The following is a 115,343-nucleotide window of genomic DNA, read 5'->3' on the forward strand; positions in this document are numbered from 1 at the left end:
AATTTGAATCAAATATACTCTATAGTATGGTACTATACATACATACGAGTAATTCTAAGGTGATTGGAGATTTTAAAATTGACAGAAACATGGAATTTTATTAATTCAGGCAGTCATGATCCATTCTATAATATGGCAATGGATGAAGCGTTATTAAATTTTGTTTCAAGAGGGGAAATTGATCCAGTAATCAGATTTTATACTTGGGATCCTGCTACACTTTCGATTGGATATTTCCAAAGGCTTAAAAAAGAAATTGATATTGAAAAAGTGAAAGAAAAAGGTTATGGACTTGTACGCCGTCAAACAGGCGGAAGAGGCGTATTGCATGACAAAGAACTTACTTATAGTGTGATTGTACCAGAATCTCATCCAAACATGCCTAACACCGTTACAGAGGCATACAGAGTCATCTCACAAGGATTATTAGAAGGCTTTAAACTTTTAGGCTTTGATGCTTACTTTGCAGTACCGAGAAGCAAAGAAGAAAGAGAAAAATTAAAACAGCCTAGAAGTTCAGTTTGTTTCGATGCTCCGAGCTGGTATGAATTAGTAGTAGAAGGCAGAAAAATTGCCGGCAGTGCACAAACAAGACAAAAAGGTGTTATCTTGCAGCATGGTTCCATTTTGAAAGATATAGATATTGATGATTTGTTTGATATGTTTATCTTTAAAAACGAACGCTTAAAAGACAAAATGAAACAAGCATTTATTGATAAAGCAGTCGCAATCAATGACATTTCTGATAAAACAGTAACATTAGAAGAAATGGAAACTGCGTTTGAAAAAGGCTTCCAAAAAGGATTGAACATCAACTTCAAACCTTTAGAACTTAACGAAAAACAAAAACAAGAAATTAATGAACTTGCGGAAAAATACAAATCTGAAGAATGGACTTACCGCAAATAAAATGAACCCCTGAACACAAAAAATATTGTTCAGGGGCTTTAAATTTACTTATTACGTCTTCTATATTTCCATTTAGCAATTTTATATTTACGTTGATCCTTTGTTAAGAAGAAAAAGAAGTAAATCAAATAAGCAATTACTGCGATGATAGCTAAACTAATGATAGTTCTTACTAAAGAAAATAACATAGCGTCTAAATTCAAAATCAAACCGATTAACGCTATAAATAAAATAATATAAAATAGTCCTTTACGCATGTTTTCACCTTTCAATGTACTATGCTTTACGAATTAGAATTACTAATCTTAACTTGTGAGAGTTCTTGTTGTCCTTGTTTTAATTTCTTACTGTCTTTTGCGGAATAACCATCTCTGATATTTTTAAATGCTTTAACGAGATCTTTGTTCAGTGTTTCGATGTTCTTGTCATCCGATTTATCTTTATCAGACAAGTTGCTGCTTTCGCGTTCAAGTTTATATTTATCATGCGCACTTTGTAAGTCAGTGACGATTCTATCCAATTTGCTGACTACTTCTTCTTTACGCTTATTTTTATGAACATCGCCTTCGATTTTATGATAATCCTTCAGAGTGTCCGTAACTTGCTGATAATATGCAGATGTCGCATGTGCGTTCTTAGTTTTTGAGTTATTTTCTACTGCTGCTTTTGTATTCTTTTTATCTGCACCTAATTGTTTTTCTTTGTTTTTTAAATCACTTATTTTCTGTTCCAACTCTTGATTGTCTAATTTTAGCTGATGATTTTCATCACGTAATTTAGTTGTTTTCTTTTCTAATGGTCCCAAATTCTGACTGCCGCAACCTGATAAAAGCAATGCAGAACTAAAAATAGTCAAAAATACTTTTTTCATAACCTTCTCCTAATTCATAAGCAAATAATATAGCATTATTTTATCATATTTAGTACAGGTATTCTTATAATACCGTTTCATGTCCATTACTTTTTATTTTTCATCTCAATAACGCGTGTATTCAAGTATAAAACCTTATAGTTCCGGTATCTTTGTGATAAACTTTGTTTATACGTAAATGAATGATTTTGTTAATCTCCAAATTAACTACCTAAATGAATTTACATAGGAGGAATACAAATGTCAAAAAATGAAAAAGTAATTGAACTTTTATCTCAAAACAATCTAGATGCATTGGTTGTATTATCAGATTACAACCGCCGCTATTTATCAGGCTTTACTGGTACAAGCGGTGCATTAGTTATTACACCGAAAGAAAACATTCTGATTACGGACTTCCGTTATATTGATCAAGCCACACAACAAGCATCTGATTTTGAAATTGTAAATCGTTCTGCTGGGCTTGTAGAAGAAGTTAAAACTGTATTAGATAAACTTAATGTTAAAAAAGCAGGATTTGAAGGCCATATTGTAAGTTACGATACTTTCCAACAACTCAATGATTCTAACGTTGAATATCAAAGTATCGGCAACGCTATTGAAGATATCAGAGCGGTTAAAGAACAATATGAAATCGACACAATCCAAAAAGCTGCACAAATCGTAGATGAAACCTATGAATATATTCTAACTATTGCAAAAGCAGGCATGACAGAACAAGAATTAAAAGCTGAATTAGAAAGCAAAATGCTGCGTTTAGGTGCCAGCGGTCCATCTTTCGATACGATTGTAGCTTCTGGTTATAGAGGTGCGCTGCCACATGGTGTAGCAAGTGATAAAGTCATTGAAGAGGGAGACCTTATCACATTGGACTTCGGTGCATATTATAATGGATATGTCTCAGATATCACACGTACTTTTGCAATCGGCTAACCTGATCCGAAACTTGTAGAAGCTTACAATATCGTTCTTGAAGCACAACAAGCTGCAGTAGATCAAATTAAAGCAGGCATGACAGGAAAAGAAGCTGATGCTATTGCACGCGATATCATCGCAAGTTATGGATACGGCGACAACTTCGGTCATTCTACAGGTCATGGCATCGGCTTAGAAATCCATGAACAGCCTATGTTAGCCAAACAATCCGACTATGTATTAACACCAAATAATTGCGTGACGGTAGAACCGGGTATCTATATAGAAGGACTAGGCGGCATCAGAATTGAAGATGACATTCTAATTACAGAAAATGGCAATGAAGTCTTTACTAAATGCACAAAAGACCTTATTATTTTATAATGAAAGCCTATATGAGGAGGAAACTGGATGATTTCGGTTAATGATTTTAAAACAGGTTTAACAATATCTGTAGATAATGGTATTTGGAAAGTTATTGATTTCCAACACGTAAAACCCGGAAAAGGTTCTGCGTTCGTTCGTTCTAAATTAAGAAATTTAAGAACTGGTGCGATTCAAGAAAAAACATTCCGTGCGGGTGAAAAAGTTGAACAAGCTATGATTGAAAACCACCGTATGCAATATTTATATGCGGATGGCGATTCACACGTATTCATGGACAACCAAACTTTCGAACAAACAGAACTATCTGGAGATTATTTAGAAGATGAATTAAAATACTTAAAAGCAAACATGGAAGTACAAATCCAAACTTATGAAGGCGAAACAATCGGTGTTGAACTTCCTAAAACAGTTGAGCTTGCAGTTACAGAAACTGAACCAGGCATTAAAGGTGATACAGCAACTGGTGCCACTAAATCTGCTACTGTAGAAACAGGCTACACACTTAACGTACCTCTATTCGTAAACGAAGGAGATGTCCTAGTTATCAACACTAGCGACGGCAGCTACGTTTCAAGAGCTTAATAATTTATCACCCTTTTCTTATATCCTAACTCAACAACAGAAATTAAATGGTTTCTAAATGAAGCATTGGTTTTATCACGTTGGGAAGGTTTAAGAAAAGGGCTTCTTTTATTTAATCATCAATTTCATACCGATTTACTTAGTTAAAGTTGCAGTGATATGCTTGAATTGATAATTTCACTCAAGTAAAATATACAAGAAGAGTAAAAACAATCTGAAGGAGCAGTACTATGAATTTTAAAGAAATCAAGGAATTAATCGAAATACTAGATAATTCAAATCTTACTGAAATTAATATAGAGGACAATAAGGGAAGTATCATTAATTTGAAGAAAGAAAAAGAAAGAGAAATTATTACACCTCAGATTTCGCAGCAAGCTTTCCCACAACAAACAGCTGCACCTGCACCTGTTCAAAATGAATCAGCTGCCAGCGAAATATCAGCTGCTGCTAATTCAGATGCGGATCAAGGCAAAACAATTAATGCACCAATGGTGGGAACTTTCTATAAATCGCCATCACCAGAAGAAGAAGCATATGTCAAAGTTGGGGACACAGTTTCAAATGATTCTACAGTATGTATATTAGAAGCGATGAAATTATTTAATGAAATTCAAGCTGAAGTATCTGGGGAAATTACTGAAATCTTAGTTGAAGACGGACAAATGGTAGAGTATGGCCAACCGTTGTTCAAGGTGAAATAATTATGAAGAAGGTATTAATCGCCAACCGCGGAGAAATTGCGGTTCGAATCATTAGAGCATGTAAGGATTTAGGATTGCACACAGTAGCAATTTATTCTGAAGGGGATAAAGACGCATTACATACTCAAATTGCTGATGAAGCATACTGTGTAGGTCCTACACAATCTAAGGATTCTTATTTAAACATTCCAAACATTTTATCTATCGCAACTTCAACAGGTTGTGATGCAGTGCATCCTGGATACGGCTTTTTAGCCGAAAACGGTGATTTTGCGGAATTATGCGAAGCTTGCCAACTTAAGTTTGTTGGACCAAGCTATGAGTCTATTCAAAAAATGGGTATTAAAGATGTCGCAAAAGATGAAATGATTAATGCGAATGTACCAGTCGTACCAGGCAGCGACGGACTTGTAGAATCAATTGAAGATGCTAAGAAAACAGCTGAGGAAATCGGATATCCTGTTATTATCAAAGCTACTGCAGGCGGCGGCGGTAAAGGGATTCGTGTCGCACGTGATGAGAAAGAATTAGAAAACGGATATAAAATGACACAACAAGAGGCTGAAACAGCATTCGGCAATGGCGGATTATATTTAGAGAAATTCATCGAAAATTTCCGTCACATCGAATTTCAAATTATCGGGGATCAGTATGGCAACGTGATACAACTAGGGGAACGTGACTGTACGATTCAAAGAAGAATGCAGAAACTTGTCGAAGAAGCGCCTTCGCCGATTTTGACAGAAGAAAAGCGTCATGAAATGGGACAAGCATCAATCAGAGCGGCCAAAGCTGTAAATTATGAAAACGCCGGAACGATTGAATACATCTATGATTTAGATACAGATGAATATTATTTCATGGAAATGAACACAAGAATCCAAGTTGAGCACCCAGTTACTGAAATGGTCACAGGTGTTGATTTAGTTAAACTTCAACTTCAAGTAGCAATGGGAGAACCTTTGCCGTTTAAACAAGAAGATATAAAAATCAATGGTCACGCTATGGAATTTCGTATCAATGCGGAAAATCCTTATAAAAACTTCATGCCATCACCTGGTAAAATCACGCAATATTTAGCACCTGGCGGCTTTGGTGTGCGTATCGAATCTGCTTGTTATACAAACTATACAATTCCGCCTTATTACGATTCAATGGTTGCTAAACTGATTGTGCATGAACCTACGCGTGAACAAACAATTATGGCCGGCTTACGTGCATTAAGCGAGTTTTTAGTACTTGGTATTGATACAACTATTCCTTTCCATATCCGTTTATTGGAAAATGATATTTTCAACAGCGGACAATACAGCACCAAGTTCTTAGAACAAAATAACATTATGAATGAAGACTAACTTTGATTAGGAGGCTAATATATGGTTAAGGTATCAGAAAATACACATTCACAGCTCGGAAGAATTGAAATTTCACCTGAAGTCTTAATTTCAATTGCAAGTATTGCAACATCTGAAATTGAAGGGCTTGCTGGACACTTTGCCGAATTAAAAAATGCATCTCCAGAAAAACTGAACCGAAAAAATCTGACTAAAGGTATCAAATTAGATACAAAAGAAGATGGAATTTATATAGATGTATTCTGTGAGTTTAAATATGGTATAAACATTTCTAAAACTGCATTGAAAATTCAAGAAACAATTTTCAATTCACTCAGCAACATGACAACTATAGTTCCTAAACAAGTCAACGTTCATATTACACATATCGAGGTTGAAAAGTAATAAGAAATAAGATAAAAAGGAGCAACTCTAAATGAGTCGTAAAGAATCAAGAAGCCAAGCATTTCAAGCACTATTCCAACTTGAAATGAAAAATACAGATTTATCTATAGACGAAGCCATAAACTTTATTAAAGATGATTATCCAGATTTGGAATTTGATTTTATTCATTGGTTAGTTTCTGGCGTTAAAGACCACGAAAGCGTACTAGATGAACAAATTCAAGAAAATCTTAAAGACTGGAAAGTATCTCGATTATTGAAAACCGATCGCATTATTCTAAGGATAGCAGCTTTTGAGCTTAAGCATAGCGATACACCGCCTAAAGTGGTCATCAATGAAGCAGTCGAGCTTGCGAAACAATTCAGCGATGATGATCACTATCGCTTTATTAACGGCGTGTTGAGTAATTTAAATCAATAGGATAGAGTGATAAGAATGTCCGATTATTTAAGTGTTACAGCCTTAACCAAATATATTAAATATAAATTTGATCAAGATCCGCATTTGCAATCTGTGCTGTTAAAAGGCGAGTTATCGAACTTTAAAAAGCACAGCAGCGGACACTTATATTTTAATCTTAAAGATAATAACAGTGTCGTAAATGCAATGATGTTCAAAGCACAAGCCAGCAAATTAGACTTTTCTCCTAAAGAGGGAGATGAAGTCTTGATTGAGGCGCGTGTTTCTGTTTATGAACGTCGCGGCAATTATCAAATCTATGTAAATAAAATGCATTTAGATGGTGTAGGTAATCTGTATCAGCGTTTAGAAGCATTGAAAAAGGCCCTGACAAAACAAGGCTTGTTCAATATGGAACATAAAAAACCTATTCCTAAGTTTCCTAAGAAAATAGCTGTTTTAACTGCCAGTACTGGTGCAGCAATCAGAGATATCCATTCTACAATTAACAGTCGTTTCCCGCTTGTTGAACAAATTCAAATCAGTACATTAGTACAAGGGGAACAGGCTAAAAAAGATATCGTTGAAAAATTAGAATATGCGGATACATTAGGGGCTGATGTCATTATTTTAGGCCGCGGCGGCGGTTCAATTGAAGATTTATGGAATTTTAACGAAGAAGAAGTTGTTAGAGCCATCTTCAATACTAAAACACCTGTCATATCAGCTGTAGGTCACGAAACAGACTTTACACTAAGTGATTTTGTGGCGGATGTCAGAGCTGCAACACCGACACAAGCTGCAGTTATAGCAACACCAGACCAAGTGGAGTTAAGCCAATATATCAAACAGATGGAGTTGAACCTGTCACGCCATATTGTGCAGTTAATCAACAATAAGAAAAAGCACTTAGAACATGTCGCTTCATACTATAAGTTTAAACAACCTTCTTTATTGTATGATCAACAGATACAAAGACGTGACGATTTAGAACGTCAACTTAATATAAGTATGAACAATCAGCTGACAAATCTGCGTCAGCGCTTAGATTTGCTGAATAACCGAATTAACATCAGAGACTTGCAGCAATTGGCGCTACAATCAAAAACACATAAAACACAATTAGACGATACGATGAATAAAGCGATTCAAAATATACTTCAAAATGCTAAAACTAATTTAGCGCAGCGATTAGAAAGCTTAAACAACCTAAGCCCTACAAATACTATGTTGCGCGGATATACGATCGTTAATAAAGATGATCAAGTGATTACAAGTACACAAGCATTAAAAACTAATGATAATATCAGCTTAACGATGAAAGACGGCGAAGTTGATGCGATAGTTAAGAAAGTTAGGTGTAATAAAGATGAGTAATAATCAGAGTTTCGAAAATATGATGGAAGAGTTAGAAGGCATTGTTAAAAAGTTGGATAATGAAGCTGTCTCTTTAGAAGATGCTTTAAATTTTTATCAAAGAGGCATGAAACTTTCAGCAGCTTGTGACGAAACGTTAAAAAATGCTGAGAAAAAAGTGAATGAACTCATGAAAAATGATGAGGGAGAAGAAACTGAAGTTTCAGCCGAAAGTGATGATGAATAATATGATAGAAATGATTAATAATCAATTATTAAAAATGATACCTGATTCTCCGCTCGGAACAAACTTGGAAGAAAGTATGCGTTATTCTTTGGAAGCAGGCGGCAAACGTATTCGTCCTGTCCTTTTATTAGAAACTTTGAAAATGTTGAGTGCTGACCATTCTTATGACAAAGGTATCCAAACAGCATTAGCATTAGAAATGGTTCATACTTACTCACTCATACATGATGATCTGCCTTCAATGGATAATGATGACTATCGCCGTGGAAAATTAACAAATCATAAAGTATATGGTGATTGGAAAGCATTATTAGCAGGTGATGCTTTGCTTACTAAAGCATTCAATTTGATTAGTAAAGACACATCTATTGATGCTGAAACACGAATAGCATTAGTCGCACAACTATCTGATGCTAGCGGCCACTTAGGTATGGTCGGCGGACAAACATTAGATATGGAAAGCGAAAATAAAAAGATTGATTTAGAGACTTTACAGCATATTCATCGTGAAAAAACAGGTGCTTTATTATCTTTTGCGATTAATGCTGCAGCGACGATTGCTAAAATAGACGCTGATGTCTCTCAAATTTTAGATACTTATAGCGGTCATCTTGGTTTGATTTTCCAAATTAAAGATGATTTATTAGATGTTTACGGAGATGCTGAAAAACTCGGCAAACCAGTAGGCAGTGATGAAAAAAATCATAAAAGTACTTATGTTACATTATTAGGTCTTGAAAACACTGAACAACGCTTGCAGTATCATGTAGATGAAGCTGAAAAATGTTTAAAACAGCTTGCTGCAAAGCAATATGATACAACTGAATTAGAAAAATTAACACAGTTATTTTATAAAAGAGATCACTAAACAAAATAAGCTGAGCCTTAAATTATCCCATTTAAGCTTAGCTTATTTCTATTTACAATATTTTATAAATATACACGCTATTCATTTTAATTGCATAGTAATTTAAAGAAAATCAAAGCATTTTCTTTAAACATGTGATACTATGATTGTATAAATATTCGTAATTTGAGGTGTGAAAGTAGTGGCTAAAAAATCAGTAAGACATATAAAAATCAGAGAAATCATATCCACTGAACAGGTTGAAACTCAAGATGAATTAGTAAAACGTTTGAACCAATTCGATTTAAATGTAACACAAGCAACAGTATCAAGAGATATCAAAGAGTTGCAATTAATCAAAGTACCTGCTCCGACAGGACAATATATTTACAGTTTGCCAAACGACAGAAAATATCATCCGCTTGAAAAATTAGGACGTTATTTGATGGATTCTTTCGTCAATATCGAAGGAACAGGCAACTTATTAGTACTTAAAACTTTGCCCGGCAACGCACAATCTATCGGTGCTATTTTAGATCAAATCGACTGGGACGAAGTACTCGGTACAATTTGCGGTGACGATACATGCTTACTCATTTGTCATGATGAAGCATCAGCAAATGAAATTAAGACACGTATTTTTAATCTGTTATAAGGAAGCGATGAGCCATGTTACAAACATTAACAATTAAACAGTTTGCTATCATTGATGAATTAGAAATTAATTTTGGCGATGGGCTAACCGTTTTAAGCGGGGAGACTGGTGCAGGTAAATCTATCATCATCGATGCAATCGGACAATTAATAGGTATGCGTGCATCTTCAGACTTTGTTCGTCATGGCGAAAAGAAAGCAACGATTGAGGGAATTTTCGATATTGATAACAATCCAGCGGTTATTGATACGCTTAAGACATTAGAAATTGATGCGGATGAAGATTTCCTGATCGTTAAGAGAGAAATTTTCAGTTCAGGCAAGAGTCTATGCAAAGTGAATAACCAAACTGTTACTTTGCATGACTTGCGTCTGATTATGCAAGAATTGCTAGATATTCACGGACAACATGAAACACAATCTTTGTTAAAACAAAAATATCATCTGCAATTAGTGGATTCATATGCAGATGGCAAATACGAGTCGGTGCTTAATCAATACCAGACAACGTATCAAAACTATAAAGCTAAAACACATGAATTAGATGAGTTAGAATCTGCTGACCAAGCATTGCTCCAAAGATTAGACTTAATGAAATTCCAAGCTGAAGAGTTAGCTGAAGCCAACCTTCAAGAAGGAGAAATCGAACAGTTAGAAGCAGATATAAAACGCATTCAGAATTCAGAAAATTTAAGCTTAGCACTTAATGCAGCGCATGTAACTTTAACAGATGAACAAGCCATTCCAGACCGCTTATATGAATTAAGCCAACAGCTTCAAAGTATTGATGAAATTATTCCTAAGAAGTTCACGGCATTAAAAGAACAAGTCGATCAATTTTATTATACTTTGGAAGATGCCAAACACGAATTGTATGATGAACTCTCCAATACGGAATTTGATGAACAATATTTAAATGAACTCGAATCACGTATGAATCTGCTTAACAATTTAAAGCGCAAATATGGTAAAGATATCAGCCAATTGATGCAGTATCAAGAAAAGCTGAATGATGAAATTAATAAAATCGAGAATTATGAACAAAGTACTGCAAATCTAAAAGATGAAATTTCTCAATTACATGCGCAACTGCTTGAAGAAGGTAAATCACTTTCTAAAGAAAGACGCTTGGTCGCAAGAGAATTAAGAGACCACATTGTTGATGAAATTCAAAATCTCCAAATGAAAGATGCAAATTTAGAAATTTCATTCAAACCGTTAGAAGAACCTAGTGCAGAGGGTATTGAAAAAATAGAAATTCTTATTAGCCCGAATAAAGGCGAACCGCTTAAAAGTTTAGCTAAAATCGCTTCAGGCGGCGAATTATCTCGTATCATGCTGGCATTAAAAAGTATCTTTGTGAAATCTAGAGGACAAACAGCTATTTTATTTGATGAGGTAGACTCAGGCGTTTCAGGTATAGCAGCGCAAAAAATGGCTGAAAAAATGAGAGACATTTCTAAGTATATTCAGGTAATATGTATTTCTCACTTGCCGCAAGTTGCGTCTATGAGTGACCATCACTTATTAATCAGCAAAGCATCACAAGAAGACAGAACAACAACCAGTGTTAAAGAATTGACGGGTGAACATCGCATTGATGAAGTAGCAAGAATGATTTCAGGTGCCAATGTTACACAATTAACCAGAGAGAATGCGAAAGAAATGATAGAACAAAATCATGGTGCGCAGTGAACATAAAATGGGAGGAATCTAGCTATGCAATTTGAAGCATTAATTTCAAACGCTAATGCATTAGAAGGTAATATCGGTGTCTTGTTCGCAAATGATGAAAAGACGATTGCTTCAATTATTGAGATTTTAGAACAAACTAATTGTCATGTCACACTATATGGTGTGAAGGATCCGACAGAATTAATTCGCTCTTTTAATATTGATGGTGCGTTTTTAAACCGTATTCATTTAAGAACGTTTCAAGAGCGAGAAGATGTATTTCAAAAGTGTGCAGATGATTTAAATCAGCAAGTAACACATGTCTTGATGAAAGGCGACATCACTTCATCTGAGATATTATCTTTTGTGTTGAAGCATAAATCATTCATGGACAAGCAGCATTTCTTAAATCATGTGGCGTGTTTTGATATTCCTTCTTATCACAAAATGCTGATACTGAGCGATGTTGCTTTAAATGTTCACCCAAGTATCGATGAGCGTATTCAAATGATTGAGAACATAGAGATTTTTGCTAAAAAAATCGGCTACTCTTCACTTAATGTCGGTTTGTTATCATCTGTAGAACATCCAACTTCTAAAATTCCATCTTCTATTGATGCTGCTGAAATTGCAGCACATTTTAAAGAAGATGATTATCTAAAAGTAGATGGCCCGTTCGCATTTGATAATGCCATTGATAAAGAAAGTGCTATTGAGAAAAATATTGATTCTGATATTGCTGGAGATATTGATGCACTGATTGTACCGCACATTGATGTAGGGAATGCTTTATATAAAGCGTTTACTTATTTTGCGAATGCACAGACAGCAAATTTAATTTTAGGTTCTAAATTTCCGATTGTACTGACTTCAAGAGCAGATTCAGTACAAAATAAAGTGAATTCAGCTATTTTAGCATTGCACACACTTAAATAAATAAAGCGTTTTAGTTCTTCTTCAAATTGGGAGGAGAACTTTTTTTCATGAAAATTAACTCAAAGTTAGTAACAAGTTAGTACTTTCCTATTAAGATTACTTTAAAAATATTACTTGAATAAGGTAAAATATAAAGGGTAGTTTTTTAGAAAACAACAAGTATTCAACATCGAAGATTCAAATCAAAGCAGGTGGAACTTATGACCAATATTCTTGTTATCAACTTAGGGAGCACATCATCTAAAATTGCTTTCTTTAAAAATAAACAATGTGCTGCTATTGAAACTATACAGCATGACATCACAATTACACAAAAGCCGTTGTTAGAGCAAGAGCCTTATAGAATTGAAGCTATTAAAGCATTTATCGAAGCTTCAACCCCAGGTTTAAACAGTATTGATGCCATTGCTTGCCGTGGCGGTTTGCTGAAACCGATTGCCGGTGGAACTTATGCTGTAAACAAAGCAATGTATGATGATTTAAGACATTTTAAATACGGTGTCCATGCCTCTAATTTAAGCGGTATTATCGGTTATAATTTAGGTCATACTTTAAATGTGCCTGTTTATATTGTTGATCCGGTTGTCGTTGATGAACTCGTCGATATTGCTAGAATGACGGGTATTAAAGGTATTCATCGCAGAAGTGTATTTCATGCGTTGAATCAAAAAGCTGTTGCGCGCAAATTTGCGCAATCTCAAAATAAAAAGTATGATGAAGTCAATGTTATTGTTGCACATATGGGAGGCGGCATTACAATTGGTGCACATTTACAAGGGAAAGTGGCAGATGTCAATGAAGGTTTGTACGGTGAAGGACCTTTGAGCCCGGAAAGGGCAGGCAGTATACCGAATGATCTGCTCTATCAGTTTGGCCATACCCATCATTATTCCCCTGAGGAATTAAATCACTTTATCAGTAAACAAGCAGGAATTATGAGTTTATATGAAACAAATAATATCCAAACCCTCGTTAAACGTTATGAGCAGGATTCAGAAGTGCGTTTAATATTAGATACAATGATTTACCAAATTGCCAAAGCAATCGGTGAAAGAGCTGTTATTTTCAAAGGTCGAACAGATCAAATCATTTTAACAGGCGGTATTGCTTACAGCAGTTTGATTACCAATAAAATTGCTGAATATACCAATTGGATTGCACCTGTCACAGTTTATCCAGGCGAATTAGAAATGGAGTCGCTTGCAAATAGGGTATATGAAACAGTAAATCTACAAGAATCAGTAAAACAATATAGTTAGGAGTTCAATTATGGCAGAAGAACAATATGATTTAGTCATTCTTGGCGGTGGAACTGCGGGTTATGTAGCAGGAATTCGTGCTTCACAGCTTGGAAAGAAAGTCGCAATTGTTGAAAATCAATTACTTGGAGGCACATGTCTGCATAAAGGATGTATTCCGACAAAAGCATTACTTAAGTCAGCTGAAGTATTACATACTGTTAAAAATGCGGCATTGTATGGTGTTGATACAGCTCAATTCCAATTGAATTACGAAAAAGTATATGAACGAAAAGATGAAATTGTTGCACAAATGCATACAGGCGTCAAACACCTGATGCAGCATAACCATATAGATATTTATAACGGAACAGGAAGAATATTAGGCTCATCTATATTCTCGCCGCAACCTGGTACTATTTCAGTAGAATATGCAGATGGCAATTCAGAATTAATCCCAAATGATTATGTATTAATCGCAACAGGATCAAGACCTGCAGAATTGCCATTTTTAACATTCGACCATAATGTTGTGTTATCGAGCAATGATATCTTGAAAATGACAGAACTGCCTGAATCGGTTGCAATTATCGGCGGCGGTGTCATCGGTATGGAGTTTGCTTCGTTACTAAATGACTTCGGTACGAAAGTAACAGTTATTGAAGCAGGCGAGCGTATTTTACCGAATGAAAACAAAACTGTAACTAAGACACTGAAAAAGCATCTTGAAAATATAGGTGTAAGTATATATGAAAACGTTCAGCTGTCAGAAGAGAATATCACTATCAAAGAAGACTCAGCACACTTAGAATTGGAAAATGAGTCTTTAACTGTTGATAAAATATTGCTTGCTGTCGGGCGTAAACCGAACACTGATGATATCGGATTGAATAATACGAAAATCAAGTTGGACGATAAAGGCTTCATTGAAGTGAATGAACAGCAGCAAACACAAGAACAGCATATCTATGCTGCTGGAGATTGTATTGGCAAATTGCAACTCGCACACGCAGGTTCTAAAGAAGGTACTACTGCTGTTGAAGCGATGTTTGATGATACAGTTATCCCTGTTGATTATAATGCGATTCCAAAATGTATTTATACTTATCCAGAGATTGCATCAATCGGGATGAATATCGATCAGGCAAAAGCAGCTGATTATAAAAAAGCACGCAGTTTTAAAGTGCCGTTTAAAGCTATCGGCAAAGCTGTGATTGAAGATGCTGAACAACAAGATGGATTCTGCGAACTTGTCGTAGATCAAGAAACAGACACTGTTTTAGGCCTAAGTATGATTGGACCGCATGTTACAGAATTAATTAATGAAGCAGCGCTGCTCCAATTTATGAATGGTTCTACTTTAGAATTAGGACTCACAACACATGCACATCCTTCATTATCTGAAGTATTGATGGAAGCTGGACTTAAAGCAGCACAACGCTCTGTCCACGCTTAATAAAAGGAGGAAGAAAGATGATTGATTATAAATCTGCCGGTCTTACCGAAAGAGATTTAAAAGAGATGTATAAATGGATGGATTTGGGTCGCAAAATAGACGAAAGAATGTGGCTATTAAACCGCGCAGGAAAAATCCCTTTCGTTATCAGCTGTCAAGGACAAGAAGCAGCACAAATCGGCATGGCATTTGCTATGGAAAAAGGGGATGTTTCAGCCCCTTATTATAGAGATTTAGCGTTAATTACTTATTTAGGTATTACACCAACTGAAACAATGATGTCTGCTTTCGGCAAACAAGGCGACATTAATTCAGGCGGTAAACAAATGCCGTCTCACTACAGTAAAAGAGAAGTCGACATTCTATCGCAAAGTTCACCTGTAGGCACACAAGTGTTGCAAGGTGTCGGTGCTGCATTAGCGCTTAAAATGGATAAGAAACCTAACATTGCAATGGCAACATTAGGTGAAGGGACTTCTAACCAAGGTGATTTTCATGAAGGCCTTAACTTTGCTGGTGTTCAAAAATTACCATTTATTTGTGTCATTGAAAATAATGAATATGCAATTTCAGTACCTACTCACTTGCAGTATGCGGCTGAGAAATTATCTGATCGTGCATTAGGCTATGGTATTCATGGCGAACGTGTTGACGGAAACGATCCGATTGCCATGTATAAAGCCATGCACGAAGCACGCGAAAGAGCTCTTAACGGTGGAGGCTCAACGTTGCTCGAAGCTATGTGTACACGTATGACAGCACATTCTTCTGATGACGATGACCAATACAGAAGTCCAGAAATCAGAGAAGGTTTGAAATCATTGGATTGCAATATCAAATTCAAAGCTCACTTGCTTGATTTAGGCATTGCAAATGACGAATGGTTTGCTGAAGTAGAGAAAGAAAATAAAGCTATCGTAAACAAAGCGACTAAAGAAGCTGAAGCTTCACCATATCCAGACCCAAGTGAAACATATACGCATGTTTACGAAGAAGGAGGGCTTGAATAATGGCAAAAATTACTTATTTATCAGCAATCCAACAAGCTATATATCAAGCTATGGAAAAAAATCCGAATGTATTTGTTTTAGGTGAAGACGTAGGTAAAAAAGGTGGCGTTTTCGGCGTTACTTTAGGCTTGCAAGAAAAATTCGGAATTGAACGTGTGATTGATACACCTTTAGCTGAATCTAACATTGTCGGTACAGCGATTGGTGCCTCTATGTTAGGCAAACGTCCAATTGCTGAAATTCAATTTGCAGAATATATATTACCAGCTACTAACCAAATAATGAGTGAAGCAGCCAAAATGCGCTACCGTTCTAATAATGATTGGCAAGCGCCAGTTACAATTCGTGCTCCTTTTGGCGGCGGTATTCATGGTGCCTTATACCATTCGCAAAGTATCGAAAGTGTTTTTGCATCTACACCAGGTTTGACGATTGTTATTCCGTCCACACCTTATGATGCGAAAGGTTTGCTTTTAGCGTCTGTAGAATCAAATGATCCTGTCTTGTATTTCGAACACAAAAAGGCATACCGTTTATTAAAAGAAGAAGTACCAGAAGAATATTATACAGTGCCGATCGGCAAAGCAGATGTTAAACGTGAAGGCAGTGATATTACGGTCTTTACATACGGCTTATGTGTAAATTACAGTTTGCAAGCAGCAGATGTTTTAGCTGAAGAGGGCATTGATGTTGAAGTAGTAGATTTACGTACAGTTTATCCATTAGATAAATCAACTATTATTGAACGTGCAAAACGCACTGGCAAGATTTTATTAGTAACTGAAGATAATTTGGAAGGCAGCATTATGTCAGAAGTTTCAGCGATTATCGCAGAAAACTGCTTATTTGATTTAGATGCACCGATTATGCGTCTCGCTGGTCCAGATGTTCCAGCAATGCCGTTTTCACCGCCATTAGAAGATGAATTCATGATGAATCCGGATAAAATCAAAGAAAAAATGCTTGAATTAGCACGTTTTTAATTATAGGAGGCCTATGACATGGAAATCAAAATGCCGAAACTCGGAGAGAGTGTACATGAAGGTACCATTGAACAATGGTTAGTCGAAGTCGGCGACAAAATAGAAGAATACGAACCTATTTGTGAAGTTATTACAGATAAAGTAACGGCAGAAGTGCCATCTACAGAAGCTGGTACAATTACTAAAATCTTAGTTGAAGCTGGTGAAACTATCAGCGTTGGGACACCTATTTGCGAAATTGAAGCTGAAGGTGAAGCAAGTGCTTCTGATGAATCAAATAATGACACATCATCAGAAACACCTGCAAAAGAAGAAGCACCTGTAAAACCAGAACAACCACAACAATCGGCTGCTCCAAAAAATGAAAATCAGCCATTAAATAACGGCAGATATTCTCCTGTAGTCTTCAAATTGGCATCAGAGCATCAAATCGATTTAACCCAAGTGAAAGGCACTGGCTTTGAAGGTCGTGTAACTAAAAAAGATATTGAACATGTTATTAGTAATCCTGACTTGATGTTAGAGCAATCTAATGTTCAAGACAGCAAGGCAGCATTAGAAAGTGCAGCAACACCTGAAAGCACACCATCAAGCACTGCTTCTGATGACTTTGCTGGAGAATCTATTCCAGTCAACGGTGTAAGAAAAGCCATTGCAAAACATATGGTTGAAAGTGTGACTGAAATTCCGCATGCATGGATGATGGTCGAAGCTGATGCTACAAACTTGGTGAAAACAAGAAATCATCATAAAGCGCAATTTAAAGCAAAAGAAGGCTACAACTTAACATTCTTTGCATTCTTTGTGAAAGCTGTAGCAGAAGCTTTAAAAGAATTCCCTATGCTTAACAGCAGCTGGCAAGGTTCTGAAATCAAAGTGCATAAAGCTATTAATATTTCTATTGCGGTTGCAGTAGAAGATAAATTATTCACACCTGTGATTCATAATGCTGATGAAAAATCTATTAAAGGTATTGCACGTGAAATCAATGAATTAGCTACGAAAGCACGTAACAATAAATTGACACAAGCTGATATGCAAGGCGGAACATTTACTGTAAATAATACAGGTACGTTTGGCTCTGTGTCTTCAATGGGTATAATCAACCACCCGCAAGCAGCTATTCTGCAAGTAGAATCAATCGTTAAAAAACCAGTGGTTATTGATGATATGATTGCAATCCGCAATATGGTCAACTTATGTATTTCTATTGATCATCGTATTTTAGATGGTCTCCAAGCCGGCCGTTTTATGAATACAATTAAAAATAGAGTAGAACAATTTTCAATTGAACATACTTCTATCTATTAATGACGTTTCAGATAAACGAACAGGCATGTTGAACTCTATTAAATTAATTAGTAGAATAAAATAGAACATTATCATAAACTGAAGGGTGATTTCATTATGGATTTAAATTTTGATTTATATATGAACGATGTAGTTGAACAAGCACGTAAAGAAATAGAAAATGCTGGTTATGAACAGCTTACAACGCCAGAAGATGTTGATGCAGTACTTAAAAAAGACGGCACTTCACTTGTAATGATTAACTCAGTATGCGGTTGTGCAGGCGGTATTGCACGTCCGGCTGCAGAACATGCATTGCATTTCGATAAATTGCCTGATCGTCTAGTTTCTGTATTTGCTGGTCAAGATAAAGAAGCAACACAACGCGCGAGAGAATACTTTGAAGGATATGCACCTTCAAGTCCATCATTCGCACTTATCAAAGATGGTAAAATTACTGAGATGGTAGAACGTCATCAAATCGAAGGACATGACATCATGGATGTAATTACGCAACTTCAAAACCTATTCGAAAAATATTGCGACAAGCGATAAGAGGGTAGGCAGATGATGCGTTTTAATCCATATAAAATAGGATTTAGAACGATAAAAACTGCTGTGGGAATGGCACTTGGAATTATTATTGCCAAATTAATTGGTTTAGATAATTTTTCTTCAAGTGCCATTTTAGTTGTTTTATGTATAAAACATACGAAAGTCCATTCCCTTCAAGCAATTGTTTCCCGTTTTGTTTCCTGTATTCTTATACTAATCATTGGTTCTTTTGCCTTTAGTTTGTTAGGACAAAGTGCAATTGTTTTAGGTTTGATAGTATTGTTTTTCATACCGCTGACTGTAATGCTGAAAGTTCAAGAAGGTATTATTACCAGCTGCGTTATCTTGCTGCATGTCTTCAATGCCAAGGTCATCGACTTGCATCTATTCATTAATGAAATACTATTACTTATTGTTGGCTTGGGTATTGCATTTATTATGAACTTGATTATGCCGAGTCTTGATAAGCAATTAAAGAAATACAAATATACAATTGAAAAGCAATTTACTGAAATTTTTTATTCATTCAGCAAGGTTTGCTACGACACTGACTTTAACTTAAATGTGCCGTTAAAAGAAATAGAAAAAGAAATACAAAAGGCAAAATCGTATGCGTTCAGGGATGTTAAAAATCATTATGTCAGAAATGAAAACTCATATTATCATTATTTCGATATGCGTGAGGAACAACTCGAAATTATCGAACGTATCGAACAACTTCTTAAAAATATCAAATTTGAGGATAAGATGGTACGCCGTTTAGGCAACCTATTCGCGGAAATAGCTAAAAATGTAAACAGTAATGATTATACTGCGATGCGCTTATACTCACTGTATGAGTTGCACTTAGACTTATATGATCAAGCATTGCCGCAATCAAAAGAGGCATTAATTAATAGAGCCAATGAAATTCAAATTGTGAATGAACTAGAACGCTATTTGCAAATCAAATCTCATTTTGGTTCATTAAAATTATATGATGAAATATAAAATAAACAGAGTATGATCTTATATTCATGAACGAATATAAGATCATACTCTGTTTTTAATGCTACTGCATTAATGGTGCTAAACTTGATAAAAGCAACGCTACAATTACAGCGATCAACATGACAATAATAACTATTTTTGAAACTTTTCCTTTAAACACGTTATTCTCCTCCAACATAAGCTTTCTAAGTATTAATAAATATAGTACATTATTCTAAATCAAAATGGCAGCCTTTTCAATGTACAGTTTATAAATTATTATATCATGATTTTAACCTATGTTTTGAAACATATAAGTTTTCTGAATACGATTGTTGATATACACTATAGATATATGCGAAAGGGGTTATGACATGATTAATGAACAACGCTTACTTAATACTTTTTTAGAATTAGTCCAAATCGATTCAGAGACTGGACACGAAGAGATAATTCAACCGATTCTAAAGAAAAAATTTGAAGACTTAGGTCTTAAAGTAGAAGAAGACCATGCAGGTGACCAACCTGATTTAGGCGCAAATAATTTAATTTGTACCTTAGATGCAACAGAAAATCAATCGAATACCCAAAAAATCTACTTTACCAGCCACATGGATACAGTGGTACCGGGTATTAACGTAAAACCAATTGTTAAAGATGACGGATATATTTATTCAGATGGTACGACTGTATTAGGTGCTGATGACAAAGCAGGTCTTGCAGCTATATTCGAGCTTATCCATGTTATAAAAGAACATAATATTCCGCATGGTCAAATTCAATTTGTTATTACAGTGGGAGAAGAATCTGGATTATTAGGCGCTAAAGCTTTAGATCCAAATCTTTTAGATGCTGAATTCGGTTATGCAGTCGATGCAAGTGCACCAATCGGTACGACTGTATTAGGTGCACCGACTCAAATGAAAATCAGTGCGGTCATCCATGGTAAAAAAGCACATGCCAGCACGCCGAACAAAGGGGTTAGTGCGATTAATATCGCAGCTAAAGCTGTCAGCAAAATGAAATTAGGCCAAGTAGATGATGAAACTACTGCTAACATCGGCAGTTTTACAGGCGGATCAGCAACAAATATCGTTGCAGATGAAGTGACTTTACACGCTGAAGCAAGATCGCATTCTAATGAAAAGATTGAAGCACAAATCGAGCATATGAAAAATGTGTTTACAGAAACAGCAAAAGCATACGGATGTTCAGCCGATATTGAAACTACAAAAAGCTACCAAGGCTTTAAAGTTGCTGAAGATGCAAAAGTAACACGCTATGCAATAGAAAGTGCTGAAAGCCTTGGCTTAAGCGGTAATACAGTCATTGCCGGCGGAGGTTCTGACGGGAATATCATCAATGCCTTAGGTGTTCCTACAGTCATTATCGGTATCGGTTATGAAAATATCCACACAACTGAAGAACGTATGGAAATCAAATCATTGAACTTATTAGCACAACAGCTTGTAAAAATCGTTGAACTTGTCAGTGCATAGTTACAAGCTTGATTATGTGAGCAGAAATGCTAATTGTGATACAATAAGATAGAAAATTTTAACAAAGAGAGGTAAGTAATATGACGCAACAAATTGGTGTAGTCGGTTTAGCCGTAATGGGTAAAAACTTAGCTTGGAATATTGAATCTCGTGGCTATACAGTATCTGTATATAACCGTTCAAAAGAAAAAACAGATACAATGGTCGAAGAATCTAAAGGTAAGAACATTCACCCCACTTATTCTTTAGAAGAGTTCGTAAATTCATTAGAACGTCCTCGCAAAATTTTATTAATGGTAAAAGCAGGTCCAGCAACAGATGCGACAATCGAAGGATTATTACCATTATTAGATGACGGTGATATTTTAATCGATGGCGGTAATACAAACTACGAAGATACTATCCGCCGAAACAAAGCATTAGCAGAAAGCGGCATCAACTTTATCGGTACAGGTGTATCAGGCGGTGAAGTAGGCGCATTAACAGGTCCTTCAATTATGCCTGGCGGCCAAAAAGAAGCATATGATAAAGTCGCTGATATTTTAGAAGCAATTGCTGCTAAAGCTGACGATGGTGCACCATGTGTAACTTACATCGGTCCAGACGGTGCTGGCCACTATGTAAAAATGGTACACAATGGTATTGAATATGCAGACATGCAATTAATTGCAGAAAGCTATGCATTAATGAAAGATGCATTACACATGTCTCATACAGAAATCGCTCAAACGTTTAAAGATTGGAACGCTGGAGAGCTTGAAAGCTATCTAATTGAAATCACAGGTGAAATCTTCAACAAATTAGACGAAGACGGTTCACCATTGGTAGAAAAAGTAATGGATAAAGCAGGTCAAAAAGGAACAGGTAAATGGACATCTATTAACGCACTTGAATTAGGTGTACCTTTAACAATTATTACTGAATCTGTATTTGGTCGTTTCATTTCATCAATGAAAGAAGAACGTGTAGCGGCTTCTAAAGAATTAACTGGACCTTCACCAAAATTCGAAGGTGATAAAGAAGAATTCTTAGAAAAAATCCGTAAAGCTTTATACATGAGTAAAATCTGTTCTTATGCACAAGGTTTTGCACAAATGCGTAAAGCAAGTGAAGAACGCAACTGGAACTTACAACTTGGCGATTTAGCTATGATCTGGAGAGCAGGTTGTATCATCCGTGCACAATTCTTACAAAAAATCAAAGAAGCGTACGACAATAATCCAGAGTTGCAAAACTTATTATTAGATCCTTACTTTAAAGATATCGTTACAAATTATCAATCAGCACTTCGCGATGTCGTTATTGAAAGTGTTGCAAACGGTGTGCCTACACCAGGATTCGCTGCAAGTATCAACTACTTCGACAGCTATCGTTCAGAGAACTTACCAGCTAACTTGATTCAAGCACAACGTGACTACTTCGGTGCCCACACTTATCAACGTAAAGACCAAGAGGGTACTTTCCATACACATTGGGCAGAAGAAAAATAATTCAATATTTTAATTAGCACATCATGCATGTAAAAAGCCGCCAGTGATTGGCGGCTTTTCTTATGTTTAATTTCGAATTATTCACGTTACACTTGTTAGTTCAATTCAGATAAAACATTATTGATCGTCAGGGTCAATCGGCAACCATAACTGCATTTTTGTAAATGGATCATCAAATGAGATATCAAACGGATAAATTTCTACATATAAGCTATCAGTCTCATAAGGCATTGTCAGCTGCAATCTTGTTTCAATATAATGCCATGCTTCATTCACCGCAAAATCGATTTCACCTTGCAAATTAAATTTTGCATACTGTCTTGAGGGCAAAAATCTGCTTTCCATATGTGCAGGATAACGTTCGCTTGGGACGCCCGCAAATATTTCAGCACCATTGTCTAAAGGGCATTTAACAATAAACAACTCATGAGGGCTTACATCATTATAGCGTTGCAACTCTTTAATTCTGCCGTCATGCAATAAATCCTCTAAGTAGTCTGCTACGAGGAAAGGATTGCTCAATTCCTCTGTATTGATAAATCTTGCATAACCCACTAATGCATAGTCCTCTGATGTTTCTAATCGATAAGTATACGGCGGACGATCCGTCGTAGAAATTCTTAAATATAAACGTTCCTGCATTTTTAATTCATCTTGTTTTAATTTAGCTTGAATAGGAGAGATTCCATGATAATCACTGAATGCATTCGCAAAATCATTGGTGTCTTGATAATGATATTTCTTTGCTATATCAACTAAACGATAGGCACCCACAATGACATCCTCTGCCGCCTTCGTTAATTTTCTCGCTTCTGCATACTCACTAGGAGATAAGCCGACAATCATCTTAAAGGACTGATCTAGATGCATTGGAGAAAGACCAACGTAATCACTTAAATCTTGCAAATGAAAAGGCTCAAGAATCCTATCCTCGATATAAACAATCGCCTGTTGTATTTGCTTGATAACGTCCAAAGTGCTCACTCCTAAAATAACTATTGTTTAATATTATACCGTATTTTTTTATCATATTCCTATAAAAAGGGCTAAAAAAACAAGACAGCGTCATATAGCGACACTATCTTGTCATTAAACACTTTAAATTACATATTATTAGTAAATATCGTCCCACCAATGGAAGCCGTCACGGCTAAGCAATAATTCACTTTTGAGCGGACCGTTCGTACCAGATTTATAGTTAGGGAAATCTGGTGTTACTTGATCCCATTCTTCCTGAATGGCATCTACATATTTCCATGTTGATTTTAACTCTTCCCAATGTGTAAAGTTTGTTGCATCGCCTTTGAGGCAGTCGAATAATAAGTTTTCATATGCATCAACAGTATTCATTTTATCTTGTGCACTCATAGAGTAAGAAAGTTGTACCGGTTCAGTTTCAATGCCTTGTACGTTTTTCTTCGCATTTAAGTGGATAGATACCCCTTCATTAGGTTGGATGTTAATCACAAGCAAGTTAGAATCTAAATGTTTATCTTTTTCATAGTATAAGTTCATTGGTACTTCTTTAAATTCAACGACCACTTGAATAGATTTGCGTTTCATTCTTTTACCTGTTCGGATATAGAATGGTACGCCTGCCCAGCGGAAGTTATCAATCATAACTTTGCCTGAAACAAAAGTAGGGGTGATTGAGTCTTCGCTGACACGATCTTCTTCACGATAACTTTTAACTTGTTGGCCATTAATTTCTCCTGCATCATATTGGCCGCGGACAAAGTTTGTACGTACCGCTTCAGAATCTAACGGATGCAGCGACTTCAATACTTTTACTTTTTCCGCTCTGATATCTGCACTATTCAAACTGATAGGCGGCTCCATCGCTAACAATGCGACCATTTGAAGCATATGGTTTTGGAACATATCTTTTAACGCACCACTGGATTCATAATATCCACCGCGGTCTTCAACACCTAATATTTCTGATGAAGTCACTTGAATGTTAGAAATATATTTATTGTTCCATAATGGCTCAAACATCGCATTCGCAAAACGCAACACTTCGATATTTTGAACCATATCTTTACCAAGATAGTGATCGATACGATAGATTTCGTTTTCTTTGAATGATTTTCTTATTTGTTTATTCAACTTCTCAGCAGATGCCAAATCACTGCCGAACGGTTTTTCAATCACTAAACGTTTAAAGCCTCTTGTTTTAGTAAGGCCTGAAGATTTTAAGTAATCCGTCACTAAACCGAAGAAATTAGGCGCCATTGCGAGATAGAATAAACGATTGCCTTGCAAACCGAATTCTGAATCAAGCTGGTTGCTGAATTTGAGCAAATCATCATAGCTTTGTTCATCACTGACATCATGCTTAAAGTAAAATACATGGTCCATAAATTGATCAAGGTGTTTTGTATCTTTTACATGAGCTTGAATAGATGATTTCACCTGATTGCGAAATTCATCATTTGAATAGTCACGACGGCCAATACCAATGATTGCAACATGTTCATCAAGGTTATCCTGTTGGTATAAATGAAATAGTGAAGGGAAGAGCTTACGGTGGCTTAAATCACCTGTTGCTCCAAAAATTGTAATCAAACATGGTATATGCTTTCTTTTAGTACTCAAGATTCAAAACCTCAATTCTTTATTAGATATGCTATTATTATAGACTATGGTGCCTGGTTGTAACACATATTTGCTTAAATTTCTTCGTGATTGCCGTTTTATATATGGTACACTAGCGTGTAGAGAGAGGAGCGTTATGATGGAAATTACATTTTTGGGAACTGGAGCGGCGTTGCCAACGAAAGAACGCAATACACAAGCAATAGCGCTCAATTTAGAACCGTATTCAAATTCAATTTGGCTTTTTGATGTCGGTGAAGGTACACAGCATCAAATTTTGCACCATTCCATTAAACTCGGTAAAATCAATCATATTTTTATCTCCCATATGCATGGAGATCATATATTCGGCTTGCCAGGCTTATTGACCAGCCGTTCTTTCCAAGGCGGAGAAGATAAACCTTTAACAATTATAGGACCAAGAGGTATCAAAAATTACGTAGAAATGACATTGCGGGCGTCATTATCCAAGTTAAACTATCCGTTAACTTTCATAGAAATAGATGATCAGCTGCACTATCACCATGAAGGATTCACAGTCAGTGCTTATGCACTTAACCATGGCGTACCATCATTTGGTTATCGAATCGAAGCACCAACAACACCAGGGAAAATAGATGTCCGTGCTTTGAAAGCCATCGGAATGGAACCGGGTCCTCAATATCAAGAAGTAAAGGATAATGAAACATTTACATTTAATGACCAAGTATACGACTCAAAACAATTTAAAGGTGAAGACAAAATCGGGCCGAAAATTGCAATCTTCGGAGATACTATGCCTTGCGATAATGAGTATATTCTTGCTAATGATGTAGATATAATTGTTCATGAAGCTACATATATTGACGGAGACCTTTCATTAGCTGAAAGCCACCATCATACTCATATTTCACAAGTGCTGCGCTTACTTGAAAACAGCAATGCCAAGCAAGCTTTGCTAAACCATATCAGCAATCGCTATAATTTATCAGATATCGATGTGATTTATGCTGAACTTCAAGAACAATATCCACATTTAAAATTTAAATTTGTACGAGACTTTGATGCGTTTGAAGTATAAAAAATGCTGAGGCAGGGGACATACCCAATGTCTCAGCATTTGTTTTATCATTAGTCTTCATTTGATAATTCTTTACTTCTTTTAACAGCAGCATTGAAGCAATCTTCAAAGATGCCTTCGATATCATGTTGTGATAAAGCATCTAAACCGGCTTGTGTTGTTCCGCCTTTAGATGTCACGTTTTGTCTTAATTGCTCCATACTTAAATCAGAACGTTCTATCATTTTTCCTGTGCCGATAATTAAATTACGGATAGATTCTTCAACTTCTTCTTTATCTAATCCAAGTTTGACACCCGCTTCAACATACTGTTCAAACACATGATATAAGAATGCTGGTCCGCTTCCAGTCACTGCTGTCACTTGATGCAGTGCATCTTCTTGTACTTCTATTTCTGAACCGAATGCATGTACAATATCAATCACTTGCTGACGATCATCTGAAGCATAATTATCAGAGAAACTGATACCTGTAACAGAATGACCGACTTGTGCATTTGTATTTGGCATAATACGTGCAATCGGATTATCATGTTCTAATTGTTTTCTGATATACTGAATCGAGATACCCGCCATAATTGAAATGAACTTATTCTCGTCTGCAATATATGGACGGATTCTATCTGCTAAGGCATCAAAATCATAGGGCTTAGTTCCTAAAAATACAAAGTCAGCATCCGCAAGTAAAGATGCGTCATCATAACTATAGTTAACGCCTAATTCATCAGCATAACCTTTTAACACTTCTTCATTCGAACGATTTGTGATATAGATATTATTTGGATCAATTACTTTTGATGCAATGATTCCTGAGAAAATGGCATGCGCCATGTTGCCTGAACCATAAAATACAATTTTCATATTTTGATTAGCACTCCCTATATTTTTGATAATTGATATACCAATCATAGCAATATCAATCATTTTGCACAACAATGTAACTTTTAACTTAATTACCCGATTTTAAACATCATTTATAGATATTAGGAGGATAGAAATGGAACATCTCATCAAAAAGCATTTTGTCGTCACTGGAGGGACCAGCGGCTTAGGCTATGCCATTACACAACAATTGTTAAAAAAGGGCGCACAGGTCACCTTATTAATAAGAGATGTGCAAAAATATCATAATACACATTTTCCGACTAACGTACATTTACTTGATTATCAAATATGCGATTTGGCACAGCCGGAGGATATAAAACAGCTAGCTTTCAAGCAACCGATAGATGGTGTGATTCATAGTGCAGGGTTGGGTTACTTTAAGCCGATATTAGAGCATACTGAAAATGAAATGTTAGAAACTTATCGTATCAACCTGATACATTTCAACATGCTGCTGCAACAGCTAAAACCTTATTTCAGTCCTCATCCTTATATTGTGGGCATCAGTAGTTTAGCCGCATTTTCAACGCAAACTTCCAGCGGTCATTATGCAGCCAGCAAAGCAGGGTTCAATCAAGTATTAAATACATTACGGCTCGAAAACCCAAATTATCATGTGCTTGTCGTGAATGCAGGTCCCATTCGCACGCCTTTTCATGCAAAAGCAGACCCTACATTGAAGTATGCTGCACAAGTTGATAAATGGATGTTGGATCCTAATCAATTAGCACAAGAAGTCATTCATGCAATGACACATAAAAAAGCAGAATTGAATCGTCCTAAATGGCTCTATTACTTATTAAAGTGTTATCAGGTAAACCCGCGTTTCTTTGAAAAAGCAGCACCCAAACTCTTCAGCAATAAAGGCAAATAAATAGAAATAAAAACGACTTATGGCCATACTGCCCAAAAATCAACCCTAACTTTGATTTCAAGCATTGCCATAAGCCGTTTTTTTTAATTTTAGTTTATCCATTCATTTAATTTAAATGATTTGTATAATGCAAGTCTTTAACACGTTCTCTTGCTGCGTGCAATCTGTTTAAATCTATTTGTGTTTGATAGTTCTTCACATTTTCTTCAAGCTGTTCAACACTGCTTGCTCCTGCAATAATAGACCCTAATACATCTTGTGAAAGCAGATAGTTGAATGTGAGTGCAGATAAATTGTTTTCAATTTCTTTTAATGAAGCAATAGTGCTGCCAAGTTCTTGATAACTATAGTCGAAAATACCATCTCCAAACTTCTGATCTAAAGCTGTATTGCTTTTAGAAGTTAACAGACCTTTAAAGAGAGGACCGCGTGCTAATAATTTAACACCTTTTTGATGGGCTTTTTGTATCAAATCTTCTGGACGATTATCAATTAAGTTGAATTGTGCCATCCACGTTTCGATTTGACTGTGTTCTAAATAATAATTGATGACGTTAGGACGAATCGATGAAATACCATAAGCGCGAATAAGGCCTTCTTGTTTCAATTCATCAAAAGCACTGATTGTTTCATCTAACGGATCATCGATTGTTCCGCCATGTAATTGATATAAATCAATTTGATCCACACCTAAGTTTTTAAGGGAACTTTTCACACTTTCTTTAATGTGCTTCTTCGATGGATCCCAAAATGTTGTACCATCATCTTTTAAGTGGTTACCCACTTTTGTACCGATTACGATATCTTCGGAGTTTTGATACGGTTTCAAAATTTCTCCGACCAATTTCTCATTGATACCTTTGTCATACATATCCGCTGTATCAAAATAAGTAATCCCTAAATCAATTGCACGTTCTATAATTTCTTGTGCGTGTTTCTTCTCAGTACCAAGACTCATACATCCCAGACCTAATTCAGAAATCTCTAAACCGCTTTTCAAAACATTCTTTTGCATGTTGCGACTCCTTTCGATACACTTTAATTGTCTAACACTGCTAGTTTATCAGTCTTTCACTATAGTTAAAAGGAACGTGATTAAAATGGATTTTACAGAAAAGACTTTACACAAACAATCTATCTACAAAGGCAAAATTATTGATGTTGATGTAGATGAAGTACTATTACCTAATGGGGAGACTTCAAAACGTGAAATTGTCAATCACACAGGTGCTGTAGCAGTTTGTGCTTTGACACCTGAAAATAAAGTGGTCTTGGTAAAACAATTCCGCAAACCGATTGAAAAGGTATTATTAGAAATCCCTGCCGGCAAACTTGAAGAGGGGGAAGAACCGAAATCAGCGGCTTATCGAGAATTAGAAGAAGAAACTGGATATATCGCTCATGATTTGAAACAAATTGCGGACATTTATACTTCTCCTGGGTTTGCAAATGAGAAAATCGCAATCTACTTCACTGACAATTTGTCAAAAGGAGAGGTCCATTTAGACCCGGATGAATTTGTTGAACAAGTGGAGCTGACAATAGATGAAATCAAGGATTTAGTACAAAATCAACAAATAGAAGATGCCAAAACTTTAATTGAATTGCACCACTTATTATCAGTTTATAATCATTCTAAATAACAAATGAGAATGTGTTGCATTTTCACTCAATTACTGGTAATTTATAGTTAAGTCATTGTTTTACTTTAAAATGATTATAATTATTAGTAGAGGAGTGAGGCTTCCGTGGAAGAACGTTTAAAACGCGTGAAGCAGCAATTACAAAAATCATCTTATAAATTAACTCCGCAACGTGAAGCAACATTAAGAGTTCTGATTGAAAATGAGGAAGATCATTTAAGTGCTGAAGATGTTTATTTAAAAGTAAAAGACAAAGCACCTGAAATCGGATTAGCAACGGTTTACAGAACTTTAGAACTTTTAGCTGAACTGAAAATTGTTGATAAGATTAATTTCGGTGATGGTGTTTCACGTTTTGATTTGAAAAAAGAGGGAGAAAAACACTTTCACCATCATCTTGTTTGTATGGAATGCGGTAAGGTAGAGGAAATCGTTGAAGATTTATTACCGAAAGTCGAAGAGCGTGTTGAATCCGAATTCCAATTTAAAATTTTGGATCACCGGCTTACATTCCATGGCATTTGTCGAGAATGCCAGCAAAAGAAGAAAAATAGCTAGGTTAAGATAGAAGGTGAACTGTATTGGAAACGAATTTTGATAATATCATTGAAGAATATTTAAAGTTCATCCAAATTGAGAAAGGTTTAAGCGCAAATACGATAGGTGCGTATCGTCGCGACTTAAACAAATATAAAACTTACCTGGAGCAAAAAAAAGTCAGCAATATCGACTTTATTGATAGGGAAACCATTCAACAGTGCTTAGGCTACTTGCATGATGATGGGCATTCAGCAAAATCGATTGCCCGCTTCATTTCTACTGTACGCAGCTTCCATCAATTTGCTTTAAGGGAACGTTATGCAGCAAAAGATCCTACTGTCTTGATTGAAACACCTAAATATGAACGTCGCTTGCCGGATGTATTAGATGTAGATGATGTTCTTGCATTGCTTGAAACACCGAATTTAAGCAAAAACAATGGATATCGGGACAGAACCATACTTGAATTGCTGTATGCGACAGGTATGCGTGTCACTGAATTAATCCATGTCAGAGTCGAGGATGTCAATTTAATCATGGGCTTTGTCAGAGTTTTCGGTAAAGGCAGCAAAGAACGTATTATACCGTTAGGAGAAACAGTGATAGATTATTTAAAAACATATATCGAAACGGTGCGTCCTCAGTTATTAAAACAAACAGTAACAGATATACTCTTTTTAAATATGCACGGCAAACCGCTTTCGAGACAAGGTATATGGAAACTGATTAAGCAATATGGTGTGCAAGCTAATATTACTAAAAAGTTAACACCGCACTCATTGCGTCATTCCTTTGCGACGCATTTGCTTGAAAATGGCGCGGATTTAAGAGCAGTACAAGAAATGTTAGGGCATTCTGATATTTCTACTACGCAGTTGTATACACATGTTTCTAAATCGCAAATCAGAAAAATGTATAATGAATTTCATCCGCGTGCATGAACCGAAAACATATTTTGGTTCATGCTTATTTTTTGTCTTTCAGCTGTTTTAGTTTCAAAGCTTCTAATCGCGCATTTTCAACTTCATGTCTGTCGCGCAATAAATGATGATCGCATATATAAGGCAGGGTGCTGACTTGTTGCATCATAGCATAATCTGGATAGACTGTTTGGATTGCTTTTGTAAATGAAAGAAGCACAGGCAATTCCATAGGCTCAAACGTCAAATGCTGTTGTGCTGCTCGTGCATAGCCTTTTAGCATATGCAAATAGTCATTCGCTTTTAAACCGAGGTCTGATAATACATAACGATTTAAATGCGCGACACGGTATGCGCGTTGAAAGAGAGTATGTGCGCCTTTATAATTTGCACGTCTATAGTGGTAGCAGCCTGTTGCACATAAAATCAAGCTTACCACAGCATCTGTTTTTGAATAATGGTTTTGTGCTTTCCATGCTTCTTCTAAAATATCGTGGCATAGAAAGTAGTGCTGCTTAGTATGAAATTGATAATAAAAGTTGATGAGTGCTTGTTTCATCTTTTTTGCGCTCCTTGTTTCTCGTTTAATTATTGAAATGAATCATGTATAATATTGTACTGAATGACATACGCGACTTGCAATTAAAGGAGATACTGCTGAATGTACGAAGTTAAATTAGATGCTTTTAACGGGCCGCTTGATTTGCTGCTGCACTTAATTCATAAATATGAAATCGATATTTATGATATTCCGATGAAATCATTAACAGAACAATACATGAATTATATTCATGCAATGAAAGAATTAGAAATCAATATTGCGAGCGAGTATCTTGTTGTCGCATCAGAGCTGTTAATGATCAAAAGCAAAATGCTGCTGCCGCAACAACCGGATTTATCTGACGAAGCAATAGATGACCCGCGTGAAGAATTAGTAGGGCGTCTGATTGAATATCAAAACTATAAAGAATACACAACATTTCTGAATGAAATGAAAACACAGCGCGAGCAATATTATAGTAAGCATCCTACAGATTTAAGCCATTTAGAATCAACAGAATTATGGGATGAAAATAATACTATTGATTTAACAGAACTGATTATGGCTTATCAACGCATTAAAACAAGAGCTTCTTTCAATACACCAAGACAAGTCACTATCCAAAAAGAAACTTTCACGATTGAACAAGCAACGATGCAAGTATCTGAAAAATTATCACATGCCGCTTCATTCAACTTTTTTAGTTTGTTTACATTCAATGAAACAACAGAGCATGTGGTCACGCATTTCCTCGCCATTTTAGAATTGTCTAAATCAGGTATCATTCAAATCAAACAAGAAAAGGATTTCTCAGATATTAATATTACGCGAGGTGTAAATTATGGCGCTTAAGCAAAACGGAATATTAGAAGGATTATTGTATACTGCTGGAGACGAAGGCCTGGAATCAAAACAGTTACAAGAAATCCTGGACGTCTCAGAAGAAACATTAGAAACGCTAGTGGCTTCCTATGAATCACCAGGGTTAATGATTCATCAATACGGTTCTACTTATGTTCTGACAACCAAACAAGAAATTTCAAGCTATATTGAACAATTAGTAAAGCAGCAGTCGAAAATGAAACTGTCTCAAGCAGCAATGGAAGTTTTATCTATTATCGCTTATAACCAGCCTGTAACGCGAAATGACATTGAAATTATCAGAGGTATCAACTCTGACGGCGCTGCAAAAACACTTATTGCACGAGGCTTAGTAGAAGCAAAAGACGAAGAGAGTTCAAGAAGCCAGCAGCTTTATACTACACCGTTATTTTTAAATGTATTCGGCATGAAAAATATCGATGAATTACCTACGACAGAAGAAGAAGAGGAAGAAATCGAATCATTCTTCAATAATTTAATTAACCAAAAAGGAGATAATAATGAGTAACGAATTAGAGAGATTACAAAAACGTATTGCAAACAGCGGCTATACGTCTAGAAGAAAAGCAGAGACATTAATCGTTGAAGGAAAGGTACAAGTCAATGGGGAAACTGTGACGGAATTAGGTACCAAAGTCAAACCTTCAGACAGTGTAGAAGTAGAAGGGGTTAAATTAGAACAAGAAGATAAGCTTTATATTTTATTCTATAAACCTGCACAAGTAATCACAAGTGTTTCAGATGATCGCGGAAGAAAGGTAGTTACGGATTTCTTCGAAGATTTAGAAACGCGTATCTATCCTGTAGGACGTTTGGATTATGATACTTCAGGTTTGCTGATACTTACGAACGACGGAGAATTTACAAACTTGATGACGCATCCGCGCTACAAAATTAAAAAGAAATATGTCGCTAAATTAAAAGGCTATTTAATGCGTGATGAAGTGAAACAGTTAGAAAAAGGTATCCAATTAGAAGACGGCAAAACACATCCGGCAGAAGTAAAAATCAAAAACCAAAATAAAGAAAAGAATACAACACTGGTTGAAATTACGATTTCAGAAGGCCGTAACCGACAAGTCCGCCGTATGTTTGAACATTTCGGCTACGAAGTAACGAAATTAACAAGAATCGAACTTGGCGGATTAACATTGAAAGGCTTGAATGCTGGGGAAGGCAGAGTACTTACACCACATGAAGTGAAAAAATTACGCAATTTAGCCGCAAATGGCTAGAACACAAGCATAAATCAAAAAAGTTTGTGAAATTATGCACGTATTATGTTAATCTATTTTTATTCCCAAGGTTACAATTAACTTGTTGATATATGCTTATGTTATAATATGCCTTGAAGTGAAAAAAATCATCTATTAATAGTGTTTCTTTATTTAAAACAAAACTATAAGACGATGATGAATGGAGTATATCCAGTAAATCAAATAGGAGAAAGTACACTGTAAGATAGTTGGAATGATCCAGATAGAATTTCCGCTGGTTTTATAACTTGTGCTTGTGTATTGATTTGCTTGTATAACTCATTTTAATTGGATTTTTTATGGGAGGTACAATATCTATGACAAAAATTCTTGTCGTTGATGACGAAGAAAGAATTCGAAGACTGTTAAAATTGTATTTAGAACGAGAATCTTTTGATATCGAAGAAGCTCGAGACGGCAAAGAGGCTTTGGACTTAGCCTTGAATAATGATTATGCTTGTATCTTGTTAGACTTGATGCTTCCCGAAATCGATGGAATTGAAGTTGCGAACCGCTTAAGAGAGTACAAAGAAACGCCAATCATTATGCTGACTGCAAAAGGCGAAGAAACGAACCGTGTTGAAGGTTTCGAGTCTGGTGCAGATGATTATATCGTTAAACCATTCTCTCCAAGAGAAGTTGTTTTGAGAGTTAAAGCACTTTTAAGACGTACATTGACAGCAACATCAGATCAAAACGAACCGCATGCAAGAGATTTAATAGAGTTTAAACATTTGGTGATTGATAATGATGCACACCGTGTCCTTGCAGACGGCACACAAGTCAACTTGACACCAAAAGAATACGAACTCTTGATTTTCTTAGCTAAAACACCGAATAAAGTATTCGATCGCGAACAATTATTAAAAGATGTTTGGCATTACGAGTTCTATGGAGACTTGCGTACTGTAGATACTCATGTCAAACGCCTCAGAGAAAAATTAAACCGTGTCTCATCCGATGCAGCGCATATGATACAAACTGTATGGGGCGTAGGTTATAAATTTGAGGTCAATACCGACGATGAAACGACTCAATAATGTCGTAATTAAACTGTGGTTAACTATTATCTTAATAGTAACGACAGTTTTAATTTTACTCAGCGCTGCTTTAATAACATTTATTCAGCAATATTATACGCAAGATACTGAACAATCTTTAGTAAATGATGCGCATCGTATCAGTAATTTGTTAGAGGAATCCGATAATAAATCACTCGCAATCAAACATAGTAAAACGCTGATAGAAGGTCCAAGCGGGTTGATTATTATGAAAAACAAACATGATGAATTTTATAATTCGCATTCTAAACTTAAAGATAAAATGATGGATGTTATTAAAAAAGACAGTGGTTTGAATCATGTATTCAGCGAACATAAAAAAGCATCAAAACATATAGAACTAAAAGTTAACGGCAAAAAACATACTTACGTTTTAGTAGGGTACCCTGCGAAAATTGATGGAAACAATCAAAGTGGCGGTGTGTTTATCTATCAAGACTTAAAAAGCATCGATGATACCAACAATGTGATTACGATAATTATTTTAGTAACAGCTGTGATTTTCTTGATCATCACAACAGTTTTTGCATTCTTTTTATCATCACGTATTACCAAGCCGCTTCGTCAACTCAGAACACAAGCCACTGGCGTATCTCAAGGCAACTATTCATTAGTCAATACAATTAATACGAAAGATGAAATTGGAGAACTTGCCCATTCATTCAACTTGATGAGCAATGAAATTCAACGTCATATCAACGAAATTTCAGCTTCGAAAAATATAAGAGAAAGTCTCATCAATTCTATGGTCGAAGGAGTACTGGCGATTAATGAAGATAGAAAAATTATTCTATCCAACCAGTTAGCAGAACAGATGGAACAAGACCTGGAAGGTGAAAACGAAGCTGCCTTCATCGATCAAATCAATCAAACCTTTGAAGAAAAAGAAAACCAATTCAGAGAATATGAAGTGAATAACCGTTATTACGTGGTCATAATGAGTTATATTGATCAGTTCCAGCCTAACGGAAGCAGCGGTATTGTCGCAATCATTCGTGACATGACCAATGAACATCAGCTCGACCAAATGAAAAAAGACTTTATTGCGACAGTATCCCATGAATTAAGAACACCGATTGCATTATTGCAAGGCTATACAGAATCGATTGTCGATGGCGTCGTTTCTGAACCTGAAGAAATCAAAGAATCACTTTCGATTGTGTTAGATGAAACACAGCGTTTAAACCGATTAGTCAACGAATTGTTAAACGTTGCCAGAATGGATGCTGAAGGATTGTCAGTGCATAAGGAAGTACAACCGATCAGCCAATTATTAGAGCGTATGCATTTGAAATATCGTCAGCAAGCTGAAGAGTTGGACATTGCAATTGAACTGGCACCGAATACCAATCATCAGCTATGGTATTATGATGAAGATCGTATGGAACAAGTACTGACTAACCTTGTAGACAATGCAACACGTTATACTACACCTGGAGATACTATTACCATCACTACAGGCGAAGATGAGGATTATGATATCTTGTATATTGAGGATACCGGCAGCGGTATTGCACCAGAACATGTTGAATTAGTCTTTGATCGTTTCTATAAAGTAGATGCATCCAGAAAACGCGGTAAAGAGGGAACTGGCTTAGGCTTATTCATCAGCCGCATGATTGTGGAAGCACAAGATGGCACCATTAGTCTTACAAGCGAATTAGGCAAAGGCACTACATTTATCATCAAATTGCCGAAACCGCCTAAAACCCAATAGTCAGCTTAAACCTTGGAGATTGCTCCAAGGTTTTTGTTTGCTTATCCTTAGTTAAGCAATCAGATTGAAATCGTGAGATAAATCGGATACAATAAATAGGAAAAATAAAATATAAATGAAATTCATCTTCGGGGTCGGGTGAAAGTCCCAACCGGCAGTAATTAAAGCCTGCGACCTGTATTTATCTGTTTGATAAATATGGCTGATCTAGTGAGATTCTAGAGCCGACAGTATAGTCTGGATGGGAGAAGATGGAGGGTTTATTTGTTGTGCAATAAAATCCTCCTATTCACGTAGATGAATGGAAGGAGTCCTTATGAATCAACAAAAGAACAAACGTTTCATCGTTATCAGTATGTTGAGTGCAGTTGCTTTTATTTTGATGTTCATCAAATTTCCATTACCGTTTCTGCCTCCATACCTCACATTAGATTTTAGTGATGTACCTGCATTATTAGCAACATTTATTTTCGGTCCGGTAGCCGGAATTATTGTAGAACTTATCAAGAACCTATTGAACTTCTTATTCAATATGGGAGATCCGATAGGTCCTGTTGCAAACTTTGCTGCGGCAGTGAGTTTATTACTTGTTGCGTATTATGTAAGCAAAGCAGTGAAAAGCCGATACAGTATTATCATCGGACTTTGTGCTGGTATTGTCGCAATGACGATTGTTTTAAGTATTTTAAATTATTTTGTCTTATTACCGTTATATGGAATGATTATGAATTTAGGCGATGTTGTAAAGAACTTAAAAATCATCATCGTTTCAGGTATTATTCCATTTAACATCATCAAGGGTGTTGCGGTATCAGTGATATTCTTACTGCTGTTCAAACGATTAAAAAATGCCTTGAGATATTAATAGATATATTAAAGCCCCCGGGAAGCATTTTCCCGGGGGTATTTTCATAATGTTGAACACTTAACAAGTCTCCAACTTTCAATCTATTTTTAGCGAAGATTACCAAACTGGTAAAACGATTGAAAATTTATTCGAATTTTAAAGCATCACCATCAAATGGTTCATCTGCAATTTTAATAGAGTCTGTAGGGCAACCTTCGTCTGCGTCTTCTAAATCCTCATAAAGTTCTTCAGGAACCGGTGTAGTTCCTTCATTATCGTCTAAAATGACATATGCAATACCTTCGTCATCATAGTCGTAAATATCAGGTGCCGCTGCACCACATGCGCCGCACGCAATACATGTATCCATATCTACAATCGTATATTTAGCCAATTTACTTCGCCTCCTTCTTTAAAAATGCTACACTGATAGGGTAATTTATATTTTAACACCAGTTTATCTTTTTTCAATACTATAGGTCATAGGTGATGATTGATTTGAAAGAAATAATTCAATACATAAAAAATCATACATTCCATTATAAAACACATAAAAGTATCTACAATATACTCATTGGTGCTAAAACACATCAAACATATTTTGATGCATGTAGCCAACAACTTTTATCATTATATCATAGTCAGCCAGATTTAAAATATACATCATTCGAACGAATCTTTGATGAAATAGACACATCTGATACCAAAATTCCTTTAAAAATATCTACACGCTATACGTTTGATAGTATTCAAAATACTTTCCAAGTGCTGCAATTACTGATTCAAACCATTTCATTCAAACATCATCACACACTTGAATTTATACCCGTTTCTCAAGTCAGTAAAGTTCAAGATCGTGCAAAATCATTATTTTATAAAATTCAGCACCAAGCATTGGATGATCAATTCAAAAATGAAGTATACCTGCTGTTTGATTTGCTTAATCAAACCCAAACGCAATCTGTACTGCATTATTTCTTGCAAGGCTATGACGAAATTATGTACACCAATCAGCAAGTCAGTTTAATCGAAGACATCAATATGTCTGACTTAGCAATCATCAAAATGAATGACCTCGTAGAAATGATGCATTTGTTAGAAGATACATCAACTTTTCCGTTATTGACTCAAATGATTATACTGCCTTCACTATCATTAAATACAAAGGATACCTTTCAGCTCGTACAATCCGGATTGACCTTTGATGAGATTGCACAAAAAGAAGGGGTCAAAGTCAATACGATAGAAGACCACATATTAGAACTTTATATCAAAGGTTATTTATCGGATTATGCTGCTTACTTAGATGAAACTCAATTTCAAGCTTTCCAATCTTTCTTTAAGCGACATAGAGATGAACGCTTGCGTACGTTTAAAGCTGAGTTTCCAAAAATGAGTTATTTTGAAATCAAATTAGCGATAGTCTTAATCGCTAGGGGGGAGAAGACGTGTTAAATAAAGCTTTGAAGCAATGGTTCGGATTTGATGCTTTTAAAGAAGGACAACAAGCAATTATTCAAAATGTACTGGACCATAAAAATACGTTAGGTATTTTGCCTACAGGCAGCGGCAAAAGTTTATGCTACCAATTGCCGACATATATTCAACAGCAGCCGACTTTAATTATTTCACCTTTAATCTCTCTTATGGATGATCAAGTCATGCAGATGAGAAAAAATGGAGAACGTTCAGTCAGTTATATCCATTCAGGCATGAGTTTTGAAGAAAAACAGAAAAACTTAAAACGTTTGAAGCATTCTAAGTTCATTTTTTTGAGTCCGGAATTTATACTTCATCAAGATAATATCAAATGGATTACTTCCATCAATCTAGGTATGATTGTTTTAGATGAAGCACATTGTATTACTGAGTGGGGTTATGATTTTAGACCTCACTATGCATTGATTGGCGAAATTACAAAACGTTTCAAGAAAGCAACAGTCTTAGCACTGACAGCAACCGCACCTTTACATTTAAAAGAAGATATTGAATCCATTGTGCAATCCGAGTTTGATGTCGTAAAAACAAAGATGAGCAGAGACAATATTATGTTGTCACATATCAATTTTGAAAATGATGCACAAAAAAATGAATGGTTGAAAGACGCAATACAAACGACTGGCCCCACTATTATTTATGTATCTTCTAAGAAAAAATGCCGTGAACTTGCACAAATGATTTATGATGAAGGCTATTTAACGGGTATCTATCATGGAGATTTATCATATCAAGAGCGCCAAACTGTTCAACAGCAATTCATTCAAAATAAGATTCCGATTATTGTGGCGACCAGTGCGTTTGGTATGGGCATAAATAAACCAGATATTCGCACTATAATTCATTATCATCTGCCTGTCAGTCCTTCAAGTTACATTCAAGAAATCGGTAGGGCAGGTCGTGATGGACAACTCAGCCAAGCTATCAGTCTGTATCAGCCTGATGATTATTTCTTGTTAGAAACGATATTATTTGCGGATGTAATTACAGATGACGATGTTGCTGCAATGTTTGCAGGTGTCGAATTGCCGCCTGAAAAGCAGCAAATTATTAAAATTTTAGCGTCACGTTATAACCAAGAAGAAATACAAGCAATTTTCAAAGTGTCCGCAAATCGCAAACAAGAAGGATTGCTTAAGATGATGGGTTATAAAAACTTAAAGACATGCCGACGTAATTACCTTATGTCTTATTTTGGAGAATCTGTATCTGAAATTGAATATTGCTGCGATAATGATCAAACAGCTGAAACCATCCATGTTCCAAACAAAAAGAAAGTCGCGAGAAAAATGGATTATTTAGAAAAACTCAATCAAATCTTCATATAAATTTAAACTTTAAATTTCATTTACATGTTAGTGTGAAGAAATAGTAGGTTCTACCTTGATTTAGGGTATTGTTTGACAATTATCTCGCAAACCTACATTCTAAGCATTATATTTATATTTTCTTATGTATATCGTTGTCTCATACAAGTATAAATTGCTTTGCTAAGTATGTATTGCAAGTTATAATTAGGTTGTAAGGTGTGTTTTTTGCCCTTCTTATTTGGGGTATGAATACTACATATGTAAAATTAATATTTTTTTAATAAAGAAAGGATGATGGCGTTGTCAAATAACAATTTTAAAGATGATTTTGAGCGCAACCGTCAATCAATTGATCCTAAACCATCACATAAACACTCTGATCATTTAGACAAGTCAGTTGACGAAGAAGCAAATCATCAAGAAGAAAACTTAAAAGAAAAGCAGGAACAACATTTCCCGCCAAGAAATGCACACAGAAGACGACAAAGACGTCGTTCAACAGCAACGCATCAACGTGAAGAAAATCAAGATACAAACAAAGACCTACATAAAGAAGAGGAAAAAGCACAAGCTGATTCTAAACAAAATGGGCAAGGTCATGTGTCTGAGACAGTTAAAACTAATAAAAACAACAAGAAAAAAGCAGGCGGTGCTGCGACAGGAAGTGTCGGCGGCGGTATTATCGGTAAGAAATTACAGCAAAACCACGATAAGAAAGAAACAAAAGCTGACGAACCGGTAAAAAATGAGGAACATCAACACCAAGAACCTCAAAAAGATAAACCATCTCATGACAATTCTGGTAAAAAAGCAACGGCTGCTGGGGCGGCAGGTGTTGTTGGCGGTGCGGCTGCTGGTAAAGCAGCAAAAAGCCACTCAGATAAAAAAGAAGCCGACAGAAAAGAACACCAAGATGCTGAACGCTCTGACGCTAAAGACCATGATAAGAAAGATAATTCTGGTAAAAAAGCGGCGGCTGCTGGGGCGGCAGGTGTTGCAGGCGGTGCAGCTGCTGGTAAAGCTGCTCAAAGTCACTCTGACAAAAAAGAAGCTGATAGAAAAGAACGCCAAGATGCTGAACGCTCTGACGCTAAAAACCAAGACAAGAAAGATAATTCTGGTAAAAAAGCAGCGGCTGCTGGGGCAGCGGGTGTTGTTGGCGGTGCGGCTGCTGGTAAAGCAGCTCAAAAACACTCTGATAAAAAAGAGTCTGAAAAACAAAAAGACCAAAAAGATAATAAAGGCAATACTGGCAAGAAAGCAGCGGCAGCAGGTGCTGCAGGTGCAGCCGGCGGTGCCGCAGCAAGCAAATCAGCGCATGCCGGTTCAGGCAATGGCGGCGGTACTGGCAACAGTAACGGCGCAAATAATGGTCACAATGAACAACCTAAGAAAAAGGGCGGCGGCATGAAGAAATTATTACCATTGCTGTTAGGTCTCTTGCTATTAGCAGCAATTGCTATCTTCGGCGGTATGGCACTAACTAATCAAGGCAGCGACAAAGCTCAAGATGATCAAAAAGTAGCACAACAATCAAACAAAGATAAAGAAAAAGCAAAAGACAGCGATAAAGATAAAGCAGCAGCAGACAAAGATAAAAACAAAAAAGAGGAAGACAAAGCAAATAGTTCAGATGACAGTGCAACATCAGATTCAGATGGTTCTGATGCACAAGACCAAAGCGCCTATGATGCACAAAACCAACAAAATGCTGGACAAGGTCAATATGATCAAAATAATCAATATAACCAAAACGGCCAAGCACAAAATCAACAAGCACAACAACAGCAACAAAATCAAGGCGGTCAAACGCATACCGTATATGGTAAAGAAAACTTATACCGAATTGCGATTCGTTATTACGGTGAAGGTACACCGGAAAATGTTGAAAAAATCAAACGTGCTAATGGCTTAAACAGCAATAATATCTCTAATGGACAACAACTTGTGATTCCTCAATAACAAATATGACCTCACTGCAAAATTTTATTTGCGGTGAGGTTTTTCTATGTTGTTGGACCAAAAACTTTTTTCATTTCATTGAATATAAAGAAAACAGCTTAATTCCTTTTAATATTCTGTATGATTGATATAATATTAGAGGTGTGAAAAAGGAGGACAAAACTATGCAAACTGTAGAAAGTATAATCATTGGCGGCGGGCCGTGCGGTTTAAGTGCAGCAATTGAACAAAAGAAAAAAGGGATTGAAACATTGGTTATTGAAAAAGGCAACGTAGTTGAATCAATTTACAATTACCCTACACATCAAACCTTTTTCTCTTCTAGTGATAAATTAAGTATCGGAGATGTTCCTTTTATTGTAGAAGAGTACAAACCAAGAAGAAATCAAGCATTGGTTTATTATAGAGAAGTTGTGAAATACCATCAGCTTGATGTGCACGCATTTGAAGAGGTCCTCACAGTTAAAAAAATGGGTAAACGCTTTTTAATTACTACAACTAAAGATACGTATCAATGTCGTTTCTTAACTGTAGCGACAGGCTATTACGGCCAACATAACGAGTTGGAAGTTGAAGGTGCGAAATTACCTAAAGTATTCCATTACTTTAAAGAAGCACATCCTTATTTCGATCAAAACGTAGTAATTATCGGGGGCAAAAACTCAGCTGTGGACGCTGCACTAGAATTAGAAAAAGCTGGCGCACATGTGACAGTGCTTTATCGCGGTGCAGATTATTCAGGCGCAATCAAACCTTGGATTTTGCCGAACTTTGAATCATTAGTACGTCATGAAAAAATCGATATGCACTTCAATGCGAATGTTACTAAAATCGATGAAGATAGTGTAACATTCGAAAAAGAAGGCGAAACATATACACTTCCTAATGATTATGTCTTTGCGATGATTGGTTATCATCCGGACTATGATTTCTTGAAAACTATCGGCATTGATATTAACACCAATGAATTTGGTACAGCACCTGTTTATGATAAAGAAACATACGAAACAAATGTCGAAAATTGTTATATCGCAGGTGTAATTGCGGCGGGTAACGATGCCAATACAATTTTCATTGAAAACGGCAAATTCCACGGCGGTATTATTGCACAAAACATCATTGCTAAAAAACAAACACCTTTAGAATCTTAAAATATAATTATCATCCAACTATAAAAAACCGAGATGTAGACTGCATCTCGGTTTTATTATAATTGTTTTTAAATTTTTAAACTTGTGCATCAAAATAAGTTTTCAATGCTTCTTTATCAAAGTCATTACTCATCGCAACTAACAATTTCAAACGGGCTTTTTGTCCGTTCAAGCCGTTAGAAAAAATGACGCCGCGTTGTGCTAAATCATAACCTCCGCCATCGTATGCATAAATAGGACCTACGATACCATTGAAAGATCTTGATACTAATATCACTGGTATACCTTTATCCAAACAAGCCATTAAGCCATCTAATGTAGTAGGCGGCAAGTTGCCTTGACCTAAAGCTTCTACTACAATACCATCGACATTTTTCTCGCTGTAAAAATAGAAAATATCGCTAGGCATGTCCATATATGCTTTAATGATAGGAACATTCAATTTCGGATCAACTTTTTCCAAAATTTGATGATGGTATGGTTTATGGTGGAATTGAACACTTGTTTTCGTTAAGACACCTAATGGACCATGGTTCGGGCTTTGGAAAGTATTGGTATTGGATGTGTGTGTCTTAGTTACGTTGCGTGCTGTGTGGATTTCATCATTAAATACTACCATGACACCTTTATCCGATGAATCATCTGAAGCTGCTGTGCGCAGTGCAGAAATAAAATTATATAAACCGTCAGATCCAATTTCATTAGAGGAGCGCATCGCACCTGTAATTGCGATAGGTTTATTTGTTTGTGTAACGAGATCTAATAAATACGCAGTTTCTTCTAATGTATCTGTACCATGCGTAATAACAAAACCATCATACTCGTTGTTGCGGCTTGCTTCTTCGATAATATCTCTTAACTTCACCACATCCGCTATCGTTACATGCGGTGAAGGCAAGTTAATCGGATTAATTTCAGTTACATCCGCATAACGTGAAATTACGTCATGATGTTTGGAAATCGGATTTTGTTCATTTGTTACTACTTTGTTGCTTTCATCTTCAGACATACTGATGGTACCACCGGTATGCATAACCAGAATCTTTTTCAATGTCATCGCTCCTATCTCTATAATACGTTTTTATGATAAAATAAAAGTGAAAAAACGACAAGGGAAGGTTTTCTAAATATGAGTTTAATAAATATAGCTATTGATGGTCCAGCAGCTGCTGGCAAGAGTACGATTGCACGAAAGGTAGCTGAAAGCCATTCTATGATTTATGTAGATACAGGCGCTATGTATCGTGCAATTACCTATAAATATTTACAAGAGGGTAAACCAGAGGACTTTCAATCTCTTATTGAAGATATAACTTTAAAATTGGTTTATGACGATGACAAAGGTCAACGTGTATTATTAAACGATAATGATATCACAGACTATTTACGTTCAAATGATGTTACACAAAATGTATCTTATGTGGCTTCTAAAGAACCTGTAAGAACATTTGCTGTAGAAGTCCAACAACAATTAGCTGCAGAAAAAGGCATTGTTATGGATGGGCGCGACATTGGTACAGTTGTCTTGCCGGATGCTGATTTAAAAGTCTATATGATTGCTTCTGTAGATGAGCGTGCTGAACGCAGACAAAAAGAAAATGAAGAAAGCGGAATTCCTTCCTCATTAGATCAACTTAAAAAAGAAATAAAAGCACGCGACGATTACGATATGGCGCGTGAGATCTCACCATTACGCAAAGCAGAAGATGCTATTACTGTAAACACAACAGGAAAATCTATCGAAGAAGTCACTGCAGTAATCAATCAGCTGATTGAAGATGTCAGAAATAAATAATCGTCTCGTTCTAAGTGCTTTGTTATTCGTTTGTAAATTATATTAACTCAATTATAAGAATTCATTATTAAACATTGACAGTTGAAACAGAATAAAACAATTGTGTCATGCTGTGAATAATAAATGAATTTTTGTGGTATATATCATAATGAGAATAAATATGTACATTTGTACATAAGCGATAATGTTTCATTAACTGCAGAGAAATGAGAAATTACCCATTTAGTTAATAGAGGTGAATTTCTTGACAATTCTGTCAGTTTGTAAGATGTTATAATTATGTAGTGTACAAGGAGGCATACAAGATGACTGAAGAATTCAATGAATCAATGATTAATGAAATTAAAGAAGGAGATAAAATCTCTGGACAAGTCCAAAAAGTCGAAGATAAACAAGTGATTGTTGATGTCGACGGTGGCAAATTTAGCGGTATTGTACCGATTAGTCAATTATCTACGCATCATATTGACAGCCCAAGCGAGGTTGTTAAAGAGGGAGATGCTGTAGAAGCTTATGTGACTAAGGTAGAAAATGACGAAGAAAATGAAACTGGTGCTTATATCCTTTCAATTCGTCAATTAGAGCAAGAGAAGTCTTATGAATATTTAAGAGAGAAACAAGAAAATAATGAAATTATTGAAGCTAAAGTAACTGAAGTCGTTAAAGGCGGCTTAGTTGTAGATGTAGGACAAAGAGGGTTTGTTCCAGCTTCGTTAATTTCTACTGATTTCATTGAAGACTTTTCAAGTTTTGATGGACAAGTACTTGAACTGCGTGTTGAAGAACTTGATCCTGAAAACAACCGCGTCATCCTTAGCCGAAAAGCAGTAGAACAAGAACGTAATGAAGCTAAAAAAGCAGAATTGCTTGCTTCACTTAATGAAGGCGATGTAATTGAAGGTACAATTGCACGTTTAACTAACTTCGGTGCTTTCGTAGATATCGGCGGTGTTGATGGATTAGTTCACGTTTCTGAACTTTCACACGAACACGTTGATAAACCTGAAGATGTAGTATCTGTAGGACAAAAAGTTAACGTTAAAGTTAAATCAGTAGAACAAGATTCAGAAAGAATCTCACTTTCTATTAAAGATACGTTACCAAGTCCATTCGAAAGCATTAAAGGTGAAATCCATGCGGATTCAGTAATTGAAGGCCGTGTTGTAAGATTAACTGACTTTGGTGCATTCGTTGAAATCGCTGCTGGCGTACAAGGACTTGTTCACATTTCAGAAATCAGTCGCAAACACATTGCAACACCTAGCGAAGTACTTGAACCTAACCAAACGGTTACAGTTAAAGTATTGAGCGTCGATGAAGAAAATGAAAGAATCTCACTTTCAATCAAAGCAGCTGTTCCAGAAGAGGAAGTACTGCAAATCGACGATAACGAAACAGAAGAAAAAGTTGAAAATACGACTTCAAATCATAATGATGATGAAGATAATGATAACCCAACATTAGGTGAAATGTTCGGCGACAAATTAAAAAATCTTAAATTTTAATAAATAATGTTTAAGCCAGCCAAGGTTGCAGTAGGTGACAATATGCTCACGTATTGCTGCCTTGGCTTTTTTATTTCTAAATATCTTTTGCTTTAAATCGGCCATGTGATAAAATTAATTAGATATATTAAAGAGAGGAAGTTAGCTTATGACTAAACCTGTTATTGCGATTGTAGGTCGACCGAACGTCGGTAAGTCTACAATATTCAATAGAATCGTCGGCGAACGTGTATCAATTGTTGAAGATACACCCGGCGTAACAAGAGACCGCATTTATTCAAGCGGTGAATGGTTAACGCATGACTTCAATATCATCGATACAGGTGGTATTGAATTATCTGATGCGCCATTCCAAACACAAATCAGAGCACAAGCTGAAGTCGCAATTGATGAAGCTGACGTTATCATTTTCATGGTGAACCAAAGGGAAGGTTTAACGCAAACGGATGAAATGATAGCACAAATGCTGTATAAAACAAATAAACCTGTAGTATTAGCAGTCAACAAAGTAGATAATCCTGAAATGAGAGCAGATATCTATGACTTTTACGCACTTGGTTTTGGAGAACCTTTCCCGATTTCTGGATCTCACGGACTTGGTTTAGGGGATTTATTAGACGAAGTAGCAAAACACTTCAAAGAAGAAGGGGAAGACCCATACGACGAAGATACAATCCGTTTATCTTTAATCGGACGTCCTAATGTCGGTAAATCCAGTCTTGTTAACGCAATTTTAGGGGAAGACCGTGTCATTGTTTCTAATATTGCAGGCACAACACGTGATGCGATCGACACTGAATATTCATATGAAGATCAAGATTATGTATTAATTGATACGGCTGGTATGCGTAAAAAGGGCAAAGTGTATGAATCAACAGAGAAATACTCTGTTTTACGTGCTTTAAAGGCGATTGAACGCTCAAATGTAGTACTTGTGGTATTAGATGCTGAAGAAGGCATTATCGAGCAAGATAAGCGTGTGGCAGGCTATGCGCATGAGGAAGGTAAAGCCATCGTTATTGTAGTCAACAAATGGGATACCTTGGAAAAAGACAGCAAAACGATGAAAAAATTCCAAGACGAAGTTCGCAAGAATTTCCAATTCTTAGATTATGCACCAATCGCTTTCGTATCAGCAAAAGAGAAACAACGCTTGCGCACATTGTTCCCATTAATCAATGAAGCCAGCCAAAACCATAAGAAACGTGTACAAAGTTCAACATTGAACGAAGTCATTACAGATGCAATTTCAATGAACCCTACACCTACAGATAAAGGCCGCAGATTGAAAGTATTCTACGCAACACAAGTTGCAATCGAGCCGCCGACATTTGTTGTATTTGTAAATGATGAAGAGTTGATGCACTTCTCTTATAAACGTTATTTAGAAAACCAAATCAGAGATGCATTCGGATTCGAAGGTACTCCGATTAAAATAATTCCAAGAAAGAGAAATTAGAATTGAAAGGATGAATGAAATGAGTAAGGTTGCCGTTTTTGGTATGGGCAGTTTTGGTACAGCATTAGCGAATGTACTCGCGCAAAACGGTCATGATGTCTTAATGTGGGGAAAAAATAAACAAAGCATTGAAGAGATCAATACTTATCACACAAATTCACGTTATTTGAACGAAGCAAAATTGAACGCTGCAATTAAAGCAACATCAGACATGGACGAAGCTGTTCAGTTTTCAGATACGTATCTGATTGCGTTGCCTACAAAAGCAGTCAGAGAAGTGGTTAAGCAAATCGATGAAAAGTTAACAGGTAAGAAAACATTTATACATGTTGCGAAAGGAATTGAAAATTCAACATTCGAGCGTGTATCAGAATTGATAGAGGATTCATTATCACCTGAGCATAATGGCGGTATCGGTGTATTATCAGGTCCTAGCCATGCTGAGGAAGTTGTAATTCAACAGCCTACAACGGTTGCTGCATCGTCAAAAGACCCTAATGTCAGCAAACGCATTCAAGATTTATTTATGAATGAATATTTACGTGTTTATACGAATGATGATTTAGTGGGCGTAGAACTCGGCGGCGCATTGAAGAATATTATCGCAGTAGCAAGCGGTATTGTTGCCGGTATGGGCTTTGGAGACAACGCAAAAGCTGCATTGATGACACGCGGACTCGCTGAAATCAGCCGTTTAGGCGAAGCGCTAGGTGCTGATCCTATGACCTTCTTAGGTCTTGGCGGAATCGGTGATTTAATTGTTACGTGTACGTCAACACATTCAAGAAACTATACACTCGGTTATAAAATCGGCAAAGGCAAAACAGTAGATGAAGCTCTTTCAGAAATGAATATGGTTGCAGAAGGTTTCTATACAACTGAATCTGTTTATCATTTAGCTAAGAAGAAAAACATTGATATGCCTATCACATCAGCGTTATACGGTGTATTATTTGAAAATGTCCCATTAGAAAAAAGCCTTAAATTATTAATGGATAGAGACAAAAAATCTGAATAGACATTAAATTAATTTACTATTATAGTATATTTACACCTGATTAGCTAAAAAACCTTATAAATCGCGGTTTTATGCTCATAAATAATTGCGATAGTAAGAGTCGTTGTGTTAAAGTCATAGCATAATGATATTAAGTTATCATTAGCAAACCCTTGGGAGGTGACTCATAATGAACAAAACAGACTTAATTAACGCTGTTGCAGAACAAGCAGAATTAACTAAAAAAGAAGCTGGCTTAGCAGTTGATGCTGTATTCGAATCAATTCAAAACTCACTATCTAAAGGTGAAAAAGTACAATTGATCGGTTTCGGTAACTTTGAAGTTCGCGAACGTGCTGCCCGTAAAGGTCGCAACCCGCAAACTGGTAAAGAAATCGACATCCCAGCAAGCAAAGTTCCAGCATTCAAAGCTGGTAAAGCTTTAAAAGATGCAGTTAAATAATGAATTCAATACTTAACAGAAAAGCCCTTTTTCAGGGCTTTTCTTTTTATGTTGTAAAATTATAATTTTAATTGCTTTTATCAATAAAATTGCTGAATCTAGCAAGCAGTTGAAATAAAGTGATTTTATTTTTGTATATATAATGTTAAGATGATTATTGATTAATAACGTGAGGTGCAGACATGGATTCAACATTAAGTACATTAAAAAACCAAATAGATCGCAAACTTAATGGTATACATAGTCATGAACCAATTCAGTATAATCATCAATTGGCTCATGTACTTGATGATCAAGATATTTTGCCAGAAGCAAAATTAGCATGCCTCGCAATCGATACATCTATGAGTCATCTGGATTCAATTACAGGAAGCAGTCTGTCAAAGCATGCGATTTTGATAGGGGACTTAATCAGTGCGCATTTTTATACTTTAACGGCTGCTATAAATGATTCACAATACTTAGAAGCAATGAGCGACGCAATCATTAAAGTAAATGAATATAAAACTTCATTGCATTATAGAGCACTCGATGATGATGCAATGAAAGATGCAATATTATATATTGAAACCATTTTTCCTATGATTACTATTCAACACTTCCATCCACGTGCTGAATTAGGCGGAATCGCTGAATCATTAATTCAATATGCTTCAGAGCATCATCCGGCTTATTTGAAAGATTATAGCGAAAATGAACTTGAGGCTGTTTTTAAAGCGCTGAATAGTAATATAAAGCAAAGTAGAGGTAATTAATATGTCTAAAAATAAAGCAGATAAAGAAAAAGTACATAAAGTCTTTCAAAACATTTCGACAAAGTATGATAGATTGAACAATATTATCAGCTTTGAACAACACAAAGTATGGCGTAAACGCGTTATGAAATCTATGAATGTTAAACCAGGCAGCAAAGCATTAGACGTATGCTGCGGTACAGCAGATTGGACAATTGCACTAAGCAAAGCTGTCGGACCTACTGGTGAAGTTATCGGTCTTGATTTCAGTGAAAACATGCTCAAAGTCGGAGAAGAAAAAACTAAAAACATGGCGAATATTCAACTCGTTCAAGGTGACGCTATGGAATTGCCATTTGACGACAATGAATTCGATTATGTCACAATCGGTTTCGGATTACGCAACATTCCAGATTATGTCATTGCTTTGAAAGAAATGAACCGCGTTCTAAAACCGGGCGGTATGGTCGTATGTCTTGAAACGAGCCAGCCTACTATTCCTGTGTTTAAACAACTCTACCAGCTTTACTTTAAATTTGTTATGCCTGTATTCGGCAAATTTTTCGCTAAATCTAAAGAAGAGTATGAATGGTTGCAGCATTCTGCTTTTAACTTCCCTGATCGCGATGAACTAAAAGCGTTGTTCCAATTAGCAGGTTTCAGAGATATTGAAGTGAAAAGTTTTACAGGCGGCGTAGCAGCTATGCACTTAGGGTATAAGGAAAAAGAAACAGCAAAAGGTGATTAATGTGGAGAAGTTAAACATTAATAAAGAAATCAAAAAAATTGAAAAAGAACTTAAACAGACTATTAAAAGTGATAATGCTGTATTAGAAGAGGCGTCACACCATCTATTGTCATCAGGCGGTAAGCGTGTGCGCCCGTCTTTTGTCATTTTGAGCAGTGAATACGGTATTTCTCCTAGGAATGAAGACACTTATAAAATTGCTGTTTCTTTAGAATTAATTCATATGGCGACATTAGTCCACGATGATGTCATTGATAGAAGCGATAAACGCAGAGGGCGTTTAACTATCAGTAAAAAATGGGACCAAGATACTGCAATTTTAACCGGCAACTATTTGCTTGCCTTAGCCTTAAATAATATTTCGTCGATTGAAGATAAAAGAATACATATGATTTCATCCCATGCGATTGTGGATGTATGCCGCGGAGAATTATTCCAATTCCAAGATCAATTTAACACTGAGCAATCCATCACTAATTATTTAAGACGGATTAATCGTAAAACAGCCTTGTTAATCCAACTCGCAACAGAGTTAGGTGCCTTGTCTGCACATGCTGATCATAAAACAGCTAATAAACTTAAGCGAATCGGCCACTATATTGGGATGAGTTTCCAAATTGTCGATGATATTCTTGATTTTACGAGTACTGAAAAGCAATTAGGCAAGCCTGTAGGCAGTGATTTAATGAACGGCCATATTACTTTGCCGGTGTTACTTGAGATGAGAGAAAATCCGGAATTCAAGACGAAAGTTGATGCACTTAATCCAAATAGTCCTAAAGAGGATTTTGTATACTGTGTTGAATATATCAGACAGTCATCTAATATTGATGCTGCGAAACAAATCAGCAGACAGTATCTGCAAAAAGCAATTCATCTACTAGATGAGCTTGAAGTAAACGGCGCAACAACATGGTTTAAAAAGTTGATTAAACGAATGGAATCCAGAAATATATAAAAAACAATTCCAAAATATTGAAAGCGCTTAAACAAACTGTTAAACTTAGAATGTATTTAATTATATTTAACCAAATACACATATAATTCAGGAGGATTTGCGAAATGGAAAGAACTTTTCTAATGATTAAACCTGATGGTGTTCAACGTAATATCGTTGGTGAAATCATCACACGTTTAGAGAAAAAAGGATTAAAACTAGTTGGCGGTAAATTCATGACTGTTTCCAAAGAATTAGCAGAAACACATTATGGTGAACATGCTGGTAAACCATTCTATGAAGGTCTTGTATCATTCATTACTTCAGCACCTGTCTTTGCGATGGTAGTAGAAGGTGAAAATGTAGTAGAAGTTACAAGAAATATGATTGGTAAAACAAATCCAACTGAAGCAGCACCTGGTACAATCAGAGGCGACTTAGGTTTAACTGTAGGCCGTAACGTTATTCACGGTTCAGATTCAGTTGAATCAGCTAAAAGAGAAATCAGCTTATGGTTCGAACCTAACGAATTAAGTGTTTATACAGCCAACAATGAAGAATGGTTATACGAATAAAATTATATAAAGTATACATTTGAAAAATTCATTTTATCCAAACCAAGCCAGATTGAAACGCGCAATTTCAGTCTGGTTTGTTTTTGTGTTGTATTAATTTCTGAAAATTTTAACAATTATACGTTTTAATTGTTTCTGTCCTTATTTCACGTGTGCTATGATAATAGGTATACTTAAGAGTAACAATATGAAATGGAGTGATTGCATAATGAGATTTTTAACCTCTGGAGAATCCCATGGGCCGCAACTGACTGTTATTGTAGAAGGTGTTCCGGCAAATTTAGCTGTTACAGCTGAAGACATTAATGTTGAAATGTTTAAGCGTCAAGGCGGATATGGCCGCGGACGCCGCATGAAAATTGAAAAAGACGCTGTTGAAATTGTTTCTGGTGTAAGAAATGGTTATACATTAGGCAGTCCGATTACGATTGTGGTAACAAATGATGATTTTACACACTGGAGAAATATTATGGGTGTTGCTCCTATTTCTGAAGAAGAACAAGAACAGATGAAACGTACTATCTCTAAACCTCGTCCTGGACATGCTGATCTTGTAGGCGGAATTAAATACAATCATCGTGATTTAAGAAATGTATTAGAACGTTCATCTGCGAGAGAAACAGCTGCTCGTGTTGCTGTAGGTGCACTATGCAAAATCTTGCTGAAACAATTAGATATCGACATTTTCAGCCGTGTTGTTGAAATCGGCGGTATCAAAGATGATGAAGCATACGATATTGAAACGATTAAATCACATGAAGACAATAATGATGTTCGTGTTATTAATGAAGAAAAAGCACAAGCAATCAGAGATTTAATCGATCAAGCTAAAAAGGACGGAGATTCGTTAGGCGGTGTCGTTCAAGTCATTGTAGATAATATGCCAGTAGGTGTCGGCAGTTATGTCCATTATGATCGCAAATTAGATGGCAGAGTCGCACAAGGTGTAGTCGGCATCAACGCATTTAAAGGCGTAAGTTTCGGTGAAGGGTTTAAAGCAGCTGAAAAACCAGGCAGCCAAATCCAAGATCCTATTCTCTATGATGAAACGAACGGCTATACACGCGCATCCAATCATTTAGGCGGATTAGAAGGCGGTATGAGTAATGGTATGCCGATTGTAGTAAATGGTGTTATGAAACCTATTCCTACTTTATATAAACCACTCGCATCAGTAGATATTGAGACGAAAGAACCTTTCAAAGCAACTATAGAACGTTCAGACAGCTGTGCAGTGCCCGCAGCAAGTATCGTATGTGAACATGCAGTGGCATTTGAATTGACTAAAGCATTGCTGGAAGAGTTCCAATCCAATTACATGGAACAGCTTAAAGAACAAGTCGCAGAACGCAGACAACGCAACATTGAATTTTAAAATCTAAGGTGATACGTATGCAACTAATGACAACTTATAAAGAGGATAATTATCCGATTATTATCCAACACAATGCATTAACAGAATTAAATCAATTTCTCACAAATTATCGCGATGTTGTATTTATTATCGATAAGAACGTAGAACAAGCGCATCCGAACAAATTAAATCAAGCACTTTCATCTATTGTGCCTGAACAAATTACACATGTCATTCGTATTGAAGGCAGCGAACAATCTAAATCCTTTGAAGTCTACCAAAGCGTTTTAGAACAGTTATTAGAAAAAGGAATTACGCGTAACACTTGTATCGTCGTAATAGGCGGCGGTGTTACTGGAGACTTTTCAGGTTTTGTGGCTGCGACATTATTACGCGGTGTTGATTTTATTCAAGTTCCAACGACAATTTTAGCGCATGATTCAAGTGTAGGCGGCAAAGTAGGGATTAATACACCGCAAGGTAAAAATCTAGTAGGAGCTTTTTATCGTCCTTCAGCAGTTATCTATGATTTAGACTTTCTCACATCCTTGCCTTATACCGAAATCACCAGCGGCTATGCTGAAGTCTATAAACATGCATTATTAAATGGACAAGCAGCGCTGGATGATATCGAATCAAATTTTCCTGACCGATCAAGCTTAGCAGCATTGCATCATTTAGATGACTTTTTGCTTAAAGGTATTGAAACTAAATTGAATATTGTTGTGGCTGATGAGCATGAACAAGGCAAACGCAAATTTTTAAATCTTGGCCATACGTTTGGACATGCGATTGAGTATCATGAGAAAATAGCACATGGTCATGCAGTGATGATAGGCATTTTATATCAATTCATTGTTTCAAATCTATTGCTTCATACAAATTACGATATCCAACACTTTAAAGATTATTTCAAACAATTGGATTATCCGTTGGAAGTCGTACAAAACGCTGACTTTGAGCCTTTATTAGAATTAATGTTAAAAGATAAAAAGAATGATAAAGACGGTATTCAAATGGTGTTATTGTCTTCTATCGGCAATCCGGTCGTACATCATGTTGATAACGCTGTGCTTGCTGAAGCCTTTACACAACTACAAAACATATTAAAGTGAGTGAAGATAAATGAGTAAAACCGAATTAATTAATGTACAAGGGCCTTTACGCGGTGAAATAGAAGTGCCGGGCGACAAATCCATGACTCATCGTGCGATTATGCTGAGTGCTTTAGCAGAAGGAAAATCAACAATTTATAAACCGCTTCTCGCTGAAGATTGCCTCCGCACCATTCACATCTTCCGCTTATTAGGCGTTCGATTTGAAATCAGCGACGATCAAGTCATCGTAGAATCACCCGGCTATCAAAACTTTACTACACCGCACCAAGCGCTTTATACAGGCAACTCAGGTACTACAACACGTCTGCTTGCCGGTTTGCTTTCCGGTTTAGGCATCGAAAGTGTACTTTCTGGGGATGCTTCTATCGGCAATCGTCCTATGAACCGAGTAATTGATCCACTGACTGAAATGGGTGCTGATATTCATGGTGTAGAAGGCAATTACACACCTTTAACTATTAAAAAAGGACAAATTAAAGGCATTCAATATAAGATGCCCGTTGCCAGTGCACAAGTGAAAAGCGCGATTTTATTTGCCAGCTTATTCTCTGATGAACCATCTGTTATTGAAGAAATCGGAATGACACGCAATCACACAGAAACTATGTTTGAGCATTACCATATTCCTATTAAAACTGAAGGTATGCACATTGAAACAATTCCTAATGCAATTCAAGACATTCAACCAGCAGATTTCAAAGTTCCAGGTGATATTTCATCTGCAGCGTTCTTTATCGTTGCGGCCTTAATTACTCCTGGTAGTGATGTTACAATTCATAATGTAGGTATGAATGAGACACGTTCTGGTATTATAGATGTCGTGAAAGCAATGGATGCAAATATTGAAATCTTTAACGAAAAGAACGGTGCTGAACCTACAGCATCACTGCGTGTACGCTATACACCTGATTTGAAACCGTTAAATATGGCTGATGCGTTAGTAACACGTGCGATTGATGAAATACCTATCATAGCATTGCTGTGTACACAAGCACAGGGTTCAAGCGTCATTAGAGATGCAGAAGAATTGAAATACAAAGAGACCGACCGTATTGAAACAACATCTAATGAATTAGGCTTACTTGGCTTTGAAGTACATCCGACAAATGATGGTTTTGTCATTCATCCGTCAACATTTGAACGACCTGCAGAAGTCAGTTCTTATACAGACCATCGTATCGGTATGACTTTAGCCATTGCTTCATTGTTAAGTGATGACACGATTTCAATTCATAACTTCGATGCAGTCAATACATCATTCCCAGAATTCTTGCCATTATTAAAATCAATTGCTCAGAAAGGATAATATTATGGAAGACACACAGAAATTAATTGATGATATTCATCTACAAAAGATAGATAACTTAGACAGCAGGGTAGAAAATGCAATTACCTCTGCTGACGATGATACTTTGTTCATGCTTGGAGAAACTCTGTATAATTATGGATTGACGCCGCAGGGCTTAGAAGTATTCAGGGCGTTGTATCATAAGTTTCCTAACGAACCAGAACTGTTGATTTACTTTATAGAAGGGCTCATTTCTGAAGATAAAACAGATGAGGCTTTAGAACATTTGAACCAAGCAGACTTAACAACAGAGCGTTTAATGTTAGAAGCAGATTTATATCAGCAAATTAATATGCTAGAAGTCGCAATCGATAAAGTACAAGAAGCTATCGAATTAGAACCTAATGATCCGGTGCTGCATTTCGCATTAGCCGAACTTATGTATTTTGACGGTCAATATTTACGTGCTTCTGCAGAGTACGAAACAGTACTTGAAACAGGAGAGTACATGGTCAACGGCGTTAACTTGTATGCACGCTTAGCAGACAGTGCATTGCAAAGCGGCAACTATGATGATGCCATTCAATTGTTCGATGAAATCCATGAACAAGATATGACGCCAGAAGATTATATGAAAAAAGCACTTGCTTATGAAAAAAACGATTTGATTCAAGAAGCAGTTAAAATCATGCGTGTGTTGATGGATAAAGACCCGGATTATATTCAAGGCTATTTCTACTTGCAACAGCTCTACTTGCAGCAAAGAGATTATAAATCAGCGATTGAAGTAGGGCATGAAGGTTTAAGATTGAACGAATTCTACAAAGAACTGATGCTGTCTACAGGTAAAATAGAAATCGATCAAGGTGATCAAGAACAAGGGGTACAATTAATGTTGAAAGCCCTTGAAATTGATAATTCTTACCAAGAACCGCTGATTGAACTCAGTAGTTTATACCGTACAAAAGATGATGCTGAATCTATTATCGGTTTATTAAAATATGCAAATGAAGATGACTTAGACCCAAGATTTATGTGGAACTTAGCTTATGCCATGGGTGAAGAAGAACGCGACAAAGAAGCACAGCATTTCTTCGACTTAGCTTATCCGACATTTGAAAATAATCCAGATTTCTTAGGAGACTATTATTTCTTCCTCATCGAAACTGGACAAGTTGAACAAGCTAAATCATTGCTGCCGAAATTAATGGAATTAGATCCTAATAATGATGAGTGGCAGCAAGAAGCTGAACGTTTACAATCCTTTTAAGACGTTGGTGAAAAGTACATGATAGACTTTGAAAGTTTGAATCTGAAAAAGAATAATTTAATAGATTACTTGTTATTCAACTATGCATTTAAATCAAGAATCAGTGTTTGGGTGCTGAACTTAATCAAGTCTGATATTCAGCGCCTTGAAAGTATTTATTTTGTAGATACACCTATCACCAGCCATGCAACTTTAGAAATTGCAGTGACAGAAAGTGATGAAATCGGCATTCAATTTACGCAAAACCAAAAACGTTTGTATAATACTAACGAAATTTTCCATGTAATCGCTTATGAACGGCCATCCTTTGATATCAAGATTCATTTGCCTAAAAGAGATGCCAGAATTGACGAAGTACTGCTTTCTCAACTGCTTTCATCACCTGACTATACATCGCATTTAAGCGACTTGTATGCAGTGACAATGACTCCGCAAGCAGAACTGTCGTTGATTAATCATTTACAAAATACGATTGATTTGAGTCTGCAGATCAATGACTCAGAATACTTTTACAGACTATCTCACTTATTAAATACGATTAAAACAAAGTCCTATAATTTTCCAACGAAGGAATGAATCTGATGAGTCTTTTACAATGGTGGAAATGGGCTGTTTATTCACGCACATTTCTTTTATTAGCTTTGGTATGTAATGCTTTAGGTACCTTTTACGGATACATATGGTATGGCAGCCAGCTTAGTGAGACATCTTGGCAATTCTTAATATTTGTCCCTGACAGTCCCACGGCTTCGCTCTTTTTGTGTTTTGCATTAGCGTTAATGCTCTTTAATAAAAATAATGCAATTATAGAAGCGCTTGCCTTTACAACACTTATTAAATACGGGGTCTGGGCTGTCATTATGAATTTGATATTATTTTATCAATATAATGAAGTCACAATCAGCGGGATGATGCTGCTGATTTCTCATGGTATTATGGCATTGCAAGCATTGTTATTTTACCCTAGGTTTAAAGTTACTTTACTAGGCGGTAGCGTTGCAATGGTATGGATTTTCCATAATGACTTGATTGACTATGTCTTTATGCAGTTTCCGTACTATCCCTTCATTGCTTCGCACTTAGAACTTGTAGCATATATTGCGTTCTTGTTAAGTATATTAAGTTTAATTTTATACTTTTATTTAAAGTCGTTAATACAGCACAAATTGTTTGACCAAAGTTTACGTTCTCAGTAAAATAATGTTATAAAGGAGTGAGAATTTTGTCTTTAGTAAGTATGATAATTTATTTTGCGATATTAATGATTTTACCGCTTTGGGCACAGCACAAAGTCAAATCAACTTATGAAAAGTATTCACAAGTTCGATCAACAAGCGGTAAAACAGGACGAGAAGTGGCTGAAGAAATATTACATGCCAATGGTATAAATGACGTTGAAGTTTTAGAAGGCGAAGGTTTCTTATCAGACCACTATGACCCATCTAAAAAAGTAATTCGTTTATCTCCTGCGAACTACAATCGTCCAAGTGTTGCTGGTACAGCCATCGCAGCACACGAAGTAGGACATGCGATTCAAGATGCTCAAGGTTATTTCTATTTAAGATTCAGACATGCTTTATTCCCATTAGCAAATATCGGCAGCAGCTTGTCTTATATTTTAATTATGGCAGGTATCGTTTTGACATCTATGCAGATGGCAATCGGTTCAACTGCATTATGGATCGGTATTTTCTTAATGGCATTCGCAGTCTTGTTCTCAATCATAACCTTGCCGGTAGAGTTTGACGCAAGTAAGAGAGCAATGAATAACATTAAAGATTTGAATATCGTTAACGACAAAGAATACAAACACGCACGAAAAGTGTTAAGTGCAGCCGCAATGACGTATGTAGCTTCTACAGCAGTTGCAGTTGCTGAACTATTAAGATTTATCTTAATTGCACGCTCTAGTGATTAATAAGCACTTATACAGTTTGAGGCCTTGCTGATTTCAGCAAGGCTTTTTAATTTTGCCGATTGCACTTAAAATGCATAATAAAAAAATATAAGATATACTAAGAGATAAGATGTAAGGAGATGAAAACGCATGAAAACAATGTTAGAAATGCAAAAAGAAGTAGATGCATACATAGGACAATTCAAAGTCGGTTATTTCTCGCCGCTTGCGAATTTAGCACGCCTTACTGAAGAAGTAGGCGAACTTGCACGAGAAATCAATCATGTGTATGGAGAAAAGAAAAAGAAATCAACAGAAGCCGAAAACACAATTAAAGCAGAACTCGGCGATAACCTTTTTGTTTTACTGTGTATCGCGAATTCATTAGATATCGATATGACAGAAAGCTTTAATGAAACAATGGCTAAATTTAATCATCGAGATAAAAATCGATTTGAACGTAAATAAAAAACAAAATAGAGAGATAAAGGAGAGTCGGTTTGAAATGAAGATAGGAATTACATGTTATCCTTCTATGGGAGGTTCGGGCGTTATTGCGACTGAACTTGGGATACTCCTTGCCGAAAGGGGACACGATGTCCACTTTATCACTTCAAACTTGCCATTTCGTATCAGAAAGCCGCTTCCAAACATAACTTTCCACCAAGTAGAAGTTAATCAATATGCTGTCTTTCAATACCCGCCGTATGATATCAGCTTAAGTACTAAAATTGCTTCTGTCATTAAAGAATATGACTTAGACATTTTGCATATGCACTATGCTGTACCGCATGCGATTTGCGGTATTTTAGGCCGTCAAATGTCTGGCAAAGACGTTAAAATTATGACGACATTGCATGGTACTGATATTACTGTATTAGGATATGACCATTCGCTTAAAGATGCGATTAAGTTCGGTATTGAAAATAGTGATGTTGTGACAAGTGTCAGTCAATCACTCGCAAATCAAACACAAGAAATCATCGGTACGAAAAAGGAAATCGTACCCATCTATAACTTTGTCAGAGAAATAGATTTTCCGACTCAGCGCAATGATGCTTTAAGAGAAGTTTACGGTATCAGCCCTGATGAGAAAGTATTGATTCATGTTTCTAACTTTAGACAAGTGAAACGTATTGATACTATCGTTGAAACATTTAAAAAGGTACATGATCAAATACCATCGAAATTATTGCTTTTAGGCGATGGTCCTGAATTGATGGAGATGAAACGACTTGTGAGAAAGCTAGACATTGAAGCTGATGTATTGTTCTTAGGCAAACAGGAATTTGTCAATCAGTTTTATCAAATGTCAGACTTGGTGCTGCTGCTCAGCGAAAAAGAAAGTTTTGGTTTGACTTTGCTTGAAGCAATGAAAACCGGCGTTGTGCCTATCGGTTCAACAGCAGGCGGTATAAAAGAAGTGATTAAACACGAAGAAACAGGCTTTATTGTCGATATCGGAGATAGCGACAAAGCTAGCGAATATGCGATTGAGTTACTGACTAATGATGCATTATATCAACGCTTGCGTACACAGATGCTGGAAGATATCGCAGAGCGTTTCAATTCAGACCATATCGCAGATCAATATGAATACTACTATAAGCAGATGTTAGAGGGAAAACATGAATAAAGATTTATTTTTAAAAGCAGCGCCTATTTTAAATCAAATACAGAGTCACGGTTATGAAGCCTATTATATCGGAGGTTCAGTCAGAGATTATTTGATGGGCCGTCCTATCCATGATATCGATATTACTACCAGTGCGGATCCAGATGAAATCGAAACTATTTTTGAACATACGATACCGATTGGGAAAGAACACGGCACGATTAATGTGGTATTCAATCATGAAAATTATGAAGTAACAACTTATCGAGCTGAAGGCGAATATAAAGACCATCGACGCCCGGACGAAGTCTTTTTTGTCCGTGATTTATATAAAGATGTAGAACGCAGAGACTTTACGATGAATGCGATTGCGATGGATACTGATTTTACAATCAGAGATTATTTCGGCGGCTATGAAGATATTCAAAAGCAGCGTATTGTCACTGTTGGTGAAGCAAATGAACGCTTTAATGAAGATGCACTGCGTATCTTGCGCGGATTGCGGTTCAAATCTCAATTAGGCTTTGAAATTGAAGCACACACGTATGAAGCGATGAAAAACAAAATGCCGGATACACGTTATCTATCTATTGAACGTATCATCGTCGAGCTTGTTAAGTTGTTAGAAGGTAAAGATGCGGCTGAAGTGTATCCAATGTTGCTGGCATTAGACTTTTTCAAATATGTGCCGTTTTTCAAAGACTATGATATGACACAAGTCGAGATTGATGGACCGTTGACTTTAGAATTGTTAATAGCCGTCTTATTATTCAAACAGCCAGAAGTAAACGGTGCACTGGCAAAGCTGAAAATCAGCAACGACCGCAAGAAACAAATTCAGCGTTATGTACAGCTCTTTGAACAGTTAGGTACACTTAATGACAAAAAACAATTACGTGTACTTGTGTATGATTATGGTTTGTCGATTTTATCTTATATACTAACCATGCAAGCTACATTAGAGAAGAATGATATTCAATTAAGCCATCCGCTGATATTTAATCAAAAAACGGTAGAAGCAATCTACGAAAATCTTCCGATATATCAAAGAAGCGATATAGCAATAAATGGTAAAATTATTTTAGAAACATTAAATCGTAAAGGCGGTCCATGGTTAAAAGAAGCACTCAGAGCGATAGAATGTGCCATTATTAATAATGAACTGTCCAATGAACAAAGCGAAATCATAAAATGGGTGAAAACAAATGTCTAAATACAGTCAAGATGTTGTAAAAATATTATATGATCATCAACCTGAATATATTTCCGGGCAAATGATCGCAGAACAGCTGCAGATTTCTCGAACTGCAGTCAAAAAAATTATTGATCAGCTTAAAGCAGAAGGTTGTGTCATCAATTCAGTCAACCATAGAGGGCGTCAGTTAGAACAACTGGCAGACACTTGGTATCCTGGTATTGTAGAACAAATTGTGGATGAACAAGGCTTTTTTAAGAAAACATTAGTTTTCGATACCATCGATTCAACACAACTAGCAGCAAAACAAGAGCTTGTAGGCAATCAAGATTCGATAATTGTGTTAAGCAATGAACAAACTAAAGGCCGCGGCCGTTTCAACCGCTTCTGGGATTCAGAAAGAGGAAAAGGGCTATGGATGAGTGCAGTTTTTCGTCCGAATGTACCTTTCTCTTTAATTACGACTTTTAATTTGTTTATGGCCTTAGCGATAAGAGAAAGTATTCAACCTTTTTCAAACGACAAAGTTGAAATCAAATGGCCTAACGACATTTATATCGGCAGTAAAAAGGTCTGCGGTTTCTTAACAGAAATGTCTGCGAACAGTGATGGTATTGAAGCTGTTATTTGTGGAATAGGTATTAATATGAACCAAAAAGCAGATGAGTTTCCAGAAGAAATTGCACATCGTGCGACAAGTATTTTGAACCATGCGGATCAAAAAATTGATCGTTATCAGTTTTTAGACACGTTGCTTGTCAATATGAAAAAACGCTATCTACAATTTCTGACAGTACCATTTGAAGACATCAGAGAAGAATACAGAGCACATTCAAACATTTGGCATCGTACTTTGAAGTTTACAGAGAATGACGAAATGTTTACCGGTCAAGCATTGGATATTGATAAAGACGGCTTTTTGCAAGTCGTTGATGAAGAGGGCAAACCACACCGCTTAATGAGTGCTGATATTGATTTATAGGAAGGAGGCGATAAAGTGAGTCAAACCAATTATGCAGTGGTAGATTTAGAAACAACCGGCAACCAAAAAGATTATGATGAAATCATCCAAATCGGTATTACCTTTGTAAGAAACTTTGAAATTGTAGGTTCCTACCACTCTTTAATTAAAACAGACTTAGAAATTCCGCCTTTCATACAGGCACTGACTTCTATTGAAGATACCATGCTTACACAAGCACCATATTTTCATGAAATAGCAGATGAAATCTATGATGTTTTGAAAGACTGTGTCTTTGTCGCACATAACGTAGCCTTTGATTTGAACTTTTTAAAAAATGCATTCAGAAAATGCAATATCACTTATCACCCTAGAAAAGCCATTGATACTGTCGAATTATTCAAAGTGGCTTTTCCGACAGATAAAAGCTACCAATTAAGCGAACTTGCTGAAAATCACGGTATACCTTTAAATAATGCACACCGTGCTGATGAAGATGCTGCAACTACTGCAAAATTGATGATTAAAGCTTTCAATGTGCTCTACAGTCTTCCGACAGATACATTGAAACAACTGTATTACTTAAGCAAGGACTTAAAATATCAACTGCATGATGTCACTTTTGAAATGGTACGCAACCGAAAAGACGAAGGACTAGATAAAGAGTTTGCGCAGTTCGAGCAGATTATTTACAGAAAACAGGTTGATTTCAAAGCACCGCAAATAGATTTTGAAGGATCAACAAAAGACTTTTATAAACAAGTCATTGATGCATTAGGTTTCACTTATCGACCGCAACAGCTCTATCTGACTGAAATTATATTAGAACAGTTGATGCACAATGAAAAAGCATTGATTGAAGCACCGCTCGGTTCAGGGAAATCCATTGCTTATTTAATTGCGGCGTTAATGTACAATATTGAAACCAAGCAGCATGTCATGATTTCAACAAATACAAAGCTGCTTCAAAATCAATTATTAGAACATGAAATCCCAACTCTTGAAAAAGTCTTAGGTTATCGTATCAATGCGGCAATCATTAAAAGCAAGAGAGATTACATTTCTCTTGGACTCATCAGTCAAATCTTAAAAGATGACACGCAAAATTATGACGTGACACTACTTAAAATGCAGCTGCTGATTTGGATTACTCAAACCGAAACCGGAGATATCCAAGAGCTGAATTTAAAAGGCGGACAGAAAATGTATTTAGAACAAAAAGCAGAGACTTATGTTCCGGTTCGTCATGATATTCATTACTATAATTTCTTAAAACGCAATGCTCAGAATATACAAATCGGTATTACTAACCATGCGCATCTTATTCATGCCTCTCAAGAAAATAGTATTTATCAGCTATTTGAGGATTGTATTATCGATGAAGCACATCGTCTGCCTGATTATGCCTTAGATCAAGTTACAAATGAATTAAGTTATTCAGATATCAAATATCAACTAGGTTTAATCGGTAAAACAGAAAACGAGAAACTGTTAAAAGCTGTAGACAACCTTGAACAAAAGCGTATTTTAGAAAAATTGGATATACCGCCGATTGATGTTTTCGGCTTGAAATCAGCTATGAATGATATTCATGAATTAAATGAAACGTTATTCACGACAATTTTTGATATTATTCATGATTCTACTATCCATGATGATGATAACCATAAAATCCATTTTGTGAATCAATTTGATAAAGGCCCGATTCTTAAGGATATACATCAGATTATTCATAAATTAAATTTAACGTTAGAATATTTCAACGGTATGAGCCATAAAACGATTAAATCGATTCGAAAGCATCTGCTTTATATCAACGATCATTTTCGTGCAATTGAACAGAGTCTGAAAGAAGATCATACATGTTTCTTGTCGATTAAAAACTTAGAACAAAAATCAACTATCACAATTTATGTGAAAGACTATAAAGTGAAAGACATTCTATCTCATCAAATCTTAGATAAATTTAATGCCTTAACCTTTATTTCAGGAACTTTAACCTTCAATGGTTCTTTTGAAGCCTATAAGAAATGGTTCAATCAAGATGCGGCATTTAATACGTATATCATTGATGAAGTAGTAGAAAATAATAATAAGGCAACTATCTTTATACCTAATGATGTTGAACCGTATCATTATCGCGATGTTGAAAAATACGAACATGCGATTGTCAGTTATATTACGGAATACGTCAATACTACACAGTCGAAGTGCTTGGTCTTATTTACCAGCTATAAAATGATGTATCATGTCCAGGAATTATTAAACGATCTGCCTGATTTTGAAGATTACATTATTTTATCTCAGCAGAATAACAGCCAAAATTATAAAATTGCACAGCAATTCAATAGCTTTGATAAAGCCATTCTGCTTGGTACTGGTACTTTCTTTGAAGGATTTGACTTCCAAGGCGAGGGCATCAAATGTGTCATGATTGCTAAGTTGCCGTTCATGAATCAAAACAATACTAAATATTGGTTAATGGATTCTGAATTTGTTTCTACGTTTAAGGATTATGTATTGCCTGATGCTGTTATCAGGTTCAGACAAGGACTCGGACGTCTCATTCGTAATGAAAAGGACAGAGGCATTATTGTGTCCTTTGATGATCGCTTAATTAAAAGCAATTACCAGCATTTCTTTATGCAGACGTTAAAAGCATTTAATCAGCAAATCGGCAACTTGCAGAAGTTCAATAAAATTTTAAAAAGATTAAAGACAGAATAGGGCGTATCAACTAGAACAAACCCCATTTATTTGATAAAATGTAAACGGGTTAAAAGTAAACAATCAACTCATGCATATGAGTAATGATGATGCGCTAATAAATGTCAAAAAGAAGTATAGGAGTTTGAATAATGAAGACTACAATTAAAGAAGCAAAGAACTACATTGGTCAAGAAGTCACTATCGGCGCTTGGCTTCAAAACAAACGTTCTAGCGGTAAAATTGCATTCTTGCAATTACGTGATGGAACAGGATTTATGCAAGGTGTTGTAGTGAAATCAGAAGTTGATGAAGACACATTCGCTACAGCTAAAAACCTTAATCAAGAATCATCTTTATATATTACTGGAACAATTACTGAAGATAACCGTTCAGATTTAGGTTATGAAATGCAAGTACAATCTATTGATGTAATTCAAGAAGCACATGATTATCCGATTACACCTAAAAATCACGGTACTGAATTCTTAATGGACCATCGTCATTTATGGCTGCGTTCTAAAAAGCAGCATGCGGTTATGCAAATCCGTAATGAAATTATCCGTTCAACTTATGAATTCTTCCATGATAGCGGATTCGTTAAAATCGATCCTCCGATCTTAACAGCAAGTGCACCAGAAGGCACAAGCGAGCTTTTCCATACTAAATACTTTGATGAAGATGCATTCTTATCACAAAGTGGTCAATTATACTTAGAAGCTGCGGCTATGGCTTACGGCAAAGTTTTCTCATTCGGTCCAACATTCCGTGCAGAGAAATCTAAAACACGCCGTCATTTAATCGAGTTCTGGATGATTGAAGGCGAAATGGCGTTCTATAACCATGCGGACAGCCTAGAAGTACAAGAACAATACGTAACACACGTTGTTCAATCTGTACTTAAAAATTGCGAAATCGAACTTAAAACTTTAGGCAGAGATACTTCAAAACTTGAAAAAGTTAAAGCACCATTCCCAAGAATTTCATATGATGATGCGATTGAATATCTTAAAGAACAAGGTTTCGATGATATCGAATGGGGCGAAGATTTCGGTGCACCGCACGAAACAGCAATCGCCAACCATTATGATTTACCAGTATTTATCACAAATTACCCTACAAAAATCAAACCATTCTATATGCAGCCGAACCCAGAAAACGAAGACACAGTATTATGTGCAGACTTAATTGCGCCTGAAGGTTACGGCGAAATTATCGGCGGATCTGAACGTATTAATGACTTAGAGTTATTAGAATCTCGCATTGATGAACATGGTTTAGATAGAGAAAGCTATAACTATTATTTAGACTTGCGTCGTTATGGCTCTGTACCGCACAGCGGATTCGGTTTAGGCTTAGAAAGAACAGTGGCTTGGATTTCTGGTGTAGAACACGTCAGAGAAACAGCACCATTCCCACGTTTGCTTAACCGTTTATATCCATAAAACTTATGCATTTCAATAAACAATAAATGAGGTCCAGTCATATGCATACAGTATGACTGGACCCTTTCAATAGGTACGTACAAAAAGAAGGGGTGTTCACTTTGAATATAGAATTACTGCGCAAACGCCCAGTCGTTATAAGAAGGGAACTGCTGGATCATTATGTTGAGATGGGTCTGTCTGAAAGCGACCTTGTCATCTTAATCAAATTGATTTATGAATATGAACATTCAAATAAACAACCGTCTATTGAATACTTAAGCAAAGGTACAACGCTCAAAGAACGCGAAGTAACTTCGGTTATCCAGCGTTTGATTCAATTGAATATGTTAGATTTAACTGTTCAAAAAGATGAAGAGGGGCGTTTTGCGGAATTTATGAATTTAGATGGATTTTATCAAGCATTCAGCGATGTATTGAAATCGCAAGAAGCAAAGAAAGAAGAACTGACTGACCAAGAAGCTTTCAAAACATTATTCAATATGATTGAAAATGCATTCGGACGTCCGCTCTCTCCAATAGAAATCGATACACTAAATCAATGGATAGATGTCGATCATCATGAAATATCTGTGATCCAAGCTGCAGTGAATGAAGCTTTAAGCCAAGAAAAAATGAGTTTCAAATACATTGATCGCATTTTATTGAATTGGAAGAAAAACAATGTCAAAACTGTGGAAGATTCTAAAAAGATCAGCAGTCAATATCATACCCCTCAAATGAAACATACTGTTAAGAAGATACCTAAATTCGATTGGTTAAATCAGGAGGATTCATAATGTTAAGCAAGAAAAAAGCATTGGCTATGATAGATGTGATTGATGACATGTTTCCAGATGCGGAAATAGAATTGAAACATGATAATGCCTTTGAGCTTACAATTGCTGTACTGCTGTCTGCACAATGTACAGACGTCCTAGTCAATAAAGTCACAAAACACTTATTCCAAAAATATAAAACACCGCAAGATTATCTGGATGTCAGTTTAGAAGAACTAGAACAAGATATCCGTTCTATCGGTCTTTATAGAAATAAAGCCAAAAACATCAAAAAGCTCAGCCAATCGTTATTAGATAAATTTGATGGCCAGATTCCAAATAACCGCGCTGATTTAGAAAGTTTGGCAGGCGTAGGACGAAAAACTGCTAACGTTGTTTTGAGTGTCGCATTCGGTGTACCTGCACTTGCTGTCGATACCCATGTTGAACGTGTCTCAAAAAGATTAGGGATTTGCCGCTGGAAAGACAGTGTTAAAGAAGTAGAGGAAAGACTTTGTTCAGTCATTCCTAAAGATCGATGGAATAAAAGCCATCATCAGCTGATTTTCTTCGGTCGCTATCACTGCCTTGCAAGAGCACCTAAATGTGATGTCTGTCCATTGTTTGATGATTGCAGAGAAGGACAAAAGCGCTACCGCGAAAAATTAAGAAAAGAAGCAAAAGCATAGGGAGTGATATTGTGATAACAAAAGCTGATTTCGAAGCATTAGAAGTACAAATTGATGCCTTAGCAAAAAACAAGCAGCTCACTTCAGATGAAGGCAAAGCACTGCTTGATCAATATTTAGCTTTAATCGAACGTTACTTTTGCGACATCAACAATATAGATACTATTGCATTTGATAAACTCGATAATTATGCCATTGTGCCTATTAACTTTAAAGAACGCTTCGATTATATCCATCAACGCAAACATCATTTTATGGGTTATCGCCAAATGAAAACATTAGTCAGCGAATTGATTAAAATGAATGCGGCTTATAAAGCAAGACAATCTCATCAAAAGCGATAGAATTGAATTAATCATAAAGAAAGCCTCCAACGATTATTATAGGTTGGAGCTTTCTTTATATAAAAATGGAAAAAGGTGCAGTGCTCAAAAATCTTGAGCTGCTGCACCTTTATTTCATTTATGAAACTTTATCATTGAAAATGGCATTAAGATTAAAGAATCTTGATAATGCATTTCCATTTTGATTATTGTTTTGTTGATTGCTATTGCCTTGTTGTTGGCTGTTGTTATTGCCTAAACTTTGATTTGAACTGTTGCTGCCTTGTTGTTGGCTGCTATTACTGCTGCTACCGCCTTGAGTAGAACCATTACCGTTGACTTTACGGCTAGTTGTATTGTTATCAGGGTGGTTGACAACAGATAGATCAGATTTGCTTGAACCTGCAACAGAGTCAGGTCTAGTAAAGTCTTGACCGTCACGAGGACTGATATCTGACATTACATCTTCAAGCAAGAATTGCGGATATTCTTGTTCATTGTGTCCAACGAATGAGTTTTCACCATATTGTTTTACTTTGCTGAAGCCCATCCAAACTGACATAGAGTATCTTGGAGTGAAACCGTTAATCCAAACATCTTTCGCTGCATTATCAGGAAGGTTGTATTGTTGGTAAGTTTCTCCGCCGTAAGTACCTGTACCAGTTTTGGCAGCTAAGTTAACACCTGAAACGCCATGTCCATAAGCAGAACCCCATGCTTCGAATGTACCTTTTAATACTTCTGAAAGCATGTATGCAGTGTAATCATGCATAGCTCTATGGTGTTTATGGTCGAACTCTGTAGTATCGCCTTCTTGGTCGACAACTTTAGAAATACCGTGTGCTTGGTTATATTCACCGCCGTTTGCTAAAGCAGCAAATGCTGAAGCTAAATCGGTAGGTGAGAATTCAGATGATGAACCACCTAGAACTTCTGATGGACCAATTTCACCTTGGTATTCTAGTCCAACTTGTTTTGCAAATTTCTTAGGCGCATCTTGGCCGGCATTTTGTTTTGTTTGCTGCCAAGCTTTCAATGCTGGAATGTTGAAACTTTGTCTTAACGCATCATAAAGTGATACATTACCATGACTCTTCGTATCATAGTTTCTGAATGTTGTACCATCTACCATATATGCTGCTTCGTCTTGAAGTTCATGGTTTGTTGCCCATTGCATGTTTTCAATTGCCGGACCGTAAGCTAGGAATGGTTTCAATGAAGAACCAGTAGGGTGGGCATCTGTTGCTTGGTTGCGGTCGACAACGTCTTTGAAGTGTCTGCCGCCTGAAATCGCAACGAGTGCACCGCTCTTACTATCAACAATTGTTGAACCGACTTGCTGGTCATCATTTTTGTAGTAATTACCATTGTCGATACGGTTTTGCAATGCTTTTTGAACACTAGAATCCATGTTTGTATAAATCTTGATACCGCTGTTTAATAAATCAGCAAGATTTTTATCTTTGAATTCCGGATGTGCCATTAACTCAGATTTAATAAAGTTGATATATGAGTTGTACTCTGGATCTTTATTATCTGGTTTAATTGCTCGATCATCCGCACTGCGTTTTACAAGATTTTTTTCAATCGGCGTATTCTGAGCTTCTTTCATTTGTTTATCACTGATACGGTGATGATAATTCATTAAGTATAATACAGTGTCTTTACGATCCTCTGCTCTTTTAGGGTTGTCATACACATTGTATAAGTTAGGTACTTGAGGTAATCCTGCTAAGTACGCTTCTTCAGCTAAATTCAAGTCTTTCAAGTCTTTGTTGAAGTAGTATTTAGCTGCAGCTTTAACCCCGTATACACCATCAGAGTAGTAAATTTTGTTTAAGTAGATTTGGAAAATCTCATCTTTGCTGTATTCCTGCTCTAAACGGTAAGATAAGTAAGCTTCTTGCGCTTTACGGCCAATTGATTTTTGGTCAGTCAAGAACGAACGTTTAACAACTTGTTGTGTTAATGTTGATGCACCTTGCGAACCGAAACCGCCGGTAATATTTTTACCAACAGCACCGAATAAACGTTTATAGTCTAAAGCGCCATGCTTGTAGAAACGGTTGTCTTCGGTAGCTAAAACAGCATCTTTCATGTTTTGAGGAACATCCTTCAATTCAACATGCGCACGTCTTTGACCATTATCAAGCGTCTTAACCAGCTTTCCATCTTTATCATATATTTTTGCTGGAATCGGATCTTTCAATTTTGCATCAGAAAAAGCCGGTGCTTTCCAAGCATAATAGGCAAATAATAAAACACCAACTAATGCTAAGACAATAAAAGCAATTACTGCGAAGCCGATAATCTTAATAATTGTCCTTTTAATACTTTTATTCTGTTTTTTACCGGACTTTCCATTATTAGAATGAGAAGTCCTTTTTCTTTCCGTCATACGCGGTCCTCACTTTCATCTAATATCAACTTATCAACGGCTTTGAGATAATTCAAACGTGGTTGATACTGATAAGGAATATGGTAACCATTTTTTCTTATTTCTTCAACTGTAATTGATTTTCTGATGTTGTTCACATGTCTTTCCCAAAATACTTTAAAAGCACTATAAGGCAATATATAGACTTCATCAAGCTTTTTAAAACGTATAATGAGAAAAACAATACCTTTTTGCTCATATACTGCCTTCATATGATCCACTTGATGCTCATGAATATTCTTTAAAGGAAAAGATGTGGTACTTTGTGTTTCTTTCGCTTCAAAATCAATATAACGGCCATTATAAATACCGTTGTAATCAGTTGTAGATGGGGTGCGGAAATATGCTTCTTTTATTACAGCTTTGCTGCGTCTAGGATAAGAAACATTGACGATTTGAACGGGTGTCGGTTTTTTGTGTATTACTGCTTTACCTGTAGAAAGGTAATAATCGTTTGATAATTCAATTTCCTTTTCTAAAGTCATTCCACGTCCGCCATACTTGATTTTACTTGACTGCGGCATGTTTTTGCGTCCAACTTTAGTCTTATTTCTATTAAATGGTTTACCATTTGGATAATTCATTTATTTCACCACACCAACTGGTTTATAAAACCGTAACTATTATACACAAATTACAGGTATATGCAAACTCTGTGTGCTTATTTATATTCTTAATGACATTTAATTATCTTAAGAATATACTTTAACACAATGATAGATATTACCCTTTGTGTATATGTCACTTATTTTAACGTTATTTGCGGTAATAAACAATCCGAAACTCCATTGCAGTGCGGATTTTTCAAGGATTTTCAAAATGACGAACATCATAATCTGTGCTATTTTATAAATGAGAGGGTGGTTTAGAATGGATATAAATATTGAAAAATTAATAAAGCTCACCCAAGAAATGGAGCAAAGATATCAAGCAGCCAAAAACGGTACGTGCTATGCATTTAAAGAAGATGTTGTTCCATTTGTATCACATATAGATGAAATACTCTTTAAATTGGACGGCCAAGCCGAACATATTGTGGCGCTTCCTTATATGAATAAACTGAAATATGAAATATTGAAAGAAAACATTGAAAAACTTTCAGTAGAATGTCATGATTCTAAAACAAGCAGAAAGATGTTTATGGAGAAATTGAAAAGTGTAAATTATGACTTGAACTATATTAAGGATTGTGAAAAGTACTATGGTTAAAACTGCTTATGTCACGGGATACAAATCCTATGAACTGAACATCTTCAAAGATGATGCGCCAGAGGTGAAATATCTCAAATTATTCTTAAGAAATAAATTGGAATCTCTGATTGAAGAAGGCTTGGAATGGGTATTGATACAAGGGCAATTGGGTATTGAATTTTGGACAGCCGAAGTTGTCATTGAATTAAAATCTGAATACCCAGATTTAAAATTAGGTGTCATTGCACCGTTTCAAAATCATACTGAACGTTGGAATGAACAAAACCAATTAAAGTATCAACAAATCATTGAAAATAGTGATTTTCATGAGACTGTACATCATGCACCTTATGAAGGTCCGTTTCAATTTAAACAAACAGATCGTTTTATGCTTGACCACACAGATATCACAATTCTCATCTACGATGAAGAACAAGAAGCAAGCCCGAAGTTCTTTAAACGTATGCTAGTTGATTTTGCAGAACAAACAAACTATACTTATGATGTTGTAACGTTTGATGAAATCAATACATTCATCAGTGATATACAGTGGTCTGAAGAAGAAAGTTTCGAATGAGGTGGAGAAAAAATGGCAGATGTATCTTTAAAACTATCAGCAAAAGATATTTATGAAAAAGATTTCGAAAAAACCCTTGCACGTGGATACAGAAGGGAAGAAGTAGATGCATTTTTAGATGACATCATCGCAGACTATCAAAAAATGGCCGACATGAATAATGAAGTCATAAAACTAAATGAAGAAAATCATAAGTTGAAAAAAGAACTTGAAGAATTGCGTTTACGTGTCGCAACTTCTAGACCGCAAGAAAACAAAAACTTTTCTTCAAATGCGAATACAAGCAATGTAGATATTTTAAAACGTATTTCTAATTTAGAAAAAGCTGTATTCGGCAAGTAACATAATGGATTAAAGCTTCTGAAATCTGAATAATTTCTATTTTACAGATTAGCTTTACCATTGATAAAGAACCATGCTATAATTTTAAGAAGTGATATTTCGGGTAATCGCTATAGCAATATAGAGGAAAGTCCATGCTCGCACAATCTGAGATGATTGTAGTGTTCGTGCTTGATGAAACAATAAGTCAAGGCTATAAGACGGCAGTGAAATAGTCTAAGTCGCTAAGATATGACTAAAGTAGCTTGAAAGTGCCACAGTGACGGAGCTTTTACAGAAATGTAAAAGGTGGAACGCGGTAAACCCCTCGAGTGAGCAATCCAAATTTGGTAGGAGCACTTATTTAGCGGAATTCAACGTATAAATGAGGAAATAAACTAACGTAAAAGCTTATTTCAGACAGATGGTTACCACCTGCGTACCAGTGCCTACTAGTGCACGTTATGAGTACCAAGGTACAGAACATGGCTTATAGAAATATCATCACTAGGCTAGCTCTCCAGGTTGGAGAGCTTTTTTAATTTGTATTGTATTTTCTCACATATATAACCGCTTCAAAATTTGCTACAATAATGTAGTACACAAAACCAATAGAAGGAAGGTCAACACATATGTATCAATTATTAGCCGTTTGTCCAATGGGCCTCGAAGCTGTCGTTGCCAAAGAAGTCAACGAACTCGGATGTGAGACACAAGTAGAAAACGGAAGAATTTTCTTTGAAGGCGATGAAACTGCTATCGCTAAAAGCAATTTGTGGCTCCGTACATCTGACAGAGTCCGTTTAGTAATGGGACGTTTTAAAGCGACAACCTTCGAAGAACTATTCGAACAAACAAAGGCACTCCCTTGGGAAACAATCATTACAGAAGATGGGAATTTCCCTGTGCAAGGCCGCAGTGTCAAATCGACATTGCACAGTGTGCCTGATGTACAGGCCATTGTTAAAAAAGCAATTGTTGAACGCTTGAAAGACGCATATGCACATAAAGGCTGGTTAGAAGAAACCGGCAGTAAATATCCGCTTGAAGTAGCTATTCATAAAGATGAAGTGCTTTTAACTATCGACACTTCAGGATCAGGTTTGAATAAGCGCGGATACAGAATGGCACAAGGTGAAGCGCCGATTAAAGAAACTTTAGCAGCGGCATTAATTCGTTTAGCGAACTGGAACGGCAACACTCCGTTAATTGATCCTTTCTGCGGTTCAGGAACAATTGCGATAGAAGCATGCTTAATCGCTCAAAATATTGCGCCAGGCTTTAACCGTTCATTTGTATCAGAACAATGGGACATTATGCCAGATAACTTATATGACCAATTGCGTGATGAAGCTGATCAGCAAGCAGACTATGACAAAGCTGTTGAAGTATATGCGTATGATATTGATTCAGATATGATTGATATCGCAAAACGCAATGCGGAAGAGGTAGGTTTAAGCGAGGTCATTCAATTTGCTGTCAAAGATGTTAATACATTAGATATCCATACTGAAGAACCAATCGCTTTAATCGGCAACCCGCCATACGGTGAACGTATCGGTGATAGAGAAGAAGTAGAGGAAATGTATCGTTATCTTGGTAAATTGATGCGTCAGCATCCGAATTTATCGGAATACATTTTAACAAGCAACAAAGAATTCGAATACTTAACACAACAAAAAGCTACAAAACGCAGAAAGCTTTTTAATGGTTATATAGAATGTACGTATTACCAATATTGGGCTAAGAAAAAGAAATAAAAATTGAATAGGGGTGAATATCATTGAACAATGAATTCAAACGCGGGATATTGTATTCCCTTATAGCGTATATACTTTGGGGGACATTACCTATTTATTGGTCGATGCTGGGTGATATCAGTCCGTTTGAGGTACTGGCATATCGAATCGTGCTTTCCATGATATTCATGGTTGTCTTAATTGTTGCGATTGGTAAGAAAGATCAGTTTATCAGCAGCATCAAAGCATTAACAACCAAACAGTTATGGGCACTCATTGCGGCAGGTTATATTATTACACTGAACTGGGGAACCTTTATCTGGGCCGTAAATAACCACCATGTACTGCAAACCAGTTTAGGTTATTATATCAATCCGCTTGTGAGTATTGTACTCGCAATGATTTTCTTAAAAGAGAAATTCAACAAAATGGAATGGACAGCAATTTTGCTTGCGCTGATTGGTGTTATTTATATGACGGTTAAGATTGGAGAATTCCCAATCGTTTCTATCATTCTTGCATTGTCTTTTGGTTTCTACGGACTATTAAAGAAAGTCGTACCTATCGATGCTTTAAGCAGCATTACATTTGAATGTATCGTCACAACACCAGCAGCATTCATATACATCGGATACTTATGGTTGACACACCAAACAACAATCGGCATCAATATGCCGACATTTTGGCTGTTATTTTCAGGGGCTATTACAGCCATTCCGTTGATTTCATTCTCAGCAGGAGCACGCAGAATTCCTTTATCACTCATGGGCTTCATTCAATATGTAGGTCCGACATTAATCTTTATTTTAGGTGTCTTTGTGTATAACGAACCATTTGATACTAATCAGTTCGTTACATTTATCTTTATTTGGGCAGGTATTATTGTATATAGCATTTCTCGCTACATACAAATTAAACGTGCAAATAATCCAGGACTATAAATCATTTATGCATCAAACTTGTTTAAGTATGAGTTTGATGCATCTTTTTTTATATCCTCTCATCAGTTTTAATCCTTTAGAGTAACCGCTATTTAGTATACAATTAAGTCAACGTTATTTATAAAGGGGTACATAGTCTATGACGAGCAGCAACCAATTAGATATTTTATATAAATTAAAAAAAGAAGTAGAAAAATCTAATCACCAAGATTTAGTTCATGTCATAAATCAAGTGATTAAAAAAGTCTACTTAGATCAATTTACATTAACTTTCGTCGGTCACTTCTCAGCAGGCAAATCGACATTGATCAATCTATTGTTAGAACAAGAGATTTTGCCGAGTTCACCAGTGCCGACAACAAGTAATACTGCAATCGTAAGTGTTGCGGACAAAAATGAGATTATAGCTAATCTAGAAGGCCAAAAATATACACGCTTAGATAATTATGAAGAAGTAAAAAAGTTAAACAGACAAAATGGGGATGTAGAGTCTGTTGAAATTCGTTTTGAATCCGATAAGTTTAAAAAGGGATTTACTCTGCAAGATACACCCGGTGTGGATTCCAATGTTGCATTGCACCAAGCATCTACAGAGCAATTTATGTTTACCAGCAACATTGTCTTTTACACTGTAGACTACAACCACGTTCAATCAGCAATGAATTTCCAATTTATGAAACGTTTGAACCATGCAGGTATTCCAGTTGTATTTGTGATTAACCAAATTGATAAACATAACGATGAAGAGTTATCATTTGAAACATTTAAACAAAACATTGAAAATGCCGTTTCAGAATGGGATTTAGAATTACTGAAAACTTTTTATGTATCTAAATTTGAACATCCAGAAAATCAAATTGATGCGCTTTCTGATTTCTTAATCGAGCAAGATAACAATCGTGAATCTATGGATGACTACATTGAACGCATTACGCAATACATTACGGAAGATCAAAAGTCTTATATCCAATCAGAAATGCAAGATATTCTAGCAAACCTTGATATAGATGCAGAACAATTTGATCAAGCGTATTTAAACTTCCAACAAAACCAATCTGTAAGCGAAGAAGCACAACTTTTAAATGACCCTGATAAACTTTATAATTATTTAGATTATCAGCGTAAAACTATTTTAGAAAATGCTTATTTAATGCCGCATGAAATGCGTGAAAAAATACGTCTTTACCTTGAAAGCCAAGTTAAAACATTTAAAGTAGGCGGATTATTTAATAAGAAAAAGAAAACTGAAGAGGCAAGAGAAGAACGCCTTCAAAATGTGATGGATGCACTGCAAGATATCGTCAATCAGCAGATACGCCAACCGATGCGTGAAGACATGTCATTCTTGACACGTTTTATCAATCAAACAGACGTCAACCAATCTATATTGAATCAGCATTATCAAATACCCGCTGCTTTAGTGACTGATTTATACCAAGAACAAATGAGCATCTCTAATGCTTATGTATTAAACTTCTGCGATGACGTCGTAAAAGCAATTCATCGATTCATCAAAAAAGAATCAGAACCTTTGTTAAAACGTGCGATTGAAAACGCAGAAACGCAGCATATCGATGATGAAGAAGAAACTGATCAAAATGATTATGAAAAATATATCGAACTGCGTAAATTGCGCGAATCGCTTGTGACAAGAAACTATCAGCATTATTACATTCATTTAGACGACTCTTTAGATAAACTGATTGATCGTACTGAAGTAACATACAGCAAAGCTGAATTAGAACAGCCTGAAAAACAAGCGCAAAAAGTGCATCAAACTTCAGAACTGACTTCTGATATCGATGTTGAAACCATTAAACAAGGTTTAGACATCATTGAACCTGTACCGCTGTTCAATCAAACGAAAGAAGATTTGAAATCAGCCATTAATCGTATGGATCAGCAGATTGTTAAAATCGGCGTCTTCGGTACTTTCAGTGCAGGTAAAAGCAGTTTAATTAATGCGCTGCTTGGCGACAATTATTTAGTAAGTTCGCCTAATCCGACAACTGCCGCAACGACTGAACTTTCTTATGGAGATTCCAGTGCTATTACTTTAAAACAAGCACCTCAACTCCTAGCTGAATTAAATCAGCTTGTAGAATCGCAAAAGTTCCATTTCGACAGTTTAGATGATTTCAAAGCAACCGATACAACCGCATTGAAAAATGCTTTGAAGAAAGAACAGCTTGCATTTGTGAACGCGGTAAAAGGGCAGCTTGATTTGTACCAAGATATGATTAAAGATGGCTATAAACATGCGATTAATCAAGATGAAGTGAAAAAATGGAGTGCTCAAGATGAGTATGCGGCCTTTGTAGAAACAGTACATTTGAACTTGCCTATAGATTGGCTGAAAAACAAAATCATTGTCGACTCTTTAGGTTTATATTCCAACAACCAGCGCCACTCTAATGAGACTGAAAAGATATTAACGTCATCTGATTTAATCTTATACGTAAGTTACTTTAACCATTCATTTACAGATAATGATAAAGCCTTTATCGAATACATGAAGGAAATGAACCAATTAAATGAAAATCAAACCTTCAAGATGATTATCAACGCGGTTGATTTAGCTGAATCAAAAGAAGACTTAGAAGCTGTAGAAGATTATGTTACGGATGCATTAAATCAAGTCAACATGCCTGCTAAGCTTTATTCTGTATCAAGCCGCCGTGCCTTGAAAGAAAGCGATGAAGGTTTAAATCAACTTAAAGAAAGTTTAGACTATTTTGCGGAAGTCGAATCAAAAGTAGTACTGCAGCAGCAAATGAAAGCACAATTAGAACAAATCAGTGCATCCTTTACGCAAATGTCTGAAGACTATCAAAACAATAGAACAGAAATGGAAGCGCGCCAGCAAGAAATTCGCAAAATCGAACAAAAAGGTGCGATTCCAAGTACAACGCTTAAAACAACGAAACAACATGTTTATAACGAAGTAGAAGACCAAGTCTACCACTTGAATGAACGTTTGAAAATTCAACTCTTCGATGAAGTACGTACAGTATTTAATGCACAAATGACTAAAAACAAAGATTTCGATCAAGAAAAACGTGATGCTGTACAAACTTATCTAGAACAAGTACATGGCAGATTATATATGGAACAAACATTAATCGCTGAACGTATTAAAAAGTTCTTCAATAAGCAGTTGGAAGACCAATTTGCGCCAATCGTCAAACAGTTAAATCAATTGCATATTTTATTGCACCCGCATTTCAGTATTGACATGGATAAAGATGCGATTACTACAATGCACATTGATTTCATCAAAATGTATGATAACCTGCCTAAGAAGTTAACGAAAAAGCGCTTATTGCAATTGAAATCACAAAAAGAACTACAAGAACAAATCACTTACGAGACTGTGGATTTACTACAAAGCAATATCAGCAGATTGCGCCAAGAATTAGAACAGCAAGTGTCCGAAATGGGCAAAACTGCTGATAAGCAATTAGATGAGATTTCAAACGAAATTCATCAACAAGCACAAACATTACTTGAAGTTAAAATCGACAGCAGCTTGATTTCTAAAATCAATCAAGCAAATGAACAATTAAAACAAACTATTTAATGCAGAAAGAGGAAGTAGTATGACAAACAAAGTATTGCTCGTAGATGGAATGGCGTTATTATTCCGCCATTTCTATGCTACAAGCATTCATCATCAATTTATGAGAAATTCTAATGGTGTGCCTACAAACGGTGTCCAAGGATTTGTGCGCCACATCTTCTCGGCAATCGACACAATCAATCCTTCACACATTGCAGTTTGCTGGGATATGGGGCAGCATACTTTCAGAAATGAAATGTTTACAGAATATAAAAAACATCGTCCTGCACCGCCAGATGAATTGATACCGCAATTTGATCTCGTCAAAGATGTTTCAAATGCGTTGGGGTTCTTAAACATTGGTGCTAAAAATTATGAAGCTGATGATGTCATCGGCACTTTAAGTCATGAATTGTCACACGACAATGAAATTTATATCGTGACAGGAGATAAAGATATCTTGCAATGTATTAATGCTAATGTGGAAGTATGGTTAACGAAAAAAGGCTTCAACATTTATAACCGATATGATTTGAAACGCTATCAAGAAGAGTATCAATTAAATCCACTTCAACTCATCGATATCAAAGCATTTATGGGTGACAGTGCAGACGGCTATCCTGGTGTCAAAGGTATCGGAGAAAAAACTGCGCATAAATTGATTTTGAAATATCAATCTGTAGAAAATGTCATTGAGCATATCAATGAATTGACTCCAGCACAGCAAAAGAAAATCGTAAGTCAATTAGATGATTTAAAACTTTCTAAACAACTTGCACAAATTCATACCAGTGTACCGCTGGATGTTCCGTCACTCTTTAATCAAATGCATTATGACTTAGATTTTATTGATGTCTTTAATGTCTTGGATGAACATGACTTAAGAGTATCTAAAAAATTTATCGAACGTGAATTTATGCCATTTTAAAAAAGACGGGAATGCACCGCGACTATTACAGTCAAAGTACATTCCCGTCTTTCATATTATATCCGCTATTTTAATTGTTGATATAAAGCTTGCTGCGCATGATGATTGGCTTCTTTATTTTGAGCTCGAGGAATCCAGTCGATCAAACATAAATCAAAATCCTTCATCTTTTGAGCTGCTTCTACCAAATAACCTTTAAACTTCTCATTTTTCGCAAATCCCTTATCTAAACTATCTGTAATTAATTTAGAATCTGTTGAAATCAATGCTGTCGAAACATTCATTTTCAAAGCACAGTCCAATGCATAATTAAACGCTTGCCATTCTGCTGAATGATTATCGGTAGGTGCAATATCCTGTGTAAAAATTTGACGCTCATTTTCTTCGATAATGACAACTGCAATAGATGCTGGTCCAGGATTACCTTTCACTGCCGCATCAAAATAAATTTTAGCCATACGCATTTCCATCCTTATCTCAATAATTTAAATGTATATCAATACTTAGTAGCCTTCGTCTTTTGATTGTATCTTACCTTTACGATACATGGATTTAGCCCAATAGCCAAATGGTACATTAAATAATGTCGCAAGCAGTTTCAAGAAATAAGTCGTAATAAAGATTTCAAATACTGCACCGCCAGGTAAAAGGCCGATAAATGCGATACTTACAAATAATGCTGTATCGATAATAGAGCTTAAAATTGTACTGCCGTAAGCTCTCAATGCAAATGTACGATCTGAATGGAATACTTTTTTTATAGCATTGAAGATAAAGACATCAAAGTGCTGTCCTATGATATATGCAATTATCGAACCTAAAGCGATTCTCGGTACAATATTAAAAATCGTACTCAGAGCTTTTTGCGCCATATCTTCAGGTGCCGGAACAAAGTGCAGCGACAACTGCATCAAGATAATCATAACCAGAGAAGATGAAAAGCCCATCCATACTGCACGCTTAGCTACTTTGCGTCCATAAATATCATTCAAAATATCTGTAGCAAGATAAATCGATGCAAACATCACATTACCTAATGTCGCAGAAATCGTGAAGATATCTACCGTTTTGATTACTTGAATATTTGCGATAACTGTCCCGATTGCAACCCAAGCTATCAAACCTTGTTTGCCGAACAGACGGTACATCGCTACCATCAAAGTGAATGTTACTAAAAAGGCAATAATACCTAATATTTCATTGTAAAACATAATTAAACCTCCTAAATTTTGTTAAAGCGGGTGTTTAGAAACCGCAACTCAACTTATATATTCTATATAATTTATCTCTTAAATGCAATGGCGATTGAATTACAATTGAAATCGGAGAGATGAACTCATATCGCTCGCATGATATAATGATGCTAAATTAATCGTCCTTAAAACCATTTAGGGTGGTATTAATTTGAAAAGGGAGTGACGATTATTTTTTCAAAATCAGAAAAACGAGCGCTTGATTCAATTGATGATTTGCTGAACACTTACTGCAAAAATTGCGAGCTCAAACAATATAATCGTAAAACTAAGGGCAAAACATATGCCCATCATTTTTGTATCGGTGAATGTTCAGTAGGAAAACAAATCAAGCAGTTTGGTAATGAATTACAATAATTGGAGGTTATTTTGATGGAAATCGTTCGTGTTGAACCCACACCCAGTCCGAATACCATGAAAGTGGTACTTAGTAAAAAAAGAGAGGACAATCAATCCTCCACATATACAAAAGTAAAAGAAGGACAACCTGATTTTATCAATCGTTTATTAGAGGTAGAAGGTGTCAAATCGATTTTTTACGTGATTGATTTCCTGGCCATCGACAAACAGCCTAAAGCAGATTGGGAAACAGTACTGCCGAATATTACTGCTGCACTAGGGGATGAGGATACTGCATCAGCAGATGAACCAAAACCAGACGAACATTTCGGTGAGGTTAAAGCTGAAGTTTTAAAATTCAAAGGCATACCTTATCAAATCAAACTGACAACAACTGACGATGAACAACGCAAACAATTACCGGCAAACTTTGTAGATACTATGCTTGCTGCACAAAAAGACGATGACAACGTGGTCTTTATGCGCAAATGGGAAGACTTAGGCACACGGTACGGTGATGTAGCTGAAGTAATGGAAGCTGTTGAAGAAGAAATCATCGCAATGTACCCACAAGACAAATTGGATGCTATGAAACAAGAAGCGCTGGAAACAGATATTGTAGTGCCTGAAACTAAATATCAGCACGTTACTGTTGATGAGTTTAACCAAGCAGAAGATTGGAAAGCACAACTGAGAATGCTGAAATCTTTCCCAACACCGACAAAAGAGGATTATCCATTATTAGAAACTGCGTTAGCACATTCTAAAGTACCTATTCGCAGAGAAGCAATCGTGCTTGCAAGTATGGTGGAGGATGAATCTGTGTTACCTTATATGTATCAAGGTTTACAAGATAAAAATCCAGGCGTACGCCGAACTGCAGGCGATGGTTTAAGCGATTTAGGCTTTAAAGCTGCATTGCCGGAAATGGAAAAAGCTTTAGATGATCCTCAAAAGATTGTACGCTGGCGCGCAGCAATGTTTATGTTTGATGAAGGCGGAGAAGCACAGCTTCCTGCATTGAAAGCACACGAGGATGACGATGCTTATGAAGTAAAACTTCAAATTCAAATGGCGATTTCCAGAATTGAAAAAGGCGATGAAGCATTAGGCTCTGTTTGGAAACAAATCGCAAACCGCAATAAATAATCGATTCAGTTGAATTAGATTACATTTCGGAATTTTTCATGTAAAATAAACTATAATTGATATAGGAGTGTATATTATGAATCCATATGAAGCGTATATGAAAGAACTCGCACAAGGCATGCGTAATGAGTTAACACAAAATGATTTTGAAAGTCTAGAAACTGCAGAAGCAGTAGATAATTATATGAATAATGTCGGTGCAGATGAAACTACATTTGTAGTGATTAATTCGACTTGCGGTTGCGCAGCTGGTTTAGCGCGTCCTGCAGCTGTAGCAGTAGCAGAACAAAATGATAAGAAACCAGACCATAAAGTAACTGTTTTTGCTGGTCAAGATAAAGAAGCAACACAAGAAATGAGAGAATTTATTCAACAAGTACCTTCAAGTCCGTCTTATGCATTATTTAAAGGCACTGAATTGAAACACTTTATGCCGCGTGAATATATCGAAGGTCGCGACATCCAAGATATTTGTATGGATATTAAAGACATGTTCGATGAGAATTGTTAATTATTAATTTCTATTTGATTGATTAAATAGAAGGTACGGGACAATTTTTGATGGGTAGGATATGCATGCTCATCAATTGTCCCATTTTTTATAAAACGATACATATTAAAAAGGAGGTCGCGTATATGAATCCATTCGATAAAGCCTATCATGAATTATGCGAAGAAATTTTAGCCATCGGTAACGAACGCGATGATCGTACGCACACAGGAACTATTTCTAAATTCGGTCATCAATTACGTTTTGATTTAAGTAAAGGCTTTCCGCTGCTTACGACTAAAAAAGTATCTTTTAAGTTAGTCGCAACGGAGCTGATTTGGTTTATTAAAGGCGATACAAATATCAAATACTTACTAGAATATAATAATAATATTTGGAATGAATGGGCATTTGAAAAATATATTGCCTCAGAAGATTATCAAGGTCCAGATATGACGAATTTCGGTCATCGCGCCTTGCAAGATCCAGAATTCAATGCGTTGTACCAAGAAGAAATGGAAAAATTCAAATCACGTATTTTAAATGATGATGAATTTGCAAAAAAGCACGGTGATTTAGGGAATGTATATGGTAAACAATGGCGAGATTGGGTAGGTGCTGACGGCAAGCATTATGACCAATTAGCGACAGTAATAGAACAAATTAAAAACAATCCTACATCAAGACGCCACATTGTATCTGCTTGGAATCCGTCTGAAATCGATACAATGGCTTTACCGCCTTGTCATACAATGTTCCAATTTTATGTACAAGACGGCAAACTAAGTTGTCAATTGTATCAACGCAGCGCAGACATTTTCTTAGGTGTACCTTTTAATATCGCAAGCTACAGTTTGCTGACACATTTAATTGCAAAAGAATGCGGACTTGAAGTGGGAGAGTTTGTGCATACATTCGGTGATGCACATATTTATTCAAATCACATTGATGCAATTCAAAAACAATTGAGCCGAGATAGTTACGCTCCGCCTGAACTTAAGATTAATTCAGACCGCTCTCTATTCGATATTGAATATGAGGACTTGGAAATTATCGGTTACCAATCTCACCCTGGCATTAAAGCGCCGATTGCAGTTTAAATATAAAAAGACGATTTGAAAGGGGATAATTACATGACATTATCTATTCTTGTTGCACATGATCAAAATAGAGTTATCGGCAAAGACAACCAACTACCTTGGCATTTGCCTAATGATTTAAAGCACGTAAAAAAATTAAGTACAGGCAATACATTAGTAATGGGACGCAAAACTTATGAATCAATCGGCAAACCGCTTCCAAACAGACGCAACGTAGTGCTGACAAGCAACGAATCTTTTAATCCTGAAGGTGTAGATGTAATTCATCATTTTGATGATATTTTCGATTTGCCGGGACATGTCTTTGTATTCGGCGGCCAAACTTTATTTGAAGAGTTTATCGATAAAGTAGACGATATGTATATCACGGTAATTGAGGACAAATACCAAGGAGATACATTCTTCCCGCCTTATACATTTGAAGATTGGGAAGTAGAATCTGCAGTTAAAGGAGAACTAGATGAGAAAAATACGATTCCGCATACATTTCTGCATTTAGTTCGCAAAAAGCAATAGGAGGTTATCGGCATGCGTAAAAAAATTGTAACAGACTCAACATCAGATTTGCCCCAATCTTATTTAGAAGCAAACGATATACATGTAATTCCTTTAAATCTGACTATCGATGGTGTCTCATATGTAGATCAGCAAGACATTTCTTCTGAAAGAGTCATCGAACTGATTGAAGAAGATGCTGATATCAAAACAAGCCAGCCTCCTATCGGCAAATTCATCGAAATGTACGATGAACTCGGCAAAGACGGTTCTGAAATCATTAGTATCCATATGACTTCAGGCCTCAGCGGAACATTCCAAACTGCTTATCAAGCAAGCCAAATGACAGATTCTAAAGTAACTGTCATCGATTCTAAGTCCATTTCATTTGGTTTAGGTTTTCAGCTTGAGCATATTGTTGAATGGAATAACGAAGGATTATCAACAGAAGAAATATTAGATAAACTTCAACACTTGCAAAGCAACATTAAACTCTTCGTCGTGATTGGACAATTGAATCAGTTAATCAAAGGCGGGCGTATCGGTAAAGCAAAAGGTATGATTGGGAATATGATGCGTTTAAAACCTGTCGGTATTTTAGACGACGGACGTATTAAAATCCTGCATAATGCACGTACACAAAAATCATGTATTCAAATGATTAAAAAGGAATTAGCATCATTTATCGATCAGCACTCCATTAAAAAGATCGGCATATCTCATGCAAATGCGTTAGATTTTGTAGAAAAAGTCAAACAACAGTTTACAATTGATGAAAATAATCCTGAATTTGAAATCAATATCACAACACCTGTGATTTCAACACATACAGGACAAGGTGCCATTGGATTTGTTGTATTAAGAGAATCGTAAGCAATACAGCTTGAAACATCCTTTTGTCAAAGCAGATTAATAGAAAATCCTATGCAATCATGATAATTTTAAAATTGACAAGACGCCGAATGGAGGTAATATTTTGGCATATGCAACATTAGCTGGCGGCTGTTTTTGGTGTATGGTAAAACCTTTCACTTCATATCCTGGAATCAAAAATATTGTGTCAGGATATAGCGGCGGCCACGTAGAAAATCCAACTTATGAACAGGTATGTACGAATCAAACAGGTCATGTTGAAGCTGTTCAAATCGAATATGACGAAAACGTGACTTCTTTTGAAAATATATTAGATGTTTATTTCAAAACTTTTGACCCAACGGATAATGGCGGTCAATTCTTCGATCGCGGAGAAAGTTACCAACCGGTCATTTTCTACCATGATGAAGAACAAGAAAAAGCAGCATTATCAAAAATACAAGAACTGAACGAACAAATGATTTTTGATAAACCCGTCATTACACCGGTTAAGCCTTATAAAAACTTTTATCCGGCTGAAGATTATCACCAAGATTACTATAAGAAAAATCCAATGCACTATGAGCAATATCAAAAAGGCTCTGGACGCAAGGACTTTATAGAAAGACATTGGGGGGATTAAATTGCTAAAGAAAAGCAAAAATGAATTAAACGATTTAGAGTATCTTGTTACACAAGAAAACGGAACTGAACCTCCTTTCCAAAACGAGTATTGGAATCATTTCGAAAAGGGTATATATGTAGACAAGCTGTCTGGCAAACCGCTTTTCACTTCAGAAGAGAAATTCGAATCTGATTGCGGTTGGCCAAGCTTTTCAAAAGCATTGTCTGATGATGATGTCATTGAACTTGTCGATAAATCTTTCGGTATGGTTCGAACTGAAGTGCGTTCTGAAGGCAGCGACAGCCACTTAGGCCATGTCTTTAACGATGGTCCGAAAGAAACAGGCGGTTTAAGATACTGTATTAATTCAGCAGCAGTTCAATTTATTCCATATGATAAATTAGAAGAACTTGGATATGGTGATTTGATTCCACATTTCAAGGATCAAGGAGAGAAATAAATTATGTTTAAAAAACTTTTTGGTAAAGATAATTCAGTAGAAAAAGACATTGAGATTTATGCGCCGATTTCAGGCGAGTATGTAAATATCGAAGATATTCCAGATCCAGTGTTTGCACAAAAAATGATGGGTGACGGTTTTGGCATCAATCCTAGCGAAGGTGTTGTTGTATCACCGATTAACGGTAAAGTCGATAATGTCTTTCCGACAAGCCATGCTTTAGGTTTAAAAGCAGATAACGGCTTAGAATTATTAATTCATATCGGTTTAGATACAGTTCAATTAAACGGTGAAGGTTTCAAAGTGCTAGTTGAAAGCGGAGATACTGTAAGTGTTGGAGATCCGTTAGTTGAATTTGACTTAGATTATATTTCACAAAATGCGAAATCTGTCATCTCACCGATTATTATCACTAATACTGATCAAGCAGAAAAAATTGATATTCATGCACAAGATCAATTAGTTAAAAATGAAACTAAAGTAATTGATGTGACTATGGCTTAATGAAAGATTATTCATTCTATCAATTTGCACTGACAGTGCGCGGCAGACCAGATGATAAAGGTCGGCTGGCTGAACAGATTTTTGATGATTTAGCTTTTCCAAAACATGAATCAGATTTTCATACATTGTCTGACTATATTGAAACTGAAGCTTCTATCAGTTTGCCGATGTATGTCTTTGATGATTTATTTGAAGAATACCAGGAATGGTTAAAATTTTAAATGTTTGACTCAAGGTTGGTGTAAAGTGCACCAACCTTTTTTGCGATTATAAACCTATATTAGTTGATGAAACGCCTGAATTTGATAAAATAAATTATCGTTTCATTCTTCAAATCAGCAGAATGATACATTCTATACAGCTATGTATAGTAAGGAAGGAGCGTATCAGCATGACAGACCATAATGATGAAACACCTCAATCTTCGGATGAGCATCAAACCAAGAAAACACCCAAGTTCTTTACAATTAAGAGATGGAAACTGATTACATTCAGTATCTTAGCGTTTATTTTGACAATTCTATTGACAGTGTTTGCGACCATTGCAATCTCCCATAAATTTTCAGGTTTAGACAAAGAACAAAGAAAATCATTCAACAAGGTCGAAAGTACATACCAAACTTTAGCGAATGACTATTATAAAAAACAAGATCCTGAGAAACTTTCTGAAGCCGCAATCAACGGAATGGTGAAAGAGCTTAAAGACCCTTATTCGCAATATATGACGACAGAAGAAACAAAATCTTTTAACGAAGATGTTTCAGGCGACTTTGTCGGTATCGGCGCAGAAATGCAGCAGCGCAACAAAGAAATCAGCGTAACCAGCCCGATGAAAGGTTCGCCGGCTGAACGTGCTGGCCTTCAACCAAAAGACGTGGTCACTAAAGTCGACGGCAAATCGATTAAAGGCAAATCTTTAACTGAAGTTGTGAAAATGGTCAGAGGTAAAGAAGGTACAAAAGTAACATTGACCGTTGAACGTGCACATCAAGAACGCGATATTACCATCAAACGCGAAAAAATTCATGTTAAAAGTGTCGAGTATAAAAAAGAAGGCGATGTTGGCGTATTCACTATCAATAAATTCCAAGAAAATACCGCTGCAGAATTAAAAACAAATATTATGAAAGCACATAAACAAGGTGTCAAAAAGATTGTAATTGATTTACGTAACAACCCTGGCGGTTTATTAAATGAAGCTGTGAAGATGGCAAATATCTTTATCGATAAAAACAAACCTGTCGTAAAACTTCAAAAAGGTAAAACAATCGAGTCTGTAGATACACCGACAGATGCTTTAAAAGAAGCCAAAGACATGGAAGTCTCAATTTTAGTAAATGAAGGTTCTGCAAGTGCATCAGAAGTCTTTACAGGCGCAATGAAAGATTACAACAAAGCAAAAGTTTACGGAGAGAAAACATTTGGTAAAGGTATTGTACAAACGACCAAAGAATACTCAGATGGTTCTTTATTGAAATACACTGAAATGAAATGGTTAACGCCGCATGGCACATATATTCATGGAAAAGGTATCCACCCTGATGTTAAAATTGCATCTCCTAAGTATCAATCACTGAGTGTCATTCCAGATGATAAAGTCTTTAAAGAAGGCGACAATGATAAAAATGTTAAATCTATCAAAATCGGCTTGAATGCTTTAGGCTATAAAGCCGGAGATGAAAACAAAGACTTTGATGCTCAGTTGAAAACAGCTGTAGAGGAATTCCAAAAAGAAAATGATTTATCAGTCAACGGTACGTTTGATAAAGCAACTAACCAAAAATTCACTGAAAAACTAGTGGATAAATCAAACAAAGAAGATGAAATGTTAGATACGTTACTCAAAAAACTTAAATAAAGGGGTTCAAATTATGATTAGAACTGCAACACATAATGATTTAAATGCGATTTCTGCTTTAACAGAAGATGCAAAAGAAATTATGAAGAAAGACAACAACCCGCAATGGGATGAACACTACCCGCTCATTGAACATTTTGAAGAAGATATCCAAAACAATTCTTTGTTTGTTCTTGAAGAAAACGACAAAATTTATGGTTATATTGTTATCGACCAAAACCAGTCAAAATGGTATGATGAACTAGAATGGCCGATTGATAGAACCGGCGGTTATGTCATTCACAGACTCGCTGGTTCCAAAGACTATAAAGGTGCCGCAACAGCATTGTTCAACTTTGCTGTTGAACGAGCACTCGATCATGATGTTCACGTATTATTAACTGACACTTACGCTATCAATCATCGTGCTCAAAACTTATTTAAAAAATTCGGATTCCACAAAGTAGGAGAAGCTACTTTAGATTATCATCCTTATGATAAAGAGGATGCATTCTATGCTTATTACAGAATTTTAGAAGAAGAATAGAGAGGTATTAACCATGACGAAAATTGCATTTACCGGCGGCGGAACAGTAGGACATGTTTCAGTTAATTTAAGTTTGATTCCTATCGCTGATGATAGAGGCTACCAAACTTTTTATGTCGGCTCTAAAAACGGAATTGAAAAAGATATGATTGCATCGCAATTACCGCACACATCCTATTTTCCAATCTCAAGCGGTAAACTGCGCAGATATCTTTCTTTTGAAAACTTGAAAGACGTGTTCAAAGTCCTTAAAGGCATACTTGATGCACGTAAAGTGTTGAAAAAAGAAAAACCGGATTTACTCTTTTCTAAAGGCGGTTTCGTATCTGTGCCTGTAGTATTAGCGGCACGTTCTTTAAATATCCCTGTCATTATTCATGAATCAGATATTACACCTGGTTTAGCGAATAAAATTTCTCTGAAATTTGCGGATAGAATCTATACTACATTCGAAGATACACTGAAATATCTTCCGAAATCCAAAGCAGATTTTGTAGGCGCAACTGTTAGAGATGACTTAAAATCGGGTAATAAAGAACAAGGTTACCAACTTACAGGATTTAATAATGGTAAAAAAGTACTCTTGGTAATGGGCGGCAGTTTAGGAAGTAAAACGATTAATGATTTAATCCGACGCAACTTAGATGAATTATTGAAAGAATATCAAATCATTCATTTAACTGGTAAAGGGTTATTAGATTCAACAATCGATAAAGAAGGCTACCGTCAATTTGAATTCGTTACAAGCGAATTAACTGATTTGCTTGCGATAACAGATATTGTTGTCAGTCGTGCAGGTGCAAATGCCATTTATGAATTTTTAACATTGAATATCCCAATGTTGCTGATTCCATTAGGCTTAGACCAATCTCGCGGCGATCAGATTGATAACGCTAAATACTTCCAAGAAAAAGGTTATGCACAGACATTACCTGAAGATGAGGCAACACAACAAAAATTTATGGATGCCTTGCATGAAATCGAATCCAACCGTTCAGACATTGAAAAACAAATGTCTAACTACCACCAATTATTTACTAAAGAGGATTTATTAGATAAGATTCTTAAAGATACAAACCAAAAGGAAACGAGGGAAAGCTGATTTGAGCCGAGCAAAGAGAATTTCACTGATTCTAGTATTTACATTGATATTCAGCGTGATTGCTGCTTTTCATCAAAATAGAATCGGTAATTGGATTGATACAGAAGTTTATGACTTTATCTATGCATCACATAGCGTAATCACAACAAGTATATTCATGGGTGCAACGTGGATTGGCGAAGTATGGTCGATGATTTGCCTTTCATTATGTGTCGTAGCAATTTTGCTGCTGCGCAAAATGCAGATCGAAGCATTATTCTTCGCTATCGTCATGGCTGTATCAAGTATCTCTAATCCGATTATGAAAAACACATTTGATAGAGAACGTCCAACTAAATTACGTCTAGTGGAAATCGGCGGATACAGTTTTCCAAGCGGCCATGCAATGGGATCAACTTCATTCTTCGGCAGCTTGATTGCATTATCAAGTCATTATCTTGATGGCAAACCGCGCATTGTCATGACATCCTTCTGCATTTTCATGATTGCGATGATTTGTATGTCTAGAATTTATTTAGGTGTACATTATCCAACTGATGTCATTGCAGGTGTCACAGCAGGTGTGATTTGCATTTTAGGTGTCTCATTATTTTTCAAAGGCAAATTCAAATCAGTTTAATATTAATAAAGATGAGATCAGGGCAGCCTGGTCTCTTTTTTTGGCAGTGATAAATAAAAAAGAGATAAAAAATAACCGATTCTGCATCTCTTGCAGAATCGGTAAGTATGTCACGCTATCGTATCTGATAACGTAGTATTTACGGGCATATATAAAAGGGGATAATACGAAAATGACCAATACAATAAGAACGAAATGTGTGGGGGGATGTCTCATTTGGTATTGATAATCATTTTCAATTACTATTATACATGAGTGAGAATGGTTGTCAATTAGAAAATGCAGGTTTTTTCAATCTATTTCAAGAACGCACAAAATTGTCACAAAATCTGTTTTGATGAATTGTATCTTTAAACAGTTCTTTCTCTGTCTGTATGTGATAAAATCAAAACTGAGGTGCTAACTATGACAAAAATATTAATCGTAGAAGATGAGCAGAATTTAGCTCGTTTTATTGAATTAGAATTAGTACATGAGAATTATGAAGTGGATATTGAAAATGATGGAGCTTCTGGATTAGAAACCGCTTTGAATAAAGATTATGATCTGTATTTGCTGGATTTGATGCTGCCGCATATGGATGGATTAGAAATCTGCAAAAGAATAAGAGCCGTCAAATCTACACCTATTATTATCATTACTGCTAAAGGCGATACATATGATAAGGTTGCCGGCTTAGATTACGGTGCTGATGATTATATTGTTAAGCCATTTGATATAGAAGAATTATTAGCACGTATTCGTGCAACACTCAGACGTCAACCTGAAAAAGATATCATTACAATTAAAGGAATTGAAATCAACAAAGAAGCTTTTCGTGTCACTATTGATGGTCAAGAACTGGAGTTAACAAAAACTGAGTATGATTTGCTGCAGCTGTTGTCTGAGAATTTGAACCATGTGATGCAGCGCGAACAAATACTTGATCATGTCTGGGGTTATGATAGTGAAGTGGAAACAAATGTTGTTGATGTCTATATCCGCTATTTAAGAAATAAATTAAAACCTTTCGGTAAAGAAAAGGTAATTGAAACCGTTCGCGGTGTAGGATATGTGATCAGACAATGAAGCAGCGGAAATTAAAAACACAATGGATGCTGGTCACTACAAGTATTACATTCTTAATAGTCTTCATCTTCAGCTTAGTTATCATTTATTTTCTAAGTATTACATTAAGAGACAGCGAAATTAATGATGCTGAAAAAAGTGCAGATAATATTGCGGCTTTATTAGCAACCAAATCGCTGGATGACATTAAACCTTTAGATTTGAATGCATCATTAGGCAACTTCCAAAAAGTCATTCTTTATGATAATAATAAAGATGTATTAGCCGAAACTTCGACAATGAGCGAGTATATCAATGACACAAAATCAGTGGAACCTTCCAGCTATCACAGCGTTTATGTTAAACGCATCAAAAATGATGATTTCTTAGTAGTTTCACATCCAATAGACACTGAAAAGTTTCAGGGTTACTCAATAATTATTCATTCATTATCAAGTTATAACAGTGTCATGCATTCGTTGATTATACTTTCTGTTTTATTCGGTATTATCGCAATAATCATTACCGCAACCATCAGTTACATTTTCTCAGCCCAAATCGCAAAGCCTATCACGATAATGGCTAATAAAATGAGAAAAATACGTCGAGATGGTTTCCAAGAGAAATTGGAATTGCCGACAGAATACGATGAAACTACAGATTTAATTGATACCTTCAATGATATGATGATTCAAATCGAAGAGCTGTTCGATCAACAACGTCAATTCGTAGAAGATGCTTCTCATGAATTGAGAACACCACTTCAAATCATTCAAGGTCACCTTAACCTTATCAAGCGGTGGGGGAAAAAGGACCCGGCCGTTTTAGAGGAATCATTAAACATTACAATCGAAGAAATGAATCGTATAACCAAATTAGTAGAGGAATTATTACTTTTAACAAAAGAATCAACGTATAAAGATGCTTTAGATGTTGAACCGGTCGATGTTAATGATGAAATTACTTCGAGATTAAAATCACTTAGACATCTGCACCCTGAATATAACTTTACTTTCAAACCTTCCAGCAAACCGATTGTATTAGAAATGAATCGTTACCAACTGGAACAAGTGCTGTTAATTTTCTTAGATAACGCGATTAAATATGATACGCGTGAAAAATCGATTAACATTTGTACTGAATTGAAAAACAGACAAGCAACGATTGAAATTACAGACCATGGTTCTGGTATTCCAAAACAGGACTTAGATTACATTTTCGACAGATTTTATAGAGTAGACAAATCACGATCACGCCAACGCGGCGGCAATGGATTAGGTCTTTCTATTGCACGAAATATAGTTAATTTATACGGCGGAACGATTCAAGTTGAGAGTGAAGTAGATGCTTATACAACGTTCAGAATCACTTTCAACGTATAATTACATTTAAAAAGGAATTCTACTTTATTTGTTCCATCTTCTATTTATGGTTATATATGTGTACAAAGAGCCGTCATATCGGCTCTTTTTCATGTTATCAATTCGGCTTTCTCCCTTTAATTTGTGAACATTTAATGATATTATTTATTTGTAAGCGTTTCAATATATTGTGGAGGGAGTAATATGACGAAATATACACAGGTTAGTGAAGCACCTGTAAATTTCGGAGCTAATTTAGGGGTAATCATAGATTTATATGATCAATATCTACAAGATCCAACTTCTGTCTCTGAAGATTTACAAGTTCTATTCAGCACAATTAATAATGACAACAGAGAGGTGGCTGCAGCACCTTCATCAAGTTCAGATGATATGACAATTAAACAGGTTATGCGTTTAATTGACAACATCAGACAATACGGACATCTGCAGGCTGATATTTATCCCGTCAATCGTCCAGAACGCAAACACGTTCCTAGGCTTACGATTGAGGATTTCAACTTGACAAAAGAAGATTTAGAAAACATTTCTCCAGGCATCGTATCAGACCATTTTTCTGATATTTATGACAATGCGTACGAAGCTATTAAGCGCATGGAGAAACGTTACAAAGGACCAATTGCATTTGAATACACACACATCAACAACAATACTGAGCGCGCTTGGCTCAAACGACGTATTGAAACGCCATATAAAGCAAATATTAATAAAAGCCAAAAACTTGAACTGTTTAAAACTTTAGCACACGTAGAAGGATTCGAGAAATATCTTCATAAAAACTTTGTAGGGGCAAAGCGATTTTCTATTGAAGGTGTCGATACACTTGTTCCTATGTTGCAGCAAACATTGAAACGTGCAGCTAAAGAAGAAATTCAAAATATTCAAATTGGTATGGCACACCGCGGACGTTTAAACGTGTTGACGCATGTGCTTGAAAAACCGTATGAAATGATGATTTCTGAATTCATGCATACAGATCCGATGAAATTCTTGCCAGAAGATGGAAGCTTAGAATTAACATCTGGTTCAGCATGGACAAGTGATGTGAAATATCACTTAGGCGGAACAAAAACAACTGACTCTTACGGTACAAAACAACGCATTTCACTTGCGAACAACCCGAGTCACTTAGAAATTGTTTCACCTGTTGTCTTAGGTAAAACACGTTCTGTACAAGATGACCGTCATCAAGGCGGAAAAGTACAAACGGATTTCAAAAAATCAATGCCTATTTTAATCCATGGTGACGCAGCTTACCCTGGACAAGGTATTAACTTTGAAACAATGAACCTTGGCAACCTTGATGGTTACTCAACTGGCGGTTCATTGCACTTAATCACAAACAACCGTATCGGTTTCACTACTGAACCGACAGACGGCAGTTCTACAACTTATTCTACAGATGTCGCAAAAGGGTACGATGTGCCGATTATGCACGTCAATGCTGATAATGTAGAAGCAACTATCGAAGCAATCGATATTGCTATGGACTTCAGAAAAGAATTCCATAAAGATGTTGTTATCGATTTAGTCGGCTATCGTCGTTACGGTCATAACGAAATGGATGAACCATCTATCACTAACCCGATGCCATATCATAATATCCGCAAGCATCCGACTGTTGATCATATTTACGGTGAACAGCTTGTTGATGAAGGTGTCATTTCTAAAGATGAAATGAACGCTGTCTTAGATGATGTACAAAAAGAATTACGTGCAGCACATGATAAAATCGATAAAAATGATAAAACAACTACAAAAGACATGTCTAAACCTGATAGTTTAGAGTTACCATTACAACCAGATGATCGTGAATTTGATGTTGATGAATTAAAATCAATTAACGATGCATTGTTAAGCTATCCAACTGGTTTTGAAGTCTTGAAAAAACTTAACAAAGTTTTAGAGAAACGCAGAGAACCATTTGAAAAAGAGGATGGTTTAGTTGACTGGGCACAAGCAGAACAACTTGCATTTGCGACAATCATGCAAGACGGCACACCAATCCGCTTAACAGGTCAAGATAGCGAACGCGGTACATTCAGTCACAGACATGCTGTATTGCATAATCCTGATAATGGCGATGAATATATTCCATTACAACATGTTCCTAATCAAAGAGCATCTTTCGATGTGCATAACTCACCACTATCTGAAGCAGCAGTAGTCGGCTTTGAATACGGTTATAATGTTGAAAACAAGGGTACTATGAATATTTGGGAGGCCCAATACGGCGACTTCGCAAATATGGCCCAAATGATTTTCGATAACTTCTTATTCAGCAGTAACGCAAAATGGGGTGAGCGTTCTGGTTTAACATTGTTCTTGCCGCACTCTTATGAAGGTCAAGGACCAGAACACTCTTCAGCAAGATTAGAGCGCTTCTTGCAGCTATCTGCTGAAAACAATGCGACAGTAGTAAACTTATCAAGCTCAAGCAACTACTTCCACTTGCTTCGTGCACAAGCCGCAAGTCTGGACACTGACGCTATGCGTCCGTTAGTAGTAATGTCACCGAAAAGCTTATTAAGAAACAAAACAGTTTCTGATACAATCGATAAGTTTACAGATGGTCATTTCGAACCTATCTTGCCAGAAGAATATGAAGCAGACAAAGTTAAAAAAGTAATTTTAGCTTCAGGTAAAATGTTTATTGATTTGAAAGAGCGTTTGCAAAAAGAACCTGATGATTCAATCCTTCTTATCGCAGTTGAAAGATTATATCCTTTCCCTGTTGAAGAAGTACAAGCAATCATCGATCAATTAACAAACCTAGAAACAATTGCATGGGTTCAAGAAGAACCGCAAAACCAAGGTGCTTGGTCATTCGTATATCCTTACTTAAGCGATTTAGCAAGCGATAAATACGAATTGCAATACAGCGGCCGAATCAAACGTTCTGCGCCAGCTGAAGGTGACGGAGAAAATCATAAACTTGTACAAAAATCTATTATCGAAGAGAGTCTTAACAAAAATTAGGGGGAAAATAGTATGTCTGAGATCGTAGTTCCAGAGTTAGCAGAATCTATTACGGAAGGTACAATAGCTGAATGGTTGAAAAATCCTGGTGATTCAGTAGATAAAGGTGAAGCTGTTGTTGAATTAGAAACAGATAAAGTCAACGTTGAAGTTGTATCAGAAGAAGCAGGTGTTCTACAAGAACATTTAGCTGAACCTGGCGACACTGTTGAAGTAGGACAAGCAATCGCAACTGTAGGGGAAGGCAGCGGAAGTCCATCATCAAGTTCATCTGACGACAAACAAGAAGCACCTAAATCTGAAGAGAAATCAGAAAGCAAGTCTGAAGAAAAAGAAGCACCAGCAAAATCTGATGCTTCATCTGACAAAGACAGCAGCTCAAGCGACCAACGTGTCAACGCAACACCATCAGCGCGCAAATATGCACGTGAAAAAGGTATCGACTTAGCTGAAGTTGCTTCTAAAGGCAATGACGTTGTACGTAAAGACGATGTAGATCGCAAACAACAAGGCGGTCAATCAAGCCAAAAATCTGAAACAAAATCTGAAGCACCTGCTAAACAACAAAACAGCACACCTTCAAAACCAGTGATTCGTGAAAAAATGTCACGCCGTAAGCAAACTGCTGCGAAAAAATTATTAGAAGTATCTAATAACACAGCAATGCTTACAACATTCAACGAAGTAGACATGACAAACGTAATGAACTTGCGTAAACGTAAAAAAGAACAATTCATTAAAGACCATGACGGTACTAAATTAGGCTTCATGTCATTCTTCACAAAAGCAGCTGTAGCAGCATTGAAAAAATATCCAGCAGTTAACGCTGAAATCGATGGTCAAGATATGATTACTAAACAATTCTATGATATCGGTATTGCGGTATCTACAGATAACGGTTTAATCGTACCATTCGTTCGTGACTGCGATAAGAAAAACTTTGCGGAAATCGAAAGCTCAATCGCTGACTTAGCAGTGAAAGCACGTGATAACAAATTATCACTTGGCGACTTAATGAACGGTTCATTCACAATCACTAACGGCGGTATCTTCGGTTCAATGATGTCTACTCCAATCATTAACGGAAGCCAAGCTGCAATCTTAGGAATGCACTCAATTATCACTCGTCCAATCGCAATCGATAAAGATACAATCGAAAACCGTCCAATGATGTACATTGCATTAAGCTATGACCACAGAATCATTGATGGTAAAGAAGCAGTTGGATTCTTAAAAACAATCAAAGAGCTTATTGAAAGCCCAGAAGACTTACTTTTAGAATCATAATTGACAGTTTAAAACACACTATATACCTTAATACAACGGCGTTTGACGTCGTTGTATTTTTTTACATATATAACACTAAATCGCACTCAAAGAGTTCTACAGACCTGTTCCAAAATAAATAATCTATTGATTTATAACAAAATAGCAAGCATCAGCAAAACCATAAAGGTGCCGATGCTTGCTTTATACGCATTTAAATCATATTCATTACGATAAGTTCAATAATTGCTAGGACTACAAACACGATACATATCAATCCGAAGTGCTGCTTTTTAAGCTTCGCATTTTCTTTAAACGTGCCTGTAAAGTAGTTAATGCCTGAATAAGCAGCAATTAATACTGTGAGCGCAAAAAGTATCCAGAAATTAAGCATTTTAAATCATCTCCTTTGATTCCATCTTTCCAGATTAAAAATGCAATTTCTAATCGTTTATACTATTACTATACCTTAATTTGAAGGAAGTTATTCAATAGGTACTTCATCATACAAAAATCGTTCCATTTAAGTTATAATGAATGAGAAATCTGAAAAGAAGGTGTGGGTAAAATGGCAGGATTGCGAAGTGTTACAGTAGGTACTCAAAATCTAGAACAGACAATTCATTTATTTCATAATATTTTAGGACTTAATTACGAAAGACAAGGTTCAAAAAATGCGGTGCGTTTCGGCGATGCAGATTTAAGTCCAGGTACGAGAGTACACTTTATTGAAGTACCAAATTATACTACTGATGCCAACCATGTATTAAGTATCGGTTTGAGAACACCGACTGATTTAGGTTTAGAAGAATATCAGTCTATTTTAAGTCAAAATGAAATTCAATTCGGCGAAGTTATAGAAATGAATGATCATAAGCATTTCGAGTTCAAAGACGGTAACGGTCAGTTTTTTGATATTTATTCGAATGAACGCAACAGCGGGGTACCATTAGGTATGCCTACAGATGATAGTACTGTTAATCCTTTGCATCAAATTCAAGGGTTAGGACCAGTCATCGTACAAGTCAATGAAGTTTTATTGACTGCATCGATATTATCAAAAGTATTCGGTCTAGATCATTTTGCTGAATATACACCAACAACAGATGCTGACTTTAAAGTACAAGTCTTTCGAATCGGTGAAGGCGGTTTAGGCGGAGAATTACATATTTTCCAAGCTGGCGAGCCGATTGATATGGCGGAATACGGTTCTGTCGAACAAATCGAATTCAGTACAGATTCGAAACAAGCTTACCGCAATGCTGTACAGCAGCTGGAAATTATCGGTATTCCATATCAAACATTAGAACAAAAAGATTCTGAGTCTGTGCGAATTACTGAAAACAGCGGTCTATCATTCATCTTGACTTTAGAAAAAGCATAGGACATATAGAAAGGATTGAAATTTATGTTACATGAAGAATGGAAAGAAAAAGAACCAATTAAAAAAGTAGAGGTATTGCATACTGATGCGAAAAAATTCACAGTATCTGATATGCTTACAGTAGGCAAACAATATGACGTTGTTAATGAAACTGAAGAATATTATCAAATCATTGATAATTCAGGTAAAGTAGGCGGCTACTACAAAGATTACTTTAAAGAAGTATAGAAAGACATTTAATTTAATAGACATTAGCAGACTTGGGCATTGATGATGCCCCGGTCTATTTTTTGATGTTTATGCAAAGGAGAATTTTAATGGAACAACATCAGTATATTAACGCTGATAAAACAGTATTTGGCGATGCATATGCCATGATGCGTTTAAATAAAAATATATTATTAAAAGGACCTACAGGTTCAGGTAAAACAAAACTTGCTGAATCATTGAGTGAAGAAATCAATATTCCAATGTATCAAGTCAATTGTTCAGTTGATTTAGATGCTGAGAGTTTGCTTGGTTTCAAAACAATTCAAACAAGCGAAGACGGCACACAAGAAATCGTCTTTATTGATGGCCCTGTTATCAAAGCAATGAAAGAAGGCCATATCTTATATATTGATGAAATCAATATGGCGAAACCTGAAACATTGCCGATTTTAAACGGAGTACTCGATTACCGCCGCAGCTTAACAAATCCTTTTACCGGCGAAGTCATCAAAGCAAAACCAGGCTTTAATGTCATCGCGGCTATTAATGAAGGATATGTTGGTACATTACCGATGAACGAAGCATTGAAAAACCGCTTCGTAGTCATTCAAGTCGACTACATCGACGGTGAAACATTAAAAACAGTCATTAAAGAACAAAGCCGTTTAGATGATGACGCATTAATTTCTAAAATTGCAGCTTTCAATGAAGACTTGCGCACAATGACAAAACAAGGTCAAATCTCTGAAGAAGCAGCAAGTATCCGTGCATTAATCGACATGAGCGATTTGGCAACAGTCATGCCGATCGAACGTGCTATCCAACGTGCAATCATTGATAAATTAGAAGACGAACGCGAACAGCAAGCAATTATCAATGCAATAGAATTGAACTTTTAGTGAGGGATAAATATGAGCAATCGTTTTATCAAATTTAATGATGAAATTTTAGATGCTAAAAAAGTGATGATGCTGCAAGACTTGGCACGTCTTCTTCTTAAAAACAACCAGACGCATGTCAAAATTCAGAAATTCCCTTATTACGATCCGATTGAAAATGAACTGATTGCCAGTGTCTTTTGGACACATCGTCCAAGCCAAATTGAAATCACTGGTTTAAAAACAGATGTCTTGTTTGCGACATATGGTTATCGTTTAATGGATCAATTTATTGTGAATGAAGTACTAGATAACAATGAATTCAAACACCCAAGTTTCTTCAGACAAGTATTCAAATTATTAGAAGATATGCGTGTACTCAATGCGATTACAAATATCCGTCCTAGTATGAAAAGCGCGATTGAAATGCGTAAACGTATCAGATTAAACTATACAGAATCGCAAATCAATGTATATCGCACTAAAACAACATATACCGATTTGATTTTCTTATATTTAGAACAATCGCTTCTGACAGAAAACTTTTATGAAGTTCCAAGTATCCGCCCAGATTTAGACCCTATCATTCAAAGTATGTATATGTATCTGCCGAACTTCTTTATGAACTATACTACTGAAGATAATAAATTTTTAGCTGAAAGAATTATGTATCAGCTTGATGATCTTCTAGAAGAAGACATGCTCAATGAATATTACTATATACCGCGTAATGTCTATAAAGCACTGCAAGAACAAACATTCGAAGATTTAAAACGTGTAGATGCGGCAAATGTAGATGGTAAAGATAACAGTGATGAAGAGGATGACATCGAAACTGCAGAAGCTGAAACGAAAGCACAAGATTCAAAATCAGAAGGCGGCGCCTATTTAGAAATGGAATTGCATGAAGGCGAAAACAGTGAAGCTGTCAGTGATAATGATACTGCACGAGAAGGCGATGCATCAGATGATATGACAGATATGATGACGAAAAAAGGCAAAGGTTCTAATGATACGATTGATAACGAAGAGGGCGGACAAACCGGTGCTGCAGCACAACCATTTGCTTTGAAAGGTATCAATGAAAATGTAGAAGTACAGTGGCATACACCGGAAATTACAGATGAAGATAGAGCGAACTATCATTCAGTACATCAGGAAGTACAATACGAAATTAAAGATTTAACACAAATCATTCAAAAAACTATCGATCGCGAACAAATCGATGAACGCCATAATCTCACTAAAGGACGTCTACAGCGTGACTTGATTAATTGGTTTATTGATGACCAATATAAAATGTTCTATAAAAAACAAGATTTAAGCCGTTCGTTCGATGCGACATTTACATTGTTAGTAGATGCTTCGGCAAGCATGATTGATAAAATGGATGAAACGATTAAAGGTGTCGTACTTTTCCACGAAACATTAAAATCGCTGAATGTGAAACATGAAGTTTTAGCATTTAATGAAGATGCATTTGAAGCTGATGATAAAACACAACCTAATATCATCGACGAAATTATCGATTATAATTATTCTACCGGTTCGAAAGACAGCCCTAGAATCATGGAATTAACACCGCAAGATGATAATAGGGATGGCGTAGCAATTCGGCTTGCAAGCGAACGCTTATTGAGCAGATCGCATCATCAGCGTTTCTTAATTATATTTTCTGATGGCGAACCTTCTGCTTATAACTATGACCAAGATGGTATCATTGATACGTATGAAGCAGTAGAGGAAGCAAGAAAATACGGTATTGAAGTTTTCAATGTCTTTTTAAGCCAAGAAGAAATTACCGAAGACATTGAACGTACGATTCATAATATCTATGGACAATTTGCATTATTTGTAGAAGGTGTTGAAAACTTGCCAAGCCAACTTTCACCGCTGCTCAAGAAACTATTATTGAAATCTGTTTAAAAAATATACGCGTACAACTAGCAATGGTATTTTCAATTGTTAATTGTATGCGTTTTATTGTATTACAATTAAGTAATACGACATATTTTTCGAAAAAATGACATCATTTGCGCGATACTTTTTAAATTTTCTGAAAGTTTATATAGCATTTCCTTTTACGTTATGCTAAAATAAAGCAATGTTTAAGATTTATTGTAATAGAAGGAGCACATCAATATGAATAAAAACACATGGATTATCGGGTTTACTTTGTTTGCCATCTTCTTTGGCGCAGGAAACCTCATCTTCCCACCAAATTTAGGTTTAGATAGCGGGCACTATTTCTGGCCGGCTATTCTGGCATTTGTCTTAACGGGAATCGGGTTACCGTTATTAGGGGTAGTTGTAGGCGCTTTGGATAAACAAGGTTACATCGGCGCATTCAACAAAATATCACCAGTTTTCTCAGTGGTATTCTTAGTTGCTATTTACTTAACGATCGGACCGTTATTTGCGATTCCGCGTACTGCATCTACTTCATTTGAGATGACAGTTACACCGATTATCAATACAAACAGTCCTATTGCATTATTTATTTTCTCAGTAATTTATTTTGCGGTAGTATTGTACCTTTGTTTAACACCAGGTAAAATGGTGGATCGAATCGGTTCATTATTAACACCTGCATTATTAATTACAATTGTAGCTATGATTATTAAAGGATTTATGGACTTCGGCGGCAACCCGTCAAGTAATGGTACAGAAGCATATACATCAACATTATCAGGTTTCTCACAAGGGTTTACCCAAGGTTATCTTACAATGGATGCCATTGCGGCAATTGCATTCTCAATGATTGTTGTTAATGCAGTAAAAGCTACAGGTATCACACATGCCAACACTATTTTCAAACAAACAGCAATGGCAGGGGTAATTGCGGCTGCTGGTTTAATGTTCATCTATATCTCTTTAGGTTATATCGGAAACCATATGGTCGTTTCACCAGAGAAACTTAAAGATTTAGCAGATCATAACCAAAACATCGGTACTTATTTATTAACAACAATTGCTGGTACTGGTTATGGAGAGTTCGGTAAATATTTATTAGGTATTATCGTTGCACTTGCATGTTTAACAACTGCTTGCGGACTTGTAGTAGCAGTAAGCCAATACTTCAATAGTATTATTCCTAAAATTTCATACAAAGCATATGTAATTGGTTTTACATTAATCAGTTTAGTACTTGCTAATTTAGGTCTTAACCAAGTTATCCAACTTTCAATCCCAGTACTAATGATTTTATATCCAATCGGTATCACAACTGTATTATTAATTTTAATGGCACGATTCGTTCCAATGAAACCAATCGTACAACAATTTACAATCACAGTAATTACGATTACATCATTAATCAGTGTTGCAGTAGCTAAAAAATGGATTGCATTTGATGCATGGTCAAATTTACCATTAGCTAAAAATAGCTTAGAATGGTTCCCAATCGCGATTGTTTCAGTCATTATCGGCTATCTAATCAGTTTAGGATTCAAAAAACAATCACCGATTGTTTACGAAAAAGAATAAGCAAGCTAAAAAAGGTCTCGAATTTTTGTTCGAGACCTTTTTCCTATATACATACAAAATCAATTCAATTTACTTCGTGAAGTGATCCATAAATCACATTTTATGATTCTTGATTTTCAATATCCAAGTACAATAACTTCACTTTTTCTTTTAACACTTTAATTTCTGCAGGTGTTTCAAATAATATTTCTCCATCTATATCTAATTTAGTATTAGGTTCTGTTTTCAGCGTTGCCTCATCTGCAGAAACTAATGTGATGTTTTCAGTAATATCATTCCAATTCATACTATCTTTAACTTGGAAGAAATCTTTAATCATACTCATATTATGGTTTTTGAATAAAAAGATATTCATTTTGCCATCACAAGGCGATAAGTCTTCTAACGGTATACGGCTTCCGCCTACAAAATTACCGTTTGCTATGAGTATCATTGAAGTTTCGCCCGTATACGTTTCACCATTAGCTTCTACTTTATATTGATATGTGTCCGGATCAGCAATCACTTTGATTGTTGTAAATACATAACTCAATTTACCAAGAACTTTTTTCTTGTTAGAATCAACGTTCTCAGAGTTTTGAACCATCATACCAATACCAGCAAAGTTTAATGCAATGTGTCCATTAATATCTAGCACATCAAATGATTTTACTTGTGCATCCAATAATTCCGCAGATGCCGGGGCTGGTTTAGGTGATAAATTTAATGTTTTAGCAAAATCATTAAATGTACCGCCAGGGATAATGCCGATAGGGATATCTAAATTATTTAAGACTACACCATTTACTAATTCATTTACAGTGCCGTCTCCGCCCAAAATGAAAAAGACATCGTATGATCCATTATTTTCTTCGCGGATTTCATCGCAAAACCTTTTAATATCTCCTTCTTCTTTACTTAACTTAATTGTGAGTTCATCACACATCTGTGTAATATTTTCTATTACTTGGCCGAGCTCTTTATATAAGTTGCCTTGGCCTGCAGCTTTATGATAAAAAAGAACACCTTTATGAAAGTGTTGTGTCATAATAATCTACTCCTTTGACTGAATATCATGAATGGACTTCACTCTTTGATACCCTGAATCACAGCCTGATAAATATAAAATCTAAAAGCAGGTAAAAAAACGACTATCCTTTACTGCTTTGCAAAGCAGGGCAGATAATCGTTTTATCAAAAGTGTTATTGAACTTTATTATCTTTCATTGTTAATAATCTATCTTTCATGTCAGCTTCTAAGTGCTGCAGCTCTTGTTCAGCTTGTTGGCGTTTTTCACGACCTTCAGCTTGAATTTGCAATGTTTGTTCTACTGTTTCGATTATATTTTCATGCGTTGATTTCAACGTTTCAATATCAACAATACCGCGTTCATTTTCAACTGCAGTATCAATTGCATTTTGTTTTAATAGTTCAGAGTTCGCTGTCAGCAAATCATTAGTAGTATCTGTTACTGCTCTTTGTGCTGACATCGCTTGTCGTTGACGCATTAAAGTTAAAGCAATTGCCATTTGGTTCTTCCATAATGGAATACTTGTCAAAATAGAACTTTGAATCTTTTCAGCTAAAGTTTGGTTCACATTTTGAATCATACGGATTTGCGGTGCAGTCTGCAAGGAAATTTGTCGTGACAGCTGCAAGTCATAGATACGTTTATCTAAACGATCCGCAAATTGTTCTAAATCCGCAACTTCTTGAATATCCATTTGGTTGCCAGATTCATATGCTTGATTGCGCTTTGCGGGCAATTCATTATCTAGGATTTCTTTTTTCTTTTCTTGAGCAGCCGCAATATATAAATTAAGTTCATCAAAGTAGTTTTTGTTTTGATCGTATAATCCATTTAATAACTGGATATCTCTGTTCAAACTGTCTTTATGATTTTTCAATTCCACAGAAATGCGATCTACTTGCGAACCTACAGATTGCATTCTAGAGAAGATTTCATTTGCGGAAGCTTTGGCTCTTTTAAAAATTTTCTTTAAAAAAGAATCTTTTTCTTGTTTAAAATCATCCGGCTGTACTTCTTTTAATTTAGTCATTAATTGATTTAAAGTATCTCCGATAGGGCCGGTATCTTTTGATTTCACTTCACTCAGCATTTTATGCGAGAACGATGACATGCTGGATTGTGCATTAGAACCGAATTTCATTAAAGAATCATAGTTCATCGGTTCAATCTGGTTGGCAAGCTCGTGTATTTTCTTTTGTTGTTCTGGTGTGAAATCTTTATTTGCTTCCATTAAAGTAGTATCATTTGATACTTGCTCTTGTAACTCAGGCTGTTTAGGCATCTCATTAGCCATTAATCATGCTCCTTCCATTCGAGTTTGCGTTGTTGTTCTATCTTATTCATTTCCATTTCAACATCAAGTCGCGTGTAGTCTTCTTCATTAAGGCGCTTCAAATCCGCAACTAAAGTACGTTTTACTTCATCTAGTGTAATACACGTTTGTTCCAGCTTTTGTTTCTCTTCTTTAGATTTAGCAGGCATTTTAGCTAATCTTGTATAGCTCTCGATTAAATTTAAAGCATTATCTAAATGAGAATAAAAAAAGCTATCTACAATGAAGAATTTTTGAGGCTGCTGTCTTACTGTGAAATATATCGTTCTTGCTAATCTATGAATTTCATTCACTTGTTTAAAGTCTTTAATTGAACGTACATTAATAAAAGATTTTAACAGCTTTCTCACTTTAGTTTGTGCATTATTCAATTGGTGGCGCACAAACCTGAAATCTCTGCGTGTTAATCCTATTTCTTGTAAATATTTTTTTGATGTTAAAAATTGAGTAGGGAAGTAGAGTGCAAAAAATGTTGCGACACCGATTCCCAAATCATATACAAAAAGTATATCGAATGCATAGATACTTGTGAGCCAAGCGACAATTGCAGCTGGAACGCCTACGAGTGTTCCATAAATTCGAGAAATATAATATCTCAATTTACATCTTCCTTTTTATATAGTTCTAAATCCTTTCAAAGATGAATCTGTATCTAGTTGTTCTATTTTATAATCCGAAACTTTGGAAGCAGGGGAAGCACCCTCAATTACAGCTTGGGTAAATTGTTCAAGGTTTTGTTCCTCACCTTGTGCATAGACCTCTACATACTGTTCAACATTTTGTACAGTCCCTGATATTTGATATTTTTGAGCTAGGCGTTCTGTGAAATAACGAAATCCGACACCTTGAACTTGCCCAAAAACTTGAATTTTTCTACGTTGCATAAGATCACCTCTTTGTTTTATTATACGAATTTTCAACGTAAAATCCTAATATTTACTACATTTACAGCAATCTATAGAACGAAACACATTCCTTGAAATTCTCATGGAAATAGTTGAAAATAAAAAGGAACAATTATTCAATAAAGGGGATTATAACGTGTGGACAGTCAATATGATCAGAGCTGACTATGAGGGATGGTGGTTGTTCGATGACTGGCGTGAAAAAATTTACGAACAATATCATTTTGAGAACTATGAGGATATGCTCGAAAAATATAAAGATTTAGTTTGTTTGTCTAAAATGAAATTTGATAATTTCACGAAAGGTAAATATAATATTTATGCATTTTATAATAATTGTGATATGAGATTTTGCGAAGATTGCGATGAAGATATGCAAATATTTTATAGCTTTATCGTATTAAATAATAACGAAGTTTATTACGACCTTCCAATTATTGAGTAATTAATTTTTACTATTTGTATTGCAATGATAGGGCGAATGCACTATAATTGGTTTTAAGCAATAGTTTTATTCCATATTGCAAAGAATATTTAGCTCAAACATATATATAGAAACATACTGATAGCATTACTTTTGCAAGATCTGTAAGGGTGGTATCGTACAATTTATAATTTGTTGAGTCAATAAAACAGTTATTTATCCACCTGCAGCTTATACATAAGACTGTTGAGAAGTGATTAGAATTATTGAGATAGCTCCGAATTACTTTTGTGGTTTTACAGTACTCTAATTATTTGTAAGTATTTTTTGTAATATGCGAATAATGCATATTGAATTTTAGTCTTGGAGGTTTCACAAATTATGAAACAAGGTACAGTTAAATGGTTCAACGCTGAAAAAGGATTCGGTTTTATCGAAGTTGAAGGAGAAAACGACGTATTCGTACACTTCTCAGCTATTAACCAAGAAGGTTACAAATCATTAGAAGAAGGTCAATCAGTTGAATTTGAAGTAGTTGAAGGCGACCGCGGTCCTCAAGCTGCAAACGTTGTTAAACTATAATAAATAGATTACATTTATTGACTATTTAAAACACTTTACTTCTGTAAAGTGTTTTTTTCTTGTTTTATCCACGCTAAACTCTAAAACTCCTAATGTAAATTTATTTTAAAATTTTAGTAAATTAAAATTTCTACATACATTTCTGTGCTATATTCTACTTACTAAATATAGACTGCATATACATCATACAGCACAGAAGGAGCACATCTATGAATAAGAACACACACAATCACTATTACTCAATCCGCAAATTCACTATGGGAACAGCCTCAATTTTAATCGGAACAGGTGTTTATTTAGGTATCAGTCATCAAGCAGAAGCAGCTGAAGGAGATACACCTGCGCCAACTATCTCAAATTCACAAACACAAACCGCACTAAATGCACCTCAAACTGCTGGTGCAAAAACTCCATCAACACAAACTAATCCTGCAACAACTTCACAGCCTAACTTTAAAATCGGGGATTATGCATGGGTAGATACAGATGGTGATGGTATTCAAGGCGATACTGAAAAGCCTCTAGCCAATCTCAAAATAGATTTAACACAAAATGGCCAAACTATCGCTTCAACAACTACTGATGCGAACGGTAAATATCTTTTTTCAAATGTCGCAAATGGTACTTATGAATTAAATTATGAAACACCAGACGGCTACACTCCAACACAAGTACAAGCAGGCGAAGATGACACAAAAGATTCCAATGGCGGACCAGCAGAAGTCACAATTAATAATTCAGATGATCTTTCCATTGATTTCGGTTATTTAAAAGACGAACCTGTACCCGTAGCAAAATATAACATGGGTGATTTCGTTTGGAATGATTTAAACCAAAATGGTATTCAAGATAAAGATGAACCTGGTTTAAAAGACGTACAAGTGACGCTTACAAATCCGGATAACACGAATTTAACAACCACAACTAATGAAAAAGGCAACTACACATTTACTGATTTGCCGAACGGCAACTATAAAATTGCCTTTGCGACACCTGTAGGTTTTGTACCTACCAAAACAGGCCAAGGCGATATTGATGTAGATTCAAATGGTGTTAACGCCGATGTGCTGATTCAAGACGCGAATAACGCCTTTGTGGACAGTGGTTTCTATCAATTACCGACATCATTTAAAATCGGACATTTAGCGTGGGTAGATGCTGATCAAGATGGCATTCAAGGAGATACTGAACTTGGTCTCGCTCGTGTTAAAGTCGATTTGACTAAAGATGGTAAAGTAGTCGCAACTACTGTGACAGATAGTAATGGACACTATCAGTTTGATAATGTTAATAATGGCACTTACCAAGTTGAATTCGATGTACCTGAAGGTTATACACCGACACAAGTTCAAGCAGGCGAAGATGAAACAAAGGATTCTAACGGTACACCTGTGGAAGTCACAATCGATAATGCAGACAATTTATCTATTGATATGGGGTATTTAAAAGATGCACCGACACCTGTCGCTGTCTATGAATTAGGAGATTATGTATGGAATGATTTAAACGAAAACGGTATCCAAGATAAAGATGAACCTGGCTTAAAAGACGTACAAGTGACGCTTACAAATCCAGACAACTCTATTTTGACTACAGTGACAGATGCAAAAGGTAATTATAAATTTTCTCAAATACCTAACGGAAAATATAAAATTGCCTTTACGACACCTGCAGGTTTTGTGCCTACTAAAACAGGTCAAGGCGAAGCAGATAATGACTCTAACGGCAATGTCACTGAAATTGAAATTGCGGATGCAAATAACGATTTTGTAGATAGCGGCTTCTATAAACCAGTGGTGAAAACACCTGAAGTTCAACCAGTAACACCAGAATCACCTAATAAAACAAATCAACCTGTATCAGAAGAAGATCAAACTGATTATTCTTCACAGTTATTAGAATTTACACCAACTGAAACAACACAAAATACTCAACCAACTACAGATACAAAAGTACCTGTAATAAGTACACCTGAAACTGAAGTTGAAGATAATACCGATTATTCTACTGAATTACTGAACCAAAATAATCAAGTGATTGAAATTGAAGATAACACAGATTATTCTTCACAATTATTAGAATATACGCCAGCACCAACTACTTCAGTAACAACGCCAGTTACAGTAAACAAAGCTTCTTGTGAAGTTGCAGATTCAAAAACAAAAGATTATATAGAAAATGCTTCATCCGTTTTAGAATCAAATCATGTCTCAACGCCTGCGTCAAAAGCAGTACAATCAGGCAATAATACCGAAACTGAAAAACAAAAAGAACCAATAAAACAAAAACAAGCGCAGACTAACATTGATAAAAAGGATAATGTTTCTAATAAAGTTGAAAAAACAGTGAATCCAAAAGCTGAAGTTGACTCATCTCTTATAGGTAAGAAAGCTGATGTATCCGTCAATACTAAACAAACAACTGCAGCTAAAAGCGAGTCTTCTAACAATAAAGTCCAAACAAATCACGTTTCTAAAAAGAAACAAGAGAAAAAAGAATTACCAAAAACAGGGGAGTCAGCACTGACATCTAGTATCGTATTATTCGGTTTATCTCTAGCGGCAGTCGGCAGCGCTCTATTATTGAAACGTCGTAATTCTAAAAATTAAATAGGGAATGTAGTATCAAAAAAACGAACTGACAATGATCAGTTCGTTTTTGCTTTATACATATTTATTGATTATAAGGTTTATTTAACTTTTGTGTCATTGATGATTAATTGACGCAACGATTGACGTTTGATAACTTCTCTTGCTTTACCATCTTTAATAAAGAATACCGAAGGTTTCTGCATTTGGTTATAATTAGATGACATTGAGTAGTGATAAGCACCTGTAGATAAAATCGCTAAGTAATCTCCGCGATGTACTGATTCAGGAAGTTTGATATCACGTGCAATGATATCACCAGATTCACATAATTTACCTGAGATTGTTACAGTATCGTCCGCTTCTTCTTCGCGGTTCACAAGTAAAGCTTCGTATTTAGCACCATATAGAGCTGTACGAATATGATCACTCATACCGCCGTCAATCGATACATATTTATTAACACCAGGGATTTCTTTAATTGTTCCGACTTCATAAAGTGTTACACCCGCTTCTCCCACAATTGAGCGTCCGGGCTCAATACCGATAGTAGGCAATGGATAATCTGCTTCTTTCGCAATATCTTTCAGCGCATCTGTAATTGATTTGATGCCTGATTCGATAGGGAAGCTGACATCTCCTTCAACATAGCGGATGCCGAAGCCGCCGCCGATATTTAATAGGTCTACTTCTAAATTCAAACCTTTTAGCCAGTTAATTACAATTTTAGCCGTTTCAATCATTGCTTCTGTACCTTCAATTTGAGATCCGATATGGAAGTGGATACCTTTAAGATTCAATTTTGAACTTGCTTGAATCTTTTCAATCGCTTGATCCGCAAGACCGTATCTGATTGATAAACCAAATTTACTGTCTTCTTGACCTGTTTGAATAAATTCATGTGTATGTGCCTCAACACCTGGGTTAACACGTAAAACAACATCTACAGAATCTGATGCGTATTTTTGAATTAATTCGATTTCGTCTAAAGAATCAATCACGAAATAACCGATTTTGCTCTCTAACGCATATTGAATTTCATGTTTTGTTTTATTGTTCCCATGGAAGTGGATGTTTGCTGGGTCATAGCCCGCTTCTAAAGCCGTATATAGTTCGCCTTCAGATACGACATCTAAGCTTAAACCTTCTTCTTGAACAAGTTTTACCATTTGCAGGCAAGTGAATGCTTTTGAAGCATAAGAGATATTATAATCAATTCCGCTTTCTTCAAATGCATTTTTATATCTGCGCATTTGATTGCGGATTTGGTCTTCATCATAAACAATAGTAGGTGTCCCAAAGCTTTGTGCAATCATTTCTAAGCTTGTACCGCCCATCGTTAATTTACCGTTTTTATATTCTACAACCATCTTATCTGATCTCCTTTATCAAAGAATCATGGTTCAGCGCACTCAGCTGTTCAGAGTTCGCGCCTACACCTTTAAACGTATATTCATCGATACGCATATCTTCATTATATAGTATCACTTCATCTTGTGCAGTAACGTTGTCGTCAACCGCAACAAACATATGACTCATCATTAATGCTTTAATAGGGTAGCGTTTATTATTGATAATTGCTTCATGTTTGGCTCTTGTTCTCAGTACACCATCACCGTAACCCATATCCACAACTGCAAGTTTAGTATGGTCTTGTTCAACTTCATAAGCAAAACTATAGCCGCAATATTCGCCTTTATTGACATCTCTAACTTGAATCACATTGCCCTTAACTGTTAATGCTTGTGTGATATCTGATTCAGATAAACTGCTGTAAGGTCTTGAACCATAGAGTGCAATACCGACACGCGCATGGGTATGATGTTCCAATAAAGTTTGGCCTTCACGATAATAAGCTGCACTGTTTTGTGCATGGATTAAATCAAAGTGATAACCTTCAGATAACAATGCATCTACTATATTGACCCATGCTTCTTTTTCTATATCGTATTCCGGTACATCGAATTCATCCGCATAACCGAAGTGTGTCCATAGGCCGCTGATAATCATTTTGTCATTGCTGGTATTTGCCGCATGATCATTCAATACTTCTTTTATTTCATCTAATGTTTTAAGACCTGATCGATGCAATAGATTTTCAAATTCCAGATGCACATGAATCCCAGCTAAATCGCGCTTATGTTCATAATAATATGCCAAAGAGGGAAGTGTCATATGGATTTTGTTGTCGCGTACTGTATCAAAATCATAGACTGCATTCATTAAGAATATTGTCGCTTCAGGTGCTATTTTTCTAATACGTACAGCTTCCGCAAGGGAAGTGGTACTGAAAGTGTTGATTCCGACTTCTAAAAAAGCTTCCACTGAAAATTCCAAACCATAGTTATACGCATTGTTTTTCACTACAGCCATTAAATTGTGGTTGTTTTTGACACGTTTTGCGTTGTCTATAAATTTTTGACGATTGACTGACCAAATCGCTGTCATGAAGTGACCTCCTTGTTATATTGGAATAATAGATTTTCATAGTAATCTGCAATTCTGATTAATTGTCCTTCATCAAAATTAAGTTTTGGTGTATGAAGACCATGTACCCAATCTTTGGCTTCATTTCTAATTCCTACAAATGCAAAATAACTTGGCGCAATTTGACTGTAGAAGCTAAAGTCTTCACCGAATAAATAAGGTTTATCCATTTCAACCACATTAAAGTCTGCCGCTTTAAGTGCGCGAACTACACCATCATGCAAGCTTGGATCATTGTAAGTAGGGGGATAACCTTCCTCGAATTTCACTTCGCAGTTAACACCAAATAATAATTGGACACTTTGTGCTATTTTAGTCATTTGATCCTTAACTGCTTGCAAATCATTCGTATCATACGTACGGATTGTACCTTCTAAATAACCATTGCTTGGTACAGTATTAATGGCTTCGCCAGCATTGAATCTTCCCATATGCACAATATTGCGTTGCAAACCGTTTAAGTGATATTGCTGAATTTGACCGACTTGATTTAATACATGCGTTAGAGCTTCTCCGCATGATTTGCCTTGTTCTTTATTTGCTACATGACTGGATTGTCCTTTTAAGAAGAAACGATACTCTGTTGCACTTGCTGTAATTTCTTCATTTAAAATTGTCACAGTACCTTCATCATTGAAAGGCATCACATGTATACCGAATACTGCTTCAATCGGATAGTTATCAAACGCACCGGCTTTAATTAATCGATTGGCACCGGCACCTGTTTCTTCAGCTGGTTGGAAAATAAAGACAACATTTTGCGGTAATTTGCCTTCATCATATAAAGCTTTGCAGCGTCTTACAAACAACATTAGGGCAGTAGTATGTCCATCATGACCGCACGCATGCATAACATTTGCTTTGCTGCTTTTGAATGCTACTTCATTTTCCTCTTGAATAGGCAATGCATCAATATCTGCTCTGAAAGCCACTGTATGATCGCCATTACCTTGAAGGTAAGCAATCACACCAGTTTCTAATGGTCTTTCATAAGGAACACCGATAGACTCTAAGAAAGCAATAAGATGTGC

The 115,343-nt window shown here is 36.1% G+C and carries 115 protein-coding genes, 1 other RNA gene, 2 pseudogenes and 1 riboswitch (1 of these 119 running past the window's edge); of the genes and pseudogenes, 97 read left to right on the forward strand and 21 right to left on the reverse strand.

From position 1 onward, the window contains the following. Positions 1-78 precede the first annotated feature (78 nt). Complete coding sequence (locus C7N65_RS01545; protein ID WP_105992706.1) at positions 79-909, forward strand: biotin/lipoate A/B protein ligase family protein; 831 nt, start codon at positions 79-81, stop codon at positions 907-909. Between the two features lie 44 nt (positions 910-953). Here C7N65_RS01545 and C7N65_RS01550 read toward each other — a convergent pair whose 3' ends face one another. Both C7N65_RS01550 and C7N65_RS01555 read right to left on the reverse strand, forming a co-directional pair. Next, positions 954-1,166 carry an SA1362 family protein gene (locus C7N65_RS01550; RefSeq protein WP_105992707.1) on the reverse strand — a complete coding sequence of 71 codons (213 nt, stop codon included), beginning with the start codon at positions 1,164-1,166 and terminating at the stop codon, positions 954-956. 26 nt (positions 1,167-1,192) lie between these two features. Then, a complete protein-coding gene (locus C7N65_RS01555) occupies positions 1,193-1,780 on the reverse strand; it encodes a hypothetical protein (protein ID WP_105992708.1) in 588 nt (195 codons plus the stop codon). A 240-nt stretch (positions 1,781-2,020) separates the two neighbouring features. On the opposite strand from C7N65_RS01555, the pseudogene C7N65_RS01560 reads away from it, so the two are divergent. The 21 genes and pseudogenes from C7N65_RS01560 (at position 2,021) to gndA (ending at position 22,711) form a co-directional block, all read left to right on the forward strand. Next, positions 2,021-3,079: pseudogene (locus tag C7N65_RS01560) on the forward strand (M24 family metallopeptidase). 27 nt (positions 3,080-3,106) lie between these two features. Beyond that, on the forward strand, positions 3,107-3,664 hold the full coding sequence (efp, locus tag C7N65_RS01565; RefSeq protein ID WP_105992709.1) for an elongation factor P: 558 nt from the start codon (positions 3,107-3,109) through the stop codon (positions 3,662-3,664). Positions 3,665-3,894: 230 nt separating this feature from the next. Next, the gene (accB, locus tag C7N65_RS01570) at positions 3,895-4,368 is read left to right on the forward strand and encodes an acetyl-CoA carboxylase biotin carboxyl carrier protein (RefSeq protein WP_105992710.1); all 474 of its coding nucleotides are present in this window, start codon (positions 3,895-3,897) and stop codon (positions 4,366-4,368) included. A 2-nt stretch (positions 4,369-4,370) separates the two neighbouring features. Further along, positions 4,371-5,723, forward strand: coding sequence for an acetyl-CoA carboxylase biotin carboxylase subunit (accC, locus tag C7N65_RS01575; protein WP_105992711.1), 1,353 nt, complete (start codon positions 4,371-4,373; stop codon positions 5,721-5,723). 21 nt (positions 5,724-5,744) lie between these two features. Further along, positions 5,745-6,107, forward strand: a complete 363-nt coding sequence (locus C7N65_RS01580) for an Asp23/Gls24 family envelope stress response protein (RefSeq protein ID WP_105992712.1) — start codon at positions 5,745-5,747, stop codon at positions 6,105-6,107. A 31-nt stretch (positions 6,108-6,138) separates the two neighbouring features. Continuing rightward, positions 6,139-6,528, forward strand: coding sequence for a transcription antitermination factor NusB (gene nusB / locus C7N65_RS01585; RefSeq protein WP_105992713.1), 390 nt, complete (start codon positions 6,139-6,141; stop codon positions 6,526-6,528). Positions 6,529-6,543: 15 nt separating this feature from the next. After that, positions 6,544-7,884, forward strand: a complete 1,341-nt coding sequence (xseA, locus tag C7N65_RS01590; RefSeq protein WP_105992714.1) for an exodeoxyribonuclease VII large subunit — start codon at positions 6,544-6,546, stop codon at positions 7,882-7,884. Beyond that, entirely contained in the window at positions 7,877-8,110 is a 234-nt protein-coding gene (locus tag C7N65_RS01595; protein ID WP_105992715.1) for an exodeoxyribonuclease VII small subunit, read from the forward strand. Before xseA ends, C7N65_RS01595 begins: the two co-directional genes overlap by 8 nt. Further along, complete coding sequence (locus C7N65_RS01600) at positions 8,103-8,978, forward strand: polyprenyl synthetase family protein (protein ID WP_105993052.1); 876 nt, start codon at positions 8,103-8,105, stop codon at positions 8,976-8,978. The genes C7N65_RS01595 and C7N65_RS01600 overlap by 8 nt, the downstream gene beginning before the upstream one ends. Before the next feature lie 181 nt (positions 8,979-9,159). Further along, entirely contained in the window at positions 9,160-9,612 is a 453-nt protein-coding gene (ahrC, locus tag C7N65_RS01605) for a transcriptional regulator AhrC/ArgR (RefSeq protein ID WP_105992716.1), read from the forward strand. A gap of 14 nt (positions 9,613-9,626) precedes the next feature. Further along, positions 9,627-11,306, forward strand: a complete 1,680-nt coding sequence (gene recN, locus C7N65_RS01610; RefSeq protein WP_105992717.1) for a DNA repair protein RecN — start codon at positions 9,627-9,629, stop codon at positions 11,304-11,306. 24 nt (positions 11,307-11,330) lie between these two features. After that, on the forward strand, positions 11,331-12,221 hold the full coding sequence (locus C7N65_RS01615) for a phosphate acyltransferase (RefSeq protein WP_105992718.1): 891 nt from the start codon (positions 11,331-11,333) through the stop codon (positions 12,219-12,221). 200 nt (positions 12,222-12,421) lie between these two features. Beyond that, positions 12,422-13,480 carry a butyrate kinase gene (buk, locus tag C7N65_RS01620; protein ID WP_105992719.1) on the forward strand — a complete coding sequence of 353 codons (1,059 nt, stop codon included), beginning with the start codon at positions 12,422-12,424 and terminating at the stop codon, positions 13,478-13,480. Positions 13,481-13,490: 10 nt separating this feature from the next. Next, positions 13,491-14,915, forward strand: a complete 1,425-nt coding sequence (gene lpdA / locus C7N65_RS01625) for a dihydrolipoyl dehydrogenase (RefSeq protein ID WP_105992720.1) — start codon at positions 13,491-13,493, stop codon at positions 14,913-14,915. 17 nt (positions 14,916-14,932) lie between these two features. Continuing rightward, positions 14,933-15,925 carry a thiamine pyrophosphate-dependent dehydrogenase E1 component subunit alpha gene (locus C7N65_RS01630; RefSeq protein WP_105992721.1) on the forward strand — a complete coding sequence of 331 codons (993 nt, stop codon included), beginning with the start codon at positions 14,933-14,935 and terminating at the stop codon, positions 15,923-15,925. Beyond that, a complete protein-coding gene (locus tag C7N65_RS01635) occupies positions 15,925-16,908 on the forward strand; it encodes an alpha-ketoacid dehydrogenase subunit beta (protein WP_105992722.1) in 984 nt (327 codons plus the stop codon). Before C7N65_RS01630 ends, C7N65_RS01635 begins: the two co-directional genes overlap by 1 nt. Before the next feature lie 18 nt (positions 16,909-16,926). Further along, complete coding sequence (locus tag C7N65_RS01640) at positions 16,927-18,219, forward strand: dihydrolipoamide acetyltransferase family protein (protein WP_105992723.1); 1,293 nt, start codon at positions 16,927-16,929, stop codon at positions 18,217-18,219. 96 nt (positions 18,220-18,315) lie between these two features. Further along, complete coding sequence (gene brxB, locus C7N65_RS01645; protein ID WP_105992724.1) at positions 18,316-18,753, forward strand: bacilliredoxin BrxB; 438 nt, start codon at positions 18,316-18,318, stop codon at positions 18,751-18,753. Positions 18,754-18,765: 12 nt separating this feature from the next. Then, positions 18,766-19,743 (forward strand): aromatic acid exporter family protein, encoded by a 978-nt coding sequence (locus C7N65_RS01650; protein WP_105992725.1) that lies wholly within the window; start codon positions 18,766-18,768, stop codon positions 19,741-19,743. Between the two features lie 353 nt (positions 19,744-20,096). After that, positions 20,097-21,221 (forward strand): M20/M25/M40 family metallo-hydrolase, encoded by a 1,125-nt coding sequence (locus tag C7N65_RS01655; RefSeq protein WP_105992726.1) that lies wholly within the window; start codon positions 20,097-20,099, stop codon positions 21,219-21,221. Positions 21,222-21,301: 80 nt separating this feature from the next. Continuing rightward, positions 21,302-22,711, forward strand: a complete 1,410-nt coding sequence (gene gndA, locus C7N65_RS01660; RefSeq protein WP_105992727.1) for an NADP-dependent phosphogluconate dehydrogenase — start codon at positions 21,302-21,304, stop codon at positions 22,709-22,711. A 117-nt stretch (positions 22,712-22,828) separates the two neighbouring features. On the opposite strand, the gene C7N65_RS01665 is transcribed toward gndA, so the two are convergent. Both C7N65_RS01665 and zwf read right to left on the reverse strand, forming a co-directional pair. Next, positions 22,829-23,686 carry an AraC family transcriptional regulator gene (locus tag C7N65_RS01665; RefSeq protein WP_105992728.1) on the reverse strand — a complete coding sequence of 286 codons (858 nt, stop codon included), beginning with the start codon at positions 23,684-23,686 and terminating at the stop codon, positions 22,829-22,831. Between the two features lie 138 nt (positions 23,687-23,824). Then, positions 23,825-25,309, reverse strand: a complete 1,485-nt coding sequence (zwf, locus tag C7N65_RS01670; RefSeq protein WP_105992729.1) for a glucose-6-phosphate dehydrogenase — start codon at positions 25,307-25,309, stop codon at positions 23,825-23,827. Between the two features lie 139 nt (positions 25,310-25,448). Here zwf and rnz point away from each other — a divergent pair, with 139 nt between their 5' ends. Continuing rightward, on the forward strand, positions 25,449-26,369 hold the full coding sequence (gene rnz / locus C7N65_RS01675; protein ID WP_105992730.1) for a ribonuclease Z: 921 nt from the start codon (positions 25,449-25,451) through the stop codon (positions 26,367-26,369). A 50-nt stretch (positions 26,370-26,419) separates the two neighbouring features. Here rnz and proC read toward each other — a convergent pair whose 3' ends face one another. Then, positions 26,420-27,229, reverse strand: a complete 810-nt coding sequence (gene proC, locus C7N65_RS01680) for a pyrroline-5-carboxylate reductase (protein WP_105992731.1) — start codon at positions 27,227-27,229, stop codon at positions 26,420-26,422. 136 nt (positions 27,230-27,365) lie between these two features. Between proC and C7N65_RS01685 the strand changes: the two genes are divergently transcribed. Next, entirely contained in the window at positions 27,366-28,127 is a 762-nt protein-coding gene (locus C7N65_RS01685; RefSeq protein ID WP_105992732.1) for an SDR family NAD(P)-dependent oxidoreductase, read from the forward strand. A gap of 106 nt (positions 28,128-28,233) precedes the next feature. Here the strand turns inward: C7N65_RS01685 and C7N65_RS01690 are convergent, their stop codons facing one another. After that, a complete protein-coding gene (locus C7N65_RS01690) occupies positions 28,234-29,142 on the reverse strand; it encodes an aldo/keto reductase (protein WP_105992733.1) in 909 nt (302 codons plus the stop codon). Positions 29,143-29,227: 85 nt separating this feature from the next. On the opposite strand from C7N65_RS01690, the gene C7N65_RS01695 reads away from it, so the two are divergent. From C7N65_RS01695 to xerD, 3 genes are all read left to right on the forward strand, one after another. Further along, positions 29,228-29,770 (forward strand): NUDIX domain-containing protein, encoded by a 543-nt coding sequence (locus C7N65_RS01695; protein WP_105992734.1) that lies wholly within the window; start codon positions 29,228-29,230, stop codon positions 29,768-29,770. A gap of 105 nt (positions 29,771-29,875) precedes the next feature. Then, entirely contained in the window at positions 29,876-30,328 is a 453-nt protein-coding gene (locus C7N65_RS01700; RefSeq protein ID WP_105992735.1) for a Fur family transcriptional regulator, read from the forward strand. A 23-nt stretch (positions 30,329-30,351) separates the two neighbouring features. Next, a complete protein-coding gene (gene xerD, locus C7N65_RS01705) occupies positions 30,352-31,251 on the forward strand; it encodes a site-specific tyrosine recombinase XerD (protein WP_105992736.1) in 900 nt (299 codons plus the stop codon). 25 nt (positions 31,252-31,276) lie between these two features. On the opposite strand, the gene C7N65_RS01710 is transcribed toward xerD, so the two are convergent. Next, positions 31,277-31,789 carry a DUF309 domain-containing protein gene (locus C7N65_RS01710; protein ID WP_105992737.1) on the reverse strand — a complete coding sequence of 171 codons (513 nt, stop codon included), beginning with the start codon at positions 31,787-31,789 and terminating at the stop codon, positions 31,277-31,279. A gap of 102 nt (positions 31,790-31,891) precedes the next feature. On the opposite strand from C7N65_RS01710, the gene C7N65_RS01715 reads away from it, so the two are divergent. The 6 genes from C7N65_RS01715 (at position 31,892) to C7N65_RS01740 (ending at position 37,552) form a co-directional block, all read left to right on the forward strand. Beyond that, positions 31,892-32,623 carry a segregation and condensation protein A gene (locus C7N65_RS01715; protein WP_105992738.1) on the forward strand — a complete coding sequence of 244 codons (732 nt, stop codon included), beginning with the start codon at positions 31,892-31,894 and terminating at the stop codon, positions 32,621-32,623. Then, on the forward strand, positions 32,613-33,161 hold the full coding sequence (scpB, locus tag C7N65_RS01720; protein ID WP_105992739.1) for an SMC-Scp complex subunit ScpB: 549 nt from the start codon (positions 32,613-32,615) through the stop codon (positions 33,159-33,161). Before C7N65_RS01715 ends, scpB begins: the two co-directional genes overlap by 11 nt. Beyond that, positions 33,154-33,888: a pseudouridine synthase gene (locus C7N65_RS01725; protein ID WP_105992740.1), complete on the forward strand. Its 735-nt coding sequence runs from the start codon at positions 33,154-33,156 to the stop codon at positions 33,886-33,888. Before scpB ends, C7N65_RS01725 begins: the two co-directional genes overlap by 8 nt. 338 nt (positions 33,889-34,226) lie before the next feature. Beyond that, complete coding sequence (locus C7N65_RS01730) at positions 34,227-34,949, forward strand: response regulator (protein WP_105992741.1); 723 nt, start codon at positions 34,227-34,229, stop codon at positions 34,947-34,949. Then, on the forward strand, positions 34,933-36,687 hold the full coding sequence (locus C7N65_RS01735) for an ATP-binding protein (RefSeq protein WP_105992742.1): 1,755 nt from the start codon (positions 34,933-34,935) through the stop codon (positions 36,685-36,687). Before C7N65_RS01730 ends, C7N65_RS01735 begins: the two co-directional genes overlap by 17 nt. Positions 36,688-36,807: 120 nt before the next feature. Further along, positions 36,808-36,944, forward strand: a riboswitch (FMN riboswitch). A gap of 59 nt (positions 36,945-37,003) precedes the next feature. After that, on the forward strand, positions 37,004-37,552 hold the full coding sequence (locus C7N65_RS01740) for an ECF transporter S component (RefSeq protein ID WP_105992743.1): 549 nt from the start codon (positions 37,004-37,006) through the stop codon (positions 37,550-37,552). 127 nt (positions 37,553-37,679) lie between these two features. Here C7N65_RS01740 and C7N65_RS01745 read toward each other — a convergent pair whose 3' ends face one another. After that, positions 37,680-37,928 carry a ferredoxin gene (locus C7N65_RS01745; RefSeq protein WP_105992744.1) on the reverse strand — a complete coding sequence of 83 codons (249 nt, stop codon included), beginning with the start codon at positions 37,926-37,928 and terminating at the stop codon, positions 37,680-37,682. Between the two features lie 95 nt (positions 37,929-38,023). Here C7N65_RS01745 and C7N65_RS01750 point away from each other — a divergent pair, with 95 nt between their 5' ends. The 4 genes from C7N65_RS01750 (at position 38,024) to ypdA (ending at position 43,454) form a co-directional block, all read left to right on the forward strand. After that, positions 38,024-38,989, forward strand: coding sequence for a helix-turn-helix domain-containing protein (locus C7N65_RS01750; RefSeq protein ID WP_234019037.1), 966 nt, complete (start codon positions 38,024-38,026; stop codon positions 38,987-38,989). Beyond that, a complete protein-coding gene (locus tag C7N65_RS01755; protein ID WP_105992746.1) occupies positions 38,983-40,359 on the forward strand; it encodes a RecQ family ATP-dependent DNA helicase in 1,377 nt (458 codons plus the stop codon). Before C7N65_RS01750 ends, C7N65_RS01755 begins: the two co-directional genes overlap by 7 nt. Positions 40,360-40,641: 282 nt before the next feature. Beyond that, positions 40,642-42,303: a LysM peptidoglycan-binding domain-containing protein gene (locus C7N65_RS01760; RefSeq protein ID WP_105992747.1), complete on the forward strand. Its 1,662-nt coding sequence runs from the start codon at positions 40,642-40,644 to the stop codon at positions 42,301-42,303. 164 nt (positions 42,304-42,467) lie between these two features. Beyond that, positions 42,468-43,454 (forward strand): bacillithiol disulfide reductase YpdA, encoded by a 987-nt coding sequence (gene ypdA, locus C7N65_RS01765; RefSeq protein ID WP_105992748.1) that lies wholly within the window; start codon positions 42,468-42,470, stop codon positions 43,452-43,454. A 76-nt stretch (positions 43,455-43,530) separates the two neighbouring features. On the opposite strand, the gene C7N65_RS01770 is transcribed toward ypdA, so the two are convergent. Continuing rightward, positions 43,531-44,505, reverse strand: a complete 975-nt coding sequence (locus C7N65_RS01770; protein ID WP_105992749.1) for an asparaginase — start codon at positions 44,503-44,505, stop codon at positions 43,531-43,533. A 78-nt stretch (positions 44,506-44,583) separates the two neighbouring features. On the opposite strand from C7N65_RS01770, the gene cmk reads away from it, so the two are divergent. The 25 genes from cmk (at position 44,584) to C7N65_RS01895 (ending at position 69,307) form a co-directional block, all read left to right on the forward strand. After that, positions 44,584-45,249, forward strand: a complete 666-nt coding sequence (gene cmk, locus C7N65_RS01775; protein ID WP_105992750.1) for a (d)CMP kinase — start codon at positions 44,584-44,586, stop codon at positions 45,247-45,249. Positions 45,250-45,554: 305 nt separating this feature from the next. Beyond that, positions 45,555-46,754: a 30S ribosomal protein S1 gene (rpsA, locus tag C7N65_RS01780; RefSeq protein ID WP_105992751.1), complete on the forward strand. Its 1,200-nt coding sequence runs from the start codon at positions 45,555-45,557 to the stop codon at positions 46,752-46,754. Between the two features lie 148 nt (positions 46,755-46,902). Continuing rightward, positions 46,903-48,213: a ribosome biogenesis GTPase Der gene (gene der / locus C7N65_RS01785; protein ID WP_105992752.1), complete on the forward strand. Its 1,311-nt coding sequence runs from the start codon at positions 46,903-46,905 to the stop codon at positions 48,211-48,213. A gap of 19 nt (positions 48,214-48,232) precedes the next feature. Further along, a complete protein-coding gene (locus C7N65_RS01790) occupies positions 48,233-49,231 on the forward strand; it encodes an NAD(P)H-dependent glycerol-3-phosphate dehydrogenase (RefSeq protein WP_105992753.1) in 999 nt (332 codons plus the stop codon). 169 nt (positions 49,232-49,400) lie between these two features. After that, complete coding sequence (locus tag C7N65_RS01795; protein ID WP_047131051.1) at positions 49,401-49,673, forward strand: HU family DNA-binding protein; 273 nt, start codon at positions 49,401-49,403, stop codon at positions 49,671-49,673. Between the two features lie 182 nt (positions 49,674-49,855). Next, positions 49,856-50,428 (forward strand): heptaprenyl pyrophosphate synthase subunit A, encoded by a 573-nt coding sequence (locus tag C7N65_RS01800; RefSeq protein ID WP_105992754.1) that lies wholly within the window; start codon positions 49,856-49,858, stop codon positions 50,426-50,428. Between the two features lies 1 nt (position 50,429). After that, positions 50,430-51,155, forward strand: coding sequence for a demethylmenaquinone methyltransferase (locus C7N65_RS01805; protein WP_105992755.1), 726 nt, complete (start codon positions 50,430-50,432; stop codon positions 51,153-51,155). A gap of 1 nt (position 51,156) precedes the next feature. Continuing rightward, positions 51,157-52,113, forward strand: coding sequence for a polyprenyl synthetase family protein (locus C7N65_RS01810; RefSeq protein WP_105992756.1), 957 nt, complete (start codon positions 51,157-51,159; stop codon positions 52,111-52,113). A gap of 104 nt (positions 52,114-52,217) precedes the next feature. Continuing rightward, the gene (gene ndk, locus C7N65_RS01815) at positions 52,218-52,667 is read left to right on the forward strand and encodes a nucleoside-diphosphate kinase (RefSeq protein ID WP_105992757.1); all 450 of its coding nucleotides are present in this window, start codon (positions 52,218-52,220) and stop codon (positions 52,665-52,667) included. A gap of 208 nt (positions 52,668-52,875) precedes the next feature. Beyond that, positions 52,876-54,042 (forward strand): chorismate synthase, encoded by a 1,167-nt coding sequence (gene aroC, locus C7N65_RS01820; RefSeq protein ID WP_105992758.1) that lies wholly within the window; start codon positions 52,876-52,878, stop codon positions 54,040-54,042. A 17-nt stretch (positions 54,043-54,059) separates the two neighbouring features. After that, positions 54,060-55,136 carry a 3-dehydroquinate synthase gene (aroB, locus tag C7N65_RS01825; protein WP_105992759.1) on the forward strand — a complete coding sequence of 359 codons (1,077 nt, stop codon included), beginning with the start codon at positions 54,060-54,062 and terminating at the stop codon, positions 55,134-55,136. Positions 55,137-55,146: 10 nt separating this feature from the next. Beyond that, positions 55,147-56,445: a 3-phosphoshikimate 1-carboxyvinyltransferase gene (aroA, locus tag C7N65_RS01830; RefSeq protein ID WP_105992760.1), complete on the forward strand. Its 1,299-nt coding sequence runs from the start codon at positions 55,147-55,149 to the stop codon at positions 56,443-56,445. Positions 56,446-56,449: 4 nt separating this feature from the next. Continuing rightward, positions 56,450-57,697, forward strand: a complete 1,248-nt coding sequence (locus tag C7N65_RS01835) for a tetratricopeptide repeat protein (protein ID WP_105992761.1) — start codon at positions 56,450-56,452, stop codon at positions 57,695-57,697. 18 nt (positions 57,698-57,715) lie between these two features. Next, positions 57,716-58,273 carry a YpiB family protein gene (locus C7N65_RS01840; protein WP_105992762.1) on the forward strand — a complete coding sequence of 186 codons (558 nt, stop codon included), beginning with the start codon at positions 57,716-57,718 and terminating at the stop codon, positions 58,271-58,273. 5 nt (positions 58,274-58,278) lie between these two features. After that, entirely contained in the window at positions 58,279-58,893 is a 615-nt protein-coding gene (locus tag C7N65_RS01845; protein ID WP_199790640.1) for a DUF1405 domain-containing protein, read from the forward strand. 41 nt (positions 58,894-58,934) lie between these two features. Further along, a complete protein-coding gene (locus C7N65_RS01850; protein WP_105993053.1) occupies positions 58,935-59,615 on the forward strand; it encodes a zinc metallopeptidase in 681 nt (226 codons plus the stop codon). A 129-nt stretch (positions 59,616-59,744) separates the two neighbouring features. Continuing rightward, positions 59,745-60,062 (forward strand): nucleotide pyrophosphohydrolase, encoded by a 318-nt coding sequence (locus C7N65_RS01855; protein ID WP_105992764.1) that lies wholly within the window; start codon positions 59,745-59,747, stop codon positions 60,060-60,062. A 37-nt stretch (positions 60,063-60,099) separates the two neighbouring features. Then, on the forward strand, positions 60,100-61,230 hold the full coding sequence (gene bshA / locus C7N65_RS01860; protein WP_105992765.1) for an N-acetyl-alpha-D-glucosaminyl L-malate synthase BshA: 1,131 nt from the start codon (positions 60,100-60,102) through the stop codon (positions 61,228-61,230). Continuing rightward, positions 61,223-62,422, forward strand: a complete 1,200-nt coding sequence (locus C7N65_RS01865) for a CCA tRNA nucleotidyltransferase (protein WP_105992766.1) — start codon at positions 61,223-61,225, stop codon at positions 62,420-62,422. Before bshA ends, C7N65_RS01865 begins: the two co-directional genes overlap by 8 nt. Beyond that, complete coding sequence (locus tag C7N65_RS01870) at positions 62,415-63,386, forward strand: biotin--[acetyl-CoA-carboxylase] ligase (RefSeq protein WP_105992767.1); 972 nt, start codon at positions 62,415-62,417, stop codon at positions 63,384-63,386. Before C7N65_RS01865 ends, C7N65_RS01870 begins: the two co-directional genes overlap by 8 nt. 15 nt (positions 63,387-63,401) lie before the next feature. Next, positions 63,402-66,092 carry a helicase C-terminal domain-containing protein gene (locus C7N65_RS01875; protein WP_105992768.1) on the forward strand — a complete coding sequence of 897 codons (2,691 nt, stop codon included), beginning with the start codon at positions 63,402-63,404 and terminating at the stop codon, positions 66,090-66,092. Between the two features lie 131 nt (positions 66,093-66,223). Beyond that, the gene (gene asnS / locus C7N65_RS01880) at positions 66,224-67,516 is read left to right on the forward strand and encodes an asparagine--tRNA ligase (protein WP_105992769.1); all 1,293 of its coding nucleotides are present in this window, start codon (positions 66,224-66,226) and stop codon (positions 67,514-67,516) included. Positions 67,517-67,617: 101 nt separating this feature from the next. Then, positions 67,618-68,295 carry a DnaD domain-containing protein gene (locus C7N65_RS01885; RefSeq protein WP_105992770.1) on the forward strand — a complete coding sequence of 226 codons (678 nt, stop codon included), beginning with the start codon at positions 67,618-67,620 and terminating at the stop codon, positions 68,293-68,295. Next, positions 68,295-68,963 (forward strand): endonuclease III, encoded by a 669-nt coding sequence (gene nth, locus C7N65_RS01890; protein WP_105992771.1) that lies wholly within the window; start codon positions 68,295-68,297, stop codon positions 68,961-68,963. Before C7N65_RS01885 ends, nth begins: the two co-directional genes overlap by 1 nt. An 11-nt stretch (positions 68,964-68,974) precedes the next feature. Then, positions 68,975-69,307 (forward strand): YpoC family protein, encoded by a 333-nt coding sequence (locus C7N65_RS01895; protein ID WP_105992772.1) that lies wholly within the window; start codon positions 68,975-68,977, stop codon positions 69,305-69,307. A gap of 118 nt (positions 69,308-69,425) precedes the next feature. Here C7N65_RS01895 and C7N65_RS01900 read toward each other — a convergent pair whose 3' ends face one another. Continuing rightward, the gene (locus C7N65_RS01900) at positions 69,426-71,684 is read right to left on the reverse strand and encodes a transglycosylase domain-containing protein (RefSeq protein WP_105992773.1); all 2,259 of its coding nucleotides are present in this window, start codon (positions 71,682-71,684) and stop codon (positions 69,426-69,428) included. Next, positions 71,681-72,307, reverse strand: coding sequence for a Holliday junction resolvase RecU (gene recU, locus C7N65_RS01905; RefSeq protein WP_105992774.1), 627 nt, complete (start codon positions 72,305-72,307; stop codon positions 71,681-71,683). Before recU ends, C7N65_RS01900 begins: the two co-directional genes overlap by 4 nt. A gap of 286 nt (positions 72,308-72,593) precedes the next feature. Here recU and C7N65_RS01910 point away from each other — a divergent pair, with 286 nt between their 5' ends. The 8 genes from C7N65_RS01910 (at position 72,594) to C7N65_RS01945 (ending at position 80,979) form a co-directional block, all read left to right on the forward strand. Continuing rightward, positions 72,594-72,932 carry a DUF1798 family protein gene (locus tag C7N65_RS01910; protein ID WP_105992775.1) on the forward strand — a complete coding sequence of 113 codons (339 nt, stop codon included), beginning with the start codon at positions 72,594-72,596 and terminating at the stop codon, positions 72,930-72,932. Further along, complete coding sequence (locus C7N65_RS01915; RefSeq protein ID WP_105992776.1) at positions 72,925-73,491, forward strand: DUF1273 domain-containing protein; 567 nt, start codon at positions 72,925-72,927, stop codon at positions 73,489-73,491. Before C7N65_RS01910 ends, C7N65_RS01915 begins: the two co-directional genes overlap by 8 nt. A 12-nt stretch (positions 73,492-73,503) precedes the next feature. Next, entirely contained in the window at positions 73,504-73,833 is a 330-nt protein-coding gene (gpsB, locus tag C7N65_RS01920) for a cell division regulator GpsB (RefSeq protein WP_105992777.1), read from the forward strand. 95 nt (positions 73,834-73,928) lie between these two features. Continuing rightward, positions 73,929-74,310: RNase P RNA component class B (gene rnpB / locus C7N65_RS01925), an RNA gene on the forward strand. A gap of 134 nt (positions 74,311-74,444) precedes the next feature. Beyond that, positions 74,445-75,572 carry a THUMP domain-containing class I SAM-dependent RNA methyltransferase gene (locus C7N65_RS01930; RefSeq protein WP_105992778.1) on the forward strand — a complete coding sequence of 376 codons (1,128 nt, stop codon included), beginning with the start codon at positions 74,445-74,447 and terminating at the stop codon, positions 75,570-75,572. Positions 75,573-75,595: 23 nt separating this feature from the next. Further along, on the forward strand, positions 75,596-76,492 hold the full coding sequence (gene rarD / locus C7N65_RS01935; protein WP_105992779.1) for an EamA family transporter RarD: 897 nt from the start codon (positions 75,596-75,598) through the stop codon (positions 76,490-76,492). 139 nt (positions 76,493-76,631) lie between these two features. Continuing rightward, positions 76,632-80,072, forward strand: coding sequence for a dynamin family protein (locus tag C7N65_RS01940; protein ID WP_105992780.1), 3,441 nt, complete (start codon positions 76,632-76,634; stop codon positions 80,070-80,072). Between the two features lie 19 nt (positions 80,073-80,091). Continuing rightward, a complete protein-coding gene (locus C7N65_RS01945; RefSeq protein ID WP_105992781.1) occupies positions 80,092-80,979 on the forward strand; it encodes a 5'-3' exonuclease in 888 nt (295 codons plus the stop codon). A 65-nt stretch (positions 80,980-81,044) separates the two neighbouring features. Here the strand turns inward: C7N65_RS01945 and C7N65_RS01950 are convergent, their stop codons facing one another. Together C7N65_RS01950 and C7N65_RS01955 are read right to left on the reverse strand one after the other, a co-directional pair. Then, entirely contained in the window at positions 81,045-81,437 is a 393-nt protein-coding gene (locus C7N65_RS01950; RefSeq protein WP_105992782.1) for a ribonuclease HI family protein, read from the reverse strand. A gap of 45 nt (positions 81,438-81,482) precedes the next feature. Next, positions 81,483-82,190 carry a queuosine precursor transporter gene (locus tag C7N65_RS01955; RefSeq protein ID WP_105992783.1) on the reverse strand — a complete coding sequence of 236 codons (708 nt, stop codon included), beginning with the start codon at positions 82,188-82,190 and terminating at the stop codon, positions 81,483-81,485. A gap of 204 nt (positions 82,191-82,394) precedes the next feature. Here C7N65_RS01955 and C7N65_RS01960 point away from each other — a divergent pair, with 204 nt between their 5' ends. From C7N65_RS01960 to sucB, 19 genes and pseudogenes are all read left to right on the forward strand, one after another. Continuing rightward, positions 82,395-82,589 (forward strand): zinc-finger domain-containing protein, encoded by a 195-nt coding sequence (locus C7N65_RS01960; RefSeq protein WP_105992784.1) that lies wholly within the window; start codon positions 82,395-82,397, stop codon positions 82,587-82,589. 15 nt (positions 82,590-82,604) lie between these two features. Further along, entirely contained in the window at positions 82,605-83,720 is a 1,116-nt protein-coding gene (locus tag C7N65_RS01965) for a conserved virulence factor C family protein (protein WP_105992785.1), read from the forward strand. A 76-nt stretch (positions 83,721-83,796) separates the two neighbouring features. After that, positions 83,797-84,231 carry a bacilliredoxin BrxA gene (brxA, locus tag C7N65_RS01970; RefSeq protein WP_105992786.1) on the forward strand — a complete coding sequence of 145 codons (435 nt, stop codon included), beginning with the start codon at positions 83,797-83,799 and terminating at the stop codon, positions 84,229-84,231. A 125-nt stretch (positions 84,232-84,356) separates the two neighbouring features. Continuing rightward, positions 84,357-85,310: a thymidylate synthase gene (locus C7N65_RS01975; protein WP_105992787.1), complete on the forward strand. Its 954-nt coding sequence runs from the start codon at positions 84,357-84,359 to the stop codon at positions 85,308-85,310. A gap of 33 nt (positions 85,311-85,343) precedes the next feature. Next, positions 85,344-85,826: a dihydrofolate reductase gene (locus C7N65_RS01980; protein ID WP_105992788.1), complete on the forward strand. Its 483-nt coding sequence runs from the start codon at positions 85,344-85,346 to the stop codon at positions 85,824-85,826. Positions 85,827-85,838: 12 nt separating this feature from the next. Beyond that, positions 85,839-86,678, forward strand: coding sequence for a DegV family protein (locus tag C7N65_RS01985; RefSeq protein WP_105992789.1), 840 nt, complete (start codon positions 85,839-85,841; stop codon positions 86,676-86,678). A 103-nt stretch (positions 86,679-86,781) separates the two neighbouring features. Beyond that, positions 86,782-87,300 (forward strand): peptide-methionine (S)-S-oxide reductase MsrA, encoded by a 519-nt coding sequence (gene msrA / locus C7N65_RS01990; protein ID WP_105992790.1) that lies wholly within the window; start codon positions 86,782-86,784, stop codon positions 87,298-87,300. 1 nt (position 87,301) lies between these two features. Next, on the forward strand, positions 87,302-87,742 hold the full coding sequence (gene msrB / locus C7N65_RS01995) for a peptide-methionine (R)-S-oxide reductase MsrB (protein ID WP_105992791.1): 441 nt from the start codon (positions 87,302-87,304) through the stop codon (positions 87,740-87,742). Between the two features lie 3 nt (positions 87,743-87,745). Next, the gene (locus tag C7N65_RS02000) at positions 87,746-88,246 is read left to right on the forward strand and encodes a PTS glucose transporter subunit IIA (protein WP_105992792.1); all 501 of its coding nucleotides are present in this window, start codon (positions 87,746-87,748) and stop codon (positions 88,244-88,246) included. Next, positions 88,246-88,467 carry a YozE family protein gene (locus tag C7N65_RS02005; RefSeq protein WP_105992793.1) on the forward strand — a complete coding sequence of 74 codons (222 nt, stop codon included), beginning with the start codon at positions 88,246-88,248 and terminating at the stop codon, positions 88,465-88,467. The genes C7N65_RS02000 and C7N65_RS02005 overlap by 1 nt, the downstream gene beginning before the upstream one ends. Positions 88,468-88,637: 170 nt before the next feature. Further along, complete coding sequence (locus tag C7N65_RS02010; protein ID WP_234019038.1) at positions 88,638-90,104, forward strand: S41 family peptidase; 1,467 nt, start codon at positions 88,638-88,640, stop codon at positions 90,102-90,104. 13 nt (positions 90,105-90,117) lie between these two features. Further along, positions 90,118-90,630 carry a GNAT family N-acetyltransferase gene (locus C7N65_RS02015; RefSeq protein ID WP_105992795.1) on the forward strand — a complete coding sequence of 171 codons (513 nt, stop codon included), beginning with the start codon at positions 90,118-90,120 and terminating at the stop codon, positions 90,628-90,630. Positions 90,631-90,643: 13 nt separating this feature from the next. Continuing rightward, positions 90,644-91,732, forward strand: coding sequence for an undecaprenyldiphospho-muramoylpentapeptide beta-N-acetylglucosaminyltransferase (locus C7N65_RS02020; RefSeq protein WP_105992796.1), 1,089 nt, complete (start codon positions 90,644-90,646; stop codon positions 91,730-91,732). Between the two features lies 1 nt (position 91,733). Beyond that, the gene (locus tag C7N65_RS02025) at positions 91,734-92,351 is read left to right on the forward strand and encodes a phosphatase PAP2 family protein (protein ID WP_105992797.1); all 618 of its coding nucleotides are present in this window, start codon (positions 91,734-91,736) and stop codon (positions 92,349-92,351) included. Positions 92,352-92,523: 172 nt separating this feature from the next. Further along, positions 92,524-92,653: pseudogene (locus C7N65_RS12670) on the forward strand (hypothetical protein); the annotation flags it as partial. Positions 92,654-92,756: 103 nt separating this feature from the next. After that, positions 92,757-93,419: a response regulator transcription factor gene (locus tag C7N65_RS02030; RefSeq protein WP_105992798.1), complete on the forward strand. Its 663-nt coding sequence runs from the start codon at positions 92,757-92,759 to the stop codon at positions 93,417-93,419. After that, complete coding sequence (locus tag C7N65_RS02035; protein ID WP_105992799.1) at positions 93,416-94,780, forward strand: ATP-binding protein; 1,365 nt, start codon at positions 93,416-93,418, stop codon at positions 94,778-94,780. The genes C7N65_RS02030 and C7N65_RS02035 overlap by 4 nt, the downstream gene beginning before the upstream one ends. 183 nt (positions 94,781-94,963) lie before the next feature. Continuing rightward, entirely contained in the window at positions 94,964-97,759 is a 2,796-nt protein-coding gene (locus C7N65_RS02040) for a 2-oxoglutarate dehydrogenase E1 component (RefSeq protein ID WP_105992800.1), read from the forward strand. A 12-nt stretch (positions 97,760-97,771) separates the two neighbouring features. Continuing rightward, positions 97,772-99,046: a dihydrolipoyllysine-residue succinyltransferase gene (gene sucB / locus C7N65_RS02045; RefSeq protein ID WP_105992801.1), complete on the forward strand. Its 1,275-nt coding sequence runs from the start codon at positions 97,772-97,774 to the stop codon at positions 99,044-99,046. A gap of 193 nt (positions 99,047-99,239) precedes the next feature. Here the strand turns inward: sucB and C7N65_RS02050 are convergent, their stop codons facing one another. Next, positions 99,240-99,419, reverse strand: coding sequence for a Mid2-like cell wall stress sensor domain protein (locus C7N65_RS02050; RefSeq protein WP_105992802.1), 180 nt, complete (start codon positions 99,417-99,419; stop codon positions 99,240-99,242). Between the two features lie 174 nt (positions 99,420-99,593). Between C7N65_RS02050 and C7N65_RS02055 the strand changes: the two genes are divergently transcribed. From C7N65_RS02055 to brnQ3, 5 genes are all read left to right on the forward strand, one after another. After that, on the forward strand, positions 99,594-100,409 hold the full coding sequence (locus tag C7N65_RS02055; RefSeq protein ID WP_105992803.1) for a lactoylglutathione lyase: 816 nt from the start codon (positions 99,594-99,596) through the stop codon (positions 100,407-100,409). Positions 100,410-100,433: 24 nt separating this feature from the next. Continuing rightward, the gene (locus tag C7N65_RS02060) at positions 100,434-100,637 is read left to right on the forward strand and encodes a DUF6501 family protein (protein WP_105992804.1); all 204 of its coding nucleotides are present in this window, start codon (positions 100,434-100,436) and stop codon (positions 100,635-100,637) included. Positions 100,638-100,726: 89 nt separating this feature from the next. Next, positions 100,727-101,518, forward strand: coding sequence for an ATP-binding protein (locus tag C7N65_RS02065; protein WP_105992805.1), 792 nt, complete (start codon positions 100,727-100,729; stop codon positions 101,516-101,518). 12 nt (positions 101,519-101,530) lie between these two features. Further along, positions 101,531-103,423 carry a vWA domain-containing protein gene (locus C7N65_RS02070; protein WP_105992806.1) on the forward strand — a complete coding sequence of 631 codons (1,893 nt, stop codon included), beginning with the start codon at positions 101,531-101,533 and terminating at the stop codon, positions 103,421-103,423. A gap of 216 nt (positions 103,424-103,639) precedes the next feature. Further along, a complete protein-coding gene (brnQ3, locus tag C7N65_RS02075; RefSeq protein WP_105992807.1) occupies positions 103,640-104,983 on the forward strand; it encodes a branched-chain amino acid-like transporter carrier protein BrnQ3 in 1,344 nt (447 codons plus the stop codon). Between the two features lie 100 nt (positions 104,984-105,083). Here the strand turns inward: brnQ3 and C7N65_RS02080 are convergent, their stop codons facing one another. The 4 genes from C7N65_RS02080 to C7N65_RS02095 form a co-directional block, all read right to left on the reverse strand. Further along, a complete protein-coding gene (locus C7N65_RS02080; protein WP_105992808.1) occupies positions 105,084-106,010 on the reverse strand; it encodes a diacylglycerol/lipid kinase family protein in 927 nt (308 codons plus the stop codon). Positions 106,011-106,165: 155 nt separating this feature from the next. Next, the gene (locus C7N65_RS02085; RefSeq protein ID WP_105992809.1) at positions 106,166-107,287 is read right to left on the reverse strand and encodes a toxic anion resistance protein; all 1,122 of its coding nucleotides are present in this window, start codon (positions 107,285-107,287) and stop codon (positions 106,166-106,168) included. After that, the gene (locus C7N65_RS02090; protein WP_105992810.1) at positions 107,287-107,925 is read right to left on the reverse strand and encodes a 5-bromo-4-chloroindolyl phosphate hydrolysis family protein; all 639 of its coding nucleotides are present in this window, start codon (positions 107,923-107,925) and stop codon (positions 107,287-107,289) included. The genes C7N65_RS02085 and C7N65_RS02090 overlap by 1 nt, the downstream gene beginning before the upstream one ends. 15 nt (positions 107,926-107,940) lie before the next feature. Then, positions 107,941-108,210, reverse strand: a complete 270-nt coding sequence (locus tag C7N65_RS02095; protein ID WP_105992811.1) for an acylphosphatase — start codon at positions 108,208-108,210, stop codon at positions 107,941-107,943. 157 nt (positions 108,211-108,367) lie between these two features. Between C7N65_RS02095 and msaA the strand changes: the two genes are divergently transcribed. The 3 genes from msaA to C7N65_RS02110 all read left to right on the forward strand — a co-directional run bounded on the left by msaA (position 108,368) and on the right by C7N65_RS02110 (position 111,846). Beyond that, on the forward strand, positions 108,368-108,676 hold the full coding sequence (gene msaA, locus C7N65_RS02100) for a regulatory protein MsaA (RefSeq protein WP_105992812.1): 309 nt from the start codon (positions 108,368-108,370) through the stop codon (positions 108,674-108,676). 360 nt (positions 108,677-109,036) lie between these two features. Then, a complete protein-coding gene (gene cspA / locus C7N65_RS02105; RefSeq protein WP_001831260.1) occupies positions 109,037-109,237 on the forward strand; it encodes a cold shock protein CspA in 201 nt (66 codons plus the stop codon). Between the two features lie 209 nt (positions 109,238-109,446). Continuing rightward, positions 109,447-111,846 carry an SdrD B-like domain-containing protein gene (locus C7N65_RS02110; protein ID WP_105992813.1) on the forward strand — a complete coding sequence of 800 codons (2,400 nt, stop codon included), beginning with the start codon at positions 109,447-109,449 and terminating at the stop codon, positions 111,844-111,846. Between the two features lie 80 nt (positions 111,847-111,926). On the opposite strand, the gene lysA is transcribed toward C7N65_RS02110, so the two are convergent. The 3 genes in view from lysA to C7N65_RS02125 are tightly spaced (at most 1 nt apart) and all read right to left on the reverse strand, a layout consistent with a single transcriptional unit that may run on beyond the window. Continuing rightward, on the reverse strand, positions 111,927-113,195 hold the full coding sequence (gene lysA / locus C7N65_RS02115) for a diaminopimelate decarboxylase (protein ID WP_105992814.1): 1,269 nt from the start codon (positions 113,193-113,195) through the stop codon (positions 111,927-111,929). Position 113,196: 1 nt separating this feature from the next. Then, positions 113,197-114,273, reverse strand: a complete 1,077-nt coding sequence (locus tag C7N65_RS02120) for an alanine racemase (protein ID WP_105992815.1) — start codon at positions 114,271-114,273, stop codon at positions 113,197-113,199. Then, positions 114,270-115,343, reverse strand: partial view of a M20 metallopeptidase family protein gene (locus C7N65_RS02125; protein WP_105992816.1) — the 3' portion only. It continues 90 nt past the right edge of the window; 1,074 of the gene's 1,164 nt are visible here — the last part of the coding sequence; the start codon falls outside the window, past its right edge; it ends in the stop codon at positions 114,270-114,272. The genes C7N65_RS02120 and C7N65_RS02125 overlap by 4 nt, the downstream gene beginning before the upstream one ends.

The organism is Staphylococcus simulans (assembly GCF_002994445.1).
GTDB lineage: Bacteria > Bacillota > Bacilli > Staphylococcales > Staphylococcaceae > Staphylococcus > Staphylococcus simulans_B.

Excerpts from the sequence above, each read along its gene's own strand:
- C7N65_RS01595 (WP_105992715.1), top strand. The coding sequence starts at position 7,877 with ATGAGTAATAATCAGAGTTTCGAAAATATGATGGAAGAGTTAGAAGGC.
- C7N65_RS01930 (WP_105992778.1), top strand. The coding sequence starts at position 74,445 with ATGTATCAATTATTAGCCGTTTGTCCAATGGGCCTCGAAGCTGTCGTT.
- C7N65_RS01615 (WP_105992718.1), top strand. The coding sequence starts at position 11,331 with ATGCAATTTGAAGCATTAATTTCAAACGCTAATGCATTAGAAGGTAAT.
- C7N65_RS01710 (WP_105992737.1), bottom strand. The coding sequence starts at position 31,789 with ATGAAACAAGCACTCATCAACTTTTATTATCAATTTCATACTAAGCAG.
- C7N65_RS01750 (WP_234019037.1), top strand. The coding sequence starts at position 38,024 with ATGATTGATTTGAAAGAAATAATTCAATACATAAAAAATCATACATTC.
- C7N65_RS01945 (WP_105992781.1), top strand. The coding sequence starts at position 80,092 with ATGACAAACAAAGTATTGCTCGTAGATGGAATGGCGTTATTATTCCGC.
- C7N65_RS01650 (WP_105992725.1), top strand. The coding sequence starts at position 18,766 with ATGATGCGTTTTAATCCATATAAAATAGGATTTAGAACGATAAAAACT.
- brxA (WP_105992786.1), top strand. The coding sequence starts at position 83,797 with ATGAATCCATATGAAGCGTATATGAAAGAACTCGCACAAGGCATGCGT.
- C7N65_RS01800 (WP_105992754.1), top strand. The coding sequence starts at position 49,856 with ATGGATTCAACATTAAGTACATTAAAAAACCAAATAGATCGCAAACTT.
- C7N65_RS01550 (WP_105992707.1), bottom strand. The coding sequence starts at position 1,166 with ATGCGTAAAGGACTATTTTATATTATTTTATTTATAGCGTTAATCGGT.
- cmk (WP_105992750.1), top strand. The coding sequence starts at position 44,584 with ATGAGTTTAATAAATATAGCTATTGATGGTCCAGCAGCTGCTGGCAAG.
- C7N65_RS01685 (WP_105992732.1), top strand. The coding sequence starts at position 27,366 with ATGGAACATCTCATCAAAAAGCATTTTGTCGTCACTGGAGGGACCAGC.
- C7N65_RS01855 (WP_105992764.1), top strand. The coding sequence starts at position 59,745 with ATGAAAACAATGTTAGAAATGCAAAAAGAAGTAGATGCATACATAGGA.
- nusB (WP_105992713.1), top strand. The coding sequence starts at position 6,139 with ATGAGTCGTAAAGAATCAAGAAGCCAAGCATTTCAAGCACTATTCCAA.
- C7N65_RS02020 (WP_105992796.1), top strand. The coding sequence starts at position 90,644 with ATGACGAAAATTGCATTTACCGGCGGCGGAACAGTAGGACATGTTTCA.
- C7N65_RS02060 (WP_105992804.1), top strand. The coding sequence starts at position 100,434 with ATGTTACATGAAGAATGGAAAGAAAAAGAACCAATTAAAAAAGTAGAG.
- C7N65_RS01580 (WP_105992712.1), top strand. The coding sequence starts at position 5,745 with ATGGTTAAGGTATCAGAAAATACACATTCACAGCTCGGAAGAATTGAA.
- C7N65_RS01655 (WP_105992726.1), top strand. The coding sequence starts at position 20,097 with ATGATTAATGAACAACGCTTACTTAATACTTTTTTAGAATTAGTCCAA.
- C7N65_RS01940 (WP_105992780.1), top strand. The coding sequence starts at position 76,632 with ATGACGAGCAGCAACCAATTAGATATTTTATATAAATTAAAAAAAGAA.
- C7N65_RS02070 (WP_105992806.1), top strand. The coding sequence starts at position 101,531 with ATGAGCAATCGTTTTATCAAATTTAATGATGAAATTTTAGATGCTAAA.
- C7N65_RS02110 (WP_105992813.1), top strand. The coding sequence starts at position 109,447 with ATGAATAAGAACACACACAATCACTATTACTCAATCCGCAAATTCACT.
- C7N65_RS02030 (WP_105992798.1), top strand. The coding sequence starts at position 92,757 with ATGACAAAAATATTAATCGTAGAAGATGAGCAGAATTTAGCTCGTTTT.
- C7N65_RS01985 (WP_105992789.1), top strand. The coding sequence starts at position 85,839 with ATGCGTAAAAAAATTGTAACAGACTCAACATCAGATTTGCCCCAATCT.
- C7N65_RS01840 (WP_105992762.1), top strand. The coding sequence starts at position 57,716 with ATGATAGACTTTGAAAGTTTGAATCTGAAAAAGAATAATTTAATAGAT.
- C7N65_RS02005 (WP_105992793.1), top strand. The coding sequence starts at position 88,246 with ATGAAAGATTATTCATTCTATCAATTTGCACTGACAGTGCGCGGCAGA.
- rnz (WP_105992730.1), top strand. The coding sequence starts at position 25,449 with ATGGAAATTACATTTTTGGGAACTGGAGCGGCGTTGCCAACGAAAGAA.
- C7N65_RS01630 (WP_105992721.1), top strand. The coding sequence starts at position 14,933 with ATGATTGATTATAAATCTGCCGGTCTTACCGAAAGAGATTTAAAAGAG.
- C7N65_RS01805 (WP_105992755.1), top strand. The coding sequence starts at position 50,430 with ATGTCTAAAAATAAAGCAGATAAAGAAAAAGTACATAAAGTCTTTCAA.
- C7N65_RS01950 (WP_105992782.1), bottom strand. The coding sequence starts at position 81,437 with ATGGCTAAAATTTATTTTGATGCGGCAGTGAAAGGTAATCCTGGACCA.
- C7N65_RS01915 (WP_105992776.1), top strand. The coding sequence starts at position 72,925 with ATGGTTAAAACTGCTTATGTCACGGGATACAAATCCTATGAACTGAAC.
- ypdA (WP_105992748.1), top strand. The coding sequence starts at position 42,468 with ATGCAAACTGTAGAAAGTATAATCATTGGCGGCGGGCCGTGCGGTTTA.
- der (WP_105992752.1), top strand. The coding sequence starts at position 46,903 with ATGACTAAACCTGTTATTGCGATTGTAGGTCGACCGAACGTCGGTAAG.
- buk (WP_105992719.1), top strand. The coding sequence starts at position 12,422 with ATGACCAATATTCTTGTTATCAACTTAGGGAGCACATCATCTAAAATT.
- C7N65_RS01735 (WP_105992742.1), top strand. The coding sequence starts at position 34,933 with ATGAAACGACTCAATAATGTCGTAATTAAACTGTGGTTAACTATTATC.
- accB (WP_105992710.1), top strand. The coding sequence starts at position 3,895 with ATGAATTTTAAAGAAATCAAGGAATTAATCGAAATACTAGATAATTCA.
- C7N65_RS01555 (WP_105992708.1), bottom strand. The coding sequence starts at position 1,780 with ATGAAAAAAGTATTTTTGACTATTTTTAGTTCTGCATTGCTTTTATCA.
- C7N65_RS02040 (WP_105992800.1), top strand. The coding sequence starts at position 94,964 with ATGACGAAATATACACAGGTTAGTGAAGCACCTGTAAATTTCGGAGCT.
- recN (WP_105992717.1), top strand. The coding sequence starts at position 9,627 with ATGTTACAAACATTAACAATTAAACAGTTTGCTATCATTGATGAATTA.
- C7N65_RS01730 (WP_105992741.1), top strand. The coding sequence starts at position 34,227 with ATGACAAAAATTCTTGTCGTTGATGACGAAGAAAGAATTCGAAGACTG.
- C7N65_RS02000 (WP_105992792.1), top strand. The coding sequence starts at position 87,746 with ATGTTTAAAAAACTTTTTGGTAAAGATAATTCAGTAGAAAAAGACATT.
- C7N65_RS01980 (WP_105992788.1), top strand. The coding sequence starts at position 85,344 with ATGACATTATCTATTCTTGTTGCACATGATCAAAATAGAGTTATCGGC.
- C7N65_RS01740 (WP_105992743.1), top strand. The coding sequence starts at position 37,004 with ATGAATCAACAAAAGAACAAACGTTTCATCGTTATCAGTATGTTGAGT.
- accC (WP_105992711.1), top strand. The coding sequence starts at position 4,371 with ATGAAGAAGGTATTAATCGCCAACCGCGGAGAAATTGCGGTTCGAATC.
- C7N65_RS02055 (WP_105992803.1), top strand. The coding sequence starts at position 99,594 with ATGGCAGGATTGCGAAGTGTTACAGTAGGTACTCAAAATCTAGAACAG.
- aroB (WP_105992759.1), top strand. The coding sequence starts at position 54,060 with ATGCAACTAATGACAACTTATAAAGAGGATAATTATCCGATTATTATC.
- C7N65_RS01715 (WP_105992738.1), top strand. The coding sequence starts at position 31,892 with ATGTACGAAGTTAAATTAGATGCTTTTAACGGGCCGCTTGATTTGCTG.
- proC (WP_105992731.1), bottom strand. The coding sequence starts at position 27,229 with ATGAAAATTGTATTTTATGGTTCAGGCAACATGGCGCATGCCATTTTC.
- C7N65_RS01870 (WP_105992767.1), top strand. The coding sequence starts at position 62,415 with ATGTCTAAATACAGTCAAGATGTTGTAAAAATATTATATGATCATCAA.
- nth (WP_105992771.1), top strand. The coding sequence starts at position 68,295 with ATGTTAAGCAAGAAAAAAGCATTGGCTATGATAGATGTGATTGATGAC.
- C7N65_RS01910 (WP_105992775.1), top strand. The coding sequence starts at position 72,594 with ATGGATATAAATATTGAAAAATTAATAAAGCTCACCCAAGAAATGGAG.
- C7N65_RS01975 (WP_105992787.1), top strand. The coding sequence starts at position 84,357 with ATGAATCCATTCGATAAAGCCTATCATGAATTATGCGAAGAAATTTTA.
- asnS (WP_105992769.1), top strand. The coding sequence starts at position 66,224 with ATGAAGACTACAATTAAAGAAGCAAAGAACTACATTGGTCAAGAAGTC.
- C7N65_RS01695 (WP_105992734.1), top strand. The coding sequence starts at position 29,228 with ATGGATTTTACAGAAAAGACTTTACACAAACAATCTATCTACAAAGGC.
- C7N65_RS01790 (WP_105992753.1), top strand. The coding sequence starts at position 48,233 with ATGAGTAAGGTTGCCGTTTTTGGTATGGGCAGTTTTGGTACAGCATTA.
- C7N65_RS01900 (WP_105992773.1), bottom strand. The coding sequence starts at position 71,684 with ATGACGGAAAGAAAAAGGACTTCTCATTCTAATAATGGAAAGTCCGGT.
- recU (WP_105992774.1), bottom strand. The coding sequence starts at position 72,307 with ATGAATTATCCAAATGGTAAACCATTTAATAGAAATAAGACTAAAGTT.
- C7N65_RS01955 (WP_105992783.1), bottom strand. The coding sequence starts at position 82,190 with ATGTTTTACAATGAAATATTAGGTATTATTGCCTTTTTAGTAACATTC.
- C7N65_RS02120 (WP_105992815.1), bottom strand. The coding sequence starts at position 114,273 with ATGACAGCGATTTGGTCAGTCAATCGTCAAAAATTTATAGACAACGCA.
- gndA (WP_105992727.1), top strand. The coding sequence starts at position 21,302 with ATGACGCAACAAATTGGTGTAGTCGGTTTAGCCGTAATGGGTAAAAAC.
- cspA (WP_001831260.1), top strand. The coding sequence starts at position 109,037 with ATGAAACAAGGTACAGTTAAATGGTTCAACGCTGAAAAAGGATTCGGT.
- ndk (WP_105992757.1), top strand. The coding sequence starts at position 52,218 with ATGGAAAGAACTTTTCTAATGATTAAACCTGATGGTGTTCAACGTAAT.
- C7N65_RS01600 (WP_105993052.1), top strand. The coding sequence starts at position 8,103 with ATGAATAATATGATAGAAATGATTAATAATCAATTATTAAAAATGATA.
- gpsB (WP_105992777.1), top strand. The coding sequence starts at position 73,504 with ATGGCAGATGTATCTTTAAAACTATCAGCAAAAGATATTTATGAAAAA.
- C7N65_RS02050 (WP_105992802.1), bottom strand. The coding sequence starts at position 99,419 with ATGCTTAATTTCTGGATACTTTTTGCGCTCACAGTATTAATTGCTGCT.
- C7N65_RS01635 (WP_105992722.1), top strand. The coding sequence starts at position 15,925 with ATGGCAAAAATTACTTATTTATCAGCAATCCAACAAGCTATATATCAA.
- lpdA (WP_105992720.1), top strand. The coding sequence starts at position 13,491 with ATGGCAGAAGAACAATATGATTTAGTCATTCTTGGCGGTGGAACTGCG.
- C7N65_RS01865 (WP_105992766.1), top strand. The coding sequence starts at position 61,223 with ATGAATAAAGATTTATTTTTAAAAGCAGCGCCTATTTTAAATCAAATA.
- C7N65_RS01690 (WP_105992733.1), bottom strand. The coding sequence starts at position 29,142 with ATGCAAAAGAATGTTTTGAAAAGCGGTTTAGAGATTTCTGAATTAGGT.
- brxB (WP_105992724.1), top strand. The coding sequence starts at position 18,316 with ATGGATTTAAATTTTGATTTATATATGAACGATGTAGTTGAACAAGCA.
- C7N65_RS01845 (WP_199790640.1), top strand. The coding sequence starts at position 58,279 with ATGAGTCTTTTACAATGGTGGAAATGGGCTGTTTATTCACGCACATTT.
- C7N65_RS02095 (WP_105992811.1), bottom strand. The coding sequence starts at position 108,210 with ATGCAACGTAGAAAAATTCAAGTTTTTGGGCAAGTTCAAGGTGTCGGA.
- C7N65_RS02080 (WP_105992808.1), bottom strand. The coding sequence starts at position 106,010 with ATGACACAACACTTTCATAAAGGTGTTCTTTTTTATCATAAAGCTGCA.
- brnQ3 (WP_105992807.1), top strand. The coding sequence starts at position 103,640 with ATGAATAAAAACACATGGATTATCGGGTTTACTTTGTTTGCCATCTTC.
- C7N65_RS01795 (WP_047131051.1), top strand. The coding sequence starts at position 49,401 with ATGAACAAAACAGACTTAATTAACGCTGTTGCAGAACAAGCAGAATTA.
- C7N65_RS01640 (WP_105992723.1), top strand. The coding sequence starts at position 16,927 with ATGGAAATCAAAATGCCGAAACTCGGAGAGAGTGTACATGAAGGTACC.
- C7N65_RS01850 (WP_105993053.1), top strand. The coding sequence starts at position 58,935 with ATGATAATTTATTTTGCGATATTAATGATTTTACCGCTTTGGGCACAG.
- C7N65_RS02065 (WP_105992805.1), top strand. The coding sequence starts at position 100,727 with ATGGAACAACATCAGTATATTAACGCTGATAAAACAGTATTTGGCGAT.
- C7N65_RS01835 (WP_105992761.1), top strand. The coding sequence starts at position 56,450 with ATGGAAGACACACAGAAATTAATTGATGATATTCATCTACAAAAGATA.
- C7N65_RS02010 (WP_234019038.1), top strand. The coding sequence starts at position 88,638 with ATGACAGACCATAATGATGAAACACCTCAATCTTCGGATGAGCATCAA.
- scpB (WP_105992739.1), top strand. The coding sequence starts at position 32,613 with ATGGCGCTTAAGCAAAACGGAATATTAGAAGGATTATTGTATACTGCT.
- C7N65_RS02035 (WP_105992799.1), top strand. The coding sequence starts at position 93,416 with ATGAAGCAGCGGAAATTAAAAACACAATGGATGCTGGTCACTACAAGT.
- aroA (WP_105992760.1), top strand. The coding sequence starts at position 55,147 with ATGAGTAAAACCGAATTAATTAATGTACAAGGGCCTTTACGCGGTGAA.
- efp (WP_105992709.1), top strand. The coding sequence starts at position 3,107 with ATGATTTCGGTTAATGATTTTAAAACAGGTTTAACAATATCTGTAGAT.
- lysA (WP_105992814.1), bottom strand. The coding sequence starts at position 113,195 with ATGGTTGTAGAATATAAAAACGGTAAATTAACGATGGGCGGTACAAGC.
- C7N65_RS01965 (WP_105992785.1), top strand. The coding sequence starts at position 82,605 with ATGGAAATCGTTCGTGTTGAACCCACACCCAGTCCGAATACCATGAAA.
- aroC (WP_105992758.1), top strand. The coding sequence starts at position 52,876 with ATGAGATTTTTAACCTCTGGAGAATCCCATGGGCCGCAACTGACTGTT.
- rpsA (WP_105992751.1), top strand. The coding sequence starts at position 45,555 with ATGACTGAAGAATTCAATGAATCAATGATTAATGAAATTAAAGAAGGA.
- sucB (WP_105992801.1), top strand. The coding sequence starts at position 97,772 with ATGTCTGAGATCGTAGTTCCAGAGTTAGCAGAATCTATTACGGAAGGT.
- bshA (WP_105992765.1), top strand. The coding sequence starts at position 60,100 with ATGAAGATAGGAATTACATGTTATCCTTCTATGGGAGGTTCGGGCGTT.
- C7N65_RS02085 (WP_105992809.1), bottom strand. The coding sequence starts at position 107,287 with ATGGCTAATGAGATGCCTAAACAGCCTGAGTTACAAGAGCAAGTATCA.
- C7N65_RS02015 (WP_105992795.1), top strand. The coding sequence starts at position 90,118 with ATGATTAGAACTGCAACACATAATGATTTAAATGCGATTTCTGCTTTA.
- xseA (WP_105992714.1), top strand. The coding sequence starts at position 6,544 with ATGTCCGATTATTTAAGTGTTACAGCCTTAACCAAATATATTAAATAT.
- C7N65_RS01725 (WP_105992740.1), top strand. The coding sequence starts at position 33,154 with ATGAGTAACGAATTAGAGAGATTACAAAAACGTATTGCAAACAGCGGC.